At 57.7% G+C, this 89,436-nt stretch carries 78 protein-coding genes, 4 tRNA genes and 1 riboswitch (1 of these 83 cut by a window edge); of the genes, 49 read left to right on the forward strand and 33 right to left on the reverse strand.

From position 1 onward, the window contains the following. From IB250_RS13175 to IB250_RS13185, 3 genes are all read left to right on the forward strand, one after another. Window positions 1–184, forward strand: partial view of an aspartyl/asparaginyl beta-hydroxylase domain-containing protein gene (locus tag IB250_RS13175; RefSeq protein ID WP_192344385.1) — the final stretch only. 755 nt of this gene lie to the left of the window's left edge; only the last 184 of its 939 coding nucleotides appear in the window; its start codon lies beyond the left edge, outside the window; its stop codon occupies window positions 182–184. A 297-nt stretch (window positions 185–481) separates the two neighbouring features. Then, a complete protein-coding gene (locus IB250_RS13180) occupies window positions 482–646 on the forward strand; it encodes a hypothetical protein (RefSeq protein WP_192344386.1) in 165 nt (54 codons plus the stop codon). Between the two features lie 112 nt (window positions 647–758). After that, window positions 759–1,622 carry a DMT family transporter gene (locus IB250_RS13185; protein WP_192344387.1) on the forward strand — a complete coding sequence of 288 codons (864 nt, stop codon included), beginning with the start codon at window positions 759–761 and terminating at the stop codon, window positions 1,620–1,622. Between the two features lie 208 nt (window positions 1,623–1,830). Here the strand turns inward: IB250_RS13185 and IB250_RS13190 are convergent, their stop codons facing one another. Then, window positions 1,831–2,739, reverse strand: coding sequence for a DMT family transporter (locus tag IB250_RS13190; RefSeq protein WP_192344388.1), 909 nt, complete (start codon window positions 2,737–2,739; stop codon window positions 1,831–1,833). A gap of 129 nt (window positions 2,740–2,868) precedes the next feature. On the opposite strand from IB250_RS13190, the gene aceK reads away from it, so the two are divergent. From aceK to IB250_RS13225, 7 genes are all read left to right on the forward strand, one after another. Continuing rightward, the gene (aceK, locus tag IB250_RS13195; RefSeq protein ID WP_192344389.1) at window positions 2,869–4,590 is read left to right on the forward strand and encodes a bifunctional isocitrate dehydrogenase kinase/phosphatase; all 1,722 of its coding nucleotides are present in this window, start codon (window positions 2,869–2,871) and stop codon (window positions 4,588–4,590) included. 201 nt (window positions 4,591–4,791) lie between these two features. Further along, window positions 4,792–8,703 (forward strand): ATP-dependent RNA helicase HrpA, encoded by a 3,912-nt coding sequence (hrpA, locus tag IB250_RS13200; protein ID WP_192344390.1) that lies wholly within the window; start codon window positions 4,792–4,794, stop codon window positions 8,701–8,703. A gap of 310 nt (window positions 8,704–9,013) precedes the next feature. After that, window positions 9,014–10,135: a beta-ketoacyl-ACP synthase III gene (locus IB250_RS13205; protein ID WP_192344391.1), complete on the forward strand. Its 1,122-nt coding sequence runs from the start codon at window positions 9,014–9,016 to the stop codon at window positions 10,133–10,135. Between the two features lie 270 nt (window positions 10,136–10,405). Beyond that, the gene (locus IB250_RS13210) at window positions 10,406–11,020 is read left to right on the forward strand and encodes an RNA polymerase sigma factor (protein ID WP_007898730.1); all 615 of its coding nucleotides are present in this window, start codon (window positions 10,406–10,408) and stop codon (window positions 11,018–11,020) included. After that, complete coding sequence (locus tag IB250_RS13215) at window positions 11,014–11,250, forward strand: anti-sigma factor family protein (protein ID WP_123501124.1); 237 nt, start codon at window positions 11,014–11,016, stop codon at window positions 11,248–11,250. Before IB250_RS13210 ends, IB250_RS13215 begins: the two co-directional genes overlap by 7 nt. A 232-nt stretch (window positions 11,251–11,482) precedes the next feature. Beyond that, window positions 11,483–12,826 (forward strand): OprO/OprP family phosphate-selective porin, encoded by a 1,344-nt coding sequence (locus IB250_RS13220; RefSeq protein WP_192344392.1) that lies wholly within the window; start codon window positions 11,483–11,485, stop codon window positions 12,824–12,826. A 151-nt stretch (window positions 12,827–12,977) separates the two neighbouring features. Continuing rightward, the gene (locus tag IB250_RS13225; RefSeq protein WP_192344393.1) at window positions 12,978–14,102 is read left to right on the forward strand and encodes a GNAT family N-acetyltransferase; all 1,125 of its coding nucleotides are present in this window, start codon (window positions 12,978–12,980) and stop codon (window positions 14,100–14,102) included. 20 nt (window positions 14,103–14,122) lie between these two features. On the opposite strand, the gene aqpZ is transcribed toward IB250_RS13225, so the two are convergent. The 3 genes from aqpZ to IB250_RS13240 all read right to left on the reverse strand — a co-directional run bounded on the left by aqpZ (window position 14,123) and on the right by IB250_RS13240 (window position 16,210). Next, window positions 14,123–14,821, reverse strand: a complete 699-nt coding sequence (gene aqpZ / locus IB250_RS13230) for an aquaporin Z (protein ID WP_192344394.1) — start codon at window positions 14,819–14,821, stop codon at window positions 14,123–14,125. A gap of 279 nt (window positions 14,822–15,100) precedes the next feature. Further along, window positions 15,101–15,706, reverse strand: coding sequence for a pyridoxamine 5'-phosphate oxidase family protein (locus IB250_RS13235; protein WP_192344395.1), 606 nt, complete (start codon window positions 15,704–15,706; stop codon window positions 15,101–15,103). Between the two features lie 18 nt (window positions 15,707–15,724). Beyond that, a complete protein-coding gene (locus IB250_RS13240) occupies window positions 15,725–16,210 on the reverse strand; it encodes a GNAT family N-acetyltransferase (RefSeq protein WP_192344396.1) in 486 nt (161 codons plus the stop codon). 141 nt (window positions 16,211–16,351) lie between these two features. Here IB250_RS13240 and IB250_RS13245 point away from each other — a divergent pair, with 141 nt between their 5' ends. The 3 genes from IB250_RS13245 to IB250_RS13255 all read left to right on the forward strand — a co-directional run bounded on the left by IB250_RS13245 (window position 16,352) and on the right by IB250_RS13255 (window position 18,534). Next, the gene (locus IB250_RS13245; RefSeq protein WP_192344397.1) at window positions 16,352–16,777 is read left to right on the forward strand and encodes a YybH family protein; all 426 of its coding nucleotides are present in this window, start codon (window positions 16,352–16,354) and stop codon (window positions 16,775–16,777) included. A gap of 100 nt (window positions 16,778–16,877) precedes the next feature. Then, the gene (locus IB250_RS13250; protein ID WP_192344398.1) at window positions 16,878–17,222 is read left to right on the forward strand and encodes a YciI family protein; all 345 of its coding nucleotides are present in this window, start codon (window positions 16,878–16,880) and stop codon (window positions 17,220–17,222) included. 76 nt (window positions 17,223–17,298) lie between these two features. After that, a complete protein-coding gene (locus IB250_RS13255) occupies window positions 17,299–18,534 on the forward strand; it encodes an RNA polymerase sigma factor (RefSeq protein ID WP_192344399.1) in 1,236 nt (411 codons plus the stop codon). A gap of 121 nt (window positions 18,535–18,655) precedes the next feature. Here IB250_RS13255 and IB250_RS13260 read toward each other — a convergent pair whose 3' ends face one another. Next, a complete protein-coding gene (locus tag IB250_RS13260; RefSeq protein ID WP_192344400.1) occupies window positions 18,656–19,510 on the reverse strand; it encodes a LysR family transcriptional regulator in 855 nt (284 codons plus the stop codon). Window positions 19,511–19,601: 91 nt separating this feature from the next. Here IB250_RS13260 and IB250_RS13265 point away from each other — a divergent pair, with 91 nt between their 5' ends. Beyond that, window positions 19,602–20,039 (forward strand): multidrug/biocide efflux PACE transporter, encoded by a 438-nt coding sequence (locus tag IB250_RS13265; RefSeq protein ID WP_192344401.1) that lies wholly within the window; start codon window positions 19,602–19,604, stop codon window positions 20,037–20,039. A gap of 42 nt (window positions 20,040–20,081) precedes the next feature. Here the strand turns inward: IB250_RS13265 and IB250_RS13270 are convergent, their stop codons facing one another. Further along, complete coding sequence (locus IB250_RS13270; protein ID WP_123495740.1) at window positions 20,082–20,840, reverse strand: SDR family NAD(P)-dependent oxidoreductase; 759 nt, start codon at window positions 20,838–20,840, stop codon at window positions 20,082–20,084. A gap of 117 nt (window positions 20,841–20,957) precedes the next feature. Here IB250_RS13270 and IB250_RS13275 point away from each other — a divergent pair, with 117 nt between their 5' ends. Continuing rightward, on the forward strand, window positions 20,958–21,854 hold the full coding sequence (locus IB250_RS13275) for a LysR family transcriptional regulator (protein ID WP_192344402.1): 897 nt from the start codon (window positions 20,958–20,960) through the stop codon (window positions 21,852–21,854). Between the two features lie 123 nt (window positions 21,855–21,977). Here the strand turns inward: IB250_RS13275 and IB250_RS13280 are convergent, their stop codons facing one another. After that, a complete protein-coding gene (locus IB250_RS13280) occupies window positions 21,978–23,000 on the reverse strand; it encodes a transporter (RefSeq protein WP_008071907.1) in 1,023 nt (340 codons plus the stop codon). Window positions 23,001–23,275: 275 nt separating this feature from the next. Between IB250_RS13280 and IB250_RS13285 the strand changes: the two genes are divergently transcribed. Further along, window positions 23,276–24,901 carry a methyl-accepting chemotaxis protein gene (locus tag IB250_RS13285; RefSeq protein WP_192344403.1) on the forward strand — a complete coding sequence of 542 codons (1,626 nt, stop codon included), beginning with the start codon at window positions 23,276–23,278 and terminating at the stop codon, window positions 24,899–24,901. A gap of 86 nt (window positions 24,902–24,987) precedes the next feature. Here IB250_RS13285 and IB250_RS13290 read toward each other — a convergent pair whose 3' ends face one another. After that, on the reverse strand, window positions 24,988–26,163 hold the full coding sequence (locus tag IB250_RS13290; protein ID WP_192344404.1) for a GAF domain-containing sensor histidine kinase: 1,176 nt from the start codon (window positions 26,161–26,163) through the stop codon (window positions 24,988–24,990). A gap of 158 nt (window positions 26,164–26,321) precedes the next feature. Then, window positions 26,322–26,627 carry a PepSY domain-containing protein gene (locus IB250_RS13295; RefSeq protein ID WP_123495750.1) on the reverse strand — a complete coding sequence of 102 codons (306 nt, stop codon included), beginning with the start codon at window positions 26,625–26,627 and terminating at the stop codon, window positions 26,322–26,324. A 158-nt stretch (window positions 26,628–26,785) separates the two neighbouring features. Between IB250_RS13295 and IB250_RS13300 the strand changes: the two genes are divergently transcribed. After that, a complete protein-coding gene (locus IB250_RS13300; protein WP_192344405.1) occupies window positions 26,786–27,673 on the forward strand; it encodes a sterol desaturase family protein in 888 nt (295 codons plus the stop codon). A gap of 1 nt (window position 27,674) precedes the next feature. Here the strand turns inward: IB250_RS13300 and IB250_RS13305 are convergent, their stop codons facing one another. Further along, the gene (locus IB250_RS13305) at window positions 27,675–28,358 is read right to left on the reverse strand and encodes a helix-turn-helix transcriptional regulator (protein WP_192344406.1); all 684 of its coding nucleotides are present in this window, start codon (window positions 28,356–28,358) and stop codon (window positions 27,675–27,677) included. Next, entirely contained in the window at window positions 28,359–29,486 is a 1,128-nt protein-coding gene (locus tag IB250_RS13310) for a glycerophosphodiester phosphodiesterase (protein ID WP_192344407.1), read from the reverse strand. It abuts the gene before it with no gap. A gap of 235 nt (window positions 29,487–29,721) precedes the next feature. Here IB250_RS13310 and IB250_RS13315 point away from each other — a divergent pair, with 235 nt between their 5' ends. Then, window positions 29,722–30,048, forward strand: coding sequence for a DUF2025 family protein (locus IB250_RS13315; RefSeq protein WP_030132586.1), 327 nt, complete (start codon window positions 29,722–29,724; stop codon window positions 30,046–30,048). A 146-nt stretch (window positions 30,049–30,194) separates the two neighbouring features. Here the strand turns inward: IB250_RS13315 and IB250_RS13320 are convergent, their stop codons facing one another. After that, on the reverse strand, window positions 30,195–30,518 hold the full coding sequence (locus tag IB250_RS13320; protein ID WP_192344408.1) for an antibiotic biosynthesis monooxygenase family protein: 324 nt from the start codon (window positions 30,516–30,518) through the stop codon (window positions 30,195–30,197). Then, window positions 30,515–31,222, reverse strand: coding sequence for a CTP synthase (locus IB250_RS13325; RefSeq protein WP_192344409.1), 708 nt, complete (start codon window positions 31,220–31,222; stop codon window positions 30,515–30,517). The genes IB250_RS13320 and IB250_RS13325 overlap by 4 nt, the downstream gene beginning before the upstream one ends. A 15-nt stretch (window positions 31,223–31,237) precedes the next feature. Here IB250_RS13325 and IB250_RS13330 point away from each other — a divergent pair, with 15 nt between their 5' ends. Then, the gene (locus tag IB250_RS13330; RefSeq protein WP_192344410.1) at window positions 31,238–32,179 is read left to right on the forward strand and encodes a LysR family transcriptional regulator; all 942 of its coding nucleotides are present in this window, start codon (window positions 31,238–31,240) and stop codon (window positions 32,177–32,179) included. 6 nt (window positions 32,180–32,185) lie between these two features. Here IB250_RS13330 and IB250_RS13335 read toward each other — a convergent pair whose 3' ends face one another. After that, window positions 32,186–32,731: a DUF1003 domain-containing protein gene (locus tag IB250_RS13335; RefSeq protein WP_192344411.1), complete on the reverse strand. Its 546-nt coding sequence runs from the start codon at window positions 32,729–32,731 to the stop codon at window positions 32,186–32,188. 140 nt (window positions 32,732–32,871) lie between these two features. Continuing rightward, window positions 32,872–33,480, reverse strand: a complete 609-nt coding sequence (locus IB250_RS13340; RefSeq protein WP_192344412.1) for a TetR/AcrR family transcriptional regulator — start codon at window positions 33,478–33,480, stop codon at window positions 32,872–32,874. Window positions 33,481–33,695: 215 nt separating this feature from the next. Between IB250_RS13340 and IB250_RS13345 the strand changes: the two genes are divergently transcribed. Beyond that, a complete protein-coding gene (locus IB250_RS13345; RefSeq protein ID WP_123495771.1) occupies window positions 33,696–34,754 on the forward strand; it encodes an MBL fold metallo-hydrolase in 1,059 nt (352 codons plus the stop codon). A gap of 214 nt (window positions 34,755–34,968) precedes the next feature. Here IB250_RS13345 and IB250_RS13350 read toward each other — a convergent pair whose 3' ends face one another. Next, window positions 34,969–35,223 carry an XRE family transcriptional regulator gene (locus IB250_RS13350; protein WP_192344413.1) on the reverse strand — a complete coding sequence of 85 codons (255 nt, stop codon included), beginning with the start codon at window positions 35,221–35,223 and terminating at the stop codon, window positions 34,969–34,971. 11 nt (window positions 35,224–35,234) lie between these two features. Then, entirely contained in the window at window positions 35,235–35,552 is a 318-nt protein-coding gene (locus IB250_RS13355) for a helix-turn-helix domain-containing protein (RefSeq protein WP_123495775.1), read from the reverse strand. 338 nt (window positions 35,553–35,890) lie between these two features. Between IB250_RS13355 and bglX the strand changes: the two genes are divergently transcribed. Then, window positions 35,891–38,119 (forward strand): beta-glucosidase BglX, encoded by a 2,229-nt coding sequence (gene bglX, locus IB250_RS13360; protein WP_412548340.1) that lies wholly within the window; start codon window positions 35,891–35,893, stop codon window positions 38,117–38,119. Between the two features lie 156 nt (window positions 38,120–38,275). Here bglX and IB250_RS13365 read toward each other — a convergent pair whose 3' ends face one another. Then, a complete protein-coding gene (locus IB250_RS13365; RefSeq protein WP_192344415.1) occupies window positions 38,276–39,043 on the reverse strand; it encodes an AraC family transcriptional regulator in 768 nt (255 codons plus the stop codon). 271 nt (window positions 39,044–39,314) lie between these two features. Here IB250_RS13365 and IB250_RS13370 point away from each other — a divergent pair, with 271 nt between their 5' ends. From IB250_RS13370 to IB250_RS13380, 3 genes are all read left to right on the forward strand, one after another. Continuing rightward, window positions 39,315–40,133 (forward strand): sulfite exporter TauE/SafE family protein, encoded by an 819-nt coding sequence (locus tag IB250_RS13370; protein WP_192344416.1) that lies wholly within the window; start codon window positions 39,315–39,317, stop codon window positions 40,131–40,133. 114 nt (window positions 40,134–40,247) lie between these two features. Beyond that, window positions 40,248–41,414, forward strand: a complete 1,167-nt coding sequence (locus IB250_RS13375; protein WP_192344417.1) for a hypothetical protein — start codon at window positions 40,248–40,250, stop codon at window positions 41,412–41,414. A gap of 162 nt (window positions 41,415–41,576) precedes the next feature. Next, on the forward strand, window positions 41,577–41,810 hold the full coding sequence (locus tag IB250_RS13380) for a hypothetical protein (protein WP_185022097.1): 234 nt from the start codon (window positions 41,577–41,579) through the stop codon (window positions 41,808–41,810). Between the two features lie 61 nt (window positions 41,811–41,871). On the opposite strand, the gene IB250_RS13385 is transcribed toward IB250_RS13380, so the two are convergent. Then, the gene (locus IB250_RS13385; protein WP_192344418.1) at window positions 41,872–42,861 is read right to left on the reverse strand and encodes a hypothetical protein; all 990 of its coding nucleotides are present in this window, start codon (window positions 42,859–42,861) and stop codon (window positions 41,872–41,874) included. A gap of 467 nt (window positions 42,862–43,328) precedes the next feature. On the opposite strand from IB250_RS13385, the gene IB250_RS13390 reads away from it, so the two are divergent. Next, window positions 43,329–45,053 carry a DUF262 domain-containing protein gene (locus tag IB250_RS13390; RefSeq protein WP_192344419.1) on the forward strand — a complete coding sequence of 575 codons (1,725 nt, stop codon included), beginning with the start codon at window positions 43,329–43,331 and terminating at the stop codon, window positions 45,051–45,053. A 190-nt stretch (window positions 45,054–45,243) separates the two neighbouring features. Here the strand turns inward: IB250_RS13390 and IB250_RS13395 are convergent, their stop codons facing one another. The 7 genes from IB250_RS13395 to IB250_RS13425 form a co-directional block, all read right to left on the reverse strand. Then, entirely contained in the window at window positions 45,244–45,957 is a 714-nt protein-coding gene (locus IB250_RS13395) for an HNH endonuclease signature motif containing protein (protein ID WP_192344420.1), read from the reverse strand. 120 nt (window positions 45,958–46,077) lie between these two features. Then, window positions 46,078–46,611 (reverse strand): Bro-N domain-containing protein, encoded by a 534-nt coding sequence (locus IB250_RS13400; protein WP_192344421.1) that lies wholly within the window; start codon window positions 46,609–46,611, stop codon window positions 46,078–46,080. A 429-nt stretch (window positions 46,612–47,040) separates the two neighbouring features. Continuing rightward, window positions 47,041–48,180 (reverse strand): hypothetical protein, encoded by a 1,140-nt coding sequence (locus IB250_RS13405; RefSeq protein WP_192344422.1) that lies wholly within the window; start codon window positions 48,178–48,180, stop codon window positions 47,041–47,043. Then, the gene (locus tag IB250_RS13410; protein WP_192344423.1) at window positions 48,181–48,813 is read right to left on the reverse strand and encodes a hypothetical protein; all 633 of its coding nucleotides are present in this window, start codon (window positions 48,811–48,813) and stop codon (window positions 48,181–48,183) included. It abuts the gene before it with no gap. A gap of 107 nt (window positions 48,814–48,920) precedes the next feature. After that, window positions 48,921–50,171: a ribonucleotide-diphosphate reductase subunit beta gene (locus IB250_RS13415; RefSeq protein WP_007934889.1), complete on the reverse strand. Its 1,251-nt coding sequence runs from the start codon at window positions 50,169–50,171 to the stop codon at window positions 48,921–48,923. A gap of 646 nt (window positions 50,172–50,817) precedes the next feature. After that, window positions 50,818–51,090: a hypothetical protein gene (locus tag IB250_RS13420; protein ID WP_192344424.1), complete on the reverse strand. Its 273-nt coding sequence runs from the start codon at window positions 51,088–51,090 to the stop codon at window positions 50,818–50,820. Between the two features lie 184 nt (window positions 51,091–51,274). Then, the gene (locus IB250_RS13425) at window positions 51,275–51,538 is read right to left on the reverse strand and encodes a DUF2790 domain-containing protein (protein WP_192344425.1); all 264 of its coding nucleotides are present in this window, start codon (window positions 51,536–51,538) and stop codon (window positions 51,275–51,277) included. A 551-nt stretch (window positions 51,539–52,089) separates the two neighbouring features. Between IB250_RS13425 and acs the strand changes: the two genes are divergently transcribed. The 7 genes from acs to argR all read left to right on the forward strand — a co-directional run bounded on the left by acs (window position 52,090) and on the right by argR (window position 60,108). Then, window positions 52,090–54,045, forward strand: coding sequence for an acetate--CoA ligase (acs, locus tag IB250_RS13430; RefSeq protein WP_123495815.1), 1,956 nt, complete (start codon window positions 52,090–52,092; stop codon window positions 54,043–54,045). A 679-nt stretch (window positions 54,046–54,724) separates the two neighbouring features. After that, window positions 54,725–55,498 carry an ABC transporter substrate-binding protein gene (locus IB250_RS13435; protein ID WP_192344426.1) on the forward strand — a complete coding sequence of 258 codons (774 nt, stop codon included), beginning with the start codon at window positions 54,725–54,727 and terminating at the stop codon, window positions 55,496–55,498. A 90-nt stretch (window positions 55,499–55,588) separates the two neighbouring features. Further along, a complete protein-coding gene (locus IB250_RS13440; RefSeq protein WP_007904805.1) occupies window positions 55,589–56,278 on the forward strand; it encodes an ABC transporter permease in 690 nt (229 codons plus the stop codon). After that, window positions 56,275–56,973, forward strand: coding sequence for an ABC transporter permease (locus IB250_RS13445; RefSeq protein ID WP_192344427.1), 699 nt, complete (start codon window positions 56,275–56,277; stop codon window positions 56,971–56,973). The genes IB250_RS13440 and IB250_RS13445 overlap by 4 nt, the downstream gene beginning before the upstream one ends. Before the next feature lies 1 nt (window position 56,974). Continuing rightward, on the forward strand, window positions 56,975–58,087 hold the full coding sequence (locus IB250_RS13450) for a M14 family metallopeptidase (protein ID WP_192344428.1): 1,113 nt from the start codon (window positions 56,975–56,977) through the stop codon (window positions 58,085–58,087). 27 nt (window positions 58,088–58,114) lie between these two features. Beyond that, window positions 58,115–58,879 (forward strand): ABC transporter ATP-binding protein, encoded by a 765-nt coding sequence (locus tag IB250_RS13455; RefSeq protein WP_007904680.1) that lies wholly within the window; start codon window positions 58,115–58,117, stop codon window positions 58,877–58,879. Between the two features lie 248 nt (window positions 58,880–59,127). Beyond that, a complete protein-coding gene (argR, locus tag IB250_RS13460) occupies window positions 59,128–60,108 on the forward strand; it encodes a transcriptional regulator ArgR (protein WP_192344429.1) in 981 nt (326 codons plus the stop codon). A gap of 34 nt (window positions 60,109–60,142) precedes the next feature. Here argR and IB250_RS13465 read toward each other — a convergent pair whose 3' ends face one another. After that, the gene (locus IB250_RS13465) at window positions 60,143–65,176 is read right to left on the reverse strand and encodes a leucine-rich repeat domain-containing protein (protein ID WP_192344430.1); all 5,034 of its coding nucleotides are present in this window, start codon (window positions 65,174–65,176) and stop codon (window positions 60,143–60,145) included. Window positions 65,177–65,482: 306 nt separating this feature from the next. On the opposite strand from IB250_RS13465, the gene IB250_RS13470 reads away from it, so the two are divergent. The 7 genes from IB250_RS13470 (at window position 65,483) to astE (ending at window position 73,400) form a co-directional block, all read left to right on the forward strand. Continuing rightward, on the forward strand, window positions 65,483–66,703 hold the full coding sequence (locus IB250_RS13470) for an aspartate aminotransferase family protein (RefSeq protein ID WP_007904683.1): 1,221 nt from the start codon (window positions 65,483–65,485) through the stop codon (window positions 66,701–66,703). A gap of 224 nt (window positions 66,704–66,927) precedes the next feature. Continuing rightward, on the forward strand, window positions 66,928–67,947 hold the full coding sequence (gene aruF / locus IB250_RS13475; protein ID WP_192344431.1) for an arginine/ornithine succinyltransferase subunit alpha: 1,020 nt from the start codon (window positions 66,928–66,930) through the stop codon (window positions 67,945–67,947). An 87-nt stretch (window positions 67,948–68,034) separates the two neighbouring features. After that, window positions 68,035–69,060: an arginine N-succinyltransferase gene (astA, locus tag IB250_RS13480; RefSeq protein WP_123495822.1), complete on the forward strand. Its 1,026-nt coding sequence runs from the start codon at window positions 68,035–68,037 to the stop codon at window positions 69,058–69,060. Then, entirely contained in the window at window positions 69,057–70,526 is a 1,470-nt protein-coding gene (astD, locus tag IB250_RS13485) for a succinylglutamate-semialdehyde dehydrogenase (protein ID WP_192344450.1), read from the forward strand. The genes astA and astD overlap by 4 nt, the downstream gene beginning before the upstream one ends. Window positions 70,527–70,719: 193 nt before the next feature. Continuing rightward, the gene (astB, locus tag IB250_RS13490) at window positions 70,720–72,066 is read left to right on the forward strand and encodes an N-succinylarginine dihydrolase (protein ID WP_192344432.1); all 1,347 of its coding nucleotides are present in this window, start codon (window positions 70,720–70,722) and stop codon (window positions 72,064–72,066) included. Window positions 72,067–72,086: 20 nt separating this feature from the next. After that, window positions 72,087–72,377 (forward strand): hypothetical protein, encoded by a 291-nt coding sequence (locus IB250_RS13495; RefSeq protein WP_007904718.1) that lies wholly within the window; start codon window positions 72,087–72,089, stop codon window positions 72,375–72,377. 12 nt (window positions 72,378–72,389) lie between these two features. After that, window positions 72,390–73,400 carry a succinylglutamate desuccinylase gene (astE, locus tag IB250_RS13500; RefSeq protein WP_192344433.1) on the forward strand — a complete coding sequence of 337 codons (1,011 nt, stop codon included), beginning with the start codon at window positions 72,390–72,392 and terminating at the stop codon, window positions 73,398–73,400. A gap of 124 nt (window positions 73,401–73,524) precedes the next feature. Here the strand turns inward: astE and IB250_RS13505 are convergent, their stop codons facing one another. Further along, complete coding sequence (locus tag IB250_RS13505; RefSeq protein ID WP_008071834.1) at window positions 73,525–74,034, reverse strand: 6,7-dimethyl-8-ribityllumazine synthase; 510 nt, start codon at window positions 74,032–74,034, stop codon at window positions 73,525–73,527. Window positions 74,035–74,149: 115 nt separating this feature from the next. Beyond that, a riboswitch (FMN riboswitch) is annotated at window positions 74,150–74,319 on the reverse strand. Between the two features lie 293 nt (window positions 74,320–74,612). On the opposite strand from IB250_RS13505, the gene ltaE reads away from it, so the two are divergent. The 7 genes from ltaE (at window position 74,613) to IB250_RS13540 (ending at window position 80,577) form a co-directional block, all read left to right on the forward strand. Next, window positions 74,613–75,617 (forward strand): low-specificity L-threonine aldolase, encoded by a 1,005-nt coding sequence (gene ltaE, locus IB250_RS13510; protein ID WP_192344434.1) that lies wholly within the window; start codon window positions 74,613–74,615, stop codon window positions 75,615–75,617. 146 nt (window positions 75,618–75,763) lie between these two features. Continuing rightward, the gene (gene alaS, locus IB250_RS13515) at window positions 75,764–78,385 is read left to right on the forward strand and encodes an alanine--tRNA ligase (RefSeq protein ID WP_192344435.1); all 2,622 of its coding nucleotides are present in this window, start codon (window positions 75,764–75,766) and stop codon (window positions 78,383–78,385) included. Between the two features lie 90 nt (window positions 78,386–78,475). Further along, the gene (locus IB250_RS13520; protein ID WP_038979429.1) at window positions 78,476–79,717 is read left to right on the forward strand and encodes an aspartate kinase; all 1,242 of its coding nucleotides are present in this window, start codon (window positions 78,476–78,478) and stop codon (window positions 79,715–79,717) included. 186 nt (window positions 79,718–79,903) lie between these two features. Then, window positions 79,904–80,092, forward strand: coding sequence for a carbon storage regulator CsrA (gene csrA, locus IB250_RS13525; RefSeq protein ID WP_002554426.1), 189 nt, complete (start codon window positions 79,904–79,906; stop codon window positions 80,090–80,092). Between the two features lie 62 nt (window positions 80,093–80,154). Beyond that, a tRNA-Ser gene (locus tag IB250_RS13530) sits at window positions 80,155–80,245 on the forward strand. A 107-nt stretch (window positions 80,246–80,352) separates the two neighbouring features. Further along, window positions 80,353–80,429: transfer RNA gene (locus IB250_RS13535), tRNA-Arg, on the forward strand. 71 nt (window positions 80,430–80,500) lie between these two features. Further along, window positions 80,501–80,577, forward strand: a tRNA-Arg gene (locus IB250_RS13540). A gap of 19 nt (window positions 80,578–80,596) precedes the next feature. On the opposite strand, the gene IB250_RS13545 is transcribed toward IB250_RS13540, so the two are convergent. Then, a complete protein-coding gene (locus IB250_RS13545; protein WP_192344436.1) occupies window positions 80,597–81,112 on the reverse strand; it encodes a cell envelope protein SmpA in 516 nt (171 codons plus the stop codon). A gap of 321 nt (window positions 81,113–81,433) precedes the next feature. Between IB250_RS13545 and mgtE the strand changes: the two genes are divergently transcribed. Beyond that, window positions 81,434–82,876 carry a magnesium transporter gene (gene mgtE / locus IB250_RS13550; protein WP_192344437.1) on the forward strand — a complete coding sequence of 481 codons (1,443 nt, stop codon included), beginning with the start codon at window positions 81,434–81,436 and terminating at the stop codon, window positions 82,874–82,876. Between the two features lie 103 nt (window positions 82,877–82,979). On the opposite strand, the gene IB250_RS13555 is transcribed toward mgtE, so the two are convergent. Further along, the gene (locus IB250_RS13555) at window positions 82,980–83,306 is read right to left on the reverse strand and encodes an Arc family DNA-binding protein (protein WP_003178899.1); all 327 of its coding nucleotides are present in this window, start codon (window positions 83,304–83,306) and stop codon (window positions 82,980–82,982) included. Between the two features lie 386 nt (window positions 83,307–83,692). Between IB250_RS13555 and phnN the strand changes: the two genes are divergently transcribed. Further along, window positions 83,693–84,265 carry a phosphonate metabolism protein/1,5-bisphosphokinase (PRPP-forming) PhnN gene (phnN, locus tag IB250_RS13560; protein WP_192344451.1) on the forward strand — a complete coding sequence of 191 codons (573 nt, stop codon included), beginning with the start codon at window positions 83,693–83,695 and terminating at the stop codon, window positions 84,263–84,265. On the opposite strand, the gene IB250_RS13565 is transcribed toward phnN, so the two are convergent. Together IB250_RS13565 and IB250_RS13570 are read right to left on the reverse strand one after the other, a co-directional pair. Beyond that, entirely contained in the window at window positions 84,240–84,419 is a 180-nt protein-coding gene (locus tag IB250_RS13565; protein WP_192344438.1) for a PA3371 family protein, read from the reverse strand. The two genes, phnN and IB250_RS13565, sit on opposite strands and share 26 nt — an antisense overlap. A gap of 23 nt (window positions 84,420–84,442) precedes the next feature. Next, window positions 84,443–84,676 (reverse strand): hypothetical protein, encoded by a 234-nt coding sequence (locus tag IB250_RS13570; protein WP_192344439.1) that lies wholly within the window; start codon window positions 84,674–84,676, stop codon window positions 84,443–84,445. A gap of 292 nt (window positions 84,677–84,968) precedes the next feature. On the opposite strand from IB250_RS13570, the gene IB250_RS13575 reads away from it, so the two are divergent. Then, a tRNA-Arg gene (locus IB250_RS13575) sits at window positions 84,969–85,045 on the forward strand. A gap of 83 nt (window positions 85,046–85,128) precedes the next feature. Here IB250_RS13575 and IB250_RS13580 read toward each other — a convergent pair. After that, on the reverse strand, window positions 85,129–89,436 hold a 4,308-nt coding region (locus tag IB250_RS13580), incomplete at its 5' end, for a beta strand repeat-containing protein (protein WP_192344440.1).

Below are 89,436 nucleotides of genomic sequence, written 5' to 3' on the forward strand. Positions count from 1 at the left end.
GAACCTTGATGATGAACGCGTTGGCGGGATCAACCAGGCCTATGCCTGGAGCAAGAACTTCAGCGACAAATTCAGCGGTATGGTCAAACGGTGGAAACGTCGTAACCCCAAGGCCTACCGCGTACTGCGGCCGGTGCTGGCGGTGGTGGTGTTGACGTTGTTGGGGTATTGGCTGTTTGGGTGAGGTTGGTTTCTACACAAAAAACCATCCTCGGTCAGTTAAGCCGTAATGCGATCCGTAGCAGCTGGCGAAGCCTGCGTTCGGCTGCGAAGCAGTCGTAAAATCAGCCAATATGGTGTTTCGGGTAAACCGAGGTGATTGGATTGACGACTGCTTCGCAGCCGAACGCAGCCTCGCTGGGGCTCGACAGCTGCTACAGCCCCTTTGTTCAAGTCATTGCTTTCCATGTCACACGCTGGTTATAGTCGGCCCTCGGTGGTTTCCCGAACCACCCTTTCACCCATCAAAAAAGATCAGCCCATGCCAGCTTCCCCCATCAACGCGGTAGTCGATTCAGCGGTCAACGCTGGCGTCGTGCCGTGCGGGAATCAGCAGTTTGCGCAGATCAGTCATTACCCCCCACCTGTCAGTAGCACGCCGGTGTGCGCAGTCGTATCACCGCCAGGCGTTGGCTTCTCGGGCTGATCAGCTTTTTTCTGCTGTTCCCATGCCCGTCTGAAAAAGCGCCCGCCTGAAAAAAACTACTGAATTTCAGCTTCGGCTGAGTTGGCTTTTTGCCTGACTACAGGTGGTATTCATGTTTGTCCTTTCGAAAAAATCCGCGCTCGCGGCGGCGTCCACGAGCCTGTTCGTTTTGCTGTGGAGCAGCGGCGCGATCTTCTCCAAATGGGGGTTGGCGCACGCATCACCCTTCGCCTTTTTGCTGATTCGTTTCGCCATTGCCTTGTGCGGGCTGGTGCTGTTGATGCCGTTGCTCAAGCTGAAACTACCCAAGGGCGGCAAGCCGATGTTGTATGCGATGGCCACGGGCGTGGTATTGCTGGGGGCTTATCAGATTTTCTATCTGCTGGCCCTGGACCTGAAGGTCACCCCCGGCATGATGGCAACCATCATGGGCGTGCAACCGATTCTCACCGTAGTGATCATGGAACGGCACCGATCAATAAGCCGGATCTTCGGTCTGGCGCTGGGCCTGGCCGGGTTGATCATGGTGGTTTACCAAGGCATCGGTCTGGCCGGCATGTCATTGGCTGGCATGCTCTTCGGTCTGTTGGCGCTGGCGAGCATGACGTTCGGCTCGATCATGCAGAAACGCATCACCGATAATCCTCTCGGCACACTGCCGGTGCAGTATCTGGCGGGGTTGTTGCTCTGCGGGATCTTCGTACCGTTCCAGCCGTTTCAATTCGAACACAGCACAGGGTTCATCGTGCCGGTGTTGTGGATGGGGTTGGTGGTATCAGTGCTGGCGACGCTGCTGCTGTATCGGCTGATTGCACGAGGCAATCTGGTGAATGTCACCAGTCTGTTTTACCTGGTGCCGGCGGTGACGGCGGTGATGGATTACCTGTTTTTCGGCAACCGACTGGCGGCGTTGAGCCTGCTGGGAATGGGGCTGATCATCGTCGGCCTGGTGTTTGTGTTCCGTAAGAGCGCTTGAAACCGAAAGGCCGCTCCAGGCACAGCTCCTGCACTGGATCTTCGTCGTAACACCGATCCAGTGTAGGAGCTGGCGTAGCCTGCGATCCTTTCGGGGCCGCCGGAGAGCAAGATCAAAAGATCTCAGCCTTCGGCAGCTCCAGGGGGAATGCATTTCCAGTGTAGGAGCGAGGCTTGCCCGCGAAGGCGTCATCAGCAACACCACATTACTACCGGGCAGCCACCTCAACCGGCTTCACCACCGCCGGCTTCAACACCAGCCACAACGCCAGCGCAATCAACACCCCGCCATAAAGGTGCGCCATCGATAGCGGCTCATCCAGCAACAGCGCCCCCCACAACACGCCGAACGGCGGGATCATGAAGGTCACGGTCATCGATTTCACCGGGCCAACCGACGTCAGCAAACGGAAGTAAATAATGTAGGCAAAGGCTGTGCAGACCAAACCCAACCCCAGCAACGACAGCCAGACACTCCAGCCACCCCAGCTCGCCGGTGGCTGGCTAATCACGCTGTAGCCAAACAGCGGCAGCAACAACAACGTCGCGCCGAGCATGCTGCCCAGCGCCGAAAGACGACTGTCGAGACCGCCGGCATGGTCGAGCCAGCGCCGGGCGAGGAACCCGGCAAAGCCATAGCAGGTGGTGGCCATCAGGCACGCCAGTGCGCCCATCAGCAGTTCCATGTTGAACGCTACCGGCCCGGCGCGGGTGAGGATGCCCACGCCGAACAGGCCGAGAAAGACGCCGCCCAACTTGGCGGCGGTGAGTTTTTCATGGAAGAACAATCCGCCGATCAGCACACCCATCAGCGGCGTGGTGGCGTTGAAAATCGCCGAGTAACCGGCCGGCAGCACCTGGGCGGCCACGGAATAGAGGGTCGCTGGAATCCCGGAGTTAATCATCCCCAGCAGCATCACCGTCTTGAATTTGCCTTTGAAATCCCAGCTGATGCGCATCAGCCCAAGGATCACCAGCAGCCCGACGGCGGCAATCGACACGCGAAAAAAAGCAGTGGGGATTGTGCCAATCACTGGGGCAATAACGCGCATGAACAGAAAACTCGCACCCCAAATGGCGGCAAGCGACAACATACGCAGGATATCGACGGGGTTCACAGCGCTTTCCTTCCTTGATTGGCGCGCAAGTGTCGCGCCAGTCAGGGCGCAAGGCAATGGTTGCGTTGCGTCACACAGGGCCACTAAGCTCAGGCTCCAACGACAAGAACAGCCGCCGAGGTTTTACCTATGCCGCAGCAATGGCCAGCCGCCGACATCGCCCGAATGATCCTCGATGGCTTTGACGATTACCGCGAGCATTTCCGTCAGATCACCGACGGCGCCCGAGCCCGTTTCGAGCAGGCCCAATGGCAAGAGACGCAAGTTGCGTCGGCGGCGCGGATCAACCTCTACGAAGAAAAGGTCGGCGAAACGGTAGGGCGCTTGCATGCTTCGTTTGAGACCGATGTGCTGATGGACGTCAGCAACTGGCCGCTGGTCAAAAGCGCTTACATCAGCCTGATCGACCTGCGCTTCGACGATGAACTGTCCGAGACCTGGTACAACTCGATTTTCTGCGGCCTGTTCAGCCATGACCTGATCAGCGACGGCTGCATGTTCATTCACACCACGCGGCCGAGCCTGCGCCGCGCCCGGGCCGCGCAAACCCGCACCTACAAGCCGCAGGGGCAGTTGTCCGGCATGCTCACGAGCATCTTTGCCGACTACCGCTTCAGCGAAGATTACGCCGATCTGGCCGGCGACCTGCGTCGCCTCGAAGCGCAATTGCGCGAGAACCTGCCGGACTGGGTCTGCAAGGACCCGCAGCTGAGCGTCGAACTGTTTTCCTCGGTGCTTTACCGCAACAAGGGCGCCTATCTGGTGGGGCGCATTTACACCCCCGACGAGCAATGGCCACTGGTGATTCCGCTGCTGCACCGCGAAGGCCGGGGTATCCAGATCGATGCGCTGATCACCGACGAGGCGGAGGTGTCGATCATCTTCTCCTTCACCCGTTCGTACTTCATGGTCGATGTGCCGGTGCCGGCGGAATTCATCGGCTTTCTCAAACGCATCCTGCCGGGCAAGCACATCGCCGAGCTGTACACCTCGATCGGCTTCTACAAGCATGGCAAGTCCGAGTTTTATCGCGCGCTGATCAATCACCTGGCCAACACTGACGACCAGTTCATCATGGCCCCCGGCGTGCGCGGCATGGTCATGAGCGTGTTTACCCTGCCGGGCTTCAATACCGTCTTCAAGATCATCAAGGACCGCTTCTCGCCGTCGAAAAACGTCGACCGCGCCACGGTGATCGAAAAGTATCGCCTGGTGAAAAGCGTCGACCGGGTCGGGCGGATGGCCGACACCCAGGAGTTCGCCGACTTCCGTTTCCCCTTGAGCAAGTTCGAACCGGCATGCCTGGAAGAGTTGCTCGAAGTGGCCGCGTCCACGGTCTCGGTGGAGGACGATACGGTGCTGATTCGTCACTGCTGGACCGAACGCCGGATGACGCCGTTGAACCTTTATCTGGAACACGCCAACGAGGCGCAGGTTCGCGAGGCGCTGGAGGATTACGGTCTGGCGATCAAGCAACTGGCGGCGGCGAACATTTTCCCCGGCGACATGTTGCTGAAGAATTTTGGCGTCACCCGTCACGGTCGTGTGGTGTTTTATGACTACGACGAGATCTGTTTCCTCACCGAAGCCAACTTCCGCCACATCCCGCAACCGCGCACACCGGAAGACGAAATGGCCTCCGAACCGTGGTACTCGATCGGGCCGCTGGATGTATTCCCCGAGGAATTTCCACCGTTCCTGTTTGCCGATTCGGGGCAACGAAAGTTGTTCGATCAGTTGCATGGCGAGTTGTACAACGCCGATTACTGGAAGAGTTTGCAGGAGGCGATACGGGCGGGGAAGGTGATTGATGTATTCCCGTACCGCCGCAAAGGCCTCGATAACGAATAGCCCACACCATCACACCTGACACTGATCGTTCCCACGCTCCGCGTGGGAATGCCTCCCCGGACGCTCCGCGTCCGCTCTTGGGACGCAGAGCGTCCCTTGCTGCATTCCCACGCAGAGCGTGGGAACGATCACACACCCGCAATCGCTGCCAAATCTGCGACAATCCGCCCCCTGCGCCACTAGACGACTTTTGCGTACCTGATGACTGACGAATCGCCTTCAATCGACAAACTGCTGAAAAACCTCGATCACGCCATGCTCGCCGACCGCCACCGGCTGCGGCGGCAGTTGCTTGAGCTGCGCAAGAAACCTGACGAGGCCAAACTGGCCCAGTGGGTGACGCGCACGCAGGCGTCCTGCGATCAGGTGTTGGCGCGGCGCGCCAGCCTGCCGGTGATTCGTTACGATGACAGCCTGCCAATCGCCGCCAAGCGCGACGAAATCAAAGCGGCGCTGCTCAAGCATCAGGTGCTGATCATTGCCGGCGAAACCGGGTCGGGTAAAACCACCCAGTTGCCGAAAATCTGCCTGGAAATCGGTCGCGGCCAGCACGGCCTGATCGGCCACACCCAGCCCCGTCGAATCGCCGCGCGCAGTGTGGCGAGCCGGGTCGCTGAAGAATTGGCGACGCCGTTGGGCGCGTTGGTCGGCTATCAGGTGCGGTTCGAGGATCAGAGCGATTCCAACACCCTGATCAAACTGATGACCGACGGCATCCTGCTGGCGGAAACCCAGAACGACCGTTACCTCGAACGCTACGACACGATCATCGTCGACGAAGCGCACGAACGCAGCCTGAACATCGACTTCCTGCTCGGTTACCTGAAAACCCTGTTGCCGCGTCGTCCGGACCTGAAAGTCATCATCACTTCGGCCACCATCGACCTGGAGCGTTTCTCCAAGCATTTCGATGATGCACCAATCGTCGAGGTCTCCGGTCGTACCTTCCCAGTGGAAACCTGGTACCGCCCGCTGACCCTGGAGCAGGATGAGGAGGGCAACCGCGTCGAGGATGACCTGACCGTGGATCAGGCGATTCTCGCCACCCTCGACGAGATTGCCGCGTTCGAACGCAGCGAGCGCAAGAGCCCGGGCGATGTGCTGGTGTTCCTGCCCGGCGAGCGCGAGATTCGCGACGCCGCCGACATGCTGCGCAAGGCCCAGCTCAAACACACCGAGATTCTGCCGTTGTACGCGCGGCTGTCGCCGGCCGAGCAACAGCGGATTTTCCAGTCCCACCCTGGGCGTCGCGTGGTACTGGCGACCAACGTCGCCGAAACCTCGCTGACGGTACCGGGCATCCGTTACGTGATCGACAGCGGCACCGCGCGCATCAGCCGTTACAGCTACCGCGCCAAGGTTCAGCGCCTGCCCATCGAAGCGGTTTCCCAGGCCAGCGCCAACCAGCGTAAAGGCCGTTGCGGGCGGGTCGAACCGGGTATTTGCATCCGCCTCTACAGCGAAGAAGATTTCATCGGTCGCCCGGAATTTACCGACCCGGAAATCCTGCGGACCAACCTCGCGGCGGTGATTTTGCAGATGCTCCATCTGCGCCTCGGCGAGATCACCGATTTCCCGTTTATCGAGCCGCCGGATGGCAAGGCCATCAGCGACGGTTTCAACCTGCTGCAAGAACTCTCGGCGGTGGACCGCAACAGTCAGCTGACGCCGCTTGGTCGCCAACTGGCGCGGTTGCCGGTGGACCCGCGCATGGGCCGCATGCTGCTGGAAGCGGCGAAACTGGGCAGCTTGCAGGAAGTGCTGATCGTCGCCAGCGCCATGTCGATTCAGGACCCGCGCGAACGTCCGCCGGAGCGTCAGCAAGCCGCCGATCAGGCCCACGCGCAGTGGAAAGACGTGGACTCGGACTTCGCCGGGCTGGTCAATCTGTGGCGTGGTTTTGAAGAGCAACGCCAGGCCTTGACCGCCAGCCCGCTGCGCAATTGGTGCCGCAAGAACTTCCTGAATTACCTGCGCCTGCGCGAGTGGCGCGACTCCCATCGTCAGTTGAGTCTGATCTGCCGCGATATGCAGTTGAGCCTCAACAAGGAGCCGGCGGATTACCCGAAACTGCACAAAGCCGTGCTCTCGGGGCTACTCAGCCAGATCGGTCAGAAAACCGATGAAGGCGATTACCTCGGTGCCCGTCAGCGACGCTTCTGGATTCACCCGTCGTCGGGCCTGGGCAAGAAGCGTCCGCAATGGCTGATGACCGCCGAACTGGTGGAAACCACCAAACTCTACGCGCGGATGGTCGCCAAGATCGACGCCGACTGGATCGAGCCGCTGGCCGGGCACCTGATCAAGAAAAACCACTTCGAACCCCATTGGGAGAAGAAGCGCGGGCAGGTCGTGGCCTTCGAGCAAATCACTCTGTTCGGGCTGATCGTGGTCGGGCGCCGGCCGGTGCATTACGGGCCGATCGACCCGGTGGTGTCTCGTGAGTTTTTTATTCGCGAAGGTCTGGTGCGCGGCGAGATTCAATCCAAAGCCAAATGTCTGACGGCCAACCAGAAATTGCTGGAACAGCTGGATGAACTGGAAGCCAAGGCGCGCCGCCGCGACATCCTCGCCGACGAAGAAACCTTGTTCGCCTTCTACGATGCGCGACTGCCAGCAGAGATCCACCAGACCGCGACCTTCGACAGTTGGTACCGGGTCAACAGTCAGAAAGACCCGCAGCTGCTGATCATGCGCGAAGAAGACGTGCTGGCTCGCGAAGCCAGCGAAGTCACCGCTGCGCATTACCCGGACACCCTGCACATCGGTGATCTGGAACTGGCGCTGAGTTATCACTTCGAGCCCAACCATCCGCGTGATGGCGTGACCTTGCGCGTGCCGGCGCCGCTGTTGCCGATGCTGCCGCCGGAACGACTGGAATGGCTGGTGCCGGGCGTGATCGAGGCCAAGTGCATTGCGCTGGTGCGCAACCTGCCTAAAGCGTTGCGCAAGAATTTCGTGCCGGTGCCGGACTTCGTCAAAGCCGCATTGCAGCGCATGACTTTCGCCGAGGGCTCGTTGCCTTTGGCATTGGGCCGTGAGTTGCTGCGCATGACCGGTGCGCGGGTCAGCGATGAAGCCTGGGCCGAAGCGTCGCAACAGGTCGACAGTCATTTGCGGATGAATCTGGAAATCGTCGACGGTCAGGGCAAGTTCCTCGGCGAAGGCCGTGACCTGGCCGAGCTGACCGCACGCTTTGCCGAGGCGAGCCAGGCTGCGTTGGCTGTACCGCAAACGGCGAAGAGCCAACAACCGGTGGAGCCGAAAGTCTTTGCCGCCGTGGCCGAAAAAACCCAGCAGAAAATCGCCGGGCTATCGATGACGGTGTATCCGGCGCTGGTGGAAGAGGGCGGTACAGTCAAGGAAGGTCGATTCTCGACCCCGGCCGAAGCCGAGTTCCAGCATCGCCGGGCCTTGCAGCGTTTGCTGATGCAGCAACTGGCGGAACCGGCGAAGTTCCTGCGCGGCAAGTTGCCGGGGCTGACCGAGTTGGGCCTGATGTACCGCGACATGGGGCGAGTCGACAGCCTGGTGGAAGACATTCTGCTGGCCAGTCTCGACAGCTGCATTCTCGAGGGCGAAGACCCATTGCCACGCGATGGCGCCGGGCTGGCGTCGCTGGCGGAGCGCAAACGCGGCGCCTGGACCGAGCACGCCGAACGGTTGGCCAAGCTGACGCTGGAGATTCTCAAGCTGTGGCACGGCCTGCAAAAACGCTTCAAGGGCAAGATCGACCTGGCGCAAGCCGTGGCCTTGAACGACATCAAGCAGCAGCTCAGCCATCTGGTGTATTCGGGGTTCGTACGCGAAACGCCGATGCCGTGGCTCAAGGAGCTGCCGCGTTACCTCAAGGCCGTCGAACAACGTTTCGAAAAACTCGGCGCTCAGGTGCAGAAGGACCGGGTCTGGAGCGGCGAATTGTCCGGCCTCTGGGCCCAATACCAGACCCGCGCCAACAAACACGCCCAGGAAGGCAAGCGCGATCCGCAGCTGGAACTCTATCGCTGGTGGTTGGAGGAATACCGGGTCTCGCTGTTCGCGCAGCAATTGGGGACCAAGGTGCCGATCTCCGACAAGCGCCTGAACAAGCAATGGAGCCAGGTCGAGCCATAACCCCTGTGGGAGCGAGCCTGCTCGCGATGAGGCCATCACATTCAACATTTATGTCGAATATTTGGCCGCCATCGCGAGCAGGCTCGCTCCCACATTAGATAGGCTGTTGCTCTTGCAAAAGGCGCCAAAAGCCAGCGTTTATGGCAAACTTCGCGCCTATAAACGCCAGCCCCGTGGTTTTGAGCCTCCACGGGCCCGGGCGGATCGGAATAAAGCGATGCCAGGTTTGCGTCCGGACCTGGAATAGACCCTTTGTGTGTTGGTACGTCGGTGCCAGCGCTTTCTGCCTGAACGGATTAGAGAAACGACCATGCATAACGTCGTCATCAGCGGCACCGGCCTGTACACACCGGCCAACAGCATTTCCAACGAAGAGCTGGTGCAGTCTTTCAACGCTTACGTCGCGCAGTTCAACGCCGACAACGCCGACGCCATCGCGCGCGGCGAAGTCGAGGCATTGACCGAATCCAACGCGGCGTTTATCGAAAAAGCCTCCGGCATCAAAAGCCGCTTTGTCATGGACAAGGACGGCATCCTCGATCCGCAGCGCATGGCACCACGCCTGCCAGAACGTTCCAACGACGAGTGGTCGGTGCTTTGCCAGATGGCCATCGGCGCGGCCGAACAAGCCTTGCAGCGCGCCGGCAAGACCGCCGCTGACATCGACGGCGTAATCGTCGCCTGCTCCAACCTGCAACGCGCCTACCCGGCCATCGCCATCGAAGTCCAGGAAGCGCTGGGCATTCAGGGGTTCGGTTTCGACATGAACGTCGCCTGTTCCTCGGCGACTTTCGGCATCCAGGCTGCGGCCAACAGCGTGCAACTGGGCCAGGCCCGGGCGATCCTGATGGTCAACCCGGAAGTCTGCACCGGTCACCTGAATTTCCGCGACCGCGACAGCCACTTCATCTTCGGCGACGCCGCCACGGCGGTGATCATCGAACGTGCGGATCTGGCGACGTCCAAGTACCAGTTCGACGTGGTCAGCACCAAACTGCTGACCAAGTTCTCCAACAACATCCGCAACAACTTCGGCTTCCTCAACCGCGCTGCGGAAGAGGGCATCGGTGCCCCCGACAAGCTGTTCGTCCAGGAAGGCCGCAAGGTGTTCCGCGATGTCTGCCCGATGGTCGCCGAGCTGATCGCCACGCACCTGGAAGAAAACCAGCTCAACGTCAGCGACGTGAAGCGCTTCTGGCTGCACCAGGCCAACCTCAGCATGAACCACCTGATCGTCAAGAAGCTGCTGGGCCGCGAAGCCACCGAAGAAGAAGCCCCGGTGATTCTCGACACCTATGCCAACACCAGTTCTGCCGGTTCGGTGATTTCGTTTCACAAGAATCAGGACGATCTGATCAGCGGTTCGCTGGCGGTACTCAGCTCGTTCGGCGCCGGCTACTCGATCGGTAGTGTGATTCTGCGCAAGCGCTGATGTTTGTGTGGCGAGGGCTTGCCCTAATACCAGTCAGTTGGGCCGTAATGCAATCTGTAGCAGCTGCCGAAGGCTGCGTTCGGCTGCGTAGCAGTCGTAAAATCAGAAACTGCGGTACGTCAAGCAGACCGCGTTAGCCAGATCACGACTGCTTCGCAGCCGAACGCAGCCTTCGGCAGCTGCTACAAGAATTGCGTAGCTGCTGAAATGGCGCTCCAACGGTGGGCAAGCCCCTCGTCACAATATCGGTAGTTCTGAAACGAGGTTTGCATGGCCGCAGCTGACGACACCCTATTGCTCGAACGCCTGCTGGCGGGCGAGCAGAGGGCTTTCAAGGAACTGGTCAGCACCTACCAGAGCGCCATGCGCGCGGTGGCCTATGCCATCGTCGGCAACCGACACGTCGACGAGGTGGTACAGGATGCATGGCTGTCGGTGGTGCGCAATCTCGGCGGGTTCGAGGGGCGTTCGAGCCTCAAGACCTGGCTGCTGACCATCACCGCCAACTCGGCGAAGAGCCGCTACAAGCAAAACCGCCGGGAAGTGCTGCTCGATGATCTGCCGTCGCCTCACGGCACCCTCGATGACGATCGTTTTTCATCGACTGATGGTCACTGGCTGGTGGCGCCGTACGCTTGGCATCAGGATACGCCAGAGGCCCTGTTGACCGAAAACGAACTGCGCGAATGTCTGGAGCACACGCTGCTCAGCCTGTCGGAACTGCAAAGCAGTGTTTTGCTGTTGCGTGAGCGACAGGGACTGGAGTTGGAGGAGATCTGTAATCTTCTGGAGATCTCGCTCTCCAATGTTCGTGTGCTGCTGCATCGGGCACGGTTGAAGGTCTTTGCGACCGTGGAGCATTTTGAGGAAACCGGCGAATGTTGACCTGCAAGGAACAAGTGGCGCGCTCCAGTGATTATCTCGATGGCCAATTGAGTTTTCGAGAACGACTGATGATGCGACATCATTTGATGTTTTGCCCCAATTGCCGACGGTTCATTCGGCAGATGCGGTTGATGCAGGCCACCTTGAAAGTGATGCCCGAGCCGCCTGTACCTGATCTGGATGCGCTGGCTGAACGGCTTGCCAACGAACATCTGAAGAACAAACCGTAGTTTTTCCGCCCGTAACATACCCCTTCAGCCGCTCTAGCTTACGGCTTGCAGCTCATCCCTTGGCGCTGCTTTTCTGTTATTTCGATTCGAAGTAAAAAAGTTCCCCTGTCATAAAATCTTTATCTATCAGCAACCCGGCTGAAATACCCCGCCTCCAAGATTCCCTCCCAACACAAGCGGGCCAGACCCGCGTGTTTCCAAGCTACAGACCACCAATTAGGGGAACTCTTCGATGATCCGTAAGCACTTCGCCGGTTTTGCCGCCAGCGCATTGGCCATGGCAGTAACCGCCCAGGCTTTCGCTGGCACCGTCACCACTGACGGCGCCGATATCGTAGTCAAAACCAAGGGCGGCCTCGAAGTCGCCACCACCGATAAAGAATTCAGCTTCAAACTCGGCGGTCGCTTGCAGGCTGACTACAGCCAGTTCGATGGTGTCTACACCAAAAACGGCGATACCGCTGACGCGGCCTACATCCGTCGTGGCTTCCTGGAACTGTCCGGTGTGCTGTACACAGATTGGGCTTACACCATCAACTACGACTTCTCCCACAACAGCGGTGATTCCGATAACGGTTACTTCGACGAAGCGTCGTTGGCCTACAACGGCTTCAAACCGGTCTCGATCAAAGTCGGTCGTTTCGACCCGGATTTCGGCCTGGAAAAAGCCACCAGCTCCAAGTGGGTCACTGCGCCAGAACGCAACATGGCGTACGACATGGTCGATTGGGCGAACAGCCACCAGAATGGTCTGGGCCTGCAAGCCTCCAGCACCTTCGCTGATTCGTTCTACGCTTCCGCCGGCGTGTTCAGCAAAGACACCGACGATACCGATGGCGACAGCGTTAAACAGGTCAACGGCCGCTTTGTATTCGCGCCGATGCATGACGCCGGCAGCGTGCTGCACTTCGGTGTGAACGTGGCTTCCCGTGATGTCTCCGATACGGCGTTCGACTCGCGTTATCGCACCCGCATGGGCATGCGTGGCGTTGAAACCCTCGGCGGCAACGATGCCGGTACCAACGGCAACCGTCCGGTGCTGGGCGGCAGTTCCACTTCGGCTGCCGGCTCCTATGACCGTGATGACGCTTACGGCCTGGAAGCCGCATTCGCCATGGGCCCGGCCTCGATCCAGGGTGAATACATCGCCCGCAAAACCAAGGCCGATGCCAGCAACCTTGAAGACATCAAAGGTCACGGTTTCTACGTTCAGGGTGCCTACACCCTCACCGGCGAAGCCCGTGGCTATAAAGTCGGCAAGTTCGATGCGATCAAGCCAGCCAACAAGTCCATCGGCGCCTGGGAGCTGTTCTATCGTTACGACAGCCTGACCGTCGAAGACGACAACATCACCACTGCCAGCCTGACCCGCGATGTCGGCGATGCCGAAGCCCAAGTGCATACCCTGGGCGTCAACTGGTACGCCAACGAAGCAGTGAAAATCACTGGCGCCTACCTCAAGGCCAAGACGGACAACGTGACCAATGCCACAGCGGCCAGCGGCACGACGCCTGCCCGTCGCACCGGTGATGACAGCGGTGACGGCTTCGTGGTCCGTGCTCAATACGTGTTCTAAATCGCAGTAAACGCTGTATGAGCTCTTTCTTCATCCGTTAAAGCTCCTCTCGTTTTAACCCCGCCTTGGCGGGTTTTTTTTTGTTTCGGGTTAGGCAATCAGATAAGCGATACTCCTCCCATCTGTAGAAAAATGATGGTCGGGGATACTAATGCCGCTGCAACGTCTGGAAAGTCTGTCCGAAATCGCGCCGCACACCTGGGACGCGCTGGTACCGCAAACTCAGCCGTTTCTGCGCCATGCCTTTCTGAGTGCGTTGGAAGACAGCGCCAGCCTCGGCCCGCATTCCGGCTGGCAGCCCGAGCATTTGTTGCATATCGAAGGCGATCGTCTGATCGCCGCGCTGCCCAGTTACCGCAAATGGCATTCCTACGGCGAGTACGTGTTCGACCATGCCTGGGCTGAAGCCTGTGAGCGTGCCGGCATCGACTACTACCCCAAACTGTTGACGGCGGTGCCGTTCAGCCCGGTCAGCGGGCCGCGATTGCTGGCGGCGACGATCGAGGACGGTTTCGAACTCCTGCAGAGCCTGCCGGGTTATCTGGAAATCGAAGGACTCTCCAGCGCCCATATCAACTTCACCGATCCATTCACCGATGCGGCATTGGCCGAACAGCCAGGCTGGTTGCAGCGCATTGGCTGTCAGTACCACTGGCAGAATCGCGGCTATCGGGATTTTCAGGACTTCCTCGACGCCCTCAGTTCGCGCAAGCGCAAGCAAATGCGCAAGGAGCGTGAGCAAGTGGCGGGGCAGGGTATCGACTTCGAATGGCTGGAAGGACGGCAACTGGATCAGGCGCAGTGGGACTTTGTGTATGCCTGCTACGCCAATACCTACGCGGTGCGTCGGCAAACGCCGTATCTGACCCGGGAATTTTTCAGTCTATTGGCCGAGCGCATGCCGGAATCGATTCGTGTGGTGCTGGCTAAACAGGGCTCACGACCGGTGGCCATGGCCTTCAGTCTGGTCGGGGGCGACAGCTTTTACGGTCGTTACTGGGGCTGCCTCGCGGAGTTCGATCGTCTGCATTTCGAGACTTGTTTCTATCAAGGCATGGATTACGCGATTGCCAACGGCTTTCAGCGTTTTGACGCTGGCGCTCAGGGCGAGCACAAGTTGATTCGTGGCTTTGAACCGGTGATCACCCATTCCTGGCATTACCTGCGACACCCAGGCTTGAAGGCGGCGGTGAAAGACTTCCTTGAGCGTGAGCGGGTCGGGGTCATGGGGTATGCGGAAGAGGCGAAGACTGCCTTGCCTTACCGGCAAGGCTGATCTTCGCGTTATGCCCCTTGTCAGCTGTCTTCTTTACCCAGCCAGCGATACATCACACCGCCGATGACGGCACCCAGAATCGGCGCCAGCCAGAACAGCCACAGTTGTTGAATCGCCCAACCGCCGACAATCAGCGCCGGGCCCGTACTGCGGGCCGGGTTTACCGAGGTGTTGGTGACCGGAATCGAGATCAGGTGGATCAGGGTCAGCGCCAGGCCGATGGCGATGGGCGCCAGCCCGGCCGGGGCGCGTTTATCGGTGGCGCCGAGAATGATCAGGATGAACATGGCGGTCATCACCAGTTCACTGACAAACCCCGCCGCCATCGAGTAGCCGCCGGGCGAGTGTTCGCCGTAGCCATTGGATGCAAGGCCGCTGGCCAGTTCGAAGCCAGGTTTGCCGCTGGCGATGAAGTACAGCAGAGCCGCTGCGATGATCCCGCCAATCACTTGGGCGATGATGTAGGCGGGCAGTTCTTTGGCAGGGAATCGTCCGCCGACCACCAGCCCGACCGAAACCGCAGGGTTGAGATGACAGCCCGAAATGTGGCCAATAGCGAAGGCCATCGTCAGCACCGTCAAACCGAATGCCAGGGACACCCCCAGCAAACCGATCCCCACGTCTGGAAACGCCGCCGCCAGGACCGCACTGCCGCAACCCCCCAACACCAGCCAGAACGTACCTACTAATTCTGTAGCCGAACGTTTGAACAAAGACATAGCGAGTTTCCCTGTCGAGATAACACTGTCGTTGTGCATCCAGCAGATGGACTACAGAACCATCTCCAGTACCTTGGCTGAGTACAGCAGGGTTTTAATGAAATTCCAGTGACCATAAAAACCGCCGGAGCCTGTGTCTAAAGGGTTGTGGCGGTTATCGCAGGTCTAATGTGGGAGCGGGCTTGCTCGCGAAGGCGGTCTGTCACCAACATTGATGTTGAATGTGATGGCCCTTTCGCGAGCAAGCCCGCTCCCACATTGAATGGTGGTGTCAGGTGATCAGTAGAGACTATCCCGCACTCTCACCGGTGCTTCCCGGTCATACGCTTCGGCATCGAACTGCCCATCGTTCAGGCGCTTGTGAAACGCCCCGGCGGTCGGCAGCGCAGAGCGTTCGAGGTGTTTGTGCGAGTTCCACAAATCCGAACGCACAATTGCTTTCGAGCAATGGAAATACGCCGCTTGCACCGTCACCAGCATCACCGTGCGCGCCGGTTTGCCATTGACTGCAAAACTCTCCAGCAACTCGGTATCGGCGCTGATTTGCGCTGTGCCGTTGACCCGCAGTGTCTCGCCGATCCCCGGGATGATGAACAGCAGCGATACCCGCGAGTCGAGCACGACATTGCGCAGCGTGTCGATGCGGTTGTTGCCCGGTCGATCCGGGATCGCCAGCGTGCGCTCATCGATAATCCGCACGAAACCCGGCGTATCGCCACGCGGCGAACCGTCCAGGCCGTCGGGGCCGACCGAGCTGATAATCACCAATGGCGAGGCGCGGACCATCGCCTGATAGTCCTCGTTCAGGAACGGGATCTGCTTACGCACCGCGCGGTCATGGGGCAGGCCGTAGATCGCTTCCAGCGCTTCGATTGAATTCAACATCGTTCATCCCTCTACGAATCAGAAAACCAGCCCCATCCGCCGTTCATAACCGATCCGGCCTTTGTACGCTTCGCCGCTGTCGACAAAGCCATATTTGGCATACAGCGCGATGGCCGACTCATTGTCCGCATCCACCGACAACTCCAGCCCTTTGATTTCCGGCCAGGCCTGGCGCGCAACCTCGGGCAGGGCTTGCAGGCAGGCTTTGCCATAGCCTTTGCCCTGGGCGCGGCGATCGACTTGCAGGGCGTGCAGGGTGGCGCTGTGTTCATCGGCCCAGGCCGGCAGCACTGGCGGGCGCTTGAGCAGCAGGAAGGCTACCGGAGCATCCTCCACCAGCAGCGCGAAGCCTTTGACGCCAGGGCCAGGCTTGGACAGCAAAGTGTGCAACGCACCATGAATGTCGCCGGAGAATTTGATTTGTTCGGCGTGGATTTCGATCGCCTCGACCTGTTCACGCTGCAGGGCGTTCAGGCTTTCGTAAGGCACGAGTCGGGCTGTCACTGGAGTGTCCTTTTTCCAACGGAAATGAGCCTCGGATTCTAGCGAATTTGCTCCCATGGATTATTTTTATTTCGGTTGTCGATTTGGCTGTTCGTCAGACGACTAAGGGTGTCTTCAACAAAAAAAACACGGAGAACCATCATGAACGCTCAGACACAAATTCATAACCTGATCGAGAACTATCGCCAGGCGGTAATGGTCAAGGACGTGGAAAAGGTCATGGCCCTGTACGCCGACGACATCGTCTCCTTCGACGCGGTCAAAGCCCTGCAATTCAAGGGCAAGGCGGCCTACCGTGCGCATTGGCAGGAATGCATGGAGATGTGCCCTGGCCCGCACATTTTCGAGTTTCACGAGATCGACATTGTGCCGTCGCAAGAGATCGCTTTCGCGCACTGGCTGGCGCATTGCGGCGGCACCAATGACAAGGGTGAAACCCAGGCCTGCTGGATGCGCGTCACCGCGTGCTACCGCCAGGAAGCTGGGCTATGGCAGATCGTCCACGAACACTGGTCGGCGCCGTTCGACATGACAAGCGGCGCGGTGCTGTTCAACCTGGAACCCTGATCGTCGGGCTGATCGTCTGAAAAGGGCGCCAAAATGCCAATCCGCAGCCATAGTTGATCCGTTCGATCAGGGCACAGTCCCCAAGAAATGGAGAGCCCCCATGAAGTATTTATGCCTGGTCTACAGCAACGAGCACGAGTTGCACTCGCTGCCCGAAAGCCCCAATGACGCCGAGTGCATGGCCTACGCCGAGTCGATCCAGGGCAGTGGGCGGATGCTCGCCGCCGAAGCGCTGGAGTCGGTGCAGACCGCGACCACCGTGCGCATGCGCAACGGCAAGATGTCGATCACCGATGGCCCGTTCGCTGAAACCAAGGAGCAATTGGCTGGCTTCTATTTGATCGATGCCAAGGACCTCAATGAAGCCCTCCAGGTCGCCGGCAATATTCCGGCGGCCCGGGTCGGCTGTGTCGAGGTGCGGCCCGTTCGCCAGTTGAATCCCTGAATAACCATCACAACAGGAGTTCTTTGATGAGTCTGCCACCGTTGCAAAGAAAGCCCGCCAAAGGCACGCCGCACTGATGCCTGGCGAGTCGGTACGGGCGCGAGTCGAGCAGGTCTACCGCCAAGACTCGCGGCGGATTCTGGCGACCCTGATCCGTCTGCTCGGCGATTTCGACCTCGCCGAAGAAGCGCTGCACGAGGCGTTCTTCGTCGCGGTCGAGCGCTGGCAGCGTGACGGTGTGCCGGACAATCCGCGCACCTGGCTGGTGTCCACCGGGCGCTTCAAGGCCATCGATGTGTTGCGCCGGCGTGCGCGTTTTAATGCGTCCCGGCCGATGTTGATCGCTCAACTGGAAGCGCTGGAGCAGGCTGACTGGAGTGATGAAGATGTGGAAGACGATCGCCTGCGGCTGATCTTCACCTGTTGTCACCCAGCACTGGCGGCGGACGCTCAAGTGCCGTTGACCCTGCGCGAAGTCTGCGACCTGACCACCGAAGAAATCGCCCGGGCCTTTCTCTCGGCGCCGGCCACTATCGCCCAACGCATCGTGCGGGCCAAGGCGAAGATTCGTGACGCGAAAATCCCTTATCAGGTGCCGACCCTGACGGAATTGCCCGAACGTCTCGACAGTGTGCTGCGGGTGATTTACCTGGTGTTCAACGAAGGGTACTCGGCGTCTATCGGCAACGAATTGACCCGCGAAGACCTGACGCGTGAAGCGATTCGTCTCGGTCGGTTGTTGATGGAATTGCTCCCCGAGCCGGAGGTGATGGGGCTGCTGGCGCTGATGCTGTTGCATGAGTCCCGGCGTCCGGCCAGGACCTCATCGAGCGGTGAACTGATTGTGCTGGATGAACAGGATCGCTCGTTGTGGGATGCCGAGCTGATTGCCGAAGGCTGCGCATTGGTCGAGCGGGCGCTGACGACGCGGCGTTTCGGGCCTTATTGTCTGCAAGCGGCGATTGCGGCGGTGCATGCCGAAGCGCTCACGGCCGCGCAGACAGACTGGCCGCAGATTGTCGGTCTGTACGACGTGCTGCTGCGTGCCGTGCCGTCACCGGTGGTCGAACTCAACCGCGCGGCGGCGCTGGCCAAGCGCGATGGCCCGTTGGCCGGGTTGATGTTGATCGAAGGGATTTTGGCGCGGGGCGAATTGCTGGATTACCACCTGGCGCATTCGGCGCGGGCCGAGTTTTACCGGCAGTTGGGGAGGGTGGAAGAGGCGCGAGCGGCGTATGAGCGGGCGCTGGAATTGACGCAGCAGGTGCCGGAGCGGCGGTTTATCGAGGGGCGGCTGCGGGCGTTGGAGTGATGTGATTTCACCGGCCCCATCGCGAGCAGGCTCGCTCCCACAGTGGAACGATGATGTATGCAAAGTTTGTGTCCGGCACAGAACCCATGTGGGAGCGAGCCTGCTCGCGATGGCAGCACCGCTATTCCAGCATCTTGCTCAATAACCAACTCCCCGCCGGCCCCGGCGGATGCAGGCGTGACCACAGCGCATCGACGTACACCGCTTTCGGCCAGCCGCGCACATTCAGCTCCACCAACGAGCCGGCCCCGAACCGCCCCACCAACCACCGAGGCAACGGTGCCCAGCCGAACCCGCCCTGGGCCATTTCCAGCAGCATCAGATAACTCGGTGCCGACCAGACACGCCCCTTCGCCCGGCTTTCATACGGATTGACGATCGTCGCCAGACGCAACTCGCGGTGCTGTTGCAGCACGTCTTGATCGATTGCGTTCAGCTTCGCCAACGGGTGAGCGTGGGACACGAACAGGGCGATTTCCGTGCGCTCGTCCACCGTCGAACTGACCAGGTCTGGTGGGTAACTGTCCTGCATCTCGGCGAAGGCAACATGCGCTCGGCCGCGTTGCACCAATGCCACCAAGTCATCGCATTCGGCGATCAGGCATTCCAATTCCAGGTCTGGATAGCGCTGCTCAAAAGCACTGAGCGCCGCTTCAAAACGGTCGGACTGGTAAGTGTCGGAAATCGCCACGGTCAGCTTCGGCTCGACACCTCGGGACAGTTGGCTGGCGGTCATTTCCAGACGGCTGATGGCGGCCAGAATCTCTTCGGCCCGTTGCAACATGACATGCCCGGCTGGGGTGAGGCTCGGCTTGCGGCTGCTGCGGTCGAAGAGGACAAGGTTCAGGTCGATTTCCAGGCTGGCCACGGCGGCGCTGATGGTCGACTGACTGCGGCCGAGCTTGCGCGCCGCAGCAGAAAACGAGCCTTGAGTCGCCGCCTGGACAAACGCCAGCAGCACTTCGTGGGAAGCCATGAACTATCGCCTTGGTCGATGGTTATTGGTTATGAAGTATCGGTGTGATAACGGATCATGGCAACCACTGTCACTCAGGGGAGTCATGGCTATGAACGCCAACAAATCCATCACTGAACGAATTTTCCAGGCCATCGGTTTCGAACTGCTGGCGATATTGATCTGTACCCCGCTGCTGGCCTGGATCATGGACAAGCCCATGCTGGAAATGGGCGCGGTCACCATGGCCATTGCAGCCCTTGCGCTGGCCTGGAACGTGGTCTTCAACGGCCTGTTCGACCGGTTGCTCAAACGCTTTGCGATTGTGCATAACGCTTGGGTGCGTGTGGTGCATGCGCTGTTGTTCGAAGGCGGCCTGGTCGCGTTCGGCGTGCCGTTGATTGCCTGGTGGCTGAAGGTCAGCCTGTGGCAGGCGTTCCTGCTGGATATCGGTGTGCTGCTGTTTTTCCTGCCGTACACCTACGTCTATCACTGGGGCTACGACGTGATGCGTGAGCGGTTGATGGTGCGCAGGGCTTTGGAAGGGTAAAAGCAAGATCGCAGCCTGGGGCTGCGATCTTTTGATCTTTGCTTACAGAAACATCCCCCCCGAAGCCTCGACGCGCTGCCCGTTGATCCACTGGCCACCCGGCGCCAACAGCAACGCAATCGCGCCCCCGATATCGTCAGGTTTACCTACACGACCCAACGCTGTATTGCCGGCGACGTAGCTGTTCACGTCGTTATTATCGCGCACTGTCCCACCGCCGAAATCGGTTTCGATGGCGCCCGGTGCCAGCGTATTCACCGCAATATTGCGCGCACCGAGTTCCTTGGCCTGGTAGCGCGTCAGCACTTCCATCGCGCCCTTCATCGCCGCGTAGGCGCCATAACCCGGCAGGCTGAAGCGGGTCAGGCCGCTGGAAATATTGATGATGCGCCCGCCGTCAGCCATCAACGGCAGCAGGCTTTGAGTGAGGAAAAACGGTCCCTTCAAATGGACGTTCATCAACAAGTCGAACTGCGCCACCGTGGTGTCGACGAAGTTCGCGTGAATGCCGACGCCTGCGTTGTTGATCAGGAAATCGAAATGCTGGCGGTCGAAGTGTTCGCGCAACACCTCTCCAACCCGGGTGCTGAAATCGGCGAAGTGTTCACTCTGGCCGACGTCGAGTTGCAGCATGGCGGCGCGGCCACCGAGTTTTTCTATCTCCGCGACCAGTGCCTGCGCATCGCCAGCCTGGCGGTTGTAGGTGCCGATGATGTCGATGCCTTGCGCTGCCAGATGCAGGGCGGTGCTTTTGCCAAGACCGCGACTGGCGCCGGTGATCAATGCGATTTTACGGTTCATGGGATGTCCTCAGAGCAGTGAGTGATAATGTGGAGAAAGTTTATTTATCCGCCTCATGGTGATAAACAGGTTGGAATCGGAATCACTGGTCGGTTAATCCGAACAATAGAAGGGCCCATGAACAAACTGGAACTGCTGCGCACCTTCGTTCGCGTCAGCGAAATGTCGAGTTTTACCCTGGCGGGTGAAAGCCTGGGCTTGCCCAGGTCTACGGTGTCCGAGCACATCCAGGCCCTGGAAACGCTGCTGGGCACGCGTCTGCTGCAACGCACCACACGCAAGGTTCAGGCGACGCAGGACGGTCTGGTGTTGTACGAGCGCAGCAAGGATTTGCTCTCGCACATGGACGAAATCGAAGGGCTGTTTCGCCAGGACGAGGCCTCGCTCGTCGGGCGGATTCGTATCGACATGCCCAACATCCTCGCCCGTCGGGTGGTCATGCCGCGTCTGCCCGAATTCATGGCGCAGCACCCCCATCTGGAGCTCGAAATCAGCAGCACCGATCGCCGGGTCGATTTACTCAGCGAAGGGTTTGACTGTGTGGTGCGGGTCGGTGCGCAACCGGATCAATCGGTAGTCGCGCGCCACTTGTGCGACTTCGCCATGGTCAACTGCGCCAGCCCCGCGTATTTGCAGCGCTATGGCGTACCCGAACGACTCGAAGACCTGGCGCAGCATCGGCTGGTCCATTACGTTGGTGTATTGGGCGCGCGGTCGGAAGGTTTTCTGTACGAGGAGGAGGGCAAGCTGCATCGCCTGCCGATGGCGGGCAGCATCACGGTGAACAACACCGACGGTTATGAGTCGGCGTGCCTGGGAGGTTTCGGCTTGATCCAGGCGCCAATGATGGGTATGCGGCCCTATTTGCAAAGCGGCGAACTGATGGCGGTGCTACCGCAGTTCAATGCACCGTCCATGGAAGTCTCGCTGCTCTATGCCCGACAACGGCATTTACCGTTGCGGGTCAGAGCGTTCATGGACTGGCTGGGTCAAGTCATCCAATCCACAACCTGACCCGCCTTTGTAGGAGCGAGGCTTGCCCGCGAAGAACGATAACGCGGTCGTTCGGGTAGACCGCAGCGCATTCTTCGCGGGCAAGCCTCGCTCCTACAGGGGCGGTGATGGTCATGGCAGTGATCAATAATCCTGCCGCTTGCGAAACGCCCAGCGCCCGGCAATCAGGGTAAACGTCGCGACCAGTGCCACCAGAATCCAGAACCCCTCCGGATCACCGGAAAGCGGCACGCCGCCGACGTTCATGCCGAAGAAGCCGGCGATGATGTTGATCGGCAGCGCCAGCACCGTGACCACGGTCAGGGTGAACAGGGTGCGGTTGCTCTGTTCGTTGAGGTTGGCGGCGATCTCTTCTTGCAACAGCTTGATCCGTTCACCGAGGGCCGTGAGGTCGTTGATGATCAGCGCAAACTCCTCGGTGGACTTGCGCAGCTCCTTGACGTCCTCCTTCTGCAACCATTGCGGCGGGCGATTGAGCAGGCGCAGCAACGACCCTGGTTCCAGCGCCAGCAACCGTTGCAGGCGCACCAGCACCCGGCGGTTGGCGCCCAGTTCAGCGCGGTTGGTGGACAGGCGCGAAGACAGCAGCTCATCTTCGATCTGATCGACGCTGAGGCTGGTTTTGCGCACGATCTGCGTTAGCACTTCGCCCTGATCGCGCAACAAATGCACCAGCAGCTCCAGCGGTGAGCGAAAGCATTCACCGGCCTTCACCGAAGAACGCAGCTTGTCCACCGAGTGCAGCGGTTGCAGGCGTGCGCTGACGATCAGCCGACTGCGAGCGCAGACCCATAGCGTCGAGACATCCGAGGAGACCATGCTGCTGAGGTTGAACACCACGTCGTTGACCACTGCCAGCAACGCCGAATCGACATGCTCGATGCGCGTCGAGCGAGAACCTTCGTGCAGTGCTTCGAAAAATTCATCGGGCAATGCCAGATGACTTTTCATCCAGCGCTCACACGCGGCATGGGCCAGGTTCAGATGCAGCCAGAGAAACTCGTCACTGTCGTCCGGTTGTTGCAGGCAGTGCAGTGCCTTGGCCGAATCGATCTCTCGACCGCGCTCGCCGGGGCGAAAACTGAAACCGTAAAGCAGGCCGAACAAGTCGGAATCGCGATGGCGCTGGTCGATGCTGTGGTTCATGAAGTCTCGCTGCGAGGAGGCGCCTGTCGCGGGTTTCACAGGTTCACTTGAGCCCCATCATTGCAAGCGCTCATGACGGTTTTGTGACGGCGAGGTGTACGCAAACGATTGCGATACCGATGGTCGGATTCTCCTCAAGAACCGCTCTGGCACGCCGATCACGCTTGGGTTACGTTTGCGCGCCTTCGGCCAAGGGCCAATGTGGCAGACAGGGATGTCCGGATACTTTTCACGCCTTCATCCGCGTGCCTCATTCCTGTTTTGAGTACTTCCCGATGTCTTTACAAAAGTCCCTTCGAGCACAAATTCTCGCCCTGTTGAGCGGCAGCCTGTTGGCGATGTTGCTGATCGCCTTGGCCTGCTTTCACTTCCTGTCCAATGGCATTCAGAACTACGCGAACCTGATCGAAGGCCCGTTGCACACCTCGCAATTGATCGATGAAGCCAACCTGCAATTCAAGGTGCAGGTTCAGGAGTGGAAGAACGTTCTGCTGCGCGGCAAGGAACCTGCGAACCTGGACAAATACTGGAAGCAGTTCGAGGACGGTCAGCGCAATGTGCAGGGTATCCTCGGTGAACTGGCCGGGCAGAAGGGCATCGAGCCGCAACTCAAGGCCCGCATCGAACGCCTGCGTGAGGAGCATCGTGTATTAGGTGCGGCGTATCAGAAGGGCCGTGATGCCTACGTGGCGGCCGGTGCCGACCCAGCGGCCGGCGACAATGCGGTCAAAGGCGTGGACCGCGCCGCCAGCGAGCAGATGAATGAGCTGGTCAGTGAGTTGCGCAAGCAGGGCACCGAGCAATCGAAGCTGATCAGCGCCAGCGCCGATCAGACGGTGTTGTCGGGACTCGTAGTGATGCTGGTGTCGGGTCTGCTGATTGGTTTGTTGAGTCTGTGGCTGGTCAATCGCAACCTGGTGGAGCCGATCCGCAAACTGATCGACTACGTGGCGCAACTTAGTCAGGGCCGGTTCGCCGAGCGCGTGGCCAGCACCCGTCAGGACGAGTTGGGCAACCTGGCCAAGGCCGCCAACACCTTGCGCGATTTCCTCGCCGAAACCTTCAGCCGTTTGCAGCGCAGCGCGACGGACCTGGACAGCGCCAGCGGCGAATTGAACTCGATTGCCGGCCTCATGGCCAGCGGCACCAACGAGCAGTTCACCCGCACCGATCAGGTGGCCACGGCGATGAACGAAATGTCCGCCACCGCGCAAGAAGTCGCGCGTCACGCAGCCGACGCGGCACGTGCGGCCGATGACGCCGACCAGTCCGCCCAGCAGGGCGAAAAAGTCATGCAGGGCACCATTCACACCATCACCCAAATGCGCGGCGAAATCGCCAACACCGCCACGGTCATCCGTCGTCTGGAAGCCGACAGCGGGCGCATCGGTAAAGTGCTGGAAGTGATTCGCGGCATCGCCGAACAGACCAACCTGCTGGCGCTCAACGCCGCCATCGAAGCGGCCCGTGCCGGTGAAGCCGGGCGTGGTTTTGCGGTGGTCGCCGATGAAGTGCGCAGCCTGGCCCAACGCACGGCAGCGTCGATCATCGAGATCAACCAGATCATTCAAACCGTGCAAACCGGCGCAGTGGACGCGGCCCAGGCGATCGAAAGCGGTCAGTCGCGCAGCGAAGAAAGCGTCGAGCAAGTGACCCAGGCCGGCGCGATGCTCGAGCGCATCACCCATGCCGTGGAAGCCATTCGTGACATGAACCGCCAGATCGCCACCGCCGCCGAAGAACAGACTTCAGTGGCCGAAGACATTTCGCGCAACCTCACCGAAATCACCAGCATCGCCAGTACCAACCTGGACAACGTGCAGCGCACCGAAGCGGCCAGCCACAATCTGCATGGCTTGTCGGGGCAGTTGAATGAAGTGACGGCGCGGTTGAGCGCCTAGTGAAATGGGCTGTGTATCGGTTCGGTCACCGAGTCGGTACACAGTCACTCTCAAGTTCGTGCCGTGCCCGTCGATCACGGATTTGCTTAAGCCCGTGAGGGCAAGCTGAAGGTGAACGTCGTGCCCTGTTGCTCGGTCGATAGCACCTCCAGTTTCCCGCCATGGGACTGCGCAATCTGACTGGCAATGTACAACCCCAACCCGAGGCCGACCTGCGGTGTGCCGCCGGCTGGTTTCGAGTAGGGCAGGAACAGATACGGCAGCGCATCTTCGGCAATCAGCCCCTGGTTCTTAACGCTCAACACAAAGTGTCCATCGTCGACCTGCGCACTGACCTCGACCGGGTCATCGGGAGTTCCGTGGACAACGGCGTTCGCCAGCAGATTGGAGAGCAACTGTGCGACCCGTTCGCGATCGCAATGAACGTTGCTCAGGTCGCCAATCGACGACTGAATGATGCGTCTGGGGTGAATGCTCTGGATCTCGGAAATCACATGCCGCAATGCATCCGCCAGATCCGGGCACGGCTCGATATTTACGGGGATGCCTCGGCCCAGTGAGCCCCGCGCGAAGTCCAGCACATCTTCCACCAGTTTGGTCGCACGTCGGGCGCTGGTGAGGATGTGCCGGGCCCGTTGCTCATTCGCCGGGTCAGATACTTTACGCAGGAGCATTTCGGCACCGGCGCTGATGGCGAACAAGGGGTTGCGCAGATCATGACCAAGCACGGCGATGAATTGTTCGCGCAGTTCGGCGGTTTGGCGTTCCTTGACCAGCGCCGCTTCGGTCTGTTGCAGCGTTTCTTCTGCTTCGATTTGCAGCGCGAGCATTCGGGCGAACGATTCCATGGTACTCAGGATCGTGCTGGACTTGAGCGGCGCAGGGTTGGGATCAAGGGCGCAGATGGTGCCGAAAAAACGTCCGTCGGTGCGCAAAATCGGCACGGCAATGTAGCTTTCGAATTGATAGGTGCGGGGCGTGGGGTTATCGCGGTAGAGCGGGTCTTCACTGGCCTTGTCGATGACCACCGAGTGGCCCTGGCGGATTTCGTGGCTCAGGGTGGAAACCAGCTCCAGTTCACCGCCCACCTGCAAACCGAAATTCAGTCGATCGAGCACCGCGCAGGCAGTCCAGGAGTCTTCAGTGACACAGGCCACCGCGGCGAACCGCAAGCCGGTCAGCTCACTGATCACCTGAAGAATTGCCGGCACCGCGCTGATCCGGCCGATTGTGGCGATGTCTGCTGCCGCTGTTTGCCCCATATCCTTGGATCTCTACTTCAACATGCCGAATGGTTTTGAGGGATTCTAGCGGGCTTGCGCGAATTGTCGCGGCTTCGTTCGTCGCTTCAGCGAACGGCCTGGCGCCGAACGCAAAAAAGCCGCACGACCCGAGGATCGTGCGGCTTTTTGCAGATAAATCACGTGTCTTGTTTGTTGCTCAGAACCTTGCCGGTAGTGGCATCGAAGTCAACGTCCCACTCGGTGCCGTCAGCCAAGCGCAGTTCAACTTCATATTCGTAACCGTTGAAGTGGTTATCCAGGTCGGTGTCGGTAATCGTGGCACCCGGGTGCAACTTCAAGGCAGCCTGGTTCAGTTCTTCCAGGGGTTTGATCTTGCCACTCTTGACCAACTCGGGGATCTGGTCGACGCGAACGTCAGCCTGGGCCAGGCCAGCGGTGAGGGTCAGGGCAGCAGCGGTGAACAGGGCAGTTAAAGTTTTCATGAAGTTCTTTCCTTGGGTGAACTGTTTAAGTGGGATCAGGTTAGCTCGCGCAACTTAATTCACCCTTAAAAAACGTTTCGGGCTTCGATTGCGCCGTTTGTTCAATTCCGTCATCCCGACAATCTTTCATGCTGCGACCTCGATCAATGGAGGTGGTGATGAAATACATCTTTGCGCGGATCTATGCCCCAGCGTTCTGGGGCGGATTTATTGGGGCCAGCCTTTGGCTAACGGGAGTTGCCGGGTTAAGAGAGGGGTGGCTGTTGCCGCTGTTTCTCGCAGCCCTGGCCCTGTCGTTTCTGGCCGAATGGGCTTTACCCTATGAGGTGTGCTGGAATCGCTCGGTCGGTGATCGCGCTCGTGACATCGTTCACGGGTTGGTCAACGAGGCGTTGAATGCTCTCGGTTTGTTGGCGTTACCGGGCCTGGTGGCGCTGCTGTCGTTCGATGGGGCATGGCCAAGGGGGTGGCCGCTGTGGTTGCAACTGGCGCTGGCGATTTTCATCGCCGACGCCGGTCTCAGCCTGATGCACTACGCCAGCCACCGCGTGCAGTGGTTGTGGCGTCTGCATGCGGTGCATCACAGCGTTCAACGGTTATACGGCTTCAATGGCTTGATGAAACATCCGTTGCATCAATTGCTGGAAGCCTCTGCGGGGCTGTTGCCGTTGTTGCTGCTGGGCATCCCGCTGGACGTGGCGGCACTGCTGGCATTTGCCATCGCCATCCAGTTGCTGCTGCAACATTCCAATGTCGATATGCAGCTGGGGTACTTGCGCGGGATATTCGCCTGGGCGCCGGTGCATCGCTTTCATCACATGAAATATGGACGGGCCGGCGACGTGAATTTCGCCTTGTTCTTCAACCTGTGGGACTGGCTTCTGGGGACCGGGTTCTACACGGCGGATTATGAAATCCGTCAGGGCGACCTGGGCATCGGCAGCCGACCAGACTTCCCTCGGGACTACGTAGCGCAACTGCTGGACCCGTTCGGGCCGGTGTCGTTGAGCAAAGAACCCGCGGTACCTGAGCCGTTGCGGCGCTGAATCAAGCCAGTAGACGCAGATCGATGTGTTGCAACGCTTGGCGAGCGGTCACGCCGAAGAGCTTTTTCAGACTCCGGGAGAAGTGCGCAGAATCGGCAAACCCGGCCTCGTGCGCGGCGTCAGTCACGGCGCTGCCGGCCAGGATCAGCACCATCGACAGCCGCAGTCGCCGCCATAGCACCAGCCTGCGCACAGGCAGGCCGAGGTGACTGGCGAACAGCCGTTGCAATTGACTTAAGGACAGGTGTGCCTCGGCAGCCAATGCGCTTGCCGGCACCTTGGTCGTCAGCAACCCGTCGAGGGTGGACAAGGCGCGCTCGATCCGAGGATCGCCAAGGGATCGGCGTGGACAATGGCGAACGGCGTGGTCGAGGCTTTCAAGGGACAATGCGGCCTTGAAGACGACGTTGTTCAGCACCTGGTTGTCGAACATGAGTGGCTCTGCATAGACCGTGAACACCACATCCGGCGCCTCGACAATGGAGTGGCAGATTTGAGAGGGGATGAACAGGCGATGGGCCGTTTGGTTCACGCCGTCGAGATTGACGGTGACCGGTCGATCAGGGGCCAGGATCAGTTGATGGGCGTAATGGGCATGGGGCGCAGTGCGCCCCAGCTTTCCGTGGATCAGACCATAATCACGCCCTAACCACAGGTGGCCTGTCCACTCGTTATTTTGCGTCACTCAGTAACCGTTGTTCTGCAACAACTGCGCAACACTCGCCGCCGCCGGACGCTTATAGAACTTCAGCAGTTCGCTGGCGCGGTTGGTGAAGATGCCATCGACCCCGGCATCCGCCACTTTCTGATAATCCACCGCATCGTCGATGGTGTAGACGTGCACCAACAGGCCCTGATCGTGGGTGTACTGGTTCATCCACGGTTTCACCAGGTCCGAGTAGCTCTGATCGCCACCCTTGGTGAGTGCGGCCGAAGGGCCGGTACCGATAGCGCCCTGGGCCTTGGCGTACTCGACCCATTGCTGGAATTCGGCTTTGTCTTTTGGCTCCTGCCTGGCGTAGTAGGTCGCTTTATCCTTGTCACCGGATTCGGCGAACGTCACTTTGGATTTCGGCTCGATGCTGCCTTCGCCCACCCACAACAGCAGGATTTTCGGCACTTGCGGCATTTCCTTCTCGAGCAGTTCGAGGCTGCTCTTCTCGAAGGTTTGCAGCACCACTTTGCCTTTGCCCTGGCCGACCGCCAGTTCGCTCTTCGCCAGTTTCGAACCGACCGGGCTCAGCCAGCCGCGGTCCTGCAATTTATCCTTGAGGTCGCGCTCGATACCGGGAAACTGCTTCGGCTCTTTGGTTTCGATGTACAGGCCCGGCTTGTGCAGCGGGTTGCCCTGGGCGATGTCGATGATTTCATCCAGGGTCAGGATCTTCAGACCTGCGTAGCCCGGACGCGCGCGATCCGGGTAAGCGCGGTTGAACCAGCTGCCGGCATCCAGGGTTTTGAGTTCGGCGATAGTGAATTCGTTGGCCTGGCTGTCCTTGCGTTCAGGGAATTTGGTGGCGACATCCGTGGTGCGTTGCAGGTTGTTGTCGTGCAGGGCGAACAGCACGCCGTCCTTGCTGCGTTGCAGGTCCAATTCCAGGTAATCGGCACCCAGATCACGGGCCAGTTTGTAGGCCGCAGCGGTGGATTCCGGTGCATCGAAAGACGCGCCACGGTGAGCGATCACCGCCGGGTGCGGAATGCCCAAACGGGTCGCCAGTGCGGTGGGGCTTGGCTCGGTGGTGGCCTGTGCCTGGCCGAGGCCGAGCATCAGGCTCAGCAGCAAGGCGCTCTTGGTGAAGTTGACAGGCATGCTCGAAGTCCTTTTGCGATGGGTTTTCAAAGACGTATCTTTTAACAACTGAGCGCCGCTTGCGCTATCGCCAGACCGACATAAACGTGTTTAAAGGAGTTTTTTCAGCGCATTTGTGCGCTTCTTTGCAGTACTCTTGGCTCCGGCAATTTCCCCGGCAGAGGGAAACCCGTTCGCTTGCCCAGCGTGTAAACCATCGATCACCGGTCCTTTGCGACCTTTTGTGAGGTTTATCATGCGCATCACTTCCCAGCTCATTTGCCAGGCCGCCGACCAACTCAAAGGCTTCGTCGGCCTCAATCGCAAGACCGGCCAGTACATCGTTCGTTTTAGCGAAGACTCGTTCGGCATGGACGTGGCTGATGACGGCATCATCCCCACCAGTGAATTCGTCTGGGCTCCTGGCCCCGAGCAGACCATGACGCTCAAGCGCGAACTGATCCAGTTGCTGCTGGACCAGAACATCGACGACCGGATCAACATCACTGAACCGTTGCGGGTGTATATGAATCGGCGGGAAGTGCCGCAGATTACGGCGGTGAGGAGTTTGGTGCGGGGTTGAGGGTTTTGTACTGGCTGTCAGGGCCTCTTCGCGAGCAAGCCCGCTCCCACATTTGATCCCTGTTGGGCACAAATCTTGTGCGCGCAGGAGATCCCCCTGTGGGAGCGGGCTTGCTCGCGAAGGCGATGCTAAAAACACCACAGCAATCACTGCTCAAACAGATACGCCCGCTCAACCCTGCACACCCGCGTATGACACGCCGAATACCAGGTCGACCGCCCACGCTCGCGAATCGCACTGTGCTCGGGATGATGTTTCCAGGCCAGGATCGCCGCTTCGCTATCCCAGTAGGACACTGTTATTCCAAGCCCATCCGCACCTCGGGCCGATTCCACGCCAAGGAAGCCGGGTTGCTCCCGGGCCAGTTGCACCATGCGTTCGGCGGCCTGTTCGTAACCGTGATCGTCGTCGGTGCGCAGTGAGGTGAAAATCACCGCGTAGTAAGGCGCTGCAGGCGTTTGGGCGCTCATGATTGTGGCCTCGCACAGGCCTCGATCAACGCCCGGACCAACGGCGGCAGAACACCCTTAAGCGCGGCGCGTTCCGGTTGGAACAGCGTTGCGACAAAGAACGGGTGATCTTTTAGCTCCACCGCCCGCAGCCCTCCCGTCGAATCGTGGCCCACCGCGTGCAACTGTTGTTTCAGCAGCTCCCGTTCAAACTCGGGATTCACGCCATAACGGCAGCGATATCCCTCGCGAATTTCAGCGTTTTCGTACGCCTTGGCGATCAACGAGCCTTCAACCAAATGAATGCTGTCGACGGCTTCCACCAGCGAACAGGTCAGCGGCGTGAGTAATGCCCGCGTCGCATCGGGCGATGTCTCGCCGTGTTCGGCATCGTTCCAGCCCAGAACGTTGCGGGCGAATTCGAGCACCGCGTGCTGAAAACCGCCGCAAGTGCCGAGGAAAGGTCGCTGTTGCTCGCGGGCAAAACGGATCGCCCGTAACGCGCCGTCCATGTCGCGATAAGGGCTGGCGGGCACGCACCAGAAACCATCGAAGTCATTCAGTGGCGTAGCGGCGTTGACGGTATCAGTGGCCAACCATTGAAACTGAATGCCTTGACCTGAGTGTTCGGCGGCCATGCCGAGGGCGACGGGAATGGCTTGGTGGGCGGTGACCTGTGGGTCGTATTCGCCGATCAGGGCGATGCGGATGGCGCTGGTTTCCATGAGTGATCTCGACGCTTGTTGATTCCAGTTGCCCACTATAGATTGGCGTTCACGCAATCAATATTGGCGTTATCCCAAGTGATCAATGCATCGACGCACTATCGACTGGAGTACCCGGACCTGTCCCTGATCCTCGCCCTGGTGCGCGGCGGCTCTCTGGCCCGGGCGTCGGCGCTGTTGAAGGTCGACGTGTCGACGGTGTTTCGCGCCGTCCGCCGACTGGAAGCCGCGTTGGGTCAGCAACTGTTCGAAAAGAGCCGCGCCGGTTACCTGCCGACCACGCTGGCGCAGACCCTGGCCGAGCAGGCTGAACGCGCCGAACAAGCGCTGGAGGCGGCGCGCATTGGCGTGGAGCAGGGCGGTGAAATCATCAGCGGCACTGTGCGCCTGACGTGCACCGATTCAGTCCTGCAAAGTTTGTTGTTGCCGGCGCTGGCGCGGTTCATGCCGTCCTATCCGGCGCTGACCATTGAACTCTGCACCTCCAACGACTTCGCCAACCTCAGCCGTCGCGACGCCGACATCGCCTTGCGGTTGACCCGCACACCGCCCGAACATTTGGTGGGGCGGCGGTTGGCGGATATTTCCTACCGGGTCTGTGCCAGCGCGGCCTATCTGCAATCAGTCGACTCCCACGACCTGGCTGCATTGACCTGGATCGCCCCGGACGACTTCCTGCCCGATCACCCCACCGTCGCATGGCGGCGTCAGCAGTTGCCTGGCGTGACGCCTGGTTATCGCTGTAACAGCATGTTGTCAGTGACAGAGTTAGTGCGGGCCGGGCTGGGTGTCGCGGCGTTGCCGGACTTTTTGATCGGTGATGGACTGCAACCGTTGACCGAGCCCTTGCACGGTTACGACACGGCACTGTGGTTGCTCACACGCCCGGACTGCCGCGCATTGCGCTCGGTGGTGACGTTGTTCGATGAATTGGGGCGCGCGCTGAAGTTTCCTTGAGTCGGATCACGCCTTCGGTGGCTCTTTGCCTACGAAGTGTTGATGCATTTCCGACGTCAGGCTTTCGATACGCTCGGTCAGGGTTTTGGTGATTTCGGTAAGCCGGGTGTTTTGCTCCAGCAGTTCCAACAGTTGCGCGGTGTGTCGCGCGGCTTGGGCCTGACGTTCACTGTTGGCGACGGCCAAGGCTTCACGATGTCGCGCATCGGCGTCTGAGTGGGCTTTGTCCCGCGCCGCCTGGCGCGTCTGGGCCAGCAGAATCAGCGGCGCGGCATAGGCCGCTTGCAGGCTGAACGCCAGGTTAAGCAGGATGAACGGGTACACATCGAAATCGGTCACGCCGGACAAGTTCAGGCAAATCCAGACCACCACAATCAGGGTCTGGGCGCCGAGAAAAGTCGGCGTGCCGAAGAATCGTGCAAAGGCCTCGGCGCGCAGGGCAAAACGGTCGGTACCAAAAGTAGGTGCCAGATGAGCGTGAGGGCGATGGAAGCGCAGGTGATCGACGGGGCCGGTTTTTTCGGTTTCGGTTTCGCGGGTCGGGGTGCTCATGGTGCTCTCTGCATGGCGCTGGGACTGAGGCTCACTATAGCTCCAGCGCCAGTTTCATTCTGAAACACATTTCGGTGTTTCTACTCAGAGCGACCTGTCAGCGATAACGCGGCGGACATTGTCATTTTTTGCAACCCGATTCAGAGCTGATAACAGGCCAGAAACATGTCCAGGGCCGACTCCACAACGGTGTGCTGCATCTCGGGCGACAAGCCTGGCTGGCCCATGGAGATCTGCGGCCAGAACGCAAAGGACTTGAGCAATCCCTGGACCTGTTGTGCGGCGAATTCGGGTGCGACCGGTTTCAATCGGCCATCGGCCTGAGCGGCGCGAATCCATACAGTCACGCCTTCTTCGCGCTCGCCCATTCGGGTGACCATGTTCTGCGCGCGCTCGGGAGAATGGATGGTGGCGGCGATCGCCACTCGTGCCAGATCGAGAAAATTGTCATCGGCCAGCATCTGCAATTTCGCCTGCAACATAAGACGCAACTGGTCGCGCAGGGGCAGGTCAGGGCGATAGGCGGTTTCCTGTTCGGCCGTTACCCGCGCCCACAATTGATTGAGGATTTCGGCGAACAACTCTTCCTTGCTCGGGAAGTGGTTGTACACGGTGCGCTTCGACACGCCAGCGGTGGCGGCGATCTTGTCCATGCTGGTGATGTCGAAACCGTTGGCACGGAATTCGGCAATCGCCGCCTGAATAATGGCTTCGCGTTTACGATCGGTGAGGCGTTGTGGAGCTGTCATAAATACGCTTAGGCAGGAAAAGTGGAGAACTACACTTGGCAGTTTACTTGCGAACGGCTTTGATGCAACCTTGAAACTACACTGTGCAGTGTAATATTTTGTTAATCCTGCCCAGTAAAAAATAGAATCTGCGGCTGATGCGTGCGTGCTTTGGCCATCTATCGTCCCCAAGGGGGGAAATCGCGAATCTGCGGTTTTCCTGGAGTCATTCAGTCATGGCCACTTTAACTTCTCCAGCGGATAACGCCGCAACGCCTGAAGCTTCACGACAGGCGCAAGGGCAATATCGAAATCATGTACCGGTGAAGCGCCAAGGCTTTCGCAAAACCTTGCGCATTCTGTGGGACTTTATCTTCCACAAACCGCGCGACACCCGTCCGTCTGCTCCCGTCCCGGTGCAAACCCTGACCCAGGCAGCGTTGATCGCTGCGCCCAACCACAGCGTCTATCGCCTTGGTCATTCCACTGTACTGCTGAAACTGCGAGATAAATTCTGGATCACCGACCCGGTCTTCGCCGAGCGCGCATCGCCAGTGCAATGGGCCGGCCCGAAGCGTTTCCATCAGCCACCGATCAGCCTCGAAGACCTGCCGTCGATTGAAGCGGTGATCCTGTCTCACGACCACTATGACCACCTCGACTATCAGGCCGTGCTCAAACTGGCGGACAAGACCCAATACTTCCTTACCCCGCTGGGTGTGGGCGACACCCTGATCAAATGGGGCATCGATGCCAGCAAAGTGCGCCAACTGGATTGGTGGCAGAGCACCGAGGTCGATGGCCTTCAATTCGTCGCCACCCCTTCGCAGCACTTTTCCGGCCGTGGTCTGTTCGACGGTAACCGCAGCCTTTGGGCATCGTGGGTGATGATCGACGGTGACACGCGGCTCTTCTTCAGTGGCGACAGCGGCTACTTCGACGGCTTCAAACGCATTGGCGAACAGTACGGCCCGTTCGACCTCACGCTCATGGAAACCGGCGCCTACAACGTCGAGTGGCCGCATGTTCACATGCAGCCCGAGCAAACCCTGCAAGCGCACATCGACCTTAAAGGGCGCTGGTTGCTGCCGATCCACAACGGCACCTTCGACCTGTCGATGCACGCCTGGTACGAACCCTTCGATCGTATTCTGGCGTTGGCCTGGGAGCGGAGCGTGTCGATCACCACGCCGCAGATGGGCGAAGCGTTCAACGTGATGTATCCGCAACGGGGCAGTGCGTGGTGGTTTGAGGTGGAAGGTGAAAGCGATCAGGCGGCGCCTCAGAACGCTTGATGTTGTGCTGCCGGGCCGCTTGCCGTGGGAGCGGCCGGTAAGTGATGCCGACTGCAATCTGTAGCAGCTGGCGAAGCCTGCGTTCGGCTGCGCAGCAGTCGTAAAATCAGAGATTGCGGTATGTCAGGCAGACCGCGTCAGCCGGATTCACGACTGCTGCGCAGCCGAACGCAGGCTTCGCCAGCTGCTACAAAGAGGATGTGTTCGTCCCCATCTATCTGCGTTCGCCCAAATTTGGATATTCCGAGATTTTTGCCACGGTCAAATCGCGAAATTTTCCACTCAGTAATTCGTCCAGTTCTTCCTGCGACAGTCCGAGCCTTTGCGCGGCCTCAGTCTTGCTCAGCCGACCGTTTTGGAGGAGCAGGCCAATCTTCATGACGTATTCGGCTTTGGCCCGCATCTCACCCGCCTCGGGGTAGCCCGGCGCCTCATGAACGCAGCGGTTGCTTCCATCGATTTCATTCATTTGCTGACACCTCACTCAACCATTGCATAATCCGCCCGCCCCACCGGATCCGGTGTCGACCCTCTCACATTCATCCCTCTGCCCGGTGCAAATCCCGGGAAGAACACCAGGCCTTGCGACTCAAACCGATACGCCAACGCCAGCCGGGTGACATCGAGCACCTCGCGTTCTGCCTCGAAGCGCTGAATGGCGTCAACGGAAACCCCGGATTCCTCGGACAGCTCTTCAACACTCCAGCCCAGCATCGCTCGGGCCTGGGCACAGTGGGCGGGGGTGAACTGGAAGAGGGCGATACGTTCCAGGGTGATTTTCATCGCAAGAGTGGCCATGGTGTTCTCCGGGCTCGAGAGTGCTGATTCAAAATGTACTGTGTTTTTGTACAGTTGTTTTGATCCCGGATCAAACTCATTTTTTTGATCGATTCTGTTTTTCGCTCCGACAGGCGCTTGGGAGCGACTACGCTGTTTCTATGCGGGCACCTGAAAGCTCAAGGCTTTCAACGCCCGTGAGCAGCAATGATTGAACGTCAGCTTTCTGATCTTCAATACAGGGAAGGTGGCGTTTATGACGCAGTGCGCCACAGCGTTATGCAGGGAAGGGAATCATGAAAAGACTACGTCTGTTATGTGCCCTGATCGGTTTTACAAGCTTGCCCGTCGCGGCTGATATGGCATCGTTGAGCAAAGAGGCCTTTGTCGGCAACCTGATAAATCAAATGACCCTGGAGGAAAAAATCGGCCAACTGCGGCTGATCGCTATTGATGAAAAGATGACGCCCGAAAAAATACGCGAAGAGATCGCCGCCGGGCGAATCGGGGGTACGTATAACTCTGTGAGCCGTTACGTAAACCGACCCATGCAGGACGCGTCTCAACAAAGCCGCCTGAAAATCCCGATGTTTTTCGGCTGGGACGTGATACACGGCCATCGAACCATTTTTCCCATTGGCCTGGCGTTAGCCTCCAGCTGGGACATTGGCGCTATTGAGCTAAGTGGTCGGATAGCGGCAAAAGAAGCCAGCGCGGACGGTATCGACATGACCTTCGCCCCGATGATAGATATCGCCCGGGATCCTCGCTGGGGACGCACCTCCGAAGGCTTTGGTGAAGACACCTACCTCGTTTCGCGCATTGCCAAAGCGATGGTTCAGGCCTACCAGGGCGCAAGCCCGAATGCACCCGACAGCATCATGGCCAGCGCCAAACATTTTGCGTTGTATGGGGCTGTCGAGGGTGGGCGCGACTACAACAGCGTCGACATGGGCCTGGCCAGGATGTACCAGGATTACCTGCCACCTTATCGTTCGGCGATTGACGGGGGTGCGGGGGCGATGATGGTGGCGCTTAACTCGATAAATGGCGTGCCAGCCGCTTCCAATGCATGGTTGATGCAAGACCTGCTGCGCAAGGCATGGGGCTTCAAGGGTCTGGTCATCAGCGACCATAACGGGATAAACGATCTGGTTCAGCATGGCGTGGCGAAGAATCACCGAGAAGCGGCCAGGCTCGCGATCAAGGCCGGCGTTGATATGAGCATGAACGACTTCTCCTATGGTCCGGAGCTATCGGGGCTGCTTGAGTCGGGCGCTATTTCCCAGAGCAATATTGATAACGCGGTGCGGGAAGTGCTGGGGGCCAAGTACGACATGGGGCTGTTCGAAGACCCTTACCGGCGCATCGGCATTGCCAGTGAAGACCCCGCTGACAACAATGCCGAATACCGTCTGCACAGAGCCCAGGCCCGTGAGGTGGCACGCAAGACATTGGTGCTGCTGAAGAACGAAAACGGCCTCTTGCCGCTGAAAAAAGAGGGCGTGATCGCACTCATAGGCCCATTGGCAAAAAGTACCGTCGATATCATGGGCAGTTGGTCCGCAAGCGGCGTGCCCGCGCAATCGGTGACGATCTACGACGGCCTGAAAAACGCAATGACCCAGGGTTCGCTGATCTATGCCCGAGGAGCCAATCTCGAGGAGGATCAGGAGGTCGTTAAATACCTGGAATACCAGGGAGTGTCCGAAATCGCGAACGACCCTCGCCCGGCAGCAGAAATGATTGATGAAGCGGTGAAGGCTGCACAGCAAGCCGATGTTGTGATTGCGGTAGTGGGCGAGCCCCGCAGCATGTCTCATGAAGCGGCCAGTCGAACCAGTCTCGACCTGCCTGGGCGCCAGAGTGAATTGATCACCGCCCTGAAAGCCACCGGCAAGCCGTTGGTACTGGTGTTGATGAACGGCCGGCCACTGTCCATCGGCAAGGAGCAGAAACAGGCCGATGCGATTCTGGAAACCTGGTACAGCGGCTCGGAAGGAGGCAACGCCGTGGCTGATGTGCTATTCGGCGACTACAACCCGTCTGGCAAATTACCCATCACCTTTCCACGCTCCGTGGGCCAGATCCCCAATTACTACAGCCACTTGAATACCGGTCGCCCCTACATAGCGGGTGCGCTTCGCAACTACACGTCGCAATATTTCGATCAATCCCACGGTCCGCTTTATCCCTTCGGCTATGGGCTGAGCTATACCGACTTCAGCCTGACCGACATGGCCTTATCGTCGACCACGCTGAGCAAGACCGACAACCTCGTCGCCAGCGTCATGGTGAAGAACACCGGCCAGCGCGACGGCGAAACGGTGGTTCAGCTGTACATCCGCGATGTCGTGGGATCCGTTAGCCGTCCGGTCAAAGAACTGAAGAACTTTCAAAAAATCATGCTCAAGGCCGGAGAAGAGAAAGCGGTCCATTTCAGCATTAACGAGAACGACTTGAAGTTCTTCAACACCCAATTGGAATACGCCGCCGAGCCGGGTGAGTTCCGGGTGCAAATCGGTCTGGATTCCCAGGATGTGAAGGAGCAGAGTTTTGAGTTGTTGTCAGAACAAGGCAGTGGCTAAGGCCGGTAAGTTAAGGCTGAACACCACAATCCCTTGTGGGAGCGAGCCTGCTCGCGATGATGGCGGTACATTCAGCATCAATGTCGGCTGACCCGCCGCTATCGCGAGCAGGCTCGCTCCCCCATGGATTGCGCTTTACTGACTGTAGCGGCCTCGCTATTTCGCCCCCTCCAACCAAACGGACGGTGCCTGCCCCAGCACGCGGCGAAACATCGTCGAGAACGCCGCCGGGCTGTCATAGCCAAAATCCAGGGCAATCCGCGTCACCGGCGTGCCCACCGCCAGCCGCGCCAAAGCCAGCACTACACAGGCCCGCTGCCGCCATTGGCTGAAACTCAGCCCGGTCTGTAGGCGGAACAGACGATTAAAAGTACGCAAACTGATATGCAACTGATCAGCCCAGTGTTGCGGCGATTGGTGAGCGTCCGGTTGCTGGAGAAACATCTGACACAACCCAAGCAGCCGCGCATCCAGGGGCAGCGGAATGTGCAACGGCAAGTGAGCGCTACGGGCCAGTTCGTGCAATAGCAAGTCGATCAGCGCACCATCGCGCCCAGCCTCGTCGTACTCCAGCGCAACCTCCACCGCCTCCATCAGCAAATGCCGCATCAACGGCGAAACACTGATCACCTGACAGCGATTACCCAAATCAACCGCCCCCGGTTCGATGTACAAGCTGCGAGTGCTCACCCCCAACATCAACACCTCATGCGCCACCCCCGGCGGAATCCACACCGCCCGCTGCGGCGGCACCACCCAATTGCCGTCGTGCGTACTCACCTGCATCACCCCGGTGGCGCCGTACAACAACTGCGCCCGCCGGTGGGTATGGCGCGGCAACAGCTGCCCATCACGGTAATCCGTGCCGAGGGCCACCACCGAGCGTGGCGTGTCATCCAGCAGATCAATCGAAACATTGCGCATCGAGTGGTACCCAGCGATTGGCGTAAACGCAAATATTATTGGCTGACTTGCTGAAGCAGGCCAAGCCCTAATACCAGTAAGTTAAGAGCACTCCATGTGGGAGCGGGCTTGCTCGCGAAGACGGCGGCACAGCCAACATTAATGTCGCCTGACACACCGCTTTCGCGAGCAAGCCCGCTCCCACAATGGAGTGCTCTTACTTAACTTACCGGCGATAGGCCAAACCCCATCGCTCTATCGTCGATCACTCTCAACCAACGGACGATGCGCGATGTTCTTCTACCTCTTGCTGGCACTCTTCGGCTGCATGACCGGCGTCACCGCCGTGCTGTTCGGCTTCGGCGGCGGCTTCGTCGTCGTGCCCTTGCTGTACCGCATGCTCACGGCCAGCCATGGCGCCGACGATCCCATCAGTCAATCGGCGATGCACATCGCCGTGGCCACCTCGACCTGCGTAATGATCGTCAACGCCCTGATCGCCACCGCAAAACATCACCGCGCCGGTAATCTCATTCGCCATTACCTGTGGCCGTTGGGCGGGTTCATCGGTTTGGGCGCGATCATCGGCGCCGTTGCAGCGATGTGGGCGAGTGGCGAGTTGATTCGTTTTGCCTTCATCGCCTACCTCGGCGTGACGATTCTGGACTGCCTGTTCCGACGCGGATTTCTCACACAGTCCGACGCTGTAATCCCACGGCGATTGGGCAGGGCAGAAGTGTCGGGCGGCGGTGTAGGCATCGGCACCATCGCCACCTTTCTCGGCGTGGGCGGCAGCGTCATGACCGTGCCGTTGTTGCGGCGTTGTGGGCTGAGCATGTCCCAGTCGACGTCCATGGCCAATCCGTTGAGTCTGCCGGTTGCGCTGGCTGGAACACTGACTTACATGGCGATGGCGGGGTTTGCCGGGTTTGATTTGGGGCGGTGGTTTGTCGGTTATGTGGATGTGCTGGCGTTTACGGTGTTGACGGCTGGATCGCTGGTGGGGATTCGCCTGGCGACGCCGTGGATCGGGCGGATACCGGATCGGGTGCATGCTCGTGTTTATATTGGTTTGCTGGTGGTGGTGATGCTCAGCATGGCGATGAAGTGAGACGTGCAATGAGGCTCGATTCCCTCCTGCAACCTCGCCATAATCCGTCCTCGTTCAACCTGCGCCGCCTTCAATCTGCCCGGCGCTGCTTCCGACTCATTCAGGGATCGATCAATGCTCAAAGGATTGTTACGCCTGGCGCCAGTCGCCACGCTGTTACTCATGCTGTGTTCCACTGCTCATGCCGAGGATGGGAGACTAGTGTTCACCGGCACCCTGGGCAAGATGCCGATCGTGCTGGAACTGAATACTTCTAACGCTGAAAACATAAGTGGTCGCTATTTCTATCAGAAATACCGCAAGGACCTGGTGCTCAGCGGCATCAAGAATGGAGAGATGCTGGTACTCGATGAGGGTGAACAGCGCTATGGAGAGAAAACCCCAAGGCCTCAAATTCATCTGAATATCGAGCCCAATAGATTTTGGGGGGATTGGAGCAACGACGAAGGAAAAACTCTGAAGATAGAATTGGTGGAAGCCAAACTGCCGGTAATGCCTGCCGGTACTCTGCCTTACCTCGCCAAACTCCATGAAACTGAGCCGTACGAATATCTGCGCCTTCAAGGTATGAAGCTCAAACAAGGAAAGACAGAAACGTTCAATGGCTACTCACTGCAATGGTGGAGCGAACCGCAAACAAAGACGACGCTGTTTGAAGTCGTTTCGGGCTACACCGCCGAAGAGCGTCAGCGGATCAATCAACAGTTGATGGGGCGCTTGTGGCTGGAAGTAGTGGGTTATTACGGATGTCTCGCCGGCGGTGGCGTGAATTTCTATCACCAAACGATCAAACCGTTGTTGATGACGCCTTCGGTCATCAGCGTGAACATCGGTACTGAGTACAGCTGTGGCGGCGCTTACCCGGATCAGAACGATGTGCCGCTCAACCTGGATGCCAAGACCGGCAAGCCTTTAGTACTTGAAGATATTCTTTGGGTGGGAGAGGGGAAACCACTGCATTACGAAGAACTCTACGGTGAAAGCGATCAGTCACCTGACACGTTCACCGCGTTTTCTGCGTACCGCTCCAACGAATTCGCGCCATGGTTGGTGGCCCAGCTCAGTAAGCTTTATCCCGATCAAATGACCAGTGATGAGGAATGTGCCTACAGTGATGTAGATCCGTGGCGTTTCCTGTCTTGGCATTTCGCCGAAAACGGCATCAAGCTAGAGCCATCATTTCCTCATGTAGCCGCTTCGTGTGGGTATGTTGAATGGAGCGTCCTGCCCTACAACCTCATCAAACAACACCCCGGCGGCGTAGCGCTGCAACTGCCCTGAGGCGAATTTACTTCTCCGCCAACCCCGGCGCTTCACGAATGATGAAGTGATCCAGGTTCTAACGGACTGGCTGAGCTACCCTCGTATTCAGTTGGGGTTTGCCATTGAGGGCAGTTTCTCCGACTACCACGAGTCGAAGGAAATATGGTTTTGGAAGGTCATATGAAAATTGTTAAAGGGGCCTTGTTCGTCATCCTCATGGTTGCCTTGGCCGTTGGGGCATTTAATTTGTTATTCGTGGCAGTGTCTGATTACTTTGGGCCGTTCTACGAAAGTGAAGCGGACCAACGTCGGAACTTTGCAATTTGGCTTTTGGGTAATGCGGGGGGTGGGATGCTTTCGATTGTTATGGGGGTTGTTTTGTATCGGCGTTATCTGCGCAGAGCACGTGTTTGAACGACACGATGGCCGCCGTCCCGACGCAATATCAGCCACAGCAATAACGCGGTGACGCCGATTACTTACCCGCCAACCCCGGCGCCTCACGAATAATGAAGTGATCCAGGTTCTCAATATTGGCACTGAACACCCCGAACGTCTGTTCGGGGTTTTTCTTGCTCGGCACTTGCTTCAACTCCGGCGTCACCCCATAAAAGAAGCAATACAACTCGGCGTCACTGTCGACCGCGTGCTTGATCTCCTCCAGAAACGCTTTGCGCTTGCGGTAGTTGTCGATCAGCTTCTTGCTCAAATAAACGTTCACCGAATAAGGCTTCTTCTTCGCCTCATCCGGTTGCTTGAACCAGACCTTCTGCTCGAAATCGATGCGAAAGCTCTGGGTGTAATCCTTGATCTCCTTGATCTTGCCCCAGTAAATCAGCCCCTTGTTGTCCTGCAGATACTCAATCTTCTTGAAGAACGACCCATAAGGCGCCGAGTGCTCGCCAATCTTCAGCGGCATGCGCTTGAGCAGCTCCTTGTCCTCGAAGTTCGACACAAAACACTCCACCGGATGGGCGAAGACGCTAGTCTTGTCCGGCGCCGACTCCCGGCTCGGATGCTCGACGTTACTGGCCGCTGAAGCTGTTTTTGGGTCATCCCGCATGACATCCGCCGCCACCGCCGGGCTCGCAGGCTTACGCACATACTCACGCCGAGTCAGCAACAACTCCGACGGGAAATGCTCCTCCCGACCGTCATCCGATTCCGCACCGTCCGCCTCCAGGCCCGACGCCGGTGTCTTCAGACTGACATAAGGACAACCCTCAACATGCCGCGTGCTGGGAATGTTCTTGAAGTGCGGCGTGCGCACGTAATTCACGTTCTTGGCGTTGAACGTCCCCAGCACGTTGGTCGCATCGAACGCCGAACGGCAGGCATCGTTGGGGCACTGGAAGTGTTCCTTGGCGGAATCGAACTCCATGGTTTCGTCGAAATTCAAATCGCGCACGTCATAGATCGACAGCTTGTCGTCGAGGCTGAGGCAGTAGGCGAGGTCGAATTTCATGGTGGGCTCGGGTCCGTGAGTGGGGAAGGGTATTAATAGCGGGAGGGGGGCGGGTTGCACTGACTGTTTTCAATACAATGCAAAACCTGGAGCCCAGCACCGGTTCTGTATATGGGAGCAATCCAACCGATTGCAGCATTTCTCCTAACCTCATAGATGCCTCCACATGATCCATGTGCTTTGACATCGCCGCTCGATAATCGAGCTACTGAATAAGTTGAGGTTAATCCCGTTCGTGGCCCCAACGTCAGACAGGCTGGGGGATTCGAAAATAGCTTCCTATAGAGGTTGCAACACGGCTTGTAAGATAGTACTTAAGGCTCTGTAGGAGTAGTCCTCATCCGGGGATACAGTAGCCTCAAAATCGAGCAAAAAAGCCAACACTGTAAGATTTTGGGAACCTTCCGATAAGAAAGTCACGTTTTTTGCTATGCGAAAACTGACGATACAGCCATGGAGTGCTTCCGATGAAAGGTATTGAGGCTGGCGCTAGCTCGATGGTAGAAATTTTTGAAAAAGAGGCTTGTTACCGTTCGCCTCTCTTCCAACGGCAGTACGTTTGGGGTAAGACACAGATTAGTGAACTTTGGGATGACATCACCCAAATCGTGGAAGGAGTCGAGTCGTCCAGATTTCTCGGAGCAGTTGTTTTCGACATAAAAAGTGCTGGCAGGGCCTTCAACGCTGACGACATTCAAATCATCGACGGACAGCAGCGTTTATCCACGATTTATTTTTTTATTATTCAGTTTGGTTTGCTCGCTGATAAACACGGCCTCAATGATGTTGCCAAAGATTTATTCGAGAAATATGTACTTATACAGAAGACGAAACAACGCGGCGAGCCGAAAATACTCCCAACCCTTCTCGATTTACGGCAGCTAAATAACGTCCTTCGCGAAATACCTGATAAATATTCAGCAAAAGCCCTGTTTGATCATGGGGATAAAAATGGTCGTGTAAAAGATGCCAATCTCGAAATTTCAAAGCTGATTGAGAAATCTTGCTTAGATGAAAGCGGTGGTTTCAGTAACGAACTTTTTGAAAGGCATTTAATTGTTTTGCTTGAGAGGCTTCAAGTTGTAACTATTTATCTTGGTGATGACCAGGATCCACATCAAGTTTTTGATAGTCTGAACGCCAAGGGAATAAAATTAGAAAGCAAGGATTTGATTAGAAACTTGGTTTTTCAGAAAACACTTGAAAACCCAGAAGCTACCGAAATGGTTTATCGCTCCTATTGGCTGCCTCTTGAGGAGTCCATGGGCGATCACTTTGAGACCTACTTTTTTCCATTTTCACTTTCCGACACTCCATCAACAACAAAATCAAAAATGCTCACAACCCTTAAGGCGAGATGGAAGGATTGGAGTGCGCAAGAAATAATTAAAGATATCAAGCGACATAGGGATATATATCTATGTTTTGTAGGGGGCGAAGAACACCTTAATGAGGTGCAACAACGACACGAGTTGTCCGCCCGTACGATGGATGCAATTGCTTGTTTGAAGGGCATAAAAATGCCGACTTCTGTGCTTCCATTTATTTTTAGACTTTTCAGCTTGATGACGGCAGAAAGCTTAAAGCAAGATATCTTTGCGACTTATTTAGAGCTGATTGAATCCTTTTTAGTGCGTCGGGCTATTTGTGGCTACGAGCCTACAGGTCTGCACGCTTTGTTTAAGGATGTTTTTAATAAAATTGGCGACAAAGGGGGGCATGATAATCCCGCTACGTTTTTAGAGATAATCGCGGAAAACAAGACCATTGTCTTCCCTGATAATGATATGTTTTTTGAAGCAATATGCAACAAGCCGCTTTACTCTCGAAAAATAAGCAAATATGTAATAATTGAGTATGAAAATGGATTTGACGGCGATCCAATTTCGCATTCCCAACCAATGACTATTGATCATGTTATGCCGCAGAATTCAAATAACTGGGAAGTTGATGAGGATGAGCACGGGCGCTTTTCAGATACATGGGGGAATTTAGTTCCGCTTAGTAGTCCGTCCAACTCGAAAAAAAGCAATAGAAGCTGGGATGATACTCAAATTATTTACCGCGACGAGACGATATATCGAACGCCGAAGACTATTGCAAATCTGAAAGAATGGAATATTGAAATGATAAAAAAACGCAGCGCAGATATTGCGACCTGGGCTTGTAAGCGCTGGAGTGCCTCCGTTTGATAAAGTGTGGCAGGCTTTAAGCTGGGGCCTTAAGGGTACAGGTCCATATCCCCCTCTAAGATAGGATGCTCCGGCATAGAACAATATCAAAGCCTGAGATCTTAGGGGGGGCGGGCTTTTAGGGCTCCGAAGATGATTGCCCAATCAACAACTGCTCGATCATGTGATTAGTGCGAGCAATAAGCGCCAATTACTCACGCTTCAGTCGCTTCACCTTTGTATATAGCGATAAGGTGAACTCAACTTGGTCGCTCGATAGATGACAGCGCCGATGGCAGTTTGGGCAAAGTGCGACAGTGTTAGTGATGCAATCCGAACCTTTCTGCGCCAAATGCTTAACGTGATGAACCTCAAGAAACGGCAGACCATCGGCTTCAAACGGCGCTTTCTGGTCACAGCCTTCGCAAATTCCCTTTGCTAAATCAGCAACCCAGGCCCTTACCTTTGGGTCGCGGACATAAGACGTTGTGATAGTGCTGACTTGTTGCGGGTTTGGGTTGCCGGGGGGCTCAACCTTAAGTCCCTGTTTTTGCAGCTTGGACGCTCGCCTTATCAAAGTCTTATGGTTCGCAGTCGGAGCGGATTCGCCCATACCAGGCACCACTTTATGGGCTAACACCTTACGAATTCGCTCGTTGATCCCTGCGCCAATGTTCTTGGCAGGCCTATAGCCAATAATCCGCGGTAGATCCAATTGCTCTAGTACGGCAGAGATATTTTGCATGCGGTATTCAACCGAAGAGGCGCTACGTTTACTTAACGGGCCTTCACGCAAAAGCTGATTCTCAACTGACTTCTTAACCGTCTGGCCGCTTTGTTCAAGGCCCAGCATCTTTAGATAAGCATCGACCGAAGCCTCAAGTTCCTGATCGCTCCAGCCGCTTTTTTCCTTTGGGGTGTCCATACAATCACCGAGGGTTGAAAACCCTCGGACGATACTGAGTGGCCATTACACCTGTCTACGAAAATTCCTACAGAAAAGACCGATGTATCGCTCAAGCGATCCTACAAATATACCGACGCTCTAACCCACTGAATGCTTCGAAGACTGAAATATCGCCACAGCTTTCCGCCACCAAGGCTTAACCACCGGCACTCGCCGTCGCGTTCGATTGAGCAACAGACAAGGCATATCCCGTAGCCGAATCCAGCCTTCATCCTGCCAATGCAACAGACTCAAGGACATTTCCGGCCAATCTAACAAACTCAACATCGGCCGATCCGCGTTTTTCGACTGCTTAGCATCGCGCAAGGCCGGCACCACCTGATGAGTCAACCACTCACGCAACAATCGATTCCCCGGCGCATAGTGATACACCAACAACGCATACACACCGGATTCGCTGAGCATCAAGCGCTTCTCTGGTTGACCGTGGTAGTCAATCAACAACGTATGCCTTTGATCTTCGTCCAGTTTGCTGACTACACGATCATTCAGATGGAAGCCCATCAAGCGGCCCAAATCTCGGGCGCAGAACCATGGCTGGTTTTCCAGGAGGAGGGCGTGTAGGTGGAGGTTTTGGCGGATGAAAACTGTGGGAATGTAAGGATCAGACATGATCGGCCTCCTGGAACGGAAGCAAATTTTCTGCGGTGCAGATGTAGGTCATTTCCTTCAACAGGAAGGGAAAACGCTTAGGCATATCCATTACCTCTACTTGATAGCTTTCTTAGGGCTAAGGCGCCGGGAGTTAAGAAACCCCAAGTAGAAGGCCGGACATATTCCCCTTACGGGTCTTGTATTAGCCCACTCCCGACATAGCAGAGGTTTTTTCACACCCACGAGAAATCCGTAGGCACAAAAAAGCCGCATCTTTCGGGAGCGGTCGCGCCGCTACTTGAGGCGTTTCTTAGGCGCCGGAACGAAGAGATTAGGGGGTTACGAGCATATGGTCAAGATTGATTGCACAATACAGTATGTAACCTATACGAATAGGTAACAATGCGGCATCTGGTTGCTCTCTCCGTAACTTATTGAGGCTAATTGCTAAAATCTAGGGAGCTTGGAGTTTCGTAAAGTCTCATCGACTGTTCCCCAGCTGTACGTGCCTTGCAAAAGAGAATGATTCTGCTCTTTGGCAACCTCTAATGCTAGGTCGTTAACTTCCGCTAGTAAAAGCTCTAGGCCTTTGAATTTTGAATCGGAGTCAAATATTAATCTTGTGTCGTCAGGCGTGCGAAGTGATTGTGCGTGAGATCTATTGTTGTGTAGGAACGTTAGGTGTCTCTTGGTTTCAACCAATATTGCTAGTTCGTTTGTGAAACCGGAAATGAGAGCAGAAGCATCCGCGTGCCATAAGGTTGCCGCGATGTCAAAGCTAGGTAGATTGATATTCGTGCCTTCTTTGACGGCATCGGCTTTAATGTGTTTGCAAAGCCGAATAGATTTCTTCAATCCGCCAAGAGTCATGATGTCTTTGTTGGTGATTTTGTCAATGTGTTTGAATGGTTTGTTAAAGACGCTAGTTGGTATGTTTTTGTCCAGTATATAGATTGCTCTATCTACTTCTTTGTTTGTGGTTTGATAGTCTTCTGTGTTGTGCCAATGTGAGGGGACTACGTCAACAGGCCTTCTTAATGAGCCCCCCGTAAGCGTTATGGCTTTGCCTCCTGTGGTATCAACATCCACTGCGGGAAACTGTTTTACTAGTATTAGCTCTGATTGGTTTCTAAGCAGTTGCAGAGCTGAGAGCGGCGTGTAGGAAATTGGACTGTTATATAGGCCTAGTCTACTGGTTTGACCTGTTCGGTCATATGTGAAGAAAGCCTCATCCAGAACTAAAAGGTCTACGTCGCTGATCCCTCTTATGTGAATGTTGCATGGAACGGAACCTTGTAGTCTGAAGTTTACTGAGAATCCAAGTTCAGTGAGTCCGGTATTGAGTTGTTTTCCGACACGCTCGGCCTCTCCGATACTGATTTTTGTATACTGCTCATCAACTTCTTGCATCGAGCCGATTGCGTAACGTGTATAGGGCTTACCTGTTGTTCTCTTTTCGTAATTTTCTAAGCTTAGGCTGTTGGCAATAATTTGAGCGCTGTCAAATGCGCTTGCTTTATTAAGTCTATCTGTTCCGCTTCTCCGGGAACGTAAGCCACTAAGACGATTTTCTATATTTCTTGCCATTTATTTGATCCTCTCGAGCGTCATCGTTCCAAAGGTATATCTGCCGTGGCCGTTAAAATATTCGCCTTCCGCAGTTTTTAAATTATGATCAAATAGCAGTTCGGCGCAACCGCGATGGCTTACTAAATTTTTTTCTTTTTGGTAGGGATCATTTTTGTAGTTGTACAGTAACCTAAATCCATCAGCGTCATCATTCACTAGGGCAGCAGCAATGCTGTTGGATCCAGATTGCTTTGTCTTAAGGCGAATCCTGAGGCGATCCCAGCTTTGAATTATAGTGATTTCACCAGTCCAAGTATCAGAAAGAGATTTGTCAGGGTTTATAGATTGCCCTTCACATTTCCATTTTCCGCTTAGGTTGGGTACACGAAGAAGTTTTGAAATTATTGATAGCTTCCAAACGTACTTTTCAAATAGCCAGTAGATTGCCGCATATATAACTCCTGCACTCAGTGGCCACAAAATTAGGTTTGGTATGTTGTGAGCCCAACCTAGAGTTTTAGCAATATCTACTGCTGCAAGGAATAAAGTTATAATTAGCGATGAGGCACCGGCCGCAACGATGCTTAGTGTGTGACCTATCTTTGCACGGTTGGGTCCACCTAATACTGAGTATTCATGGTCTTGAGGCATCGTGAATATTCCCTATAAATAATGCAGAGTGCCCAGGGCTTGCCCCTGTGGATGGCTCGCGATATCCCAACATCCTTGTCGGGCAATCTTTATTTTCGGTTGAGAGGTTAATCCCAGCTCAACGCCCCACCAGTCTGATACTCAATAACCCGAGTCTCAAAGAAATTCTTCTCTTTCTTCAAGTCCATAATCTCGCTCATCCAAGGGAACGGGTTCGTAGTCCCTGGATACTCTTCCTTCAAACCAATCTGGCTCAACCGACGGTTAGCAATAAACTTGAGGTAATCCTCCATCATCGCCGCATTCATGCCCAACACCCCACGAGGCATGGTATCCCGTGCGTATTCAATCTCCAGCTGAGTCCCCTGCAGAATCATCTGGCTCGCTTCTTCCTTCATTTCAGCATCCCACAAGTGCGGGTTTTCGATTTTGATCTGGTTGATCACGTCGATGCCGAAGTTCAGGTGCATGGATTCGTCGCGCAGGATGTACTGGAACTGCTCGGCGACGCCGGTCATTTTGTTGCGGCGGCCCATGGAGAGGATCTGGGTGAAGCCGCAGTAGAAGAAGATGCCTTCCAGAACGCAGTAGTAGGCGATCAGGTTGCGCAGCAGCTCTTTGTCGGTTTCGACGGTGCCGGTTTCGAACTTCGGATCGGAGATCGAGCGGGTGTATTTCAGGCCCCAGGTGGCTTTTTTCGCGACCGATGGGATCTCGTGGTACATGTTGAAGATCTCGCCTTCATCCATGGCCAACGATTCGATGCAGTACTGGTAGGCGTGGGTGTGGATCGCCTCTTCGAAGGCCTGGCGCAGGATGTACTGGCGGCATTCCGGGTTGGTGATCAGGCGGTATACGGCCAGGACCAGATTGTTGGCAACCAGGGAGTCGGCGGTGGAGAAGAAGCCGAGGTTGCGCATCACGATGCGGCGCTCGTCGTCGGTCAGGCCTTCCGGGTTTTTCCAGAGGGCGATGTCGGCGGTCATGTTGACTTCTTGCGGCATCCAGTGGTTTGCGCAGCCGTCCAGGTACTTCTGCCATGCCCAGTCGTATTTGAACGGGACGAGCTGGTTGAGGTCGGCGCGGCAGTTGATCATGCGCTTTTCATCGACAGCTACACGGGCGGAGGCGCCTTCCAGTTCGGCGAGGCCTTCGGCGACGTCGAGGGAATCCAGGGCAGCCTTCGCGCGGGCGATCGCGGCGGAGTCCGTCGCGGTCACGGCGCGGGCCTCTTGAGCGGCGGCACCACCGGCGCTGTCGAGGCGGTCCATGTTGGCTTCAGAAGCGTGGCCGGCATTGGCGCCTTTTACAGCGACTTCGCCGTCATCTTCTTTGTCGAATTCGTCCCAGCTCAGCATGACGTGTCGTCTCCTGCGTGAGGGCCAGATTGCCCGTGTGAAAACTGATAGGTTGGTTTTTCACACAGCCGTTTCTGGCCGCGTTGGATCTAAAGGAAATCGTTTTTTGCAGCAGTACAACGCAGGCAATAAACAGAATTTTGTACGGGTGTTCCGAAGCCGCTGATGGGCGCAGAAAATGTGAACCGCTCTGCGTGGGCTTCAGACTGGCTTTTCACCCCTGTAAGGGAATATTGCAGGCCCGTTTAAGTGCGCATTATAAGGAAATTTTCGGCCCCGTGGTGCGGCGAAATGGCACTCGGAGCGGTCGGCGAGGGGCGTTTTCAGGTTGGAGCGAGGGTTTACAGGGCTTTGGCGGAGGAAGTTTTTTTTTCGTCTGTTTTGGCTGGTTTTTGACGGTGGGAGCAAGGTGTTCGCGTGGTTATGGTCTGCTGTTGTGTTGCAAGCCAGGTGGGGCGCGGCTTTCGGGGGAGGGGAGTCGCTTTTTGGAGTGCAGTTTTTGGCTGAAAATGTTCTTGAAATGGATTGCTCAAAAAACAACCAGAAACGGCATTTTTTACTACATGTAGTGGTTTTGGTCGATTTTTGACCACTCCAGACACAACTAAGCCCGACCGAAGTCGGGCTGTAATGTCGCTTTCGGTTTTCAGCTGAGGCGACCAGCACCTACGTGATCAGAACCATCGGAAGCGACCTTGGCCGCACCCGTGTGATCAAAGCCGTCAGCAGCAACCTTGGCGGCACCGGTGTGATCAAAACCATCGGAAGCGAAAGAGGCTGAACCAGTGTGGTCGTAACCGTCGGAAGCGACAGCTGCTTCAGTGAAAGAAGCCGAGCCAGTGTGGTCGTAGCCATCGGCGGCGAAGGTGTTGGCGGCCAGGACGGAAAGGGTCAGGGCGAGGATCAGTTTGGTTTTCATGGTGGTATCTCCAGGTTCGTTGGCGTGTATGCCTTGTGTGGAATTCATCCTACGCCAACTATTTTGATTAAAAAGCGCAAATAAACGCTGAAAACAATCGTATTTATCGATGTGATGCTCGGCGCTTCATCTGCCTTTAAAGCGGGCGGATGGGTCGAGCCTTGATAAATAAGAGGGGGGCGGATCAGCCGTTAGAGCAGCCGTTGCCCATGACGCTGTAGCGCAGAATGTGCCGCTGACCTTTGGAGTCGTCGTATTCCATTTTGGCCGGAACCACTTCGCAGACATTCGGGATTTCGCTCATCGATATGACTTTGGCGATGTCCAGGTGGGTGGAGTAGGTGTATTCCTCGATGGCGGGTTGTTGCTGTGGGACATCAGTCGGGACCTCATCCGCCATGGCGGTTACGCACAGACTGCTGAGGACCAGAACCCATAAAGCTTTCATTTCAAATTTACCTTTCTGAGGTCGAATGGGGTCGCGCAATCATTTTTTGGATTGCGTGTGGAGCTTTAATAAAGAGTCTTGGATTAACTGCCTTCGTGGGGGCTGCAACTGGGTTAATCACGTTGCCTTGTTGGCGAGGCTGATTTTAGGCCTAGGGGTGGCGTGCATATAGCCGTGCTTTTGATAAACACTTTTGGCAGATTTGGTAACAATCCCCGAAAAGGTAAGGCATTCGTTTTACTGCGACGCATGACTTGTAGCAGCTGGCGAAGCCTGCGTTCGGCTGCGCAGCAGTCGTAAAATCAGCCAATGCGGTATGTCAGGTAAATCGCGTTTACCGAATTGCGACTGCTGCGCAGTCGAACGCAGGCTTCGCCAGCTGCTACAGGTCGCGTTGCAGGTATTGTCTGGGAGAGGCGTGGAAGTGGGGTTTTGGGGTATCCACGATAATTTGTAGGGGCTTGTTACTACCATCGTCGAATGGTTCTATAGGCCCGGCCCGGCTACAACTGGAGCCATACAAAAACAACTATTCCACCGAGGTAAGAAAGATGAGTGCGGCTTCTTTGTATCCCGTTCGTCCCGAGGTTCTAGCCAACACGCTGACTGACGAGGCCACCTATAAGGCCATGTACCAGCAGTCGGTCGTCAACCCGGACGGCTTCTGGCGTGAACAAGCCAAGCGCCTCGACTGGATCAAGCCTTTCACCACGGTGAAGCAGACGTCCTTCGATGATCACCACGTCGACATCAAATGGTTCGCCGACGGCACGCTGAACGTTTCCTACAACTGCCTCGACCGTCATCTGGCCGAGCGCGGCGATCAAATCGCGATTATTTGGGAAGGGGATGACCCTGCCGAAAGTCGCAACATTACTTACCGCGAGCTGCACGAACAAGTTTGCAAGTTCGCCAACGCCTTGCGCGGCCAGGATGTGCATCGCGGTGACGTGGTGACGATCTATATGCCGATGATCCCCGAAGCCGTGGTCGCCATGCTGGCCTGCACCCGGATCGGCGCGATTCACTCGGTGGTGTTTGGTGGTTTCTCGCCGGAAGCCCTGGCGGGTCGCATCATCGACTGCCGCTCGAAAGTGGTGATCACCGCTGACGAAGGCATTCGTGCCGGCAAGAAAATTCCGCTGAAGACCAACGTCGACGACGCGCTGACCAACCCGGAAACCAGCAGCATTCAGAAAGTCATCGTGTGCAAGCGCACCGGTGGCAACATCAAGTGGAACCAGCATCGCGACATCTGGTACGAAGACCTGATGAAAGTGGCGGGCAGTGTGTGCGCGCCGAAAGAGATGGGCGCCGAAGAAGCGCTGTTCATCCTTTATACCTCCGGTTCCACCGGCAAGCCGAAGGGCGTGCAGCACACCACTGGCGGTTACCTGCTGTATGCGGCGATGACCCACGAGCGCGTGTTCGACTACCGTCCGGGTGAAATCTACTGGTGCACCGCTGACGTCGGTTGGGTCACTGGCCACACTTATATCGTCTATGGCCCGCTGGCTAACGGCGCGACCACGCTGCTGTTCGAAGGCGTGCCGAACTACCCGGACATCACCCGGGTGGCGAAGATCGTCGACAAGCACAAGGTCAACATCCTCTACACCGCACCGACCGCGATCCGCGCAATGATGGCGTCGGGCACTGCCGCTGTAGAAGGCGCCGATGGCAGCAGCCTGCGTCTGTTGGGTTCGGTCGGTGAGCCGATTAACCCGGAAGCGTGGGATTGGTACTACAAGAATGTCGGTCAATCCCGTTGCCCGATCGTCGATACCTGGTGGCAGACCGAAACCGGCGCGACCCTGATGAGCCCGTTGCCGGGCGCTCATGGCCTGAAACCTGGCTCTGCGGCACGGCCGTTCTTCGGCGTGGTGCCGGCGCTGGTGGACAACCTGGGCAACATCATCGAAGGCGTTGCCGAGGGCAACCTGGTGATTCTGGATTCGTGGCCAGGCCAGGCGCGCACGCTGTATCGCGACCATGACCGCTTCGTCGATACCTACTTCAAGACCTTCCGTGGCATGTACTTCACCGGTGACGGTGCGCGTCGTGACGCAGACGGTTACTACTGGATCACCGGTCGCGTGGATGACGTGCTTAACGTATCCGGCCACCGCATGGGCACCGCCGAGATCGAAAGCGCGATGGTCGCTCACCCGAAAGTCGCCGAAGCGGCGGTGGTTGGTGTGCCGCATGACATCAAGGGCCAAGGCATTTATGTCTACGTCACGTTGAATGCTGGCGAAGAGCCGAGCGAACAGCTGCGCCTGGAACTGAAAAACTGGGTGCGCAAGGAAATCGGTCCGATTGCTTCGCCGGATGTCATCCAGTGGGCGCCGGGGCTGCCGAAAACCCGTTCGGGCAAGATCATGCGCCGGATTCTGCGCAAGATTGCGACGGCGGAATACGATGGGTTGGGGGATATTTCGACCCTGGCCGATCCGGGTGTAGTGCAGCATTTGATTGATACGCACAAGACCATGAACGTCGCGTAAGCGCCGATTTTTGAGTCATCGAAACCCCATCAGGTGTTGAGTCTGGTGGGGTTTTTTATTGGCTGATGGTTTGATCGTTCCCATGCTCTGCGTGGGAATGCCGCCATGGACGCTCCGCGTCCGCCGTTGACGCTGTGACGCAGAGCGTCACGGGATGCATTCCCACGCGGAGCGTGGGAACGATCAGCGGGAGTGCCAATAATTATCGGTGTCCGCCGTAGGCCCATTCCCACTGTTACCCATCACTCTTCAAGTTACTGAATGTGTAACCGCCCGCCCGATAACGAGGCATTGGGAAACGCAAAGCCCCGTCACAGGGCCTCTAAACCCGCCATGAAAAATAAGACACCACGCTGCGCTTGCCGGATTAGAAGGGTTTGCCAATAATAGGCCCGCAATTTGCAATATAGATCGGTTCACTGTCTTTTGCTCTTGCATGAAATTGCAAGGCTGTCAACGCGTTCAAGCGGCTTTCTCGGTGCATCTGTAATTTGTTGTCGCATTGAAGAAATATCGGCTTCGGGCCTGTCGTTAGAATGCCGATCACTCGCTCGTCGTTGCCTGTGTTGAAATCAGCGCACGGTTCCTAGGACGCAGCACCGCTTTGCGGTTTAACCCATTCGCATATTGGGCTGTTGCTCACTCTGCCGTTTTTGCCCTTTACCGATGGAGTCCCAAGATGAAGAAACTTGTGCTGCTTGGCGCCCTGGCGCTGTCCGTGCTGTCCCTGCCGACCTTCGCCGATGACAAGCCCGTAAAAATCGGTATCGAAGCAGCTTACCCTCCGTTCGCCTCCAAGGCGCCGGATGGCAGCATCGTGGGTTTCGACTACGACATCGGCAATGCCCTGTGCGAAGAGATGAAGGTCAAGTGCGTGTGGGTCGAGCAAGAGTTCGACGGCCTGATCCCGGCACTCAAGGTGCGCAAGATCGACGCGATCCTGTCGTCCATGTCCATCACCGAAGACCGCAAGAAGTCCGTGGACTTCACCAACAAGTACTACAACACCCCGGCTCGCCTGGTCATGAAGGCCGGCACTCAGGTCAGCGAAAGCCTGGCTGAGTTGAAGGGCAAGAATATCGGCGTGCAACGTGGTTCGATCCACGAGCGTTTCGCCCGCGAAGTCCTGGCTCCGCTGGGTGCCGAGATCAAGCCTTACGGTTCACAGAACGAAATCTACCTCGACGTGGCCGCTGGTCGCCTCGACGGCACCGTGGCAGACGCTACCCTGCTGGATGACGGTTTCCTGAAAACCGACGCCGGCAAAGGTTTCGCCTTCGTTGGCCCGGCCTTCACCGACGTCAAATACTTTGGCGACGGCGTGGGTATCGCGGTTCGCAAGGGCGACGCGCTGAAAGACAAGATCAACACCGCGATCGCGGCTATTCGCGAGAACGGCAAGTACAAGCAAATCCAGGACAAGTACTTCGCCTTCGATATCTACGGCAAGTAATCGTCCCCGCAACACCTGCGAAATGGCGCAAGCAACAGGATCTCTGAGGTTTGCGCCATTTTTTCATCCCAACTTTCGAGGACCTGAATCATGTTGAAAGGCTACGGGGCTGTCATCCTCGATGGCGCATGGCTGACGCTTCAGCTCGCCTTGTCGTCCATGGTCCTGGCCATTGTTCTGGGTCTGATCGGCGTTGCGCTGCGTCTGTCCCCGATACGCTGGCTGGCCTGGCTGGGCGACCTGTACTCCACGGTGATCCGCGGTATTCCCGATCTGGTGCTGATCCTGCTGATTTTCTACGGCGGCCAGGACCTGCTCAACCGTGTCGCGCCGATGCTCGGTTATGACGACTACATCGACCTGAACCCGTTGGCCGCCGGTATCGGCACCCTGGGCTTCATCTTCGGTGCGTACCTGTCGGAAACTTTCCGTGGTGCCTTCATGGCAATCCCGAAGGGGCAGGCCGAAGCCGGCATGGCGTACGGCATGAGCAGTTTTCAGGTGTTCTTCCGGGTGTTGGTGCCGCAGATGATTCGTCTGGCGATTCCGGGTTTTACCAACAACTGGCTGGTATTGACCAAGGCAACCGCGCTGATTTCGGTGGTCGGTCTGCAAGACATGATGTTCAAGGCCAAGCAGGCGGCAGACGCTACCCGCGAGCCTTTCACCTTCTTCCTCGCAGTGGCGGCGATGTACCTGGTGATTACCAGCGTCTCGTTGCTGGCATTGCGTCACCTTGAGAAGCGCTACTCGGTAGGCGTAAGGGCGGCTGATCTATGATCTTCGACTACAACGTCATTTGGGAGGCCTTGCCGCTGTACTTCGGCGGCTTGGTGACCACCCTCAAACTGCTCGCGCTGTCGCTGTTCTTCGGTCTGCTGGCGGCACTGCCGCTGGGGCTGATGCGCGTCTCCAAGCAGCCGATCGTCAACATGAGTGCCTGGCTGTTCACCTACGTGATCCGCGGCACGCCGATGCTGGTGCAGCTGTTTTTGATCTACTACGGTCTGGCGCAATTCGAAGCGGTGCGTGAAAGCTTCCTCTGGCCATGGCTGTCCAGCGCTACGTTCTGTGCGTGCCTGGCCTTCGCTATCAACACCAGCGCCTACACCGCTGAAATCATCGCCGGCAGCCTGCGCGCCACGCCGAACGGCGAGATCGAAGCGGCCAAGGCCATGGGCATGTCGCGGGTCAAAATGTACAAGCGGATTCTGCTGCCATCGGCCCTGCGCCGGGCACTGCCGCAGTACAGCAACGAAGTGATCATGATGCTGCAGACCACCAGTCTGGCATCCATCGTGACCCTGATCGACATCACCGGTGCCGCGCGCACGGTCAACGCTCAGTTCTACTTGCCGTTTGAAGCCTACATCACCGCCGGCGTGTTCTACCTGTGCCTGACCTTCATTCTGGTGCGCCTGTTCAAAATGGCCGAGCTGCGTTGGCTGGGCTATCTGGCCCCACGGAAGCACTGATATGGAACGCATCGATCATGCTTTGCCATGGAGTCACCTGGGCAGCGAACGCCGGATTTCGGTGTTCCGCTTCGGCGCTGGCGAGCGCAAGGCCTACATCCAGGCCAGCCTGCACGCCGATGAACTGCCGGGGATGCGCACGGCCTGGGAGCTGAAAAAGCGCCTGACCGAGCTCGAAGCCCAGGGTTTGCTGAACGGTGTGATCGAACTGGTGCCGGTGGCCAATCCACTGGGCCTGGGTCAACTGCTTCAGGGTAATCATCAGGGGCGATTCGAGGCCGGCAGCGGCAAGAATTTCAACCGCGATTTCGTCGAGCTGAGCGAGCCCGTGGCCGCTGAGCTGCAAGGGCATCTGGGTGACGATCCTCACGCCAATGTCCGTTTGATTCGTGAAACCATGAGCGATGTGCTGGCTGCCTTGCCGCCTGCCGCGAGTCAGTTGCAAGGCATGCAGCGCATCTTGCTCAGCCATGCCTGCACTGCCGACGTGGTGCTGGATTTGCACTGCGATTGCGAAGCGGCGCTGCACATGTACGCCTTGCCGCAGCACTGGCCGCATTGGCGTTCACTGGCTGCACACTTGAACGTCAAGGTCGGTCTGCTGGCGGAAGACTCCGGCGGCAGCTCCTTTGATGAAGCCTGTTCGCTGCCTTGGCTGCGTTTGTCGCGTCTGTTTCCGGATGCCCAGATTCCACTGGCCTGCCTGGCGACGACCATCGAGTTGGGTGGCCAGTCCGATACCGGTCGCCCAGAGGCGGTGGCTCACGCCGAAGGCATTCTGGCGTTCCTCGCCGAGCAAGGCTTGATCAGCGGCGAATGGCCAAAACCTGCGCAAGACGCTTGCGAAGGCCTGCCGTTCGAAGGCACTGAATTGCTGTTCGCGCCGCATCCGGGCGTGGTGAGTTTTCTGCGTAAACCCGGTGAGTGGGTTGAAGCGGGCGACGAGATTTTTGAAGTGATCGATCCGTTATCGGATCGGGTCAGCACGGTGTGTGCTGGTACGTCCGGGGTGCTGTTTGCCATTGAACGGCTGCGTTATGCCCAACCCGGTTTCTGGCTGGCCAAGGTGGCGGGGCGCGAAGCGCTGCGTCACGGGCGCTTGCTCAACGACTGACTGACTGTTTTTGTGAGAACCGACCGCATGTACAAACTTGAAGTCCAAGACCTGCATAAACGCTATGGCAGTCACGAAGTGCTCAAGGGTGTGTCCCTGAAAGCGGCGGCTGGCGATGTGATCAGCATCATCGGCTCCAGTGGCTCCGGCAAAAGTACTTTCCTGCGCTGCATCAACCTGCTCGAGCAGCCGCACGCCGGCAAGATTCTGCTCAACAACGAAGAGCTGAAGCTGGTCGCCAACAAGGACGGCGCGCTGAAAGCCGCCGACCCGAAACAGCTGCAACGCATGCGTTCGCGCCTGTCGATGGTATTCCAGCATTTCAACCTGTGGTCACACATGACTGCGATGGAAAACATCATGGAAGCGCCGGTCCACGTGCTCGGCATGTCCAAGACCGAAGCCCGCGAGAAGGCCGAACACTACCTGAACAAGGTCGGTGTTGCTCATCGCAAAGATGCTTACCCTGGCCACATGTCCGGCGGCGAGCAGCAGCGTGTGGCGATTGCCCGTGCGCTGGCGATGGAGCCTGAGGTGATGCTGTTCGACGAACCGACTTCGGCCCTCGACCCTGAGTTGGTTGGTGACGTGCTGAAAGTCATGCAGGCCCTGGCGCAGGAAGGCCGGACCATGGTGGTGGTGACGCACGAAATGGGCTTTGCCCGTGAAGTGTCGAACCAGTTGGTGTTCCTGCACAAAGGCGTCGTCGAAGAAAGCGGCAACCCGCGTGAAGTGCTGGTCAATCCGCAGTCCGAACGTCTGCAACAATTCCTCTCGGGGAGCCTGAAGTAAACCGAACTCCCGTTGCGCACCGGGATAGTGCATGCTTCGCAATCTAGAGGCTGGCCCCAATCCCTTGTGGGAGCGGGCTTGCTCGCGAAAGCGGTGTATCAGTCAACATCGTAGCTGTCTGAACCACCGCTTTCGCGAGCAAGCCCGCTCCCACATTTTTGATTTCTGCCGGTTTCGAGATTTGCGTTCATTTACGGGCTAGCATTGGCCCATGCCTTCATCACTGTTTTCGTTTCGGATTGCCCGCCATGACTGCCCATCGAATTGGTTTCCTGATTTGGCCCAGCACTAAAGCTCTGACGCTTGCGCTGGCTGAGGAGGCCTTGCGTGTTGCCCAGCGTGTGCATCCGGACGTTGTTTACGAACTGTCGTTTTTGCAGGCCGAACCATCGACCGAAGGTGCCTGGCAATTGCCGGGTGAACCCTGGGCCGGCAAGCTCGAAAACTTCCAGAAACTGTTCCTGCTCGCCGACGAGCCACCGACCTCGCTCGCGCCAGCGCTCAGCAGTGGGTTGAAACAACTGGTGCGCGCCGGGTGTGTAATCGGCGGGTTGTCGGCCGGTGTTTACCCGTTGGCGCAGTTGGGTTTGCTCGACGGTTATCGCGCGGCCGTGCATTGGCGTTGGCAAGACGATTTCGCCGAGCGTTTCCCGAAGGTGATTGCCACCAGTCATCTGTTCGACTGGGATCGCGATCGCTTGACCGCGTGCGGCGGGATGTCGGTGCTCGATTTGCTGCTGGCGGTGCTGGCCCGCGATCACGGCGCCGAACTGGCCGGTGCGGTGTCGGAAGAACTGGTGGTCGAACGCATCCGTGAGGGCGGCGAGCGCCAGCGCATTCCATTGCAGAACCGCTTGGGTTCCAGTCACCCGAAGCTCACCCAAGCGGTGTTGCTGATGGAAGCCAACATCGAAGAACCCCTGACCACCGACGAAATCGCCCAGCACGTGTGCGTATCGCGTCGGCAGTTGGAGCGGATCTTCAAGCAATACCTCAACCGTGTGCCGAGCCAGTATTACCTGGAATTGCGCCTGAACAAGGCCCGGCAGATGTTGATGCAAACCAGCAAGTCGATCATCCAGATCGGCCTGTCGTGTGGCTTTTCTTCGGGGCCGCATTTCTCCAGCGCCTACCGCAACTTCTTCGGCGCCACGCCGCGGGAAGATCGCAACCAGCGGCGCAGCAGCAGCCCGTTCGAGTTGTCGTCGGTGCCGTCCGAGCGCGGTTGAATCTGCGCCAGGCTGCACTAGAACCAGGCGTTGATTATTCGTCAACCTCTGAGTTTCCAGAGGACGACACCTCCATTTGCGCGTTATCGATGATTTCATCAAGCCCGAAGTCAACGTTGTTCAACCTGAAATAATCAAAGAGTCGTCGAAGGCTGTCTTCGGACAACGGATTCCCTCTCAGGTTGAGGCTTTCGCCAATTTCCATTGGCAGCTCCAGAATGTCGCTGGGTATCTCAATGATCGCGTTTGCGCTCAGATCAACCACGTCCAGAAACTCGAGTTGCAGCAGCCCTGGGGGAAACTCAGTGATGCCGGTGTTGTTTAACAGCAGTACGGCAAGCTCGGGCATCTGACTGACATCGGGTGTCAGCCCCAATGGGTTATTGCTCAGCTCCAGATAGTCAAGGCGCTCCATTTGCGCCAGTTCGAGCAGGGTTTGCGTGGTCAATGTGAGTTGACACCGGGTCAGGGCCAATGCTGTCAGATCGCCCATCCTGAAAACGGCGTCGGGGATTTCGTTCAGTGTGTATTCGCGGATGGTCAGGCTTTTGAGGCGGGGGAAGCATTCCAGAAAACGCCCGGCCCCTGAGGTCATGCCGGCATTACTGTGCAAATAGAGCAGTGTGACGTGACTGAAGTCGGCACTCAGCACCGGCAGGTTGCCGGTGATGTTGATGGTCAGCGTCAAATCATAGGTGGGCGTCAGTGTCGCATTGAAGCCATCCACATTGGTTTCATGGCGCCAGCAACGCTCCAGAATCCGTTTGGTTTCAATTCGGTTCAACTCTTCGAGTACCCGCTCCACGTCTGTCAGGGCTTGGCCAGAAACCGGGTGGTGGGTGGGAATGTCCTGGGTCCAGATTTCCAGGGTGGTCCTCAGCGTTTCGAACTCGCCTTCCAGGCGTGTCAGCTCTGTTTGGCCCTCTTGCAGTGTGCCAGGCAGGCGATAAATGAAATCGCTGGCTCGCTCTTGATCCAGTCGCGGATAGAGTCGTTGTAATCGTCGGATATCCGCCTGTTCAGCAAAGACACCGAAGTCAAGGCCGGTCTTGACGAAGTAGCGCTTGATGCGTTCGCGGTCTGCTGCGCAAATCGGGTTACCGCCCAGGTCAAAGCCATTCTGTATGTCCGGTGGCAATTCGAAGAGGGCGGCAGGCAGTTCCGGGATTCGATTGTCATTGAGCAGGGCGGTTCGAAGGTGGGGGCGCGTCAGCAAACCGGTGGGAATGCTGGAGATGCCGGTCCCTGCCACATCGATGTAATCCAGATCGGGCATGTTTTCGACGTTGGGGAGTAACCCCAGCGGATTTTGATACAGCTCCAGTGTTGTCAGCTCGCTCAGTGCAGCGAGTGTCGCCTGGCTCTGCGGGGTGAGGGTGAGCGCACAGTCGCTGATAATCAGTTCGTTGAGGTGCGGCCATTGGGTGATGGCGTCCGGGATATTGCCAAGGTTGAAATTGCGCAGGGCCAAACGATGCAGTCCGGAGAAGCGCTTCAAGAATCCATTCACGCCCCCAGTGGCTCGATGGCCGGTCAATGAGAGGTTGCTCACGTGAGTGAAATCGGCGCTCAGCACCGGGAGTTCGCCCAAAATCGGCCGGGAAAAAATAAAATCGACGTGCCAGGTGTCGGTCAGGGGGTGGGAGGCCTGCCGACGCCAGCAGTCGATCAGCTGGTTCATGAACCGCCTGCGATTGCGTTGTTGTGTGGAGAACTGGTTGGCGACGATTCTGACATCGGTATCCGGGATATACAGCGGGATATCGCCGGTCCAGAGTTGCAGTTCATCGACGAGCCTTTCGTGTTCGCCGATCAGTCGCGTCAATTCTGCTCGCGGTCCGCTCGGATGCAGTTGTAGCCGTTCGACGTACGCTTGCAGTTCTTCGGCCGAAAGATGGGGGAACAGGCTATGGGCTCTGGCTTGTAACGTCGGTGGCTGGCTCGGCATCCGCCGATAGCCTTCGGAGCCACCCAGCAGGCGCATCACTGATGGGTCGTAAGTGGGTTTGAAGATGGGGTGATGCGATAGCAGTGCGCGCAACTCGTCGCGACTCAAGGCATGTTCGCGGATCGATTGTTTGAGTTTTTCACCTTCGCCGATATGGATCTTCAACGCGCTACGCTCGATGTCGGGGAATGCCTGCAGCATGCTGGTATACAAGTCGCTGACGGAATTGAGTGCCTGGCCTGTTTCGTCATAAGCCTGAAACGGGCCTTCTTCGGTCATGACCAGGACTTTGCGCAGCGACGCATCTACGTTGCCGACGCTATCGATCAGTTGTCCCTCATAGCTGTACTGCCGTAGTTCGATGCGCAGTTGCCCCGACCAGCCCGGTAAACGTTCGAGCGAGTGCAGGGCCAGTCGCTGTGTGTCGAGGTTATCGGCGGTCGACTTAAGCTCAAGGCCTTCGTAGGCGCGTGTCACCCGTGTTTGCAAAGCGGCCTCACGGCTCAGGTCCGCCAGTCGTTCGGGCAATGTTCCCTGTTTGAGTTGTTGCAGTTCCTGATCGCTCGCCGTGTCGAGCACCGCTTCTGCGAAGCTCGTCGGCAGGCCGGGTTCGGCGTTGATGATGGTGTGGGCTGGTGCGCGAGCGCCGCGTTCGAGTTTGCGGTAGCGATAATCGAACAAGGCGGCTCTTTTGCGTTCGACAATCTCAGCCAGCGTGCGACGCAGTGTGCGAGTGCGGGTGTCGAGACGGGTGACGGAGGCTCCGAATTCTTCCCCCATCAGCGTTTTTATTTCGGCTTCATCCAGTGTCAGAAGAAGCGTTTTGAGCAAGTCGCCGTCGTTCAGTTGTGTGACATCGATTTGCAGGTCCGGTACCGCGGAGCCGGGGCTTTGCCAGAGGGTTTGAGCCTTTTCATCAATCAGGCGCAGGCCTTTGCGCTCGGGCCAGTAGCCGTTTTCGTGGAGTAATTCCAGCTGTGTCACGGGGTCGGCCTTGAGGAAGTCTTCAGGACGGTCGCTGTTCATCTGTTCGATAAAGGTTTGAATGTCCTGTTCGATCCTGAACCGTTTGAGGGTGTCGGCAAGCATGGGTGGCAGCCGTTCGACATCCGTGTGCATCTTGCGCAGCGTGTTTTCATCGTCGCCGCTGATCGTGAGCATGCGCTCACGTTCGATGGCGGAAAAACGTTCCATGTCGGGACCGATACGGCGCAACAGCGTGGCCTGATCCCATTCCAGCGGTTGCTCCAGCTCAGTCTGCCAGGCACCTTCGCCATTGTGTTTGAGCACTGGTTTATAGGCGTCGGGGCGAGTCGGGTGGTCGATGCGGTGCTGGCCGGTTTGCGAGTCCTCGATCACGGCATAGAGTTTGTCTTCCAGCCTCAACAGGGATTTGCCCTGATGGTTGTGCAGCCCGCGTTCGTCGGTTGGCGAACCCTTGGGCAGTTCTGCGCGTTGTTCGAACGGCGCCAGATCGGGCTTCCAGTAGCGGGTTTCGCCATTCGGTGTCTTGACCGGTTTGAAACGGTCAATGAACTCAACGACTTCTCGAGGCAGGACTGAACGAAACTCCCCCACGACGAGGGTGCCTCCTACCGCAAAGGTGCCCAGCTGTACCGCGGACTGAACCGTCTCCATGAAATGTTCGAGCGCTTCATCTGTCAGGCCTTCTGCCCAGTCGACGATGCCTTCGAAGGTCTCGTCGAGCAATTGATATGCCACGTAGCCCAGCATCAGTTCGCCGAGGAACGGCACGAACGGCAGGGCGACAAAGGCTGCGATGTTCAACAGCGCCGAGGCAATTTCTGTGAAGGAGTCCCATAACGCCCATCGGACTTTTTGGTCGACCAGGGCAGTGGATACTGCGATGACCCGTGCATCGTTGAGGATCTTGTCCAGTTTGCGCTGGTAGAGATGAGTCCACAGATCGCCCTGGATCGGCACTGCTGCCATTTGCAGGTTGACGCGCTGGTCTGGATTTTCTCTCCACGTGGGGCGCGAATCGCCAGGTTGAAGCGGTTGCCAGGTGATGGGGGTGAGGCGATTGTTCAACTGAGCGAAAAAGTGCCCGCGATCCTCATGGTCGATAAAGCGACTGAAGAATTGTTGATAGTCATGATTGCGCAAACGCTGGATCAGTTCCTGGGCGAATGCGCCGGTGGAGGAATACTCCTTGATCGGGTGTTCGGGATCGTCGGGAATATAGGCCACTACCCGAACCGTTTCGTGCGAACGCTCCAGATCCGGGGCAAACAGCACGATACCGGTCAGGTTGGCGTTCATGATTGTCAGTTCATGGCAGCCCCACTCCTGGCCGCGCAGGCGCAAGTGTTGCAAGCCATCCAATAAGCCAAGGATCAGTTGATGAACAGCACCGCCAAGCTTGTTTTGCATGTACGCCATTTGCAGGGCGGCGGTGAGTGCCGCTTTCTGGCTGTTGCGAACTTTGGATTGCATGACCGCCGTCGCCACCGGATTGCGCAGGCCCAGGTTTTCTTCGAGGTACTCTTTGTAGCGCTCGCCAATATCCAGTTCCCGGCACAATCGGGTAAATGCAGCGATGGGCATTTTTTGCAGGATATGCGGCAGTTGTTTGAATTGCCCGGTGGAAGAAGGCGGGGTGATATAGGTGGACGCGGATTCAAAGGCCTGGTCTGTCGTCTCGCTGCTTTCAAAATTGTGCAGGGCGGCATCCAGCAGCGACACGGTCCAGATGCGTGCTGCCCCGGATTTCAATCGCAGCCAGGGAATGCGGGCAGGAATATAAAGACGCAAAAAGGTATGGCTGACATCCAGTTCCAGCCCAAAGCGTTTCTTGATCTCGGCTGCAAGTATTGGTTCGGCAAAGGTGCTGGCGTTTTGTAGGCGCGCCAAGGCCCGATCGACACGGTTTTGCGCCTCCCAATGCCGTGCATTGAGTTTGCCCAGTTCGACGTGCTGTGCCCTGGAGGCTGCTTTGAGTTCAGCGGGTAGCTGCGGTTTGACCTTCAGCAAGGCTTCGCGCTTTTGTGCGTTCGCCTGCATCAGCCAGGAAGGAATGACGCTCATCAGGTGCTGATAGTGCGCATCCGGCCTGAAAGATGGCATCGAAGCGTCTGGGTGTTCGGTGTTCATGTTCATGGAAGAGGTCGTCTGGGTTCGAAAGACCTCTAGAAAAACCCATCAGCCTGAACGGCGTGCGGTACATATTTACCGCCATCGGCAACACCGCATCAGATAGAACTGAGCACGCCTGCCGCAAACCCCGCCAGCAGTTTAAACTGCGCCTTTGCGACGCTATTTGTCGCATTGCCGTAAACCCGGGCAAAACCTGTGTTTGCGCTATAAGAAGTTGTCGCTTGGCGGCAAGGCCGGGCGGAAAACTGTCCTTACAATCCCCTCATCGCTCGCCAGTTTCAGGCGAGTGTTCCTTTTCAGGAGACTCCGATGTCCGTTGAGCACGCTGCGGTAGAACGCGCCGATTTCGACCAGGTAATGGTTCCCAACTACGCGCCAGCCGCTTTCATTCCTGTGCGTGGTGCCGGTTCCCGTGTTTGGGACCAGTCTGGCCGCGAGCTGATCGACTTCGCCGGCGGGATTGCCGTTAACGTATTGGGCCATGCGCACCCGGCGCTGGTCGCTGCATTGACCGAGCAAGCGAACAAGCTGTGGCACGTGTCCAACGTGTTCACCAATGAGCCGGCCTTGCGCCTGGCCCATAAGCTGGTCGACGCCACTTTTGCCGAGCGCGTGTTCTTCTGCAACTCTGGCGCTGAAGCCAACGAGGCCGCTTTCAAGCTGGCCCGTCGTGTGGCCCATGACCGTTTCGGTACCGAGAAGTACGAAATCGTTGCCGCGCTCAACAGCTTCCACGGCCGTACCCTGTTCACCGTGAACGTCGGTGGCCAGTCGAAGTACTCCGACGGCTTCGGTCCGAAGATCACCGGCATCACCCACGTGCCTTACAACGATCTGGCCGCGCTCAAAGCTGCTGTTTCCGACAAGACTTGCGCGGTGGTTCTGGAGCCGATCCAGGGCGAAGGCGGCGTACTGCCGGCCGAGCTGTCTTACCTGCAAGGCGCCCGTGAGCTGTGCGATGCGCATAACGCGCTGCTGGTGTTCGACGAAGTCCAGACCGGCATGGGCCGCAGCGGCAAGCTGTTCGCCTACCAGCATTACGGCGTGACCCCGGACATCCTGACCAGCGCCAAGAGCCTGGGCGGCGGTTTCCCGATCGCAGCGATGCTGACCACCGAAGACCTGGCCAAACACCTGGTCGTCGGCACCCACGGCACCACGTATGGCGGCAACCCGCTGGCGTGCGCGGTCGCTGAAGCGGTGATCGATGTGATCAACACGCCCGAAGTGCTGAATGGCGTTAATGCCAAGCACGACAAGTTCAAGACCCGTCTTGAGCAGATCGGCGAGAAGTATGGCCTGTTCACTGAAGTCCGCGGTCTGGGCCTGCTGCTCGGTTGCGTGCTGAGCGATGCCTGGAAAGGCAAGGCCAAAGACATCTTCAACGCCGCCGAGCGTGAAGGCCTGATGATTCTGCAAGCCGGCCCGGACGTGATTCGTTTCGCCCCAAGCCTGGTGGTTGAAGACGCCGATATCGATGCCGGTCTGGACCGTTTCGAGCGCGCCGCGGCGAAGCTGACGCAAGCCTGATAGACCTTTCGACGCCTGACTGTTCAGGCGTCGTACCGAATTTTTGTACCGGGCCGGATCAAATGTGGGAGCGGGCTTGCTCGCGAAAGCGGTGGGTCAGACAGCAACGATGTTGACTGATGCACCGCTTTCGCGAGCAAGCCCGCTCCCACACTGATCTCTGTGTCTGCAATGACTTCCCGGTTATTTTCCTCATAGAGTTTTTCGAGAAAAGGAGTGACACCATGCTGGTGATGCGCCCCGCGCAAATGGCTGATCTGGGCGAGGTACAGCGTCTGGCTGCGGACAGCCCGATTGGTGTCACTTCCTTGCCGGATGACGTTGAACGCCTGAGCGACAAGATCGCCGCAAGCGAAGCTTCGTTCGCCGCTGAAGTCAGCTTCAACGGCGAAGAGAGCTATTTCTTCGTCCTCGAAGACACGGCCACTGGCAAGCTGGTCGGCTGTTCGGCCATCGTTGCCTCGGCCGGTTATTCCGAGCCGTTCTACAGTTTTCGTAATGAAACCTTCGTCCACGCCTCCCGTGAGCTGAAGATTCACAACAAGATCCACGTGCTCTCCCAGTGCCACGACCTGACCGGTAACAGCTTGCTGACCAGTTTCTACGTGAAGCCGGAGTTGGTGGGATCGCCTTGGGCTGAGCTCAATTCCCGTGGTCGCCTGTTGTTCGTGGCCAGCCATCCGGAGCGCTTTGCCGATTCGGTGGTGACCGAGATCGTCGGTTACAGCGACGAACATGGTGATTCGCCGTTCTGGGATGCCATCGGTCGCAACTTCTTCGACCTCAACTACGCCGAAGCCGAGCGTCTGTGTGGCCTGAAAAGCCGCACGTTCCTGGCCGAGCTGATGCCGCATTACCCGATCTACGTGCCGTTGCTGCCGGATTCCGCTCAAGAGGCGATGGGCCAGGTGCACCCACGGGCGCAGATCACTTTCGACATCCTGATGCGCGAAGGCTTCGAGACGGATCACTACATCGACATTTTCGACGGTGGCCCGACGCTGCATGCCCGCGTCTCGGGGATCCGTTCGATCGCCCAGAGCCGTGTTGTGCCGGTGAAAATCGGCGAGCCGGTCAAAGGCGCGGGTCGTCAGTATCTGGTGGCTAACGCCCAGTTGCAGGATTACCGCGCTGTTTTGCTTGAGCTCGATTACGCGCCGGGCAAACCCGTAACCCTGGATCTTGAAGCGGCCGAAGCCCTGGGTGTCGGTGAAGGTGCCAGCGTGCGCCTGGTGGCGGTTTAACGCCTGCTGCTATGCCTATAAAGAGTGAATGCTTAGTAAAGCAGCGAGTTTCACGGGTGGCTCAAGCGGCCCGTTTGAGGAGATAGCATGATTGTTCGTCCCGTACGCAGCAGCGATTTACCCGCCCTGATCGACCTGGCCCGCAGCACCGGTACCGGCCTGACCACCTTGCCGGCCAACGAAGAACGTCTGGCTCATCGGGTCGGCTGGGCCGAGAAGACCTTCCGCGGCGAAGCCGGGCGCGGTGATGCGGACTACCTGTTCGTACTCGAAGACGACAATGGCCGCGTGGTGGGTATTTCCGCCATCGCCGGTGCCGTCGGCCTGCGTGAGCCTTGGTACAACTTCCGGGTCGGCCTGACGGTCAGCGCCTCCCAAGAGCTGAACATCTACCGCGAAATCCCGACGCTGTTCCTGGCCAACGATCTGACCGGTAACTCTGAGCTGTGCTCGTTGTTCCTGCATGCCGATTTCCGCAGTGGCCTGAACGGCCGCATGTTGGCCAAGGCGCGGATGCTGTTCATCGCCGAGTTCCCGCAGCTGTTCGGCAACAAGATCATCGCCGAAATGCGCGGTGTGTCTGATGAGGCCGGGCGTTCGCCGTTCTGGGAAAGCCTGGGTCGGCATTTCTTCAAGATGGAATTCAGCCAGGCCGATTACCTCACCGGCGTGGGCAACAAGGCGTTCATCGCCGAACTGATGCCGAAATTCCCGCTGTACACCTGCTTCCTGTCGCCAGATGCGCGCAACGTGATCGGCCAGGTTCACCCGGACACCGAGCCGGCGCTGTCGATGCTCAAGAGCGAAGGTTTCAGCTATCAAGGCTACGTCGACATCTTTGATGCCGGCCCTGCGGTGGAATGCGAAACCACCAAGATCCGCGCGGTGCGCGACAGTCAGGCGCTGGTGCTGGCCATCGGCACTCCGGGTGACGACGCCACTCCGTTCCTGATTCATAACCGCAAGCGCGAAGACTGCCGGATCACTGCCGCACCAGCACGCTTCGCCGCCGGCACTTTGGTGGTCGATCCGCTGACCGCCAAACGTCTTCAACTCAACGCCGGCGATCAAGTACGCGCCGTTCCGTTGTCCGCTGCTCGGGAGTCGAAATAATGAATTCGCTATACATCGCCGGTGAATGGCTGGCTGGTCAGGGTGAAAGCTTTCAATCGGTAAACCCGGTGACCCAGCAAGTGCTGTGGGCTGGCGAAGGCGCCACGGCCGGTCAGGTCGAGTCGGCTGTGCAAGCTGCGCGTCAAGCGTTCCCGGGTTGGGCTCGCCGTACCCTGGAAGAGCGCATCAGCGTGCTGGAAGCCTTTGCCGCTGCGTTGAAGAATCACGCTGACGAGCTGGCTCGCACCATCGGTGAAGAAACCGGTAAACCCCTGTGGGAAGCGGCGACTGAAGTCACCAGCATGGTCAACAAGATTGCCATCTCGGTGCAGAGCTATCGCGAACGTACCGGCGAGAAGAGCGGCCCATTGGGTGACGCCACTGCGGTATTGCGCCACAAACCGCACGGTGTGGTGGCGGTGTTTGGTCCTTACAACTTTCCCGGTCACTTGCCAAACGGTCACATCGTGCCGGCGCTGCTGGCCGGGAACAGCGTGCTGTTCAAGCCGAGTGAGCTGACCCCGAAAGTGGCCGAGCTGACGGTCAAGTGCTGGATCGAAGCCGGTCTGCCGGCCGGTGTGCTGAACCTGCTGCAAGGCGCCCGCGAAACCGGTATCGCCCTGGCGGCGAACCCGGGCATCGACGGTCTGTTCTTCACCGGTTCCAGCCGTACCGGCAATCACCTGCATAAGCAGTTTTCCGGTCGTCCAGACAAGATCCTTGCGCTGGAAATGGGCGGTAACAACCCGCTGGTGGTGGATCAGGTCGCGGACCTCGATGCCGCTGTTTACACCATTATTCAGTCGGCCTTCATTTCTGCCGGTCAGCGTTGCACCTGTGCGCGCCGCTTGCTGGTGCCGCAAGGCGCGTGGGGCGATACGCTGCTGGCGCGTCTGGTGGCGGTCAGTTCGACGATTGAAGTCGGTGCGTTCGATCAGCAACCGGCGCCATTCATGGGCTCGGTGATTTCCCTCGGCGCTGCGAAAGCGCTGATGGATGCGCAAGAACATCTGCTGGCCAACGGCGCCGTGGCGCTGTTGGAAATGACTCAGCCCCAGGCCCAGGCAGCCTTGCTGACCCCAGGCATTCTGGACGTAACGGCGGTTGCCGATCGCCCGGACGAAGAGCTGTTCGGTCCGCTGCTGCAAGTGATCCGCTACGCTGATTTTGAAGCGGCGATCGCTGAAGCCAACGACACCGACTATGGCCTGGCGGCTGGTTTGCTGTCGGATTCCGAAGCACGTTATCAGCAGTTCTGGCTGGAAAGCCGGGCCGGTATCGTCAACTGGAACAAGCAGCTGACCGGTGCGGCGAGCAGCGCGCCATTCGGCGGTGTCGGTGCATCGGGTAACCATCGCGCCAGTGCCTATTACGCCGCAGATTATTGCGCGTACCCGGTGGCCTCGCTGGAAACCCCGAGCCTGACTTTGCCGACGTCGCTGACCCCAGGCGTGCGCATGTCGTAAGACCGACCCTTGTAGCAGCTGCCGAAGGCTGCGTTCGACTGCGAAGCAGTCGTAAATGGGTACACCGTGATTCTGGATCAGAATCGGGGATAGTTTAATTGCGGCTGCTGCGCAGCCGAACGCAGCCTTCGGCAGCTGCTACATAGACCGCATCCAGATGCCTATAACAACAGATTCTCGTGGAGCCTCGCTGATGAAATCCTATGAAGTCAATTTTGACGGTCTAGTGGGGCCGACCCATAACTACGGCGGCCTGTCCTACGGCAACGTCGCATCCCAGAGCAACAGCCAGCAGTCTTCGAACCCGAAGGAAGCCGCGCTGCAAGGCCTGGCGAAGATGAAAGCGCTGATGGAAATGGGCTTTCAACAAGGCGTTTTGGCGCCACAAGAACGTCCGGACGTCACCGCATTGCGCCGACTGGGTTTCAGCGGTACCGATGCTCAGGTGATCGAGCGCGCCGCCAAAGAGGCCATGCCGCTGCTGGTTGCCAGTTGCTCGGCGTCGAGCATGTGGGTGGCGAACGCCGCCACGGTCAGCCCGAGCGCCGACACCGCCGATGGCCGCGTGCATTTCACCGCCGCCAACCTCAACTGCAAATACCACCGCAGCATCGAACACCCGACCACCAGCCGCGTACTGGGGGCGATGTTCGCCGATCAGAAGCACTTTGCTCACCACGCCGCTTTGCCAGCCGTGGCGCAGTTCGGTGACGAAGGGGCGGCCAACCACACCCGTTTCTGCCGTGAATACGGTGAAGCTGGCGTCGAGTTTTTCGTGTTCGGTCGCAGCGCGTTCGACACCCGTTATCCGAATCCGCAGAAGTACCCGGCACGCCAGACGCTCGAAGCGTCCCAGGCTGTCGCGCGTCTGCACGGCCTGAGTGATGACGGCGTGGTCTATGCCCAGCAGAACCCTTCGGTGATCGATCAGGGCGTGTTCCATAACGACGTGATCGCAGTGGGTAACGGCGAGGTGCTGTTCTATCACGAGGACGCCTTCCTCGACACCGAGCAGATGCTGGCTGAACTGCAAGGCAAACTCGCAAAAGTCGGTGGGAAATTTCAGTCGATCTGCGTACCGCGTTCCGCGGTCACCGTGGAAGACGCGGTACGTTCCTACCTGTTCAATAGCCAGCTGCTGTCGCGTCCTGACGGCTCCATGCTATTGATCGTGCCGGAAGAATGCCGTGGCAACGAGCGTGTCTGGCAGTACCTGCAAGGCCTGACCAGTTCTGGCGGCCTGATCCGCGAAGTGAAAGTTTTCGATCTCAAGCAGAGCATGCAGAACGGCGGTGGCCCGGCTTGCCTGCGGTTGCGCGTCGCACTTAACGAAACCGAACTGGCGGCCGTCAACCAAGGGGTTATCATGACGGCACCGTTGTACGGCACATTGACCGAATGGGTCGACAAGCACTACCGCGACCGCATGACCGAAAACGATCTGGCGGACCCGCAATTGCTGCTTGAGTGCCGGACGGCACTGGATGAACTGACGCAAATCCTTAAACTGGGCGCGGTTTATCCATTCCAGATCAATTGAACGTCGAGAGCGTAAAACACATGAGCGATACCCTGCAGCTGATCCTTGAAGACACCGACGGCACGCAACTGGAAACTTCCTGCACCCGCGTCGCGGTCATGTGGCAAGGCAAAGAGCTGTGGATCCAGCAGGACGGCCGCGGCCAATTGCTGATCGGCGTAGACGTTGAAGAAGGTGACGCTGAATACGCCAACCTGCTGCTGCGCCCATTGGCGACTAATCTGGTAAGTTTGCAACTGGAGATGGAACCGGCCGACGTCGGTGATGATGAGGACCACGTACACGGCCCGGATTGCAATCACGACCACTAAGGAAACCGCTCTATGCTCGCCCTCGGCAAACTGCTTGAACTGACCCTCGCCGGCCGCGAACCGGCGGAGAAGACTCAACTGACTGTCGAAGGCGTGCGGATGCGCTGGTTGAGCGAAGGTGCGCTGGAAGTCCGGCCACCTGAAGCCCGCGACAATGGCCTGGACCTGCTGCTATCGGCCGGCATCCATGGCAACGAAACAGCGCCGATCGAATTGCTTGATCGCCTGTTGCATGACATCGCCCGCGGTGACTTGAAGCCGTGCGCACGTATTCTGTTTCTGTTCGGCAACCCCGAGGCTATTCGTCGCGGTGAGCGTTTCATCGAGCAGGACGTCAATCGGCTGTTCAACGGTCGGCACGAACAAACCAGTGGTTCCGAGGCCTTGCGCGCTTGTGAGCTGGAGCGGCTGGCGGCGACTTTCTTCAGCCTGCCGGACCGCAATCGCCTGCACTACGACCTGCACACGGCGATCCGTGGCTCGAAAATCGAGCAGTTCGCCCTGTACCCCTGGAAAGAAGGTCGTCAGCATTCACGTCAGGAACTGGCTCGCCTGCGCGCCGCCGGCATGGAAGCGGTGCTGTTGCAGAACAAACCCTCCATCGTCTTCAGCTCCTATACCTACGACAAGCTCGATGCCGAGTCCTTCACCCTGGAGTTGGGCAAGGCCCGGCCGTTCGGGCAGAACGACGGGGTCAACGTCGATCTTCTTGAAACCCGCCTGAAGCAGATCATCGAAGGCACCGAGCCGCCAATGACCGACGACGGACTGGATGGCTTGCAATTGTTCAGCGTCGCGCGGGAAGTCATCAAGCACAGCGATAGCTTCCGCCTGAACCTGCCGGCGGATATCGAGAACTTTTCAGAGTTGAAGGTGGGGTATGTACTGGCCGAGGATATCGCCAATACCCGCTGGGTCATCGAAGAGCAGGGCGCCCGGATCATCTTCCCCAACCCCAAGGTCAAGAACGGCCTGCGCGCCGGCATCCTGATCGTGCCGACCACCGACGAAAACCTCGCGTAGGCACAACACATGATCGTTCCCACGCTCCGCGTGGGAATGCAGCCCGGGACGCTCCGCGTCCCAATAGCGGACGCAGAGCGTCCATTGAGGCATTCCCACGCAGAGCGTGGGAACGATCATTCGACTAGACCGCTACCGCGCGAGGCTCACTACGACGCAACGCCCGCATCTTGTGCAGCGTATCCGCGCAAGTCTTCGCCGCTTCCTGGCCTTTGTGCACGAAATGCTCGAAGAAGAACTTCTGATGTTCTTCGCCGGCATGGAAGTGATGCGGGGTCAAAACCACCGAGAACACCGGCACTTCGGTTTCCAGCTGCACCTGCATCAGGCCGCTGATCACCGACTGGGCGACGAATTCGTGGCGATAGATGCCGCCGTCGACCACCAGGCCCGCCGCGACGATGCCGGCATAACGACCCGACTTGGCCAGCAGTTTGGCGTGCAGCGGGATTTCAAAGGCGCCGCCGACTTCGAAGAAATCGATGTCCGATTCCTGATAACCCTGAGCAATCATTTCGGCGACGAAGCCTTTACGGCTCTGATCGACGATTTCCTTGTGCCAGCAGGCCTGGATGAACGCGACGCGCTCGCCCTGATGGTTTTTGCTTTTGCTATCGATTGCGGTGGGTTGCATGTTCTGACTCCTGTTTGTGTGAAAAACAGGGCGTTATGAATCGAATGGGATTTAAGGGTACGCAGGCACAAGTGCCTGCGGACGGCGCTTTGGTACAGAGCCTAGGCGGCGCCAATCCCGTTCTCTCTTCATCCGGACTATGACCGTCGGCCCCGGGATCACACCGGGTCTGCTGACCTTGCCGCCATCACAGCCATTGCCGTGCTGCCGCCAAGCGCTCGCGGGCTATGCGCATTGCGCGCAATTACCGCCGGTGGGGAGTTACACCCCGCCCTGAGAACGTTTTGCCGCCAGATTGTTTGGCGGCGAAGCGTTTTTAACACATATTTTCGGCGCGCGCATAGGCAATGCCTGTCACGAAACCTGTGGGAGCGGGCTTGCTCGCGAATACGGACTCCCAGTCGACAATGATGTTGCCTGACACACCGCCTTCGCGAGCAAGCCCGCTCCCACATGGATTGCGCTTTTTCGAAGGCGTAATCAGTCTTTTCCTCGCGCAAGGCTTGATTATTTGTCGGCATGACCGCAGTAATTCCCTCCTGAAAAGGGATTTCCCCCTGCTTACCGAGGCCAGATTCATGAGCGTTATCGATCTTCGCAGCGACACCGTCACCCAACCGACCGCAGGGATGCTCGACGCGATGGCCAATGCAGCCACCGGTGACGACGTTTATGGCGAAGATCCGACGGTCAACCGTCTGGAAGCTGAACTGGCAAAACGACTGGGTTTTGCCCAGGGGCTATTTGTCCCGACGGGCACCATGAGCAACTTGCTCGGCCTGATGGCCCACTGCGATCGCGGTGACGAATACATTGTCGGACAACAGGCTCACACCTATAAGTACGAAGGGGGTGGCGCGGCAGTGCTCGGTTCGATCCAGCCGCAGCCGCTGGAAGTGCAAGCCGATGGTTCGCTGGACCTGACGCAGGTCGCCGCGGCAATTAAACCGGATGACTTCCACTTCGCCCGCACTCGTTTGCTGGCGCTGGAAAACACCATGCAGGGCAAGGTTCTGCCGCTGGAGTATCTGGCCCGGGCACGCCGTTTAACTCATGAAAATGGCCTGGCGCTGCATCTGGATGGCGCGCGGCTCTACAACGCGGCAGTCAAGCTGGGTGTCGATGCCCGAGAGATCACTCAGCATTTCGATTCGGTTTCGGTTTGCCTGTCCAAAGGTCTGGGTGCGCCGATCGGTTCGGTGCTGTGTGGCTCGGCCGAGTTGATCGCCAAGGCGCGGCGTCTGCGCAAAATGGTCGGCGGCGGCATGCGCCAGGCCGGGATTCTCGCCGCGGCGGGGCTTTATGCGCTGGATAACAATATTCAGCGCCTGGCCGACGACTATGCCAATGCGCACTATTTGGCCGACGGCCTGCGAGCAGCGGGCTATGAGGTCGAGCCGGTGCAGACCAACATGGTTTACGTGCAAATGGGCGACAAGGCCGAAGCGATCAAGGCTTTTGCCGCGACACGCGGGATCAAGCTCAGCGCTGCCGGTCGTCTGCGAATGGTCACGCACATGGACGTCAGTCGTGCGCAAATCGAGCAAGTCGTCGCCACATTTGCCGACTTTTCTCACAACTGACCGTGTTAGCCGTCCAATTGACTGTTTCTATCGTATAAACACGCTGTACCCCGCGCGCAGGGCCGATATAATGCGGCCCTTTGCCGTCGCTTCGTCTGTTGACGTTTCGCACAGGCCTTTGGCCGCAGCCTCCGTGGAAGAACCTAATGAAAAGCGCAGAAATCCGTGAAGCCTTCCTTCGCTTCTTCGAAGAGCAAGGCCACACCCGTGTAGCCTCCAGCTCTTTGATTCCGGGCAACGACCCAACCCTGCTGTTCACTAACGCGGGGATGAACCAGTTCAAGGACTGCTTTCTGGGCCAGGAAAAGCGCGCGTACACCCGCGCTGTAAGCAGCCAGAAATGCGTGCGCGCCGGCGGCAAGCACAACGACCTGGAAAACGTCGGTTACACCGCCCGTCACCACACCTTCTTCGAAATGCTGGGTAACTTCAGTTTCGGTGATTATTTCAAGCGTGACGCCATCACCTACGCCTGGAACTTCCTGACCTCCGAAAAGTGGCTGAACCTGCCCAAAGAAAAGCTCTGGGTCACCGTCTACGCCAGCGATGACGAAGCGTACGACATCTGGACCAAAGATATCGGCGTGCCGGCCGAGCGCATGGTTCGCATCGGCGACAACAAGGGCGCGCCGTACGCGTCCGACAACTTCTGGACCATGGGCGATACCGGCCCATGCGGTCCTTGCACCGAGATTTTCTACGATCACGGCGCCGACATCTGGGGTGGCCCACCGGGCTCGCCGGAAGAAGACGGCGACCGTTACATCGAAATCTGGAACAACGTGTTCATGCAGTTCAACCGCACCGCCGATGGCGTGTTGCACCCGTTGCCAGCGCCGTCGGTGGACACCGGCATGGGCCTGGAGCGGATCAGTGCCGTGCTGCAGCACGTTCACTCGAACTATGAAATCGACCTGTTCCAGAGCCTGCTGAGCGCATCGGCCAAAGCCATCGGTTGCACCAACGATGCTCAGGCTTCGCTGAAAGTCGTGGCTGACCACATCCGTTCCTGCGGTTTCCTGATTGCCGACGGCGTGCTGCCGTCCAACGAAGGTCGCGGTTATGTGCTGCGCCGGATCATTCGTCGCGCTTGCCGTCATGGCAACAAACTGGGCGCCAAGGGCAGCTTCTTCTATCAGATCGTTGCGGCCCTGGTCGCCGAGATGGGCGAAGCGTTCCCTGAGCTGAAATCCCAACAGGCGCACATCGAACGCGTCCTGAAAGCCGAAGAAGAGCAATTCGCCAAGACCCTGGAGCAGGGTCTGAAGATCCTCGAGCAGGATCTGGCCGAACTCAAAGGCGACGTAGTGCCGGGCGATGTAGTGTTCAAGCTTTACGACACTTACGGCTTCCCGATGGACCTGACTGGCGACATCGCTCGCGAGCGCAGCCTGACCATCGACGAAGAAGGTTTCGAGCGCGAAATGGAAGCCCAGCGCGTCCGTGCTCGCTCCGCCAGTTCCTTTGGCATGGACTACAACAGCCTGGTCAAGGTTGATGTGGCCACCGAGTTCACCGGTTACACCGCTCACAGCGGTTCCGCCAAAATCGTTGCTCTCTATAAAGACGGGCAATCGGTTGACGTGCTGAGCGAAGGCGAAGAGGGCGTGGTCGTTCTCAATCAGACCCCGTTCTATGCCGAATCCGGTGGTCAGATTGGTGATTGCGGCTTCCTCCAGGCTGGCGCTGCGCGTTTCGACGTGCGCGACACCACCAAGACCGGCGGAGCGTTCCTGCACCACGGTGTGCTGGATTCGGGCAGCCTGATCGTGGGTGCTCCGGTCGAGACTCATGTCGATGCCGACGTGCGTCACGCGACGTCGCTGAACCACTCCGCCACTCACTTGCTGCACGCTGCGTTGCGTCAGGTATTGGGCGAGCACGTTCAGCAGAAGGGCTCGTTGGTCGACAGTCAGCGTCTACGCTTTGACTTCAGCCACTTCGAGGCGATCAAGCCTGAGCAGTTGAAGGCGCTGGAAGACATCGTCAACGCCGAAATTCGCAAGAACTCCGAGGTTGAAACCGAAGAAACCGATATCGAAACCGCCAAGCAAAAAGGCGCCATGGCGCTGTTCGGCGAGAAGTACGGCGACAGCGTACGCGTGCTGAGCATGGGCGATTTCTCTGTCGAGTTGTGCGGTGGTATTCACGCCGCCCGTACCGGCGACATCGGCCTGCTGAAAATCATCAGTGAAGGCGGTGTAGCCTCCGGTGTGCGTCGTATTGAGGCATTGACCGGCGCAGCAGCGCTGGCCTACTTGAACGCGGCTGAAGAACAACTCAAGGAAGCGGCCAACCTGGTCAAGGGCAGCCGCGATAACCTGATCGACAAGCTGTCGGCTGTGCTGGAGCGCAACCGTCTGCTGGAGAAGCAACTCGAGCAGTTGCAGGCCAAGGCGGCCAGCGCGGCGGGCGACGATCTGTCGGCTTCTGCCCTGGACGTCAAAGGCGTGAAAGTGCTGGCCGTGCGTCTGGACGGTCAGGACGGCAAGGCGCTGTTGGCGCTGGTCGATCAATTGAAAAACAAACTCGGCCGCGCAGTGATCCTGCTCGGCAGTGTCCATGAGGAAAAGGTCGTACTGGTTGCAGGCGTGACCAAAGACCTGACTGGCCAACTCAAAGCCGGTGATTTGATGAAACAGGCTGCTGCGGCAGTGGGCGGGAAGGGCGGTGGTCGTCCAGACATGGCGCAGGGCGGTGGTACTGACGCTGGCGCACTGGATGCCGCATTGGCCCTGACCGTTCCATTTGTAGAGCAGGGTTTATAAGGCAGTGTGCCTGGCCCGCGGTCTAGTGGCGGGCCAGAACGCTGTTTGAGTGATTATTGGGCGCCCTTCATGGGCAGAGGCGGCTTTGAAATGGCTTTGATCGTACAGAAATTTGGAGGCACCTCAGTCGGCACTGTCGAGAGAATCGAGCAGGTCGCCGACAAGGTTAAGAAATTCCGCGAGGCGGGCGATGACCTGGTGGTTGTGCTGTCTGCAATGAGCGGCGAGACCAACCGTCTGATCGATCTGGCCAAGCAAATCAGTGGCGACGGCCAGCCGGTTCCTCGTGAGCTGGATGTGATCGTATCCACCGGTGAGCAGGTGACGATTGCACTGTTGGCCATGGCGCTGATCAAGCGTGGCGTGCCAGCGGTGTCGTACACCGGCAATCAGGTGCGGATTCTGACGGATAGCGCGCACAATAAAGCGCGTATCTTGCAGATTGATGACCAGAAGATTCGCGGTGACCTGAAGGCCGGTCGTGTGGTGGTTGTCGCTGGTTTCCAGGGCGTCGACGAGCACGGCAATATCACCACCCTCGGTCGTGGCGGTTCCGACACCACCGGCGTGGCGCTGGCGGCAGCCCTGAAGGCTGACGAATGCCAGATCTACACCGACGTCGACGGCGTCTACACCACCGATCCGCGTGTGGTGTCCGTGGCTCAGCGCCTGGACAAGATCACCTTTGAAGAGATGCTGGAAATGGCCAGCCTCGGTTCCAAGGTGTTGCAGATCCGTGCGGTGGAATTCGCCGGCAAGTACAACGTTCCGCTGCGCGTACTGCACAGCTTCAAGGAGGGTCCGGGCACCCTCATTACTATTGATGAAGAGGAAACCATGGAACAGCCGATCATTTCCGGCATCGCTTTCAACCGCGATGAAGCCAAGCTGACCATCCGTGGCGTGCCAGACACCCCGGGCGTGGCGTTCAAGATTCTCGGCCCGATCAGTGCCGCGAACATCGAAGTCGACATGATCGTGCAGAACGTTGCGCACGATAACACCACCGACTTCACCTTCACCGTGCACCGCAATGACTTCCAGGCGGCGCAAACCGTGCTGGAAAACACTGCTCGCGAGATCGGTGCCCGTGAAGTCATTGGCGACACCAAGATCGCCAAGGTCTCGATCGTCGGCGTCGGCATGCGCTCCCACGCAGGTGTGGCCAGCCGTATGTTCGAATCCCTGGCGAAAGAGAGCATCAACATCCAGATGATCTCGACCTCGGAAATCAAGGTGTCCGTGGTGATCGAAGAGAAGTACCTGGAGCTGGCTGTGCGCGCTCTGCACACGGCTTTCGAACTGGATGCGCCAGCCCGACAGGGCGAGTAATACGTTCCCCCAAGGGCGCGGTCTGACCGCGCCCTTCGTTTTTTTGAATGGCGCGTACCAAAACTGTTCTTTTGCTCGCGCTAGTCAATACTCAGGCATGTAGGGCTGCGATCGTTCTGGTTGTAGGTCGAATGCCTTTTTTTTGCAGACTGTTGTCCCTGAAATGAAATGCGTGAGGAGAAAGGTATGCTGATTCTGACTCGTCGGTGCGCAGAAAGCCTGATTATTGGTGATGGCGAAATCACTGTGACCGTGCTCGGCGTAAAAGGAAATCAAGTGCGTATCGGTGTGAATGCCCCGAAAGAGGTTGCTGTGCACCGTGAAGAAATTTACCTGCGTATAAAGAAAGAGAAGGACGAAGAACCAAGCCATTAATTTTTATCGTTTTTTATGTTTGCAAACGGGGAAAAGGTTGGTTAAGATACGCCCCGTGTTGCGGAGAGCTGGCCGAGTGGCCGAAGGCGCTCCCCTGCTAAGGGAGTACACCTCAAAAGGGTGTCGGGGGTTCGAATCCCCCGTTCTCCGCCATTATTTGCGTAGTACGTTGTAATCTGGCTTCTTCGGTAAGTTGTTGAAATTACTAGAAAAAGTGCTTTACAAAAAGATTTAACGGCCTATAATGCGCGGCAACAAATGCACTCGTAGCTCAGCTGGATAGAGTACTCGGCTACGAACCGAGCGGTCACAGGTTCGAATCCTGTCGAGTGCACCATTTAAGAGTTGTTTGCAGTAATGTGAATAACTTGGCTTCAACCAGTTGTGATCTGGTATAAAAACACAAATGCACTCGTAGCTCAGCTGGATAGAGTACTCGGCTACGAACCGAGCGGTCACAGGTTCGAATCCTGTCGAGTGCACCAAACACCAAAAAGCCCGCGTTTAACGCGGGCTTTTTGCCGTCTGCGATTTGGCTTTTCCTTTAGTACAACCTTTCTCGTCGAACTCGACATGAGCACTGCGCCCTCGCTTGTTGTCGTAGCGATAGCTTATGGCTGAATTGCGGGTGGTGATTTTGTCGGGTTTGCCGAGCGCACTTTCGACGTCCTGCTGGCTCATGCCGGCAACGACCCGCTGATTGATGATCGCTATGCGGCGTTCCTTCGCGCTGAGCAGATCTCCACATCTGCCTTCGGATTGACCAGCGACCGTAGGCTCTCTCCTTTGCAATTTCGTACCTGATATTTCGCGAGACTCGGCCTCAGGCATCAGGGGCGTCACGCTGCCTGGCAGGAACGTGCGTACGTCGTGTGCTGAGAGGCTTTCTCCTGCCGTACAGCTCAAGGTTGTGAAGGTGATGTGCCCATTGGCGGCTTCGCACCGGTGAACGGTCGTGGCGAGCACCTGGGGCGGCAGGCAGAGCAGGGCGGCAAGCAAATAATGAGCAATCGATGGCATTCGACGTCCTCCATGACGGTCTTCATCAAGGGTAGTCATTACATTTTCAGGTGGCGGTGTGTTTTCTTTTCAGGATGAGTCGTCGCAGTTTCATGGATCAGGATGGCGCTCAGGTTTATCTCGCAAGCACTTGTTTCAGCCGCGATTTTTTAACGTTTAAAACCGTCAGGCGGTGTTATCATTGCGCCCGTCAGCCCCGCCGGGGCTTGTGGAATACCTCCATGGACTTACCCAGTAGTTACTCGTTACCCCGTTTTTACAATCATGAATTGACTGATTGATCCTTCCGGCGTGCCCCGCTGCTGGGAGTGGAGTTCGCCTATGTCTGAAGTTGAAGTAAAGAAAACGCAGGAAAGCTTGCAGGACCGCCTCGCTCAAGTCGTTGAGCTGCTGCAGCGCCAGCGAGTGGTCGAAGACCTGACTCATCGCCAGGAAGGTCCGCATCACGACCGGGTCGAGAACCTGGTTCACCGGCAAAACCTCGTCGAGTTGCAGCGCAAGCTCGATGATCTGCACTCCGCCGACGTTGCCTACATCCTCGAAGCCTTGCCGCTGGACGATCGCCTGACGGTCTGGCAATTGGTCAAGGCTGATCGCGACGGCGACATTCTGCTCGAAGTATCCGATTCGGTTCGTGAAACCCTGATCGCCGACATGGACGATCACGAGCTCCTGGCGGCGGCCAAGGACATGGATGCCGACGAACTCGCTGACCTGGCCTCCGAGCTGCCGCGAGATGTCGTCCACGAGCTGATGGAAACCCTCGATAATCAACAGCGTGAGCGCGTCCGCTCCGCGTTGTCCTATGACGAGGAGCAGGTCGGTGCGCTGATGGACTTCGAGATGGTGACTATCCGTGAGGATGTCAGTCTCGAAGTGGTTTTGCGTTACCTGCGTCGTCTCAAAGAACTGCCAAGCCACACCGACAAACTGTTCGTGGTCGATTACGACGGCGTGCTCAAGGGTGTGTTGCCGATCAAGCGTCTGCTGGTCAACGACCCGGAAAAGCAGGTGTCGGAAGTCATGGCCAGCGACCCGGTGAGTTTTCATCCGGATGAAGACGCTTACGAGGCCGCTCAGGCGTTCGAGCGTTACGACTTGATCTCGGCGCCGGTAGTCGACAAGAACGGCAAGCTGATCGGTCGTCTGACCATCGATGAAATGGTCGACCTGATTCGTGAAGAGAGCGAAAACGAAGTTCTCAACATGGCGGGTCTGCGTGAAGAAGAAGATATTTTCGCATCAGTCTGGAAGTCCCTGCGCAACCGTTGGGCCTGGCTGGCGATAAACCTGATCACCGCGTTCATTGCATCGCGGGTGATCGGCCTGTTCGAAGGATCCATCGAGAAACTGGTAGCACTCGCGGCATTGATGCCGATCGTTGCCGGTATCGGTGGCAACTCGGGTAACCAGACAATCACCATGATCGTTCGGGCCATGGCGCTGGACCAGGTCAGTACCGGCAATACGTCGCGGCTGATGCGCAAGGAGTTGGCGGTTGGCCTGATCAATGGTCTGGTCTGGGGCGGCGTGATTGGTGTGGTGGCCTATTTGCTTTATGGCAGTTGGTCCCTGGGCGTGGTGATGACCGCCGCCATGACGCTTAATTTGCTGCTTGCGGCGTTGATGGGGGTTTTGATTCCGATGACCCTGGCGCGGCTTGGGCGCGACCCGGCAATGGGTGCCAGTGTGATGATCACGGCCATGACTGACAGTGGCGGCTTTTTCATCTTCCTCGGGCTGGCGACGATTTTCCTGCTTTGATGTCCTGTTTTAAAAGAGCCCGCCAATCGGCGGGTTTTTTTTAGCCAAATTTCAGGCAAAAAAAAAAGCCAGCAATTACGCTGGCTTGAGCTTTCGGGATGAATCAGGAAGCGTCTGCGGCCATTTCGGCGTCATGGGCGATCAGCGAAACCAGAGCGTTTTGCTGGCGGTGGGAGAGCTGGCGGAAGCGCTGCAGCAGTTCGCGTTCATGCAAAGACAGTTCGGGGCTGTCCAGGCGCATGCTCAACTCTTCACCCAACGCGCCTTCCTGAATAAGGCTTTGCTCAAGGCGCGCGATGATTTCGGAGTTCATGCTGCGATGATGATTGCGAGCCACCTCGGCAATGCGTTCACGCATTCCGTCTGGCAGACGTACGACGAACTTGTCAGCCGTACGGCTGGAATAAATTGCCTGTTTCAATGGGCGCATATATTTAACCGGTTAGTTCAGGGGAGCGGTTCTCGGGATAGGCCGCAGGATGTCAGATAGGACAAGCACTCCGGCCAAATGTTCAACCTGAATTGATAGAGGCGCGCATCATGCCTCAAATTAGCCAGATCATTGGCGTCAATTCTGTGACAAATATTGATCTGGGTAAAGGCTTAATGCCAGCACCTATTACCAGAAATGCGGACTGGTTTGAAAATAATCCATGAGTCCGAATGACTGACCGCGTCCTCTTGCCCGACAGGTGATGCCCGAAGACGCCTGAAGGTGCATGCTATGCGGATTCGATCCTTGTTCCTTACCTTATACAGGATAGTGGCAAATGGCCGATTTACTAGTCTGGGCGTATGGCGCGGGATGATTTCAGGATGGGTGGCAGGCTAATTTATTTAATGGGGCCTTCGGGATCCGGCAAGGACAGCCTTATCGAAGCTGCTCGCGAGCCGCTGCGCGCACGCAATTGTGAAGTCGTGCGTCGCGTTATCACACGCTCGGCGGAATCGTTGGGTGAAGACGCCATCGAGGTGTCCCGCGAAGAGTTCGAACAACGCAGGGCCGAAGGGGATTTTGCGCTGTCGTGGCAGGCCAATGGGCTCAATTACGGTATTCCTGTGCGCGTAGACCAATGGCTCGCGGACGGTCGCGATGTGTTGATCAACGGTTCGCGCGGGCACCTGGCAGAAGCGCAACAGCGCTATCCCACGCTATTGCCGGTGCTATTGACGGTCAAGGATGAAGCCCTGCGCGAGCGCCTTTTACGGCGGGGGCGTGAGAGCCCGGCAGAAATTGAAGCAAGACTGCGCCGTAATGCGCTGTTTACGGCTGATGAGTCAATCGATGGTATGCAGATCTGTCGACTCGATAACTCCGGCGACCTTACTGTAACTGTCGCCAATCTTCTGGAGCTGCTGAACCTCAGCGCAAAACCGGATCGAACTTGATCTTGCGCCCGGCGATCAACGCCAGCACAAACAGTGCACCGAACACGGCGCAAGCAATCAGGGGCAGGGTAACGACCGTGTCCTCGACCAATGACAAATGAAGGATGCCACTCAGTAAGGCGAGGACGAAAAATCCTGCGGCTGATTTGGACATGCTGTGCTCCTGATGGGGGGATTTCAAAATACCAAGCGTTCGAAAGACTGTGTGCGCAACTGAATAGTCTCTTGGCTCACCTCTTGGCCGACAACACTGCGTTGATCGTTCGTGACTGCCAATTGAGGCGTTTTTTGCAGCTGTAGGTAATGAGGTATGCGTTGAGCAATTGTCGTAGCGTCGTTTTCAGGGAAGAAATGAAAACCCAACAGAACCGCCAAAGCGACCGCGTTCGCGATTAAAAGCGCGCTGTTCATGGGGCTGATCTCCTGTGTTTGTTGAAAACAGTCGAAGCAGCCCGCATGCCAAAAGTTTAACGACTATTAAATCCTTTAAAAACAATGAATTAAGATATTTTTGCAAAGGGTCTGTATTGCATTTTGCAATGATGGCATTTTGCGGTGATGCAAATTGCACGGTAAACAAAGCCACGCTCTCGTGAGGCGTCTGCCTACACTTAAAAAGCCCTACGGACGACATGACAAAAGCGGGCCTGCCCGTTAACATGCACGCCGTCCATCGCTGCGCATTCCTTTGCGGGCGACTTGTGTCTCAGTAGCTCAATTGGATAGAGCATCCCCCTCCTAAGGGGAAGGTTGGCAGTTCGAACCTGCCCTGGGACACCATATATTTGAAAGCCCCACGCAGAGTGATCTGGTGGGGCTTTTTTGTGGCTGTCTGCAGCGATGGATTCAACTCCAGCCCAACATCAAGCCGTCAGCGTATGGTCAGCCTCCCCAAACCAGGTGCGCACCAGATCGGTACCACTCGTGCCAGTGTTGGCAAGAACCGCCACATCGGCGAAGTTCGTACCATTGGCTGCACCGTCGGCATCCACCTTCACGGTGATGTCGCTGCCTGATTGCGTCAGTTGGACGAAGTCGGACGCCTGGCTGATACCGCTAACGAAGTTGGCGCTGAGCAGTGCAGAGAGGTCGAGTGCGTCGCCTTCGGCGAAGTTGTAGTCGAGGATGGTGTCCCCGCCTTCCGCCGCGTTGAGATAGGCGAACATATCGGCTCCCGCGCCACCGCTGAGCGTGTCCTCCCCACCACGACCCGCCAGGATGTCGTTGCCGTCGCCGCCACTGAGTACGTCTGCCGCCATGCTGCCCACGAGTGTGCCACTGGATGCTCCGTTGTAACTGACTTGGGTACCGGCCTCACCGTCGGTGACCTGGAAGTCCTCCACTGTGTAGTGCCCTAGCAGGTTCACCTCGGCCCGGTGCATGCCGTCGTCCACCGTCAGCAGGCCGCCGCTGCCAGAGGCGTTGACGCTGTAGCTGAGCTGGGTGTTGGCGCCGAAGGCGAGATCGCCGAAGGTCAGCATGTCATCGCTTTCCAGACCGAGGATGCCGACCAAGGAACCTGCCGCTTCGGCCTGTGCGATTACCAGTGTGCCCGCGCCTTCGCCGTGGAAGGCGACGGACCCGTGTGCTGCGCCGGAAAAGGTCAGGGTCGCGTCGCCGTCGATGGTGGCGCTGCCGTTGCCCATCACGTCGGCCAGCAGGCGCATGTCGCCACCGTTGGCCCATAAGTGACCGGAGTTTTCGACCGCACTGGCCACCGTCATGCCGCCTTCACCCGTGGACTCCAGCACGCCGCTGTTGGTGATGGTGTGGGTGCCGGTGTCGAGCACCAGGCTGTTCAGCCCGCTGGCCAGGATCAACCCCGCATTGACCAGCACCAACTGCCCGGCGCCCAACTGGCCTGCACCGGAAATGCGGTTGTCGACGTTGGTCAGGACAGTGTCGGCGCTGCCACCGAAAATCACGTTCTGCGCGCTGTCGGATAACAGTACCTGGCCGCCACCGGTCAAGGTTGCACCGCGGAACAGAATCTCAAGATTGGTCTCGCTGCCTGTGGAGCCGAGTTCGATGGTGCCGCTGTTATGAATGCTGCCACCGAACGGCATGATCGCGCCGTCGGCAATGGTGAGGGTACCGGTATTGGTCATGACCGGATCCACATCGAACTGGAAGTTCGCTTCGCTCACGTCCGCCGCATCGACACCTTTCAGGGTGACCGACTGGCCGGATCCGATGCTGACCAGCGCATTGCCGTTGGCGTCGTTAGTGATGCTCAAGTCAGCAAAGCTGTTGATGCCCGGGAAGCCGATCAAGTCGATTTTGTCCGCCGCCGCATCGAAGCTGTGGATGACATTGTTGCCGATCGGCTGGGCGAAGACGAACAGGTCGGCGCCGCTGGAGCCGGTGAGGTTGTCGTCCGCTGACAGGGCGAAGATCGGTGAGCCGGGGGCGTAGGCTTCGACGTTGTCGGAGATGAAGGCGTTGCTAATGCTGCCATCGGTATTGGTCCAGGTCATGTTGACATCAAGCACCAGCGCACCGGCGAAGTCGGCCGGGGTTGTCACGGTCAGTGAGCCGGGATCGCTGGTCTGCACGGTCCAGGTGCCGTCGCGGTTGTCGGTTCCTGCATTGAATATCCATCCCGAGGGAACACCGCTGATCGTCACCATTATCGGGCCGTTAATTTCGGCCAACGGAATGTTGAGGGCTAGATTGATGGGTTCGCCTGCCACACCTGCCGGGAGGTTTGCACTAGTGCTGTACGCAACGCCCGTATTACCAGCCAAGTCCGTGTAGGTGTTTGCAACGCTGGCTTTTACAGATCCATTGCCATTGCTGCTGAATCTTGTGAAGTCCACTGTATAAGTATTGCCACTACCGGAGAAGTTGCTGAGGGTTCCACGGCCTGCCGTGACACTGACATCATTGATATCGAAATTAATCACAGCTTCACTGAATGTGATGGTTATTGTGCCGCTACCGGTGTTCCCTAACACTGGGGCCGCGGTTATGGAAGTCACCGTCGGCGCCACGGTATCAACTGGAGTCTCAACTACGTTCTGCACGTTTACCGTAATTGTCTGCGTGTCGGTTCCGCCATTGCCGTCGGCCACCAGAACGTCCACAACATAGGCATTGTCACCGTCAGCACCACCGACATCCTGGGCATTCTCGTAATCCGGCGCCGAATTGAACGTCAGCACCCCGCTTGAACTGATCGAGAACTTGCTGAAGTCCGTCCCGGCCGTATTCAGGATCGAGTAGCTCAGGGTTTGCGCCGGAAGATCAGCATCGGTCGCCGTTACTGTCGTGACCGCCGTGGTGTTCTCCGCCACATTGACCGAAGCCGTCGCACCACCACCGTTGGAGGTGATCACCGGGGAGTTATCGTTGACTCCCGTCACGGTCACCGCGATCGCCTGGTCGTCAAACAGCGTGCCGTCCGACGCCCGAACAATCACGTCATAGACGTTGTTGATTCCCGAGTCAGTCGGCGCTTCAAAGTTGGGTGCAGAAACAAAGCTCAGCGCGCCGGTGCCTGAAACGATCGAGAACTTCGCGGCATCCGCTCCGCCGACGATGCTGTAGCTCAGGGTTTGCGCCGGCAGATCAGCGTCGATCGCTGCCACCGTCGTGACCACCGTGCTGTTCTCCGCCACATTGACCGAAGCCGTCGCACCACCACCGTTGGAGGTGATCACCGGGCTGTTGTCGTTGACGCCCGTCACGGTCACCGAGATCGCCTGGTCGTCAAACAGCGTGCCGTCCGACGCCCGAACAATAACGTCATAGACGTTGTTGGTTCCCGAGTCAGCCGGCGCTTCAAAGTTGGGCGCAGAGACAAAGCTCAGCGCGCCTGTGCCTGAAACGATCGAGAACTTCGCGGCATCCGTTCCGCCGACGATGCTGTAGCTCAGGGTTTGTGCCGGAAGATCAACGTCGGTTGCTACCACCGTTGTAACTGCCGTGCTGTTCTCCACCACGCTGACCGAAGCCGTCGTACCACCGCCGTTGGAGGTGATTGTTGGCGAGTCGTTGCTGCCGTTAATGGTCACCGTCACCGCAGTCGCGGTGCCGTCGGCGCTAAGTACCGTGAAGGTGTCGGTCAGGCTGTCGCCGACATTGAGTGCGTCGAAGGCCGAGTTGGCGGTATAGCTCCAGTTACCCGCGGCATCGATGGCGAAGGTTCCGTTGGCGCCGGCGGTACCGGATTGGGCCTGGAAGGTTTCCGGGCTGTCGATGTCGCTAACGGTGAGACTGCCGCCGGTGGTGAGTGGGGCATTGGTTTCGGTCAGCGTGACGCTGGCTGAGGACAGCACTGCGGCGTCGTTACTGCCTTTGATGGTGACGGTCACCGAGGTCGCGGTGCCGTCGGCACTGAGTACCGTGAAGCTGTCGTTCAGGTTGTCGCCGACATTGAGTGCGTCGAAGGCCGAGTTGGCGGTATAGCTCCAGTTACCCGCGGCATCGATGGCGAAGGTTCCGTTGGCGCCGGCGGTACCGGATTGGGCCTGGAAGGTTTCCGGGCTGTCGATGTCGCTAACGGTGAGACTGCCGCCGGTGGTGAGTGGGGCATTGGTTTCGGTCAGCACGATGTTGGCCGAGGACAACACGGCGGCGTCGTTACTGCCGGTGATGTGGACTGTGACCGAAGTGAGGGTGCCATCGGCACTGCTCACGACGAAGGTGTCGGTGTAGGTGGTGCCGGCGACGAACTCGTTGTGGGCGGAATTGGCGACATAGCTCCAGGCACCATTGGTGCCGATGGAGAATTGGCCGTAACTGCCGGCGGTGTTGGGTTGGGCGACGAAGGTTGCGGCGCTGTCGATGTCGCTGATGGTCAGGGTGCCGTTGGTGGTCAGTGGGGCATTGGTCTCGGTGAGGTTAGCGATGTCGGCGGACAACACGGCGGCATCGTTGGTGCCGAGGATATGCACGGTGACCGAAGTGAGGGTGCCATCGGCACTGCTCACTGAGAAAGTGTCGGTGTAGGTGGTGCCGGCGACGAACTCGTTGTGGGCGCTATTGGCGACATAGCTCCAGGCACCATTGGTGCCGATGGAGAATTGGCCGTAACTGCCGGCGGTGTTGGGTTGGGCGACGAAGGTTGCGGCGCTGTCGACATCGCTGATGGTCAGGGTGCCGTTGGTGGTCAGTGAGGCATTGGTCTCGGTGAGGTTGGCGATGTCGGCGGACAACACCGCGGCGTC

Source organism: Pseudomonas sp. PDM09 (assembly GCF_014852305.1).
Lineage (GTDB): Bacteria > Pseudomonadota > Gammaproteobacteria > Pseudomonadales > Pseudomonadaceae > Aquipseudomonas.

Coding starts and splice junctions, on each gene's coding strand:
- IB250_RS13370 (WP_192344416.1), top strand. CDS start 39,315: ATGTTCTTCTACCTCTTGCTGGCACTCTTCGGCTGCATGACCGGCGTC.
- IB250_RS13455 (WP_007904680.1), top strand. CDS start 58,115: ATGTACAAACTTGAAGTCCAAGACCTGCATAAACGCTATGGCAGTCAC.
- IB250_RS13310 (WP_192344407.1), bottom strand. CDS start 29,486: ATGCCTGTCAACTTCACCAAGAGCGCCTTGCTGCTGAGCCTGATGCTC.
- IB250_RS13355 (WP_123495775.1), bottom strand. CDS start 35,552: ATGGCCACTCTTGCGATGAAAATCACCCTGGAACGTATCGCCCTCTTC.
- IB250_RS13385 (WP_192344418.1), bottom strand. CDS start 42,861: ATGAAATTCGACCTCGCCTACTGCCTCAGCCTCGACGACAAGCTGTCG.
- IB250_RS13350 (WP_192344413.1), bottom strand. CDS start 35,223: ATGAATGAAATCGATGGAAGCAACCGCTGCGTTCATGAGGCGCCGGGC.
- IB250_RS13210 (WP_007898730.1), top strand. CDS start 10,406: ATGGCCGCAGCTGACGACACCCTATTGCTCGAACGCCTGCTGGCGGGC.
- ltaE (WP_192344434.1), top strand. CDS start 74,613: ATGAGCGTTATCGATCTTCGCAGCGACACCGTCACCCAACCGACCGCA.
- IB250_RS13545 (WP_192344436.1), bottom strand. CDS start 81,112: ATGCCATCGATTGCTCATTATTTGCTTGCCGCCCTGCTCTGCCTGCCG.
- IB250_RS13185 (WP_192344387.1), top strand. CDS start 759: ATGTTTGTCCTTTCGAAAAAATCCGCGCTCGCGGCGGCGTCCACGAGC.
- astB (WP_192344432.1), top strand. CDS start 70,720: ATGAAATCCTATGAAGTCAATTTTGACGGTCTAGTGGGGCCGACCCAT.
- IB250_RS13270 (WP_123495740.1), bottom strand. CDS start 20,840: ATGAACCGTAAAATCGCATTGATCACCGGCGCCAGTCGCGGTCTTGGC.
- IB250_RS13325 (WP_192344409.1), bottom strand. CDS start 31,222: ATGGAAACCAGCGCCATCCGCATCGCCCTGATCGGCGAATACGACCCA.
- aqpZ (WP_192344394.1), bottom strand. CDS start 14,821: ATGTCTTTGTTCAAACGTTCGGCTACAGAATTAGTAGGTACGTTCTGG.
- IB250_RS13495 (WP_007904718.1), top strand. CDS start 72,087: ATGAGCGATACCCTGCAGCTGATCCTTGAAGACACCGACGGCACGCAA.
- IB250_RS13265 (WP_192344401.1), top strand. CDS start 19,602: ATGAACGCCAACAAATCCATCACTGAACGAATTTTCCAGGCCATCGGT.
- IB250_RS13425 (WP_192344425.1), bottom strand. CDS start 51,538: ATGAAAGCTTTATGGGTTCTGGTCCTCAGCAGTCTGTGCGTAACCGCC.
- astE (WP_192344433.1), top strand. CDS start 72,390: ATGCTCGCCCTCGGCAAACTGCTTGAACTGACCCTCGCCGGCCGCGAA.
- IB250_RS13295 (WP_123495750.1), bottom strand. CDS start 26,627: ATGAAAACTTTAACTGCCCTGTTCACCGCTGCTGCCCTGACCCTCACC.
- IB250_RS13450 (WP_192344428.1), top strand. CDS start 56,975: ATGGAACGCATCGATCATGCTTTGCCATGGAGTCACCTGGGCAGCGAA.
- bglX (WP_412548340.1), top strand. CDS start 35,891: ATGGCATCGTTGAGCAAAGAGGCCTTTGTCGGCAACCTGATAAATCAA.
- IB250_RS13400 (WP_192344421.1), bottom strand. CDS start 46,611: ATGTCTGATCCTTACATTCCCACAGTTTTCATCCGCCAAAACCTCCAC.
- IB250_RS13420 (WP_192344424.1), bottom strand. CDS start 51,090: ATGAAAACCAAACTGATCCTCGCCCTGACCCTTTCCGTCCTGGCCGCC.
- argR (WP_192344429.1), top strand. CDS start 59,128: ATGACTGCCCATCGAATTGGTTTCCTGATTTGGCCCAGCACTAAAGCT.
- acs (WP_123495815.1), top strand. CDS start 52,090: ATGAGTGCGGCTTCTTTGTATCCCGTTCGTCCCGAGGTTCTAGCCAAC.
- IB250_RS13380 (WP_185022097.1), top strand. CDS start 41,577: ATGAAAATTGTTAAAGGGGCCTTGTTCGTCATCCTCATGGTTGCCTTG.
- IB250_RS13235 (WP_192344395.1), bottom strand. CDS start 15,706: ATGTTGAATTCAATCGAAGCGCTGGAAGCGATCTACGGCCTGCCCCAT.
- IB250_RS13285 (WP_192344403.1), top strand. CDS start 23,276: ATGTCTTTACAAAAGTCCCTTCGAGCACAAATTCTCGCCCTGTTGAGC.
- IB250_RS13505 (WP_008071834.1), bottom strand. CDS start 74,034: ATGCAACCCACCGCAATCGATAGCAAAAGCAAAAACCATCAGGGCGAG.
- IB250_RS13225 (WP_192344393.1), top strand. CDS start 12,978: ATGCCGCTGCAACGTCTGGAAAGTCTGTCCGAAATCGCGCCGCACACC.
- IB250_RS13345 (WP_123495771.1), top strand. CDS start 33,696: ATGGCCACTTTAACTTCTCCAGCGGATAACGCCGCAACGCCTGAAGCT.
- IB250_RS13555 (WP_003178899.1), bottom strand. CDS start 83,306: ATGCGCCCATTGAAACAGGCAATTTATTCCAGCCGTACGGCTGACAAG.
- IB250_RS13245 (WP_192344397.1), top strand. CDS start 16,352: ATGAACGCTCAGACACAAATTCATAACCTGATCGAGAACTATCGCCAG.
- IB250_RS13565 (WP_192344438.1), bottom strand. CDS start 84,419: ATGTCCAAATCAGCCGCAGGATTTTTCGTCCTCGCCTTACTGAGTGGC.
- IB250_RS13445 (WP_192344427.1), top strand. CDS start 56,275: ATGATCTTCGACTACAACGTCATTTGGGAGGCCTTGCCGCTGTACTTC.
- IB250_RS13435 (WP_192344426.1), top strand. CDS start 54,725: ATGAAGAAACTTGTGCTGCTTGGCGCCCTGGCGCTGTCCGTGCTGTCC.
- IB250_RS13440 (WP_007904805.1), top strand. CDS start 55,589: ATGTTGAAAGGCTACGGGGCTGTCATCCTCGATGGCGCATGGCTGACG.
- alaS (WP_192344435.1), top strand. CDS start 75,764: ATGAAAAGCGCAGAAATCCGTGAAGCCTTCCTTCGCTTCTTCGAAGAG.
- csrA (WP_002554426.1), top strand. CDS start 79,904: ATGCTGATTCTGACTCGTCGGTGCGCAGAAAGCCTGATTATTGGTGAT.
- IB250_RS13520 (WP_038979429.1), top strand. CDS start 78,476: ATGGCTTTGATCGTACAGAAATTTGGAGGCACCTCAGTCGGCACTGTC.
- astA (WP_123495822.1), top strand. CDS start 68,035: ATGATTGTTCGTCCCGTACGCAGCAGCGATTTACCCGCCCTGATCGAC.
- mgtE (WP_192344437.1), top strand. CDS start 81,434: ATGTCTGAAGTTGAAGTAAAGAAAACGCAGGAAAGCTTGCAGGACCGC.
- IB250_RS13405 (WP_192344422.1), bottom strand. CDS start 48,180: ATGGCAAGAAATATAGAAAATCGTCTTAGTGGCTTACGTTCCCGGAGA.
- IB250_RS13300 (WP_192344405.1), top strand. CDS start 26,786: ATGAAATACATCTTTGCGCGGATCTATGCCCCAGCGTTCTGGGGCGGA.
- IB250_RS13375 (WP_192344417.1), top strand. CDS start 40,248: ATGCTCAAAGGATTGTTACGCCTGGCGCCAGTCGCCACGCTGTTACTC.
- IB250_RS13205 (WP_192344391.1), top strand. CDS start 9,014: ATGCATAACGTCGTCATCAGCGGCACCGGCCTGTACACACCGGCCAAC.
- IB250_RS13335 (WP_192344411.1), bottom strand. CDS start 32,731: ATGAGCACCCCGACCCGCGAAACCGAAACCGAAAAAACCGGCCCCGTC.
- IB250_RS13390 (WP_192344419.1), top strand. CDS start 43,329: ATGAAAGGTATTGAGGCTGGCGCTAGCTCGATGGTAGAAATTTTTGAA.
- IB250_RS13180 (WP_192344386.1), top strand. CDS start 482: ATGCCAGCTTCCCCCATCAACGCGGTAGTCGATTCAGCGGTCAACGCT.
- IB250_RS13275 (WP_192344402.1), top strand. CDS start 20,958: ATGAACAAACTGGAACTGCTGCGCACCTTCGTTCGCGTCAGCGAAATG.
- IB250_RS13260 (WP_192344400.1), bottom strand. CDS start 19,510: ATGGCTTCCCACGAAGTGCTGCTGGCGTTTGTCCAGGCGGCGACTCAA.
- IB250_RS13255 (WP_192344399.1), top strand. CDS start 17,299: ATGCCTGGCGAGTCGGTACGGGCGCGAGTCGAGCAGGTCTACCGCCAA.
- IB250_RS13340 (WP_192344412.1), bottom strand. CDS start 33,480: ATGACAGCTCCACAACGCCTCACCGATCGTAAACGCGAAGCCATTATT.
- IB250_RS13320 (WP_192344408.1), bottom strand. CDS start 30,518: ATGAGCGCCCAAACGCCTGCAGCGCCTTACTACGCGGTGATTTTCACC.
- aceK (WP_192344389.1), top strand. CDS start 2,869: ATGCCGCAGCAATGGCCAGCCGCCGACATCGCCCGAATGATCCTCGAT.
- IB250_RS13315 (WP_030132586.1), top strand. CDS start 29,722: ATGCGCATCACTTCCCAGCTCATTTGCCAGGCCGCCGACCAACTCAAA.
- IB250_RS13280 (WP_008071907.1), bottom strand. CDS start 23,000: ATGAACCACAGCATCGACCAGCGCCATCGCGATTCCGACTTGTTCGGC.
- hrpA (WP_192344390.1), top strand. CDS start 4,792: ATGACTGACGAATCGCCTTCAATCGACAAACTGCTGAAAAACCTCGAT.
- IB250_RS13470 (WP_007904683.1), top strand. CDS start 65,483: ATGTCCGTTGAGCACGCTGCGGTAGAACGCGCCGATTTCGACCAGGTA.
- IB250_RS13395 (WP_192344420.1), bottom strand. CDS start 45,957: ATGGACACCCCAAAGGAAAAAAGCGGCTGGAGCGATCAGGAACTTGAG.
- IB250_RS13465 (WP_192344430.1), bottom strand. CDS start 65,176: ATGAACATGAACACCGAACACCCAGACGCTTCGATGCCATCTTTCAGG.
- IB250_RS13250 (WP_192344398.1), top strand. CDS start 16,878: ATGAAGTATTTATGCCTGGTCTACAGCAACGAGCACGAGTTGCACTCG.
- IB250_RS13290 (WP_192344404.1), bottom strand. CDS start 26,163: ATGGGGCAAACAGCGGCAGCAGACATCGCCACAATCGGCCGGATCAGC.
- IB250_RS13410 (WP_192344423.1), bottom strand. CDS start 48,813: ATGCCTCAAGACCATGAATACTCAGTATTAGGTGGACCCAACCGTGCA.
- IB250_RS13220 (WP_192344392.1), top strand. CDS start 11,483: ATGATCCGTAAGCACTTCGCCGGTTTTGCCGCCAGCGCATTGGCCATG.
- phnN (WP_192344451.1), top strand. CDS start 83,693: ATGGGTGGCAGGCTAATTTATTTAATGGGGCCTTCGGGATCCGGCAAG.
- IB250_RS13570 (WP_192344439.1), bottom strand. CDS start 84,676: ATGAACAGCGCGCTTTTAATCGCGAACGCGGTCGCTTTGGCGGTTCTG.
- aruF (WP_192344431.1), top strand. CDS start 66,928: ATGCTGGTGATGCGCCCCGCGCAAATGGCTGATCTGGGCGAGGTACAG.
- IB250_RS13365 (WP_192344415.1), bottom strand. CDS start 39,043: ATGCGCAATGTTTCGATTGATCTGCTGGATGACACGCCACGCTCGGTG.
- IB250_RS13215 (WP_123501124.1), top strand. CDS start 11,014: ATGTTGACCTGCAAGGAACAAGTGGCGCGCTCCAGTGATTATCTCGAT.
- IB250_RS13415 (WP_007934889.1), bottom strand. CDS start 50,171: ATGCTGAGCTGGGACGAATTCGACAAAGAAGATGACGGCGAAGTCGCT.